Here is a 112771-nt window from a genome sequence, read left to right on the forward strand (position 1 = left end):
TCGTTTATGAGACGGTCATAATTTTGAATGATATAAAAGTTCGCGTAAAGAGCGATGGCAGCAAAAATAAGGTCATACCATGGGATGCCTCGTCTGCCCGTCAAAGAAGATTTAATCGGATAGAGGAGGTAGACTAAGCATAGAGCGGCACCCAGGTGAATCGCACCCTGTATAAGTGAAACATATGCTCCACGGTAAGCGGTATAAAGCTGAAAAATAGTCAGTGCACTCCCGAGGATTAAAGTCACCCAGCCCCAGGGGCCGAGGTTGGTACGGAATGTGCTCTCTTTGTCGTATTTTTTCATCATTTCCTGCTTGTCAACTTCCTTGTTATCTTTTTTCGTCACGCCTCTTACCTCCATTCTTTTCTAAATCAACGTTATAAAGAACCGGACAAAAAACAATGTCCGGTTCCGTTCCGCTTCCTTTATTCTAAAATGCCTGCTTCTTTGAAATATTTTTCTGATCCAGGGTGAAGCGGAAGTTCTTGAGCCCCTGTCAAGGCACTATCCTGCGTGATCAGCTTCGCTTGAGCGATCGACATATCCCCAGCATTTTCATAAAGTGTTTTCGTCATTTCATATGCTAGATCTTCACTGACCTGACTTGTTGAACCAAGAAGCAGAGCTAATGCAGTAATGGTTTCAACAGGCTCTTCCTGCCACTCATACGTACCAGGTTCGACTGTATAAGCTTCGTACTGACTATTGGAAGTCACTTCTTCTAATGCATCGCCTTCAATGTTCAGAAACTTAACTTCTCCTGTAGCCGCTTCTAATTCATCTGTCGTTGAGGAAGGGACTCCTACAACAGCGAAAGAGGCGTCAATCGTATTATTTTGAAGTTTACTTTTCGCATCTCCAAAACCTTCTTCAAACGCTTCATAGTCCCCTTCTTCGATGCCGTACGCAGAAAGAACCATCTCAGCCGCTTCACGAGTTGCCCCGCCTGGAGGTCCGACAGCTACTTTTTTTCCTTTTAGGTCTTCAATGGACTCAATACCTGTAGAATCCAATGTGACCACTTGGAGTGCCTCAGGATATAGGGAACCGATGACGCCGACATTTCCGACATCTTTACCTTCAAATTCACCCATTCCTTCAACCGCATTGATCATGGTCGTATTCTGAGCAATCCCCAGTTGGAAATCCCCCGATTGGATTTTGGCGATGTTTTCAACAGAAGCTCCAGATTCAACGGAACTAACGTCAAAACCCTCCATATCAATATTGTCTGCAAAGAGGTTTGCCATTTCTCCTCCCAGCGGATAGTAGACTCCACCGACACTACCTGTTCCCATTGTCAGGTTTGTCATTTCTTCGCCACCATCACTTCCGCTGTCCTCTCCTGAGGAACCGCTTGTCCCACTTTCACCACAAGCGCTCAAGAAAAGGCTTACAGTGAAGAGAAGAATGAACATTAGCCATGAATACTTTTTCATTTGAAGACCCCCTATTATGAAATTGGATTGATTTAAAAGGTTCTTTTTCACCCATTTAAATCAAAAAGTTCCTTATATTTACATGATTTTACCTTGTTTGTGGATGAATTACAATAATATTACAAAAATTGAGACGATTGAAACCCAGAGAGGGATAAAAGAAAAAGGAGCTCCTCGTAAGAGCTCCTCTCTAATGAACCAAAATGATAGAAGCCCTTATTTGGCATCCTTCTTTGGATTCCTTTATAAACTTTCACAAACAAGTCCATCCTGATCGTTTCCATCTAACCGATGGGGGTCTTGAGCAGGTCCTCCAGCAGCTTCATAAAAAGCTTGTGCTGCTTTTTGTGATGAGAAGTCACCACAGTCCCGATCTGGTCCGTGCGGGTCATAAGGGAGATTACCCTCAAAGGAGGAGGCTGGCAACTCCTCTGAACTCATTGATTCACTTTCGGTAAATCCTTCGTTCGTAACGTAACCGTCGATGCTCCAAATTCCTTTTTCTTGTTGTTTGGCACGAGTCTCTGCTTTTTTCATAGATGCTGAATGAACGTAAGGTGGATCATATTCATAAGCATATCGAGCAAGCCCTTTCTCTAGCAATTGCTGGTTGAAATTCTTTCCGTTCACCCAAATATAACCAAGAAGCCGGTCATAATGATCGCGCTTCGGCCCGTCATATTCGAAACGTACTTCTTTCCCCGACAACTTTTCTTTTGCAAATTCACTTGCCTCAGGTCCAAACCGCTGGACAGGCTTGTCTGGATGAACGGTTTCGGGCGTGTCGACAAGTAACAAACGAACACGTTCCTCTTTGCCATTCATCATAATGTCTATGGTGTCTCCGTCTACTACATTCGTAACGGTCCCACCAACATCTCCGGGCATTTTTTCTTCTTCTCCGGAAGCGTTAGATTCTTTTTCTATAGGTGCAACATCTTCTTTTTCTATGAAAGCACCTTCTACAGAATCTTGGGAGTGTTCGTTTTGACTTTCAGACATTTCTTCAGGCTTGGTGTCGGTACAACCGGTAAGTATGGAAATAGAGAGGACCAGCAAAACGATAAGACCACGAAAAGGCCGTATCCATGAATACATGGATATCCCTCCTTCCTTTTCAATCAAAAGAGCTGAGACAGGATTGTTTGATAAACAACAAGTAAAAAAATAGATTCGTAAATCAGACTTCTTGCGTTTTCATCACCGTCCCGGCCTTTCACCTGTTTTTATTCTACTAGCCTCTACTTCCTTTGACAAAGGTACAAAGGAGTTCCTTTGTCCTATCATTCGATCTGTCCGTTGAGATTTGAGAAAAATGTAGGACAAAGATTGACAAAACCACCTGCTTTTCGAGAAACTAGATATATTAAGGAAATAGGGAGAGATACATATGGCATTTGTCATTACACAACCGTGCCAGGGCGAACAAGCCGGCGAATGCGTTGACGTTTGTCCTGTTGATTGTATTGAAAAAGGGGAAGACCAGTATTACATCAACCCTGATATTTGTATAGACTGCGGCGCGTGTGTATCGGTGTGTCCGGTAGATGCGATTGTTGAAGAGTATGAGCTCACGCCCGAGGAAGAGCCGTATCTGGAAAAAGCGGAAAAGTTCTTCGGCAACATATAAAGAAAAAAGCCCTCTCATGGGCTTTTTTTATTTGCTCTATTATTTGGTGCTACAGAATCTCTAAAAATAACTTATTCAACTAAATGGCAGGATTGTGTAAGACTCAATTTCGAGACTTTTGTTGAGTGGATGGGTGCTGCGGGGAATGACTTGCTTTCCGCGGGAGCGCGGTGAGCCTCCTCGGACTGCGTCCTGTGGGGTCTCACCAAGCACTTTTTCCCCGCATGAGTCTCGCCATTCCCCTCCGCCCCTTTATTATAAAACGTTCTCGAAACCACTACTAAAAAATCAGCTTGTATGGATATGAGAAGTGAAGATTTAAACTCTACCTCGTTGACGTTTAGCATACGCAAATGCTTGATAGAACGCACTATATGCCCGCATTGGGGAGAAGGTTTGGAACCTTACTTATGAATACAGGTGTTCGAATTATCCACTTCCCTCAACCACTCAAGCTGACCCTTTTAGAAGTGGTTTCGAGACACTTATAAGGTCAAGAGGCGGAGGGAAACGGTGAGTCTCCTATGGGACGTGTGGGACAGGTGAGACCCCGGAAGGCATAGCCTGAGGAGGCTCACCGCCCGCCCCATGGAAAGCGAACCGTATCCCGGAGCCTCTAGAATCACACAAAAATCTCGAAACTGAGTCTTCCACAATCGGGAACTTATGTGAAAATAGAACTTAACAAAATTTAATAAATCGGAAGAACTTATTAAAGATCCTTAATTTGCCGCTTCTTTGAGAGGATCTCATTAATTCTTTTTATTAAAATCAGATAATTTAGATAACTTTGTGTGATTTAAAAGAGGAATAAGGGGTATGAGAATAGAAAGAACTTATAAAATAATCTTTGTGCAGGAGTTGATTGGATGCTCACGTCAGTTTATCCCCCCGAAGGTTCATATCAAGAGAGGTTCTATTTGATTGATCAATTGCGGGATTTAGGTTACACAGAGGATGCCTTTGGAAAAAGGACGATGGAGATGACTTTGCCTGAGTTGCAGCAGATTTTCATCAACTTGGAGTATCAAAGAGAAAGTGCGGTGGAAAATTAAAACCCAGCCATTCCATAATGGGCGTTACATAAAAAAAGAAGCGAACCGGCCATCTATCATTGGCGAATCGCTTCTTTTTTTATTTTGTTTCATCGTTATCGTTGAAAATCATGGATATCCTACCTATGCTTACTATGCAGGCCGGTGTGCGGCGATGAAATACTTGATGAAACCGACCTACAAAAAAGAGTATGCTCATTATAGTGATATAATAAACATTGGTGTACATAAAAAAAGCCAGAGCGTAGACGCTCTGGTTTTGAAAGAGGGAGACATTCTACAGGTAGAGGTTGTAGAGAATATGTCTCGACGTCTATTATAACCAAACCTATATTGAGAAAACAATTTTTCTCCCGAATTCTTTCAATTGCAAAGATAACGAACAATGAACCAGAAGGTGGTGATGACCTCTGGTTCTTTTTTATACACACCTGATCAGCGGAAAGGTGTTTTAATACCATCCGCTTTTGTGTGAACCACTTATAACGGGTAAAGGTGGTTCACACGAAAAGGTTTTTTAGTTGTAGAAAGATGCTCCTACGATAATCAAAAGGATGAACAATACAACGATCAATACGAAAGTGCTTCCGTATCCACCGCCGTATCCTCCGCAGCCACCATACCAGCCCATATCTTTCACCACCTTTTTTAATCCTATACGACACAGTATGAGGGGACAGGCTTCGAAGGCAGGGCGAATGTCTACTTTTATTAATTTGAGACATTCTTTGACAGAAAGCGTTTTATAAAAAGAAGTTGAATGGCCCCTTTAGTACCCTGCTGATGATTGAATATTTTTTACTGAATTTCGCCTCATTTGAGATAAAAAAGAAAAAAAGAAAAGAGAAAAAGACACGTGATGCCAAGCCTCCCAACGGTGTAAGCGCTTCACTTGTTTATCGAATCTTTAGAGTGTTCAGAAAATTTGCTGAAAACCTGTTGACCTTCCCTCGAAATGGGTTTAAAGTAGTCCTCAATCAACCACATCGATTACTTCAATCGTCCGGTTGATTCATGCGAAAGACCTGAGATTGGGACCCTGAAAATGTAAGATCACCACTTACCAGAAGGGTCCACATTTTCTTTATCATTCTTTAGTCATTTCAAACATTAAACTATAAAAGAAAGGAGTGCTGAAAATGAGCAGCCAATGGATTTATATGAGCGGCGAATACGTGAAGAAAGAAGAAGCCGTCGTTTCCGTTTATGATCACGGTTTCTTATATGGAGATGGGGTGTTCGAAGGGATTCGCGTATACGAAGGCAACATTTTCAAGCTTGATGAACATTTGAACCGTCTCTATGATTCAGCGAAGTCGATCATGCTCGAGATTCCACAAAGCAAGGAGGAACTCGAAGAGATTATTGCTGAAACCGTCCGCCGCAACCAGTTGGAAACCGCATATATCCGTGTCGTCGTTTCAAGAGGCGCCGGTAATCTGGGTCTGGACCCTTCCAGCTGTGCAAATCCCCGCTTGGTTGTCATTGCTGAAGCACTCGCTTTGTTCCCGAAAGAATTATATGAACGCGGGGTCCGGCTAGCTTCTGTATCAAGCAGAAGAAATCGCCCGGACGTGTTACCGCCCCAAGTGAAATCGTTGAATTATTTAAATAACATCCTTGTGAAAATGGAAGCCAATCAGGCTGGCGTTGATGAAGCGCTTATGCTGAATGACCAAGGTTATGTGACCGAGGGTTCTGCTGACAACATCTTCATCGTGAAGAATGGAACGATTTTGACACCACCGACTTATCTAGGTGCTTTGGAAGGGATCACAAGAAACGCCATCATCGATTTAGCTGAAGAAAAAGGCTACAAAGTCAAGGAGCAGCCGTTTACGAGACACGATGTCTACGTCGCTGATGAAGTATTTTTGACAGGGACAGCGGCAGAAGTGATCGCTGTTGTGGAAGTCGACCAGCGAAAAGTTGGAGATGGGAAGCCAGGTGTTGTCACAAACCACTTGCTTTCAGAATTCAGAAAAGTAACAACTACCGATGGATACAAAGTGTACAGCAAAGATCAAGCGAACGTTAGTTAGTAGAGGAACGCCGAGCAGAGTTGAGGCATTTGAAAAATAAATCACATGAACACGATGAAAGGAATAAAGGAATAAGTGCATGTATTCCCAGAGAGCCGGGGTTGCTGGAAGCCCGGAAATACATCTTATTCTGACATCATCCTTGAGTGTCCACGCCGAACGTTCATCCAGTAGGCGGGACCAGGTGTCTCACCGCACCTGTTATCAAAAGGGGTTCATATTGAATCCCATGAGGTGGAGCTTAATACGAATAGCTTCACGAATGAGGGTGGTACCGTGGAAGTAAAGAGAGACCTTTTCACCCCTCATATTCTTACGACACTGTTGTTGTGTTGCAGGAATCTGAGGAGGAAGAAGGTCTCTTTTTTGTTCGAAAGGCGAAAGGTTTGAAGCGGAAAGGCACCAATAGCAACTGCCGCTTTTCATAAAAAGATAGGGTCAATACAGGAGGGATGAAAAAATGAAGGCACAGGCAAGTGCGGAACAGCAGACCGCGACGAAGACAGGAGCCGATTTGCTCGTAGAAGCTTTAATCGGTCAAGGTGTCGAAACGTTATTCGGATATCCAGGTGGCGCAGTTTTACCAATCTATGATGCCATCTACCGGGCGGAAGGAAGCTTTGATCATATTCTACCAAGACATGAACAAGGAGCGATTCATGCAGCAGAGGGATATGCCCGGGTATCCGGAAGAGCGGGAGTTGTAATCGGAACGTCCGGCCCAGGAGCGACAAACTTAGTTACTGGGATTGCGGATGCGATGATGGACTCCATTCCACTCGTTATTTTTACCGGTCAGGTAGCGAAAGGTGTCATCGGAACCGATGCATTCCAAGAATCAGACATCATGGGGATTACGACTCCAATTACCAAACATAATTACCAAGTTCAGGAGATTGAGGACCTGCCAAGAATTGTGAATGAAGCTTTTCATATCGCGACGACAGGAAGACCAGGGCCAGTCGTTGTGGATATACCGAAAGACATCAGTTCAACGGTTTATGCAAAGGAAGTAAAGCGTGACTTTCATTTGCCGGGCTATCAGCCGACAGTCAAGCCGAACCCACTTCAGATCAGCAAATTGCACGACGCCCTGGTGGAAGCAAAAAAACCAGTGGTACTTGCAGGGTCTGGTGTTATTCATGCCGGTGCTTCAGAAGAGTTGAAAACCTTTGTTCAAAACTATCAACTGCCTGTTACGACTACGCTACTCGGACTTGGAAGTTACCCGGGTTCCTGTGATTTGTCCCTTGGAATGGCTGGGATGCATGGAACCTATTCCGCAAACACCGCTCTATACGAATGCGATCTGCTGATCAATATTGGCTCACGTTTTGACGACAGACTGACAGGTAATCTAAAGCACTTCGCACCGAACGCGATGGTTGCTCATATTGATATTGACCCTGCTGAGATTGGAAAAAACATTCCGACCCACATTCCTATCGTATCGGATGGTAAAGCAGCGTTGGAAGCTTTAAACGCTAAGACTGTGAAAGGGCTGAACCACAAAGGGTGGATGGATGCAATCAGTCAGAACAAAATCGATTATCCACTCTGGCACGATCAGCCGGATGAACTCATTGTTCCTCAATGGCTCATGCAGAAAGTCTATGAATATACCGGGGGAGAGGCGGTTGTTACGACAGATGTCGGGCAGCACCAAATGTGGGCCGCCCAATATTATCAATTTGACCGGCCGAACCGCTGGGTCACCTCAGGCGGACTTGGAACGATGGGCTATGGGTTCCCGGCAGCTATCGGAGCACAGCTTGCCGACATGGATTCCACTTGCGTAGCTGTTGTCGGAGACGGTGGTTTTCAGATGACGCTTCAAGAACTGTCGGTTCTGCAGGAACGTCGACTGCCTGTCAAAGTGCTCATTGTCAACAATCAGGCGTTAGGGATGGTAAGGCAGTGGCAGGAGAAGTTTTATAGTGAAAGATACTCAGAATCCATCATCGATGTACAGCCGGACTTTGTGAAACTAGCAGAAAGCTATCAAGTCCCAGGCTATAAGATTGAAACCCAGGAAGAACTTTTAGAAGTATTGCCTAAAGTACTGGGGGATGACCAACCGGCAGTCATTGATTGCCGTGTCCTTCAAAAAGAGAATGTCTATCCGATGATTGCACCAGGAAAAGGACTACACGAAATGATTGGGGTGAAACGATGAAGCGAATCGTCACAGCAACCGTCCATAATCGAAGCGGAGTGCTGAACCGAGTAACAGGATTACTTGCCAAAAGGCAATTCAACATTGAAAGCATTTCTGTCGGACGTACGGAGACCGAAGGCGTCTCGAAAATGACGTTCGTCGTGGAAGTGGAGGATGACCGCAAGCTCGAGCAGCTGACTAAACAGCTGAACAAGCAAATCGATGTTCTGAAAGTCTCCGATATCACAGATAAAGCGATTGTCGCCCGTGAGCTCGCGATGGTGAAAGTGATCAGCAACCCACAGATCCGCAGCGAAATCCAGGGCATCATCGAACCGTTCCGTGCATCAATCATTGATGTTAGTAAAGAAAGCGTCACGGTTCAGGTGACAGGTAAATCGGATAAGGTCGATGCGCTCATCGATCTGTTAAGGCCTTATGGCATAAAAGAACTTGCCAGAACAGGCTTAACCGCATTCACCCGCGGTCATCAGCCGCAAGTAGCAGAATTCAAATCTTACTCTCTATTAAAATAATTTCCCGAAAGGATGGATGTAAAAATGGCACACGTATATTATCACAACGATATCAAAGACGAGGTACTAAAAAATAAGAAGGTAGCTGTTGTAGGGTACGGATCTCAAGGTCATGCCCACGCTCAAAACTTGAAGGAAAGCGGACATAACGTTGTTGTTGGTCTTCGTAAAGGTAAGTCCTGGGATAAAGCGGAACAGGACGGACTTGAAGTGAAAAGTGTTGCCGATGCTGTAGCGGAATCTGACGTAGTCATGGTTCTTCTGCCGGATGAATATCAGCCGAGAGTCTATGAAGAGTCCATCAAACCGAACTTGAAGTCCGGCGCTGCTCTGGCCTTTGCTCACGGATTTAATGTCCACTTCAACCAGGTTGTTCCTCCATCAGATGTTGATGTGTTCCTTGTAGCGCCAAAAGGACCAGGACACCTTGTCCGCCGTACGTTTGAAGAAGGCGCAGGTGTACCGGCACTGATTGGTGTCGAGCAAGACGTCACTGGGGAAGCGAAAGAAATTGCCCTTGCTTATGCGAAAGGAATCGGCGGTGGCCGGGCAGGCGTCCTTGAAACATCCTTCCAGGAAGAAACGGAAACGGATCTATTCGGTGAGCAGGCCGTCCTTTGCGGAGGACTTTCAAGTCTTGTGAAAGCTGGTTTTGAAACGCTGACAGAAGCCGGATATCAACCGGAAGTAGCCTACTTCGAATGTATGCACGAACTCAAATTGATCGTTGACCTGATGTACGAAGGCGGACTTGAGGGTATGCGTTATTCCATCTCCGATACAGCCCAGTGGGGTGACTTCGTATCCGGTCCACGCGTCGTTGATGAAAGTACGAAAGCACGCATGAAAGATGTACTGACAGACATCCAGACAGGGAAGTTTGCCAAGGGATGGATCTTGGAGAACCAGGTGAACCGTCCAGAATTCAACGCGATCAATGCGCGCGAAAACAATCATCAAATCGAGAAGGTGGGTAGAGAGCTCCGTGAACTGATGCCGTTCGTCAAGAAGTCCCAATCCAAAGAAAAGGATGTGGTCACACATGGCTCACGTTAATGTTTTCGATACAACCTTGAGAGACGGAGAACAATCCGCTGGTGTCAATTTGGATCGTTTGGAAAAAGTGGAAATTGCCAAACAGCTGGAACGTTTAGGTGTAGATATCATGGAGGCGGGTTTTCCCGCTTCCTCTCAAGCCGATTTTGAAGCGGTCAAAGAGATTGCTGATACCGTCCGTGGTTGCTCGGTAACTGGCTTAGCGAGAGCCAACAAACGTGACATTGACATTGCATGGGAAGCATTAAAAGGCGGAGCGGAGCCAAGGTTGCACGTGTTTATCGCTACCTCCCCGATCCACATGACTCACAAACTGAAGAAGACACCCGATGAGGTGGTGGAAAAAGCAGTGGAAATGGTCGCTTATGCGAAAGAGAAGTTTCCACACGTGCAGTTTTCCGCAGAAGATGCGCTACGATCCGATCAAGATTTTCTCGTCCGAATCATTGAAAAGGTGATAGACGCAGGAGCGAGTGTTATCAACCTGCCGGATACGGTTGGCTTTACCACACCTGACGAAATTGGCCGTCTTTTCCGATACGTAAGAGAGAACGTACCCAACATCGACAAGGCAATCTTGTCGACCCACAATCACGATGATTTGGGAATGGCGGTAAGCAATTCCTTGGCTGCCATTGAAAACGGAGCGAGACAAATCGAAGGGACGATTAACGGAATTGGCGAGCGTGCTGGAAACGCAGCGCTTGAAGAAATTGCTGTCGCATTGAAGATCCGCCAAGATCGTTTTGATTTTGAAACAGGTCTGGTCCTGAAAGAAATCAAACGTACCAGTGATCTTGTCAGCCGCCTGACCGGCATGCAGGTGCCAGGCAACAAAGCCGTCGTGGGACGAAACGCTTTTGCTCACGAATCCGGGATCCATCAGGACGGCATGCTGAAGGAGTCCACGACTTACGAAATTATCACCCCAGCGATGGTTGGCATCGATTCCAATCGAATGGTGTTAGGAAAACACTCCGGGAGGCATGCGTTCAAACAAAAAGCGGAAGAACTCGGATTTGATCTTAACGAAAACAAGCTGAAGGAAGCTTTTGAATCATTCAAGACACTGACAGGTAAGAAGAAAGAAGTGACGGATGATGATCTATTCGCCATTTTGACAGATACTCAGACGGAAAACGAAGATCAGCCTAAATACGAGTTGAAAGCCTTCCAGGTTCAATATGGCAGCATCAATCGTCCGACAGCGACCGTCCTTTTGACACGACCGGATGGTGAAGAAGTCGAGAAAGCCAATACCGGTGAAGGAAGCGTCGAAGCGATTTACAATACGCTGGATGACTTGATTGATGCAGATGTTCATTTGCAGGACTATCAATTGAGTTCCATCGGTAAAGGACGCGACGCTTTAGCAGAAGTCCACGTTCAACTAACGGTTGATGGAGTCAAAGCGTCCGGCCGGGGATCTGCGCAGGATGTTCTGGAAGCATCGGCTCATGCCTTCTTGAACGCTGTGAACCGCACATTATATAGAAGTAAAATGGTGAATTACCAAAAAGTCCAAGTATAACTAAAGGGGGATGCACATGGAAAAACATATCGTACTTTTGCCAGGAGACGGAATCGGTCCAGAAGTGACAAAAGCAGCAAAAAATGTGTTGCAGTCGGTCGCAGATCGATACCAGCACAACTTTACTTTTGAGAATCATGACATCGGGGGAGTGGCTATCGACAATCATGAAACACCTCTCCCGGAGGATACAGTCGAAGCTGCAAGAAAAGCAGATGCCATTTTCCTTGGAGCGGTCGGTGGTCCGAAGTGGGATCAGCTTCCTGGTCATATGAGGCCGGAAAAAGGGCTGCTCGGGATCCGCAAACAACTGGGCTTGTTTGCGAATCTCCGTCCTGTCAAAGCGTTTCAACAGTTGCTCCATGCATCACCCTTGAAGCAGGAAGTTGTCGCGGGAAGCGATCTATTGATCGTCCGTGAGTTGACCGGAGGGTTGTACTTTGGTGAACCAAGGGAACGACGTAACAATGGGAATTCGGTTGTGGATACGCTGGCATACGATCGACAGGAGATTGAAAGAATCGTCGAGCAGGCTTTCCAAAGTGCCAAAATGAGGAGAAAGCACATCACATCTGTCGATAAAGCGAATGTTCTCGAGTCTAGCCGGATGTGGCGGGAAGTTGTGGAAGATAAAAAAGCGCAGTACCCAGATGTAGAGGTTGAACATATGCTTGTGGATGCCGCTGCAATGAAGTTAGTAACGAATCCCGCTTATTTTGATGTCATTGTGACAGAGAATATGTTCGGAGATATCTTGAGTGACGAAGCTTCTGTATTGACGGGATCGCTCGGCTTGCTGCCGTCTGCCAGTTTAAATGAAACAGGCGTCGGACTTTACGAACCGGTGCACGGTTCTGCTCCTGATATCGCTGGAGAGAATAAAGCGAACCCTCTCGCCAGTATTCTTTCTGTAGCCATGATGTTGAAGCATTCTTTCGGAATGGAAGAGGAAGCAGAACAAGTGGAAGCGGCTGTAAAGGAAGTATTGAATGAAGGATACCACACGGCAGATATCGATCTCGTCGGGGGTACCGTCGTCAGTGGAAGTGAATTGGCTCGACGAGTAGTCGATCAAATCAGCACAAGTGATACCACAGAAAATATCATGCGTTGTTACGTATAATCAGGAAGGGAGCGGAACGGAATGAGTCATCCAAAAACGATTGTAGAAAAAATTTGGGATCAGCATGTCGTCCATGAAGAAGAAGGGAAGCCGAATCTCCTCTACATCGACTTGCATCTGATTCATGAGGTGACCTCTCCCCAGGCGTTTGAAGGATTGCGGATGGCCGGAAGGAAAGTGAGAAGACCGGATCGTACGTATGCGACGATGGACCATAACGTACCGACGGTCCATCGGAATGTCATCAAAGATGAAGTTTCCAAGAAACAGATGGAAACCTTGAAAGCGAACTGCGAAGAATTCGGAGTTCGCCTGGCGGACATCAACCACCCGGACCAGGGAATTGTACACGTCATCGGGCCTGAACTTGGGCTTACTCAACCGGGAAAAACGATCGTCTGTGGGGATAGTCATACTTCCACGCATGGCGCGTTTGGTGCACTGGCTTTCGGAATAGGTACGAGTGAGGTGGAGCATGTGCTTGCGACTCAATCCTTATGGCAGGCACCACCGAAAACCTTACAAGTCAATGTGGATGGGGTGCTTGGAACAGGCGTTACTGCGAAGGACTTAATCCTAGCCATTATCGGTAAGTATGGTGTCCGGTTTGGCACAGGTCATGTTATCGAATACACCGGTGAAGCGGTCCGGAATCTTTCAATGGAGGAACGCATGACGGTATGCAACATGTCTATCGAAGCAGGAGCAAGAGCTGGATTGATCAGTCCTGATGCAACGACGATCGATTACATGCGAGGCAAACGCTATGTGCCGGAAGGAGAAGCTTTTGATGAAGCAGCTGAACAATGGCTCGCTTTAGCTTCTGATGAAGGTGCCGAATATGATCAGACGCTTACCATTCATGCAGACGAGATTGAGCCACAGGTGACATGGGGGACGAACCCTTCCCAATGTGTTCCTGTCGGTGGCCGCGTCCCTGATCCTGATTCAGTGGAAGAGGATCGTGATGGTATCGAACGTGCCATCGAATATATGGGGGTTGAGGCGAACCAGAGCATCGAATCGATTCCTGTCGAGCACGTGTTCATCGGTTCATGCACAAACTCCAGATTAAGCGATTTGCGCAAAGCGGCTGAAATTGTGCGTGGTGGCCGCGTTCATGAAGGAGTGAGAGCTCTTGTCGTTCCTGGTTCCAAATCCGTCAAAGATGCAGCAGAAGCAGAAGGTTTGGATACTATTTTCTTGACCGCAGGATTTGAATGGCGCGATGCCGGCTGTAGTATGTGTCTTGCCATGAACGATGACATCGTCCCACCTGGCGAACGCTGTGCTTCCACTTCCAATCGGAACTTCGAGGGACGCCAGGGAAATGGTGCCCGTACTCATCTCGTCAGTCCGGAAATGGCAGCAGCGGCTGCATTGGAAGGTCACTTTGTCGATGTCAGAAAATACGCCAGTACGGTAGGAGGGTGAAGAGATGGAACCGATCAAACAACACCAAGGTCTGGTTTACCCTATGGATCGATCCAATGTAGATACAGACCAGATCATTCCGAAGCAATTTTTGAAAAGGATTGAACGCCAGGGGTTCGGCCAGTTTCTCTTCTACAACTGGCGATTTAATGAGGATGGAACACTACGGGAAGATTTTTCTTTGAATGACCCTAAGTATGACGGGGCTTCTGTTCTTGTCGGCGGTGAAAACTTCGGGTGCGGTTCCTCCAGGGAACACGCACCATGGGCGATTCAGGACTATGGCTTTAAAGTGGTCATCGCCCCGAGTTTCGCCGACATTTTCTACAACAACTGCTTCAAAAACGGAATCCTCCCGATCCAGTTGCCGAAGCCGGTTGTAGATCAGCTGATGGAAAAGGCTACGAAAGAGAAGTATGAAGTGAAGGTCGATTTGGAAAAGCAGATCATTGATGACGGTGACTTGGAAGTGTCCTTTGAAATTCAGTCCTACCACAAAGAAATGCTCTTGAATGGCTGGGATGAAATTGCTGTCACTTTGACGTATGAAGACAAAATCGACCAGTACGAAAAACAAAACAAAGGAGTGAAGACGTTGGGGATTTCTTAACGCTAGCTAAAGTAATGGATGCACAGGAACAATTGCAGGAGGTGGTGCACCGCACCCCGCTGCAAACATCAACAACCTTCAATGAGAAAACCGGGCAGCACGTCTACTTGAAGATGGAGAATCAGCAAAAAACAGGTGCTTTCAAAGTAAGGGGGGCGTCCTATAAGGTTGCCTGTCTAACAGAAGTCGAAGCGTCCCGAGGTGTCATCGCAGCATCTGCTGGGAATCATGCTCAAGGCGTTGCTCTAGCTGCAGCCAAGCGGGGCATCCAGGCGCAGATTTTCATGCCGGAGGGAACACCGAGAGCGAAAGTGGAAGCGACGCAAGGGTATGGAGCGAAAGTCGTCCTTACCGGAGAATCCTTCCAGGAAGCTTACCAGGCGGCTTTGCTTGAGCAGGAAAGAACGGGGGCGACTTTTCTTCATCCGTTCGACGACTATGATGTCATGGCAGGACAAGCGACAGTCGCTGTTGAAATGCTGCAGCAGCAGCCGGATCTAAACCGTCTATTCGTTCCGATCGGGGGAGGCGGGCTGATCGCAGGCATTGCCTTTGCAGCCAAACAGCTGAAGCCGGATATCAAAGTTATCGGCGTCCAATCAGCGAAAGCGCCGTCGATGTATAATGCTTTGTACAAAAAAGGACCTGAAAAACTCACATCTGTCTCTACGATTGCTGACGGAATCGCTGTGAAGGAAAGAGGAAGACTCACCTACACGTGTATCCAAAAGTACGTGGATCAAGTGATTACAGTGGAAGAACATGAAATCGCAAAAGCTATGCTGATGCTGCTCGAACGTGAAAAAACGCTGGTCGAGGGTGCGGGTGCAACAGCGCTTGCCGGCCTTCTTAGTACGTGTGACACGTTTGAACAACAGCAATGCGGAGTTGTCTTGAGTGGAGGAAACATGGATCTATCCCGATTGCCGCTGATCCAGAAGCTAGCCAATCCGAAGAAAGTGGTCATCGCTTAAGATGGCAGCCAGGAAGAGTGTTTGTGCTCTTCCTGGCTTTTTTGTTGTGGCGTAATAGTTAAACAAGGAATAGGGCTGGATCATTAAGGGGATGAGAAAGTTGGTATGAGAGTGTAGGGTTGCCGCCCTCTTATGAGGATTTATCAGTGGCTTTTGTCCATTTATCGGTATCATCAATATAAAGCTGGAAACATATTAGCGACTTTAAAACTTTTATTAGCGGCTTTAGGACATTTATTATCAACTTCTGAGTTTTCATTCCTTCCCATATTAAGGAGATAGAGCGATATAGACTAATAAGGAGATTAGTAGAGACGGGTTGATGTTTTTGAAAAAAATTATGGCAAGAGTAAAAAAGAAAAGGAGAGCCAACACGAGAATTTGGCTCTCCTTTTCTTTTATTTCAACAAATCAAGCAGCGTTTGATTGAATTTTTCTTTTTCATCATAAACCATTCCATGTCCACTGTTCTCAAAAGGAACGAGTGTACTGTTCGGAATCTTATCATTCAGTATTTCGGAAAATGCATAATCACAGATTTCATCATGTTTGCCGTGAAGCAAGAGAGTAGGGACTTGGATTTGACTTACTTCTTTTCGCAAGTCTTCATCTCTTAAAGACTCTGCACATGTGAGAGTAGCGTGTGCCGATGCCTCAAGACCAAGACTGTGGAACCATTCTCCGAAAGGTTTCGAGATATCAGAATGGTAGAAACCTTCGCCGAAGTCTTTCAATGCAGCTGGCCGGTCGTTTTGCAGCGCTTCGATTAAACCGTCCACTTCATCTTTCTTCATGCCGTAGGAATAACCTTCTCTTTGAGTGAAGCTCGGAGCAGCCGGGCCTGCAAGAATCAACTGTGCAAATTCCTTGTTTGCAAATTTAGTAGCGTAGCGTATGGCAATCGGACCGCCCATAGAAAAGCCGGTTAAATAGAAGTTTTCCAGTTGCAGGTATTCTACAACGGTCTTTACATCGTGGGCAAGTGTATCGTAATCATAACCAAAAGCAGGCTTATCTGATTTACCAAAGCCCCTAAGGTCGATGCCGATGAAGCGGTAGCCTTTTTGAGGTAGTTCGTTCATCTGATATTCGAACATTTGATGGTTGAGTGGCCAGCCGTGGAGGAATACGATTGGCTGGCCTTCTCCGATATCTTCTACGAATACGTCGATATGTCGGTCATGATCTACTTCGATATAGAGTGACATTTGTATAAAAACTCCTTTTTTTATGTTACGAAGAATATTCCCCGTTTCCTCCATTTAAAACAGCACCATGGGAGGTCATCAAAAATTTAGATAAGTACCATCAAAATTCATCGATATCTGCTTTTATTATGGAATGATACAATAGATAAGCTATAAAAATAGATGAGGTGAAACGATGAATAATTTTTTACAATATAATCCTACCAAACTTTACTTTGGCGAGGGGCAACTCAATCAAATTTCTAATGAGATAGGTCAAAGAGCAAAGGTTCTTGTTGTTTATGGTGGTGGCAGTATTAAGCGGAATGGTGTGTACGATGATGTGATGAAACAGATGGAGAAGCTTGAGGCTGTTGTTTATGAACTATCGGGCGTTGAGCCGAACCCACGACTGACAACAGTGCGAAAAGGTGTTGATATCTGTAAAAACGAAGGCATCGACTTTTTGCTTGCTGTTGGTGGTGGAAGCGTCATCGATTGTACAAAAGCTATTGCTGCAGGGGCAGCAAGTGACGTGGATGCATGGAAGTTAATCACACAGGAGGCTCCTATTGAAAAAGCCCTGCCGATTGGTACTGTTTTGACCCTTGCAGCTACAGGGTCTGAAATGAATGCTGTTTCTGTCATTACGAACTGGGAAACGAAAAACAAACTCGGGTGGGGGTCACCTCATGTGTACCCGACATTTTCAATCCTTGATCCGACATACACCTTCTCTGTACCTGAAAACCAGACCGTTTACGGAATTGTCGACAGCATGTCCCATGCTTTGGAGCACTACTTCCATCGGACTGCAAACACACCAATGATTGATGGTTTCATTGAGTCTCTTTTGCGAACGGCGATTCAAACCGGACCGAAGTTGATCGCTGACCTTCATTCCTATGAACACCGTGAAACGATGATGTACTTAAGTACAACTGCATTTAATGGAACTTTGATGAATGGCACAGATGGTGGGGATTGGGCTACACATCGTATCGAACACGCTGTATCCGCCATTTATGATATTCCTCATGGCGGAGGGCTTGCCATTCTGTTCCCGAACTGGCTTGAGCATGTATTGGAAGATGATCCAAGCCGAGTGAAACAGCTGGCAACCAATGTTTTCGACATTGATCCTGAAGGCAAGACAGATGTAGAGGTTGCGCGAGAAGGGGCGAAGGCACTACGCCACTTTTGGAATTCCCTTGGAGCACCTAGCTCTCTTCAGGACTATGACATCAATGATGAAGCTTTTGATGATATTGTTGAAAAAACATTTATCAAACCAGGGGTCGGGACGTACAAAGAAATGAACCGTGAAACAGTTGTAGATATTCTGCAACGCTCACTTTAATCATAAATGGAGGGGCTCAGATAGAGCCCCTCCATTTTTTTATTGATGGAAGAATCATTTCAGGATTTCTGTGTGGACCGAGCGGGGCTTCATAGATCACAAACACCACGATACGGAGGATGATTTTCACACCCTTGAAGAAACAACTGTTGGAAAATTTTCAGGAAATAGCCAAGTAGTTTACAGAGGGATTACAATTTATTTAAAAATCCGTGTGTTTTCTTCAAATTGCGACAATTATGTTTATACTGATACATGGTTAAAATCAGAGCGGATTTAAGGAAATCAATAACTGTGTATGGGGAGTCATCATTATAATGAAGAAACTTATAGTAATCATTGCAGCATTATATACCACATTTAGTATAAATCCAAACATAACGATGGCGGAGTCTAAACCGGATCGTCCATCCATTAATAGTGAAGCGGCCATGGTTCTTGAAGCGAATACTGGAAAAGTTTTATATGAAAAGAATGCAGAGGCGAGCATGTACCCGGCCAGTTTAACAAAGATTGCCACAGCCATTTATGCCATTGAAAATGGGGACCTCAACGATACAGTGACGGTTAGTGAAAAGGCTTATGAAACAGGAGGTTCCAGTGTTTTTCTTGAAGAGGGCGACCAGGCAACATTGAAGGAGCTTATCCAGGGGCTGCTTTTAAACTCTGGAAATGATGCTGGTGTTGCGATTGCCGAGCATTTGAGCGGGAGTGTCGAACAGTTCTCTATAGACTTGAATGCTTATCTTGAAGAAAAAGCCGGTGTGGAGCAGACGGATTTCAAGAACCCACACGGTTTGTTCAACGCAGAACATAGGACGACAGCGGAAGATCTGGCTGAAATCACAAAATATGCCCAAAAAAATGAGACATTCAATGAGATTTATGGGTTAGAGACTTTGGATTGGGATGGAGAGAAGTGGGATGCCACGCTATACACGCATCACCGTTTAATGAGGGAAGATCCATATGAGGGTGTGACTGGTGGGAAGACAGGATATGTTCCTCAATCTGGTTTCACGTTGGCTACGAGTGCGAGCAGGGATCATATGGATTTGATTGTGATCACTATGAAAAGCCGCACGAAGGATTTGTCCTATGAAGATACGAAGAAACTGCTGGACTATGGATTTGAACACTATCAAACGTCTACTTTAAAACCTGAGGAAAAATTTCCGGGTGTAAAAGAAGACTATCAACTGCCTGAGGAGATTTCTTACACCCATCAAAAAGGAAAGACTGTTCAGGCGGAAATAGATGAGTCAGGAATGCTCTCCGTTACCGATTCAGATGGTGATGAGATCTATTCATCTCAGATGGAAAAGGTAAAGGAAAAACCCACACCTCCTGCGGAGAAACAAGAGCTCGAAACACCGGGATGGCAGGATTATTGGACTTTATTCATTTTTCCGCGTCACTTTTGGGTGACTGAAATTTATGAAGAACTTCATGGATCATGATAAACCTCCACATTTAGGAGGTTTATTTTTTTTGACAAGGGATATATATTAGAGCGGGAAAAGCTTTGAATTCAAAGTTTTATCTATATTGGCGCATGTAATCCAAAGTCTTATCATTTGAGGGTGGTTAGTATGGAAGAAAAAAAGAATCGAACGATGCTCATGTTTGGAGCTGTTGGCTTATTGTTGATGGTGGTCATTCATCTGACTCACAGAAATTTGCAACTGAACTGGAGTATGGATGATTTTAAGGCTTATACTCCTTTTTTATATACATACCTGGCTGTGCCATTTCTTTTATATTGCATGACATTCTTCATCTATCTGAAAAAACGGAACCACGCAGCAATCCCGTGGTTCATGAGCCTCTTATTCACGTTCATTAGCATAGGGATGATTACGAATGGTGAAGGCATGGTTGTCTATCATTTTTCTATCTTTCTTGTGGTTGCATTGATTGCTTTTTATGATCGGACAGAAATTATAGCGATGATGACGCTCCTTTTTGCACTCTTTCATTTTGTGACCATGTTTTGGGGGATGGATTTCTTTTATGGAACTGAAAATTATTCATGGTTCATGTTCTCTCTTCATGCGGTTTATTTAATTTTAACGAGTGCCGGAACCTCCTATCAAATTCTCCAGAAGAACACACATGTAAAAGAGTTAACCGAACTTTCTCAGAAAAAACAAGCAGAAGCTGATCAGCTTCTTCATCAATTGCAGTCGGTCGGGAAGTCGTTGAAAAATGCAACAGATGTTATGAATCGAACTTCACACCAATCCTCACGATCGTTTAATGAGATGGAAGATTTGTTGCAAAGACGGAGTCAGAACGCTGAGGAACAAGTCGATGAGGCAGAGAACCGCGCTCTGAATTTATCGGATATACAAGCCGCTGTGGAACAGATTACAAGAAGTATTGAGGTTGTATCCGGTCAGGCGAAAAAGACGTCAGCAGCAACCCAGGAGGGAAAGGCCTCTCTTGCAGAAATTTCGACGCACCTTCATTCTACAGAGAACAGCTTCACGGAAACGAGTGATAACATCCAAGCCTTACAAACCTACTCGAATCACATCAGTGAACTGACAAAGGAAATCGCCTCGATCACGGACCATACTAAATTGCTGGCCTTGAATGCTTCTATTGAAGCAGCCAGGGCGGGTGAACATGGAAAAGGCTTCAGCGTTGTTGCACAAGAAGTACAGAAGCTTGCGGAACAGTCTGGTCATGCAACGGAACGCATCTTCTCGATTGTTGATGCGATTGGTGAGCATGTAACGAAAGCGAGTATTCATGCGAGTGATGGAAGAAGAAAAATGGAAACGAGCCTTGCCCATGTGATGAATATGGAAGGAAATTTCAAGGGGATCCTTGGGCAGTCAGAAGAGGTTGAAAAGCAGACAGATGAAATTAGTGCATCCAGTCAACAGCTTTTGTCAACGGTCGATCTATTCTCCCATTCTTTTGAAAGTTTGCTGCAGTTTACAAAAGAAGGGAAAGGTCAAAATCAAAACATTTTGCGTCTCTCCAAACAGCAGCTGGAGCGTGTTGACAAAATGGCCTCAGAAACAAGGAAAATGAAAAAGATGGTTCAGGACGTCCAGCATATTACAAAAGTTATGGGTGGAAAGCAAGATGGTGGAAAACCGAATTTGAAAGTTGTCAGCTGATGAGTGAAAGGAGGTTCCGTTGCAGGGGCCTCTTTTTTTCTTTTGTTTTTTAACAGGAGATAAAGGGCAGATGGTGGAACTAGTATAGAACATGGGGAAAGGGGTGGGAGAAATGGCTTATGAACAAAAGACAAAGCAGAATGAGCGAAGTGTGATGTCATTCATTGAAGAAGTGGATCATTCAAAAAAGCGGGAAGATGCCTACCGGTTATTGGATGTTTTCACTGAAACGACGGGGTATGAAGCCAAAATGTGGGGATCTTCCATCATTGGCTTCGGTTCTTATCATTATAAATATAAAACGGGACATGAAGGAGATGCCCCTCTGGTAGGCTTTTCTCCTAGGAAAGCGAAAATCAGTCTTTATTTTGCAACAGGTGATCCAGAACGTGAAGAGCTTCTTGAAAAGTTCGGAAAACACAAGAGTGGTAAAGCGTGTGTGTACATTAACAAGGTGGATGACATTGATGAAGAGGTTTTAAAGAAACTGATCATTCAATCTGTGACCTTCTTGCAGCGAATGTATCCGGAGGAATAATTAATGTATCAATACTTCCATGGATTAACGATTCGAGAAGGCACAAGTGGATTGCCTGCCAAACGTGTGAAAAAGCTGTTTGAAGAGGTCGGCTGGTCACAGGGAGGTCCTTCGTGGCAGGAAGAAAAATTTTCTCTCATCTTTGAGAACTCGACATGGGCGTTTACGGTTTGGGATCAGGAAGAAATGGTAGGAATGGTTCGAGTCGTTTCTGATAAGGTCATGATGGCGACAATAATGGACTTGATTGTTTCGAAACCATACCGTGGAAAAGGACTAGCTCATAAACTCATTTCTCTATGTATGGAAAAACTGCCGCATGGGGATTGGTTTGCACATACGTCGAAAGAGAATTTCTCCTTCTATGAGTCTTGTGGTTTTCAGGTAGGAGAGAACTGTTCCTTTTACGGCTATCGTAAAGCGAGAGAAGAAGGACATCGTCTATGATCAAGGCCGTCATTTTCGACTTGGACCGGACGCTTTTGGATCGCGATGCTTCTGTTGAACAATTTATTACTCATCAATACCTCCGTTATAAGAAGTCTCTCAAGTTTGTACCCAGAAAAACTTTCGTCTCAAGATTCATAGCATTGGATGAACAAGGGTACAAGGGTAAGGATTACGTTTATCAACAACTTGCACAAGAATTCGAGTTCGACAAGGAAACAGTAGAAGAACTCTATCAGGATTATCACGCGTCTTTCAATCAACATTGTATTGCTTTTCAAGGACTGCAGGAAGTATTGCTGGAGTTAATCGCAAACCACTTTCGCCTGGGGCTCATTACAAATGGAAAAGGGCGCTTCCAAATGGACAACATCAAGGCTTTGGGCATACAATCTTTTTTCGAAACCATCCTCATCTCAGAACTGGAAGGTGTGAAAAAGCCAGATCCCATGATATTTGAACGAGCGATGGAACGGATGAAGATGCCACCTGAAGCGTGTGTATATGTGGGTGATCATTTGGAAAACGATGTCCAGGCCGCAGAAAAAGTGGGGATGACAGCCGTTTGGAAAAAGGATAGGAAAGAGGAAGAATCATGGGGCTTCCATTCCATTCCTCATTTGACTGAACTCCCAGCACTTTTACAAAAAATGAATACTAAGGAGGAACGCTCGTGCTTTTTGAAGTAACCAACCAAATTCGTGTCCCTGATCTTTTAGAAGGACAGCAATGGTATGAGAAACTGCTAGGAAAAAAGCCTGATTTCATCCCTCATGAAGGTTTCGTTGAATGGGAGGTCATCCCTGGATTCTGGCTGCAATTGGCGGAGGGCACACCCTCAAAGAATAGTGGGCCTTTTCGAATAGGTGTTACAGATCTTGAGGCGACAAGAGACCTTTTGGTTCAGGAATTGAACATTCCCCGTTTTGAGGTCCATTCACGTGAAGAGGTACCTGTTAAATGGGGGACTTTTGAAGATCCTTGGGGTAACGGAGTAGGTTTTTATGAGTATCATGACAAGAAAGAAGAGGAAGAGCGATTGAATCTTCTTTACAAATAAGCAAAAAAGGGGGCTGCCATTACGGGGCTCCTTTTTGAAGTCGGGATTGGGTGGGAGAGGAAATGAACATTATTCTATTGAAAAAGGGTGACGTTCACATTCACATGCTTGATTCTTTTGACCGTTATCAAAAAACGGACCGTGTATGGGTGTTACAATCGGGCAGGTTTAACGAAAAATCGGATTCATTTGAAGAGCATTGGAGCGAAGAAGACAAACAGAGGATCATCCACCACATCAGGATGGTGATAAAAAGTGGAGGAGCTGTTGTAGCAGCAATGAAGGAACACAATGTCTATGGGTTTGCTGTTATTGAGGCGGATCCATTTGGAGAAATGTCCATATACCGGGAACTTTCCTACATACATGTGAGCAGGGAGCTTAGGGGAACCGGGCTAGGGAGACGGCTCTTTAAGGAAGCTTGCTCGGCTGCTAAAGCATTGGGGGCGGAGAAACTGTATATTGGCGCCCATCCCTCTCTGGAAACCCAGAAGTTTTATCGGAAAATGGGATGTCAACCAGCTCAGGAACTGAACTCAGCTATTTATTATCGCGAACCCAGAGATATTCAATTGGAATTCACCCTATAAAAAACCCATACGCCTGAAAGGTGTATGGGTTTAAAATTATTTTTTGCTGAAGAATTCTAGGAAAGCATGGTAGATCTCTGTTCCCTGGTAGGATAACAAGGACATTGCTGTTAAGGAGAACATACCGATCATAATCATTCTGAACCATAACATAGGTGAAACCTCCTTTGAGTGTTGGCTTATTTGGACAACATCAAAGGTATTGGATCACATAATTGGATTGATAGAATACCGGATTCAGAAAAAATAACTTGCGAAAAGTCCTCACGAATGTTGATGCGACTTTGGTACACAAATGTACAATCAAAAGGAGACCAAATAAAGCTGGCAGGACAAATGTTTTGTCCGTTGGATCATCGTTTGAGGACGGTGTTTCAAGTAGAGTGCTTTCCTGGACGTCGCCTTTGAAATAGCCGCTGTGGTGTTCACCGTATGTGAACGGCAAAGAGAAACTAAGAAGCAAAATGACTATGAACAAGGCCGAGTGTCTCTTCATTCCACGCACTCCCTTTGTATCTATGAATATATCCATTTTACATGATGCAGACAGTAAAGCAAGCAAAAGTTTTCCTAAATAAAAATAGACATGTTTATTACTTATTAAAGTATATGGCAGGATTGTGGAAGACTTGATTTCGAGATGTTTGTGTGGATTTAGGGGCTCCGGGAAAAGGTTCGCTTTCCGTGGGCGAGTGATGAGCCTCCTCGAGCTAAAGCTCTGCGGGGTCTCATCTACCACGCACTTCCCACAGGAGTCTCACCGTTTCCCTACGCCCCTTTGCCATATGAGGTTCTCGAAATCCCTCTTATATTACCTGCCTAAAACTGTTATAAATCCTGCTTAAACCACGTTGATATAGGATTCTCAACCATAAAAGCTCCTATTGCTGAAAGGTAGTTTCGAGAGTTTCTTTCGGCAAGTGGGCGGAGGGGAATGGCGAGACTCCTGCGGGATAAAAGTGCTTGGTGAGACCCCGCAGGACGCAGTCCGAGGAGGCTCACCGCGCTCCCGCGGAAAGCGAGCTATTCCCCGCAGCCCCATCCACCCAACAAAAGTCTCGAAACTGAGTCTTCAACTAAAGGGAGCTTATCTTTAAAAATGGAACATTCATACTTTATGTTTGAAATGGGTGGAGTAGCACGTTTTTATGAAAAAAGGGTGCAGACAGACCAGTGATTTTTCGGTAAGCTTGGAAAAGAAGAAAACATGAATGCATCAATGAAGAAATACAGGAATAGGTAGACGTTCGGTTAGGCAAGGGGGAATATTTTATGAATCATCAAGATAAGCGGATGGAAGATCCGCGGTATAAAATTGCGAACAAAGAGGCATTGATTGGAGTTACTCTGGTTGTGGTGAACTTCGTTCTTTGGTATGGCTTTGCTTATGGCCTCGGCTCGGGTCCTGTGGAGGAGTATGACTACATCATCGGCTTTCCCGCCTGGTTTTTTTATAGTTGTATTGCCGTCACGGTCCTGATCTTCCTTCTCGTCATTCTCGCAGTCAAATTTTTATTCAAAGAAGTTCAGCTGGATGAGGAGGAGGAAGAATGAACTGGGGTGTAGTCATACCACTGTTACTATTTTTAGTCATCATCTTTTTTATTGGCTTTTATGCTTCGAAATACTTAAAGTCCAGTGCAGATTTTCTACAGGAATATTTTTTAGGAAGCCGCCAGCTTGGTGGGTTCATATTAGCGATGACGATGGTTGCCACCTATGGAAGTGCCAGCAGTTTTGTCGGTGGTCCCGGAGTCGCTTACACAGTCGGTCTTGGCTGGGTTCTGCTTTCCATGACACAGCTTGCGACGGGCTATTTCGTGCTGTCTGTCCTTGGAAAGAAGTTTGCCATTATGGCAAGGAAAATACGTGCCGTCACACTTGTGGACTTCTTAAAGGAACGCTACCAGAGTAAATGGGTGGTCATCCTATCAGCAGCAAGTATTATTATTTTCTTGTTCTCCGCAATGGCGGCGCAGTGGGTCGGAGGTGCCCGCCTGATTGAATCCTTTACAGGGCTTTCCTACACGGCTGCTTTGTTCATTTTCGCCGTTTCCGTGCTTGTGTACGTCATTATCGGCGGGTTTCGTGCTGTAGCGATTACGGATACTGTGCAGGGAGTCATCATGTTTTTTGGTACGATGATCATCCTGATTGGTACGATTCTCGCAGGAGGCGGGATTGGAAATATTATCTCTGATCTTGCTGCAGAAAACCCGGATTTAATTTCACCATACGGTGCGGATCGTTCCCTTACGCCGGCTTATGTATCGTCTTTCTGGATTCTTGTCGGGGTTGGTGTCGTCGGTCTGCCGCAAGTTGCCGTCCGTGCCATGAGTTATAAAAGTTCACGAGGGATGCACCGCGCGTTAATTATTGGAACTGTGGTTGTTGGTGTGATCATGCTGGGCATGCACTTGACCGGGGTTTTCGCAAGGTCTATCCTACCAGGAATTGAAGTCGGTGACACGGTGATGCCGCGGATTGCAATGGAGGTGCTCCCGGCGTGGCTGGCAGGCATTGTTCTTGCAGCCCCGATGGCTGCGATCATGTCGACCGTCGATTCACTGCTCCTGCTTGTTAGTTCAGCGGTGGTGAAAGATGTGTATATGAATTATGTGAATCCTGAAGCAAGTGCGAAGAAGGTGAAACGACTGAGTATTTCCGTCACTGCTGTCATAGGAATTCTCGTATTTGCCATGGCGATTCAGCCGCCGGATTTACTAATTTGGTTAAATTTATTTGCTTTTGGTGGGCTGGAAGCAGCTTTCATCTGGCCTGTCATCATGGGGTTATATTGGAAAAAAGGAAATGCCAGTGGAGCCATTGCTTCTATTTTGACCGGGGTGGGAAGCTATATTCTATTTCACAGCTTTATGCCGCAAGCGTTTGGGATGCATACAGTGGTCCTGCCCGTACTTTTAAGTCTGCTTGCTTATGTTCTGTTTAGCTTATTGACGAGGAAACGGCATGAGGAAATCCAGGAACGTGTGTTCCAAAAAATGTGGAGTGCTTAAATAGGGAAGAGGATGAAGATTGCTCCATCCTCTTTTTGATGGAAAACAATGCAAAGACTGTGATACGGTTTGTATAAATATTGCACGGGAAATAACATCTAAGGTTCAAAAGTTCAGGATGGAGGTTTATGTATGAAGAACATATATACAGGGATTTTAGCTGCTTTTTTTTCGTCCACCATCGTAGCCATCGCGTTGAACGTACTATCTGTAGGAGATCTTGATGTTTCAACTCTTATTTTTTTATACACTCTCCTCGTTTACTTTTTATTAGGAATCCCCCTGTCTATATTTATCGAACGTGTACGGCGTAAGCGAAGATGGTGGCAAATCTTTTCCTATTATATGTTCATGGGTTTGGTGTTAAGCGGAATCGTGGTATTCACTTCCTCGCTGGAAATGAGAGAGGGGCTATGGGTTTCAGCTTTTATCATAGGGTGTGTTTTTGTGTATGTCTTCGTACATAATATTCTTGGTTATGTAAGGGAAATGGGTAGAAAGTATAAAAAGGAGGCCAATGATGGAACTAGTATTCGTACGCCACGGGGAAGGGGAACATACTGAAAAACCTGATCGATTACATAACCTGCACCCGGAATTGACTATTCGTGGAGAGAACCAGGCGAGAAAGTTGCAGGAAACGTGGCCGCTGGTTTCTGAAGATTTCCTCATCGTCAGTCCGACAGTGAGGACTCTGCAAACAGCTGCTCATTGGAGTGCAGATATTCCATGCAGGGTGATGGTGAATCCTGCTGTAGGCCCACGTATGTTCCCGCAAAAAAAAAGAGTGGAAGACTTTACCCTGTGATCAGATTTTGACTAAAGACTGGGTGGCTGAGGAATTTCCGGACTTCCATTTAGGTGGAAAGCGATGGGCGGAGGGGATCAATGAAATCGCTGAAAAGGAATTTGTGGATGTTGCTTCTGAATTGATTCATTGGTGTAAGCAGCTAGAGAAAGACCGTGTTTTTGTGGTTACACATGATGGTACAATGACAGCTTACAGGCAATGGATGGAAAGAAGAACATTGACACGTGAAGACTTTCCGAAAGAGGCGGGCTGGATAAGGATGAACGTGTAATAAATAAGACCGGCTTTTCTCTTTGTATTCGTCAGCCAATTCTTTATTTATAAGAGAAGACTCAGAGCTTATTAAGCTCTGAGTCCTTTTTATTATGAACCTATTTTTCTATATTCCTCTGCCATTGGCATCTCTTTTCCTTGAGAAAAAGCACTGATCAGAACGACTAGTCCAACGTTAACGATCAAGCCAAGGATACCTGGATTAATATCCAATGGTGGGGAGTCCGCGACAAGCTGGAAGTAGTAGTTGACGACAGTCCCCGATATTAACCCGGTAATGACAGCAGGTGCCGTGATTTTTTTTGAATACAAAGCACCATATACACCTGGGGCGAATTGGACGATTGATCCGTAGGCTCCAAGTAGGAGGGCAATCAATCCCTGCCCACCAAACACAGTAATGAAATAGGCAAGACCTCCGATGACGAAGACGCCGATTCTCATAATTAAAAGCGTCGTTTTTGATGAAAGGTCTCTTTTTACGTTGCGGATCAAACCATCTGTGAACTCAAGGGAAGCACTGTGCGTGATGGCATCCGCGGTACTCATAGCAGCAGCAAGCGCACCAGCACCGACAAGGCCATACACCCAGCCCGGCAATGTGAGAACCGTTGTAATCAGGTAGGGCAGAATTTCATCCGGTGAACCGATTTGATCGGATTGGATGACGTTAACGGCAGAGAACCCGACAAACAGGAGCGGAATTAAAAACAAGGCGAACATAGGATAGACGAGCACGGTTTTTTTAATCGTCCGCGCTTTGGTAGCGTAGGATTTTGAAAACAAGTGCGGCCACATGAGAAAACCGATGGTCGATACAAGAATCGTGGTTGTGTAAGCCATGGTAGACATCGTAGAACCTTCCGCACCGATTTGCAGAAACCCTGGATTGTCCTGCGTCAAATTCCGGAACATGTTCGGGACACTGTCATGAAGCTGATTGACGATCGTTAGTCCGACTGTCCAGGAGATGACGATCATGAGAATTCCTTGAAATACATCAGACCAGGCAGCAGCACGCAGCCCGCCTGTAGCTACGTAAACGACGACAATTCCATAAGAAAGCAATGCTCCAAGCCAAAAAGGAATTCGTCCTTCAGTCATGATGTTGAAGATATAGGCCATCCCTTTCATTTGTGTGGCCAGGTACTGGATAGAGGCTAGTAACGCAACGATTCCAATAATCATGGCGATTACTCGGCTTGAGTAGCGCAACTGTAAAAATCCGGCGACCGTATAGATGTTATGTTTGCGGCCGATGGCTCCGATTTTCGGGCCGATGATATACCAAGGTAAGATAGCGAAGGCGGTATATGTGATGATGTACAACGCAGGTGCACCGCGAGAAAAGGCCCATCCTGGTGCGCCAAGGAATGAGAAGGCACTGAAGACCGCTCCACCCATGAGGAACCACATGACGAACAGACCGAGGTTCCCTTTCGCTGTGGTGAACTCTTCAAGAGAACTTTTATCCTGGTTACGGCCAGCTAAAACGCCGATGAATAAAGCGACGATGAGATAACCGATCATCATGATCATTGCAATTTGCCATTGTGCCATTTAATGGACCTCCTTTTCGTCTTTGTCAGGGTCGATTTTATACAGGAATAAGACGATGATGAATGTGACAACGATCCAAAAAATGACCCAGAATACTGAAAAAGGTAAACCGATAATGAATGGGGTTTCCCTGTTGGCGATGGAGAACAACGGGAAGACGAGAAGTAAAAATGGGATGGCTAAAGAAAGACAGTAAATCTTAATAAACTTTTGCTTAGTCAATGGGCATCCTCCTTTTGTTTTTCATATACAATATCTCCGTTTAAAATTGTCATTTCTACTTGGATGTCCTTTAGTTTCTGGGAGGGACAACGCAAAATGGATTGATCGAGAATAACGAGATCTGCGTACTTGTCTGGTTCTAAGGTTCCTTTCAAATCTTCTTCACCACTGGCAAAAGCCCCTGCCCATGTATAAGCGCGGATCGTTTCTTCAACCGTGATGGATTGGTTCTGCCCAACAGGATGACCGCCTTTGCTTGTCCGATTGACGGCTGCGTGAATACCCGTCAATGGATTCACCGTTGTTATCGGACTATCGGAACCGATGGCAAAAGGGATATCCTGCTCTACGTAGCTTTTTAAAGGGAAAAAGTAGTGGACTCTGTCCCCATAATCGTTGATATATCCATCCCCGAACTCGTAAAGAAATGCAGGGTTTGGAATTGGGACAGCGCGGGTCGCTTTTATCCTTTCTACAAGGTCAGGAGGAGTAATTCCTGCATGCTCAAGTCTGTGACGGTAATCCTTAGATGGCCTGTGATTGAGCGCTCGCTCAATTGTGGTCAGCAGCATATGTACGGCTTCATCCCCCATGGCATGGGCGGTAATCTGCCACCCTTTTTTGTGGGCTGGAAGGAGGTGTTGATCCAATTCATTTTGGTCCATATACAAAATGCCGGAATCACTTGGGTTACTCGTGTACGGCTCCCGGGTTTTGCATGTGGGACCGCTGCTGCTTCCATCAATGAAAACTTTTGCAGGACCGATTTTAAACGTGTCGTCTCCGAGTCCTGTCATGATTCCGCTTTCGACTCCGGCTTTGACAACGGATGGAGAATCAAAAAGGGAGCCATACATGACATATACACGTTGTCTGATCTTTCCTTCTTGAGCAGCCTTTTGTAAATAACGGATATGTTTCGTGCCATATCCACCTGCATCATGTACACTTGTTATTCCATTTTGCAAAAAGTGATCCGAGGCCATTTGGAGCCCGAGCATGACCTCTTCTTCTGAATAATTAGCAAGCTGGAACATTTTCATATGAGCGGCTTCTAATAATAGTCCAGTAAGCTCGTCACCATCCCTGTGATAGGTCCCACCGGGGGGGTTTGGTGTTTGTAAATGGATATCTGCCATTTCCAGAGCTTTGCTGTTTACACATGAAATATGACCACAGGTCCGCACAACAATGATTGGATGGGAGGTGGACACTTTGTCCAAATCCCATTTGGTCAGATGGCGATCCTCAAGCAGGTTGTTTTGATTGTATCCCCAGCCGCGAATCCATTCTCCTGAAGGTGTTTCCTCTGCCCGTGTTTGAAGTTTTTCAATGATGGAGTCTATGGAATTCACCTGTTTCAGGTTTACCCCGAGTTGATTGGTACCGTACAACTCAAGGTGGGCATGGGCATCATTGAATCCCGGAAGCAGGCTTTTCCCATTCAAATCAATGATCTCTGTATGAGCATCGCACCGTTCCATGATGTCGATGGTCCTTCCAACTTGGAGAATGCGCTCTCCTTTGACAGCGAGGGCTTCATGAATGGTGCCTGACTGATCACCGGGGATAACTTCTCCGTTGATGAATATTGTGGTTGCTTTCATTTCTTCTCCCTCCATCTAGGACTGAGCAATTTTTAAGGTTGTATGATAAAGAATCTCCACACCTTTTTGCATATCCTCCATTTCGGCATACTCCAGCGGGTTGTGGCTGATTCCTTTTTCACATCGTACGAAAATCATTCCGTAATCACTGATGTAGGACATGAATAAGGCATCGTGAAAAGGTCCACTCATCAAGGTTGGGGAACCGTAACCAAGTTGTTCGTCTTCTGCTTTCATGATGTCTTTGATCCAGTCTGCGCAATAGCGTGGATCACTGCGTGTGTCTTCACTGATCGAGTATTCAAGGTTCAGTTCTTTGCTCGTACGTTCAATGATTTCGTAGAGTTTCTTCTCGAGTTTTGTGCGGGCATCCAAGTCTATGTCACGAAGGTCAATCGTGAACTCTACTTTTTCAGGGATGATGTTGCGGGAATTCGGGAAAGTCTGGACACTGCCGACGGTACCGACTGTATTCGGCGTGCCTTCATTGCGGACAAGTTCATTAAACTCTTTTGTAATGATGGAGGCTCCTAAAAATGCATCCTGTCTTAAATTCATCGGGACTGATCCTGCGTGTCCAGCAAATCCTTCAAGCGTCACAGTCAGCCAGATCGGACCAGAGATGGCGGATACGATCCCAACAGGTTTGTTTTGTGATTCGAGCACAGGGCCCTGCTCAATATGAAGTTCAAGAAAAGCTTCAATGTCCCCGGGTTTGTAGACGGGGCTTTGACTCAAATCTGGCTCGACACCAAATTCTCTGAGTGCTTCTAACCGGGTGACGCCATTTTTGTCTTTTCGCTCGAGTTCACCGTCTTCGAGCTGACCGATGATTCCGCGGACACCGAAGACACCTTTATTGAATCTGGAACCTTCTTCGTCTGCAAAACAGATGACTTCAATCGAGCGGTTGGGGGTGATGCCTTCTTCTTTCATCGTATGTACAACTTCAATGGCACCTAGAGCACCTAACGTTCCGTCAAAGCGGCCACCATAGGGCTGGGAGTCGATGTGCGAACCTAACATGAGGATCGGCTTGTCTTTTTCTTTTCCTTCGATACGACCAACTAAATTTCCAAATCCATCAATATGGGTATCCAGTCCGGCTTCTTCCATCCAAACGCGGACAACATCGACAGCTTCTCGGTCTTCTTTTGAATGTGCGAGTCGACAGACCCCGGTTTCTCCAATCTTTCCGATTTCGGCTAGGGTTTCAATGTGTTCCTGAAATCTTTTTTGATTAATCTTCAAGTTGGATCTCCTCCTTGTTTTAACTAACTATATCAAGTTCATAATTGTCTGACAATTGACATAATGTTAAATGATTAAATAGAAGGAGTGGGGGAAATGAGAGGCTTTTGATTGAGTTGTCGACCTTTATAGTGCTCATTTAGTCCTTCTCTAAAGGATTTAATAAAGAAAAGAAGGGGACGGCTTCCTTTTTATACTCAGGTCTTGGGTATATATGAATACTCTTATCATGGACAAAGTATCCATTTGTTGAAGTGTCGAGGATATAAGAAGAAAGGGATGGTTCATTCATGAGAGAAAGGGTGGCGACATCAGCCACCCTTTACTTGTTTTTTGTCTGCGATATAGATGAACCGGAGGGCGATGAGCATGAGAAGAAATGCCAGTCCCCTTTTCCAATCAAAGAGAATTTGATTTCCTCCGAACCATCCGTAATGGTCAATCATGATGCCAGCCCCTAATTGCCCGATAATCGTTGAGATGTTTGTGGCGATGACACCGATTTGGGGCACAGCAAGGATAGTGAGAAATAAATAGCCTACACCAAACCATACAGCACTAAGCTGCCATTTGGGAGCTTCTACTATTAATCCGATATCACCATTCCCAAAAAACAAGACAAGAAGGAATAAGATCAAGGCTCCGGTAATGAATGTAAGAAAAGTGGTTTCATAAGTGCCTGCTTTTGTACTAAGGGAACCATTGATCGAAGATTGTGCACTGAGCATCGTGCCCCCAAGTACCGCGGTCAATAATAATAAAACAGCCATTTCACATACCTCCTAAGAAAAGATTAAAAACAAAGAAATGGTCATAAGCAGAACGGCGGTCACTTTTTCTTTTTTTACTTTGTTCGCTTTGCTGCCCAACCATCCTTTGTGTTCGATAATCATGCTCATCGCTAATTGACCGACGATGACGCTAATCATCGCAGCTCCGACTCCGACCATTGGTATGGCAAAAATTAAAATCGTCAGGTAGATCACGCCCAGAAAACCGCCGCTTAACTGCCATTTGGGAGCTTTGAACGTGTAACTCAAAGAACCTTGACCTAAGAAAAGTAGAACGATTCCTAAAATAATGGAGCCGACGAAAAAATTATAAAAGCTGCTCTCTAATTTTCCTACGGTTTCTCCAAGCTCACCATAAATGGCTCCTTCAATGCTTAAAGAAACACCTGCAAATAATGCGATAAGATAAATCCATGCTTTCATATACACAACCCCTTTCATATCTACATATCTCTAATTATCGATATGTTAACTCTAAAAAAAGAGCCTTAAAGCTCCTTCTTTAGAAATTCAGCTACTTCTTGAATGACAGCTTCATTCCGACGGTAGTACGTCCATTTTCCGTGGCGCTCGGATTCTAGAAGTCCGGCATTCTGCATCATGGAAAGATAGTGGGAGACCGTTGATTGTGACATGTCGGCTTTTTCTTGTATATCTCCGACACACACGCCTCCTTTTTCACTGATGTTCCTGGATAAATGAGCCGTCGGCTTGTCGAAATGGGCTTTTGGTTCTTTTAACCATTGCAGCATATCCAATCTTTTTTCGTTAGCCAACACTTTGAAAATGTCTACGTAGTTTTTCATACGCCTATACTAATCGATGATTATCGATATGTCAATTGGTTAATTTTAAGCAAGGAGTTTCAAGTAGAGAAGAGAATCTACAAAGAGAGGGGGGGATAGCAAATGACAGATCAAAAGGTAGAGAGTCGCTTGAAAAAATGGGCAGAGAAAGCTGAACTTGGATTGGAGTCGGAAAATATCTATATAGAGTACATATGGAATCCTGGTGGTTTTGTGAACCAGTCCTATCAAATTTACGATGGGAAGAAACGCATGCATGTGAAATTCGCCAAAAAGAATCATATGGACAGGCTGAAACAATGGGCACGTCTTAATGAATATTTGAGAGAAAATTACCATGCACCTAAGCTGCTGCTGGAAATCCATGAAACCGTCATCCCTGACCATCCTTATGGCCTTGTGTTTGAGTTTTTTGAAGGAGACGCATGGAAGGGGGACGTGTGGACGGATAATATACTAGCAAAAGTAGGTCAGCTGCATGGAGATTCACAGCTGAAACAAGAGATCGGGGCAGGTGATCAGACTTGTGCTGATGCAATGACCGACACGTATATCCGTCGTTTACGGGAAGACATGTGTATCATCAATGCTCATAAAATAAGCTTACCTTTTGTAAAAAAGAACACCTTTGATTGGTTTCACGAAGTGACAGATGATTTGGAAAAGGAAATTCAACAATCCATTCATTTTCAACGTCCAGCAGAAGATATCGTTCACAATGACCTGAGTCAGCAAAATATCTTAGTGAATGATGAGGAGTTCTGTATCATTGACTGGGACGATCTTACTCTTGGTGACGCCGCAGCAGATTATGCGTCTTTGCTTTGGGCTTGGTTTGATACCGATGAGTGGACGTTGTGGGAGGGAAAAGTGAGAGTACTTGCAGGAGATGCGGTGGTTGAGCGGATGAAGCTTTATTTTAAAGCGAAATTATTAGATGACATTATAGATGTGCTTGCGGACTATGTAGAAGCTGAAAACTTTCCTGAGGTAAAAGAGCAAACACAACAAAGAGCAAAAGCCACTCATCTTATGGCGCTTGAAATATATAAGGCGCGGTATGAAAAGTCTTCTCTATGATTATTCGCCTACTTAAGAAGGGTCACAGAATTAACGAGCATGTTTGTCTCTCTTTTTACATATCCTACTAGTAATAGAGGATCATTTAGGGAGTGACAAAATGGGTTTCACATATGGAAAAGATGAACTGATCGGTGACCTGCAGCAGGTGTTTGCCAGACACAATGTCCAATCCATCCGAGTCAAAGAGCCCGGTACGTTGTTCCGTGTGGAGTCAGATGGTTCACTCACCATTGGAATCGGGGCGACGATTACATCGTTCGAACGTCAGCCAGACGAAAAGCAGGCGCCAACATTAAAGGTGATAAATGGGAAGAAAAAATGACGAAAAGTCCTGGGCAGGGGGATGTCCAGGACTTTTCTATGTGACATAGTGTGTATGATTATGCTTTTTTCCAGTATGCGGCTTCCTTACTGGAGCGAAGGGGTGGGAACGTATCGCCATTGCTCAATTCGATATGTTTCTCATCCTCTGTTACATTGTTATTTTTACGACCATCCACTAAACCATCAAATTCGTAAGTACCTGCTTCTGGAGCTTGTTCACCTGTTTTGTAACGATCAGCCATTTAGAAATACATCCTTTCGAATTTGTTTTTGTTGTGCGCACATAAGCTATATATCCGCATTCGTCTGAGTAAAAACCTCTTTTTGTAAAAATGTTACATTTGGAGGAGTTTTTAATTCCAAGACTTGTCGTTTGACAACTAGACCATAAGTTTATAAGATGTATCACGCTGAATAGTTTGTATAGCAACATCTCGAATTACGGACATAAAAATGTCCTTGTGTTCGAACAGCTATCATTCGTTTCATTTTAACTTACGGTTGCTGCAACAACTAATATATATAAATGGAGGTTCACACCATGACAAAAGTACTTTTCGTAAAAGCTAATTCCAGACCAATGGAGCAGTCTGTGAGCGTCAAACTTTATCACACTTTTTTGGATAACTATAAAAAAGTCCACCCGGAACATGAAATAGAGGAACTCGACTTATTCGAGGAAAATCTGGATTACTATGACAATGATAAGATCAATGGCATGTTTAAGCTTGCTAAAGGTATGGAGCTTACTCAAGCCGAAATCGAAGCGACGAATACAGTAACAGCATACTTGGATCAGTTCCTTGAAGCTGACAAAGTCGTTTTTGCCTTCCCGCTTTGGAATTTCACCATTCCTGCTGTGCTGCACACATATTTCGACTACCTAGCTCAGGCTGGTCAGACGTTCCGCTATACAGAAGAAGGACCTGTAGGATTGCTTCCGGATAAAAAGGTAGCCCTGTTAAATGCACGCGGCGGTGTTTATTCAGAGGGTCCGGCGAAATCTGCAGAGATGGCTGTGAATTACGTTGAAAACATCCTGCAATTCTGGGGAGTTAAAGATATTACGACCCTCGTGGTAGAAGGGCATAACCAATTCCCCGATCGCGCAGAAAAAATCATCGAAGAAGGCTTGGAAGAAGCCGCATCTACAGCTGCTTCCTTCTAATTCATTATAAAGAATACAAAAAAGGCATCCTATTCGGGATGCCTTTTTTTATTTAGTTTTCCATTTGGGATAAACTGTAAGACCTGGTCAGACATTTTATGGAATGATTTCCGTACAATCTTGGGAAACTATGGGGAGAAGCTGGGGACGGAAAGGGGTTAGAGATGAGAGAGTTGTTTGTCTTATTGAAAAAAGGAAATAAACCGGCATTATGGGCAAGCATCATTAACGCTACGATTGCCGTAATCAAGGGCATAGCATATTTCATTACTGGAAACGTGGCGATGTTTGCGGAGATGATGCACAGCATAGGCGACATGGCCAATCAATTCTTTGTATTCATAGGCTCTGCCCTTAGTAAAAAAGCACCGACCGATAAATTTCCGAATGGGTTTGCCCGGCTTGTAAACCTGGTTTTGCTTGGTGCAGTTATTATCGTTGGCATTTTGGCTTATGAAACGATCAAAGAAGGGATTCATCACATTCTTCATCCTCCTGAGGCAGGCTCCTGGCTGTGGCTGAACTTGACGGTGTTAGGTGTTGCTGCGATTCTTGAGTCTTTTGTCTTGTACAAAGCCATGAAAGAAGTTGTGAAAGACATCGGAGAGGGGGATGTCAAAGGAATGGAGGTTGTAAAAGTGAGCCTCGCCAATCTCGGTGGAGCAAAACCGGCCACAAAGCTGGTTTTTCTTGAAGATATGGTAGCGACATCGGGTGCGCTCATTGCGATGATTTCCATTCTTATTGCCACCTTTACGCCATTTCATACAGCTGAAGGTTATGCGTCCGTCATCATCGGTGTGATGCTGTTTTATGTTGTTGGACGCATATTCTTAGACAATGCAGCTGGGGTGTTAGGGGTAGCGGATGAAGAAATGGAAAAGAAAATCGGAGAATTCGTCTTTGAGCACCCTGAAGTTCGCGATATCAAAAAGCTAATGGTGATGAAAGAAGGAGAAGAACTGCATGTTGAATTGAAACTGGAGTTCGATCCGGAAATGTCCATAGAAAACATCGATCAAGTGCTTGGTGGACTTGAGAAAAAAATTCTTAACCAGCGCGGGGTAACAGAAGTGATTATTGAATCGGATGAAGATGATCATCAATTATCTTGGGACCCAGATAAAAATGAAGTTTAATGGTTTGGGAATTACTGTAAGACCTGGTACAGAAAAATATGGAAGGATGAGGTGGGAATATGGGTAAGGATAAGTACGATAAGGTGGAGTCGGATATTATGACACATGGTCACAATCCTTATGAGATTGTGAAGGGTTTACTGAAGGAATCGGTGGAGACGTTGGGGCTTCATGAAAACATCTATCATTTGTTGAAAAAACCGATGCGGGTGTTTGAAGTTTCCATTCCGGTTAGGATGGACGATGGACGGATTGAAAATTTTACCGGGTACCGGTCACAGCATATGGATATTCTCGGACCGACTAAGGGAGGGATCCGTTTCCATCCAGATGTTAATTTAGATGAAGTGAAGGCGCTCTCTATCTGGATGTCATTGAAATCAGCGATTATCGACCTTCCTTTAGGAGGAGGGAAAGGTGGGGTTATTGTTGATCCTGATCAGTTATCAGAAAATGAATTGGAAAGCTTGAGTCGAAACTACATCAAGAAAATCACTCCAATCATCGGACCTCAAAAAGATATCCCGGCCCCTGACGTGAATACAAATCCGAAGGTCATGGGTTGGATGGTTGACGAGTTTGATCAGCTGCGAGGATACAACATTCCGGGTATGCTGACAGGGAAGCCGGTTGTTTTAGGAGGGTCGCTTGGCCGTCTTCAAGCAACGGGGCGCGGCGTCGTTTTCACGATACGGGAAGCGTGTAAAGTTCTGGGGATTGAAATGACAGAAGCCACCGCGGCCATTCAAGGCTTCGGGAACGTAGGTAGCATGACAGCGAAATTCTTACATGAACTAGGTGTGAAAATTGTGGCGGTCACTGATGCTAAAGGGGGCGTCTATAAAGAAGGTGGTCTCGATATTCCCGATTTACTGGCTTTCACGAACAATGGAGAAAATTATGCTTCCTCCTATGAAAATGCAGAACCGATCACGAATGAAAAGATGTTCAGCCTACCTGTTGATATTCTCATCCCGGCAGCCATTGAAAATCAGGTGACAGAAGAAACAGCACCGACCATTCAGGCGAAAATTCTCGCCGAAGCAGCCAATGGTCCGACAACCCCGGCAGGCGATAAAATCCTTGAAGAAAAAGGGATCTTTGTCATCCCTGATATTCTTTGCAATGCTGGCGGCGTGACGGTTTCCTATTTCGAATGGGTCCAAAATAATATGAATTACTACTGGAAAGTCGATGAAATCAATAAGCAATTAGAAGAGAAAATGTTGACAGGCTTTGAAAAGGTCATACAGATGAAAGAAGAAAAAGGGTGCCGGATGCGGGATGCTGCTTATATGGTAGGTATCAGCCATCTCGTCAAAGCGATGGATGCTCGTGGCTGGATTGGAGAAAAAGACCGTACATCATAAAAAAAGCTGCTGTCCGATAATCGGACAGCAGCTTTTTCTTTACCCATTCAGTCTTATTCCATAAAACTTCAGTTCGGTCATATCCTCAAGCGCGTATTGGACACCTTCCCGGCCAATGCCGCTCTTTTTTACACCACCATACGGATGGTTGTCCTGACGGTAAGTGGACATTTCATTGATCCAGACCCCGCCCATTTCCAGTTGATCGGCGACACGAAAGGCCCGATCAATATCCCTGGTGAAAATGCCGGCCTGCAGTCCATAAATGGAGTCGTTGGACTGGTGGACGACTTGGTTTTCTGATGAAAATGGAATGACAGAAACGATGGGAGCGAAAACTTCTTCTGCGATAATTTTCATATCGCTTTTGACGTTTGTCATGATGGTCGGTTTCAATAACGTCCCATCCCGTTCACCGCCTGTTTCCACTTTCGCACCATTGTCTACCGCATCATCGATCCACATTTTTGCACGTTTTGCTTCATCCTCATTAATCATTGGTCCAAAGTCCGTATCCTCTTCCATTGGGTCACCGATCTTCAGTGCTTCTGTTTTCTCAATAAACGCTCTTAAGACACGTTCGTAGATATTCTGGTGCACATAAATTCGCTGAGCCGATATACAAACCTGTCCTGAAAAAGCAAAAGCCCCTTTGACTAGACTAGAAACTGCATAATCCAGGTCAGCATCTTCAAAGAGAATATTCGGACTGTTGGAGCCAAGTTCTAGCGTTACCTTTTTAAATCCAGCATTCTCACGGATCGTTCGTCCGACAGGTAGGCTTCCGGTAAACGTAACCTTATGAATTTTATCATGCTTAACAAGAGGATCCCCAATTTCTTTTCCTGTTCCGAGCAGAAAGTTCAGAGCGCCTTGTGGAAGTCCGGCTTCATGAAGAAGCTGAACAAGTTTATAGGCCGAGACCGGCGTTTTCTCCGCTGGTTTCAATACAATCGTGTTACCCGCTGCAATGGCAGGAGCTACTTTATGCAAGGTTAAGTTTAAAGGGAAATTGAACGGTGTGATCGCTGCGACCACACCGAGCGGCACACGTTTCGTGAACCCGATCCGGTTTTCGCCGCCTATCGCTGCATCCATCGGAATGACTTTCCCTTCGATGTGCTTCGCTTCTTCTGCCGCAAAGCGGAGAACCTGAACCGAACGCAGCACTTCACCCTGGCTGAATTGAAGTGGCTTGCCAGCTTCTTTAGTGATGGTTTCGGCGAAATCATCTTTACGTTCCTCTAAAAGTTTTGATGCTTTTAAAAGAATATCTGCCCGGTCATGCGCAGGCATTTTCTTCATCGTCTGATGGAAAGTGTCGTAGCTATTATCAATCGCTTTGTTCAAGTCCTCTTCTTTAGCTAAAGCCAGTTCAGCCACGATTTCCTCGTTGTAAGGATTTTTTACAATCATGGTTTCCCGCGAGTCTTCCTGATGTTCTTCACCATTGATAATGGACCCGATTTTCATATGTTCACCTCATTTGCATGTAATATTTTTTAATTTCTCTGTGAGCTTCATGTTTTCGCTGTAGTCCACGGGACAGTCAATCAACACAGGTTTGTTCATAGAAATTGCCGTATCCAGCGCATGACGTAGGTCAGCCGTTTGATCTACCCGCAAAGCTTCCATCCCAAAAGATTGTGCCAGTTTGATAAAGTCCGGGTTTCCAAATTCAATGTTGGAAGGTCTATCGAACTTTTTCATCTGATGCCATTCAATCAAACCATAGCCATCATCTCTCCAAAGGAGAATGATGATCGGCAGGTTCAGTCTTACCGCTGTTTCGAGCTCTGCACCTGTCATAAGAAAGGAACCGTCTCCACAGACTGCGACAACGTTACGGTCAGGAGCGGCCATTTTGGCTGCAATCGCACCCGGCACCGCTACTCCCATCGAAGCCAGTCCATTCGAGATGAGGCAGGTGTTTGGCTCTGATGTATGATACATACGAGCTATCCACATTTTGTGAGCCCCGACATCTGAAATTACGATATCTTTATCGCCCATGATGCTCCTCAAGTCCGCAATGATTTTCTGCGGTTTAAGCGGAAAGGCCTCATCCTGTTGATATTGTTCATACTCATGGAGGATATCTTTCCGAATGGATGTGGCCCATTCAAGGTTTCTTTCTTTTGCCGGAACTGCTTCTACTAATTGTTTCAAGTTTTCTTTGATATTACCGACGACATTCAAGGCTACCGGGTAATACGCATCGATTTCGGCTTCTTCTGTATCAATATGCAAAATCGGCGTCTCCCCGGTCGGATTCCAGTTTTGAGGTGGAGTTTCGGCCATATCAAAACCGATTGGAATAATCAGATCAGATGCTTGAAATCCACATGTAATATGATCTTTCCCACTTAATCCTGCAGTGAGAAGGCTGAGTTCATGCTTCCAGGATAGAGCTCCTTTTCCCATAAACGAGTGAACGACGGGGATGTTCGCTTTTTCTGCTAACGCTTGAAGTTCACCTGTTGCCTGTTCTCTGGTAATTCCGTTCCCGGCTAAAATCAGAGGCTTTTCTGCCTTGGAAAGCAGGCAGACGGCTTCTTTAATAACCTTTTCGTCGGCTTGCGGAAGGGAATGGCCGGTGATTGGAAGTGGTTCGCCCATCACTTCCATGCTTGCCACATCTTCAGGTAGATCAATATGTGTCGCTCCCGGTTTTTCCTGTATCGCCAGCTGATACGCTTTTCTCACGACTTCAGGGACGATTTCACCTGTTTTAATCTGCGCATTCCATTTGGTTACAGGTGCGTAGATATCGACAAGATCATAGTATTGATGGGAGATTTTATGCTGACGATTCAACCCCGCCTGACCAGTAATTGCAATCAATGGACAATGATCCATATTCGCGTTCGCTACACCAGTCAAAAGGTTCGTTGCCCCAGGACCAAGCGTGGCCAGACAAACGCCGGGCTTACCCGTCAGCCTTCCGTATGTGCCCGCCATAAAAGCGGCACTCGTTTCGTGACGTGTTGTAATGAATTCGATAGAAGAGTCCAGAAGGGCATCCATGACATCGATGTTTTCTTCTCCAGGGACACCGAAGATATATTCGACACCTTCGTTTTCTAAGCATTTGATTAATAGTTGCGCAACGTTCATATCTTTTCCTCCTTGTTTGTCTTATTTTGCGTTATCGCAATAGAAGTTATGAGTAAAAGGTGGAGAATGATTCCATTGTTCTCACTCCAGGTACAACGATAAAATGGAGACTGGTATTTTTGCGGGGAGGTAACGTATGAAGAAGTTTATTCATCACTTAAGAAAGAACGAGAAGCATTTACTTATAGCCGTATTTTTCTCTATGACTATGATGATTATTGGTGGCATTTTGACAGGGACTCACCTCCAGTTAGGGAAACAGGTCATGATCATCTCCATAGGCTTGATGGTTTACTTACTCTGGTTTTTAGGTGTGGATCCCATATGGAAGGGTTTCGTCCTGCTGTGTTTAGCTTTTGGAATAACTTTTGTTTTTTCAGAATTAATCGATATGGCTCCGATTACCATTTATGAGCAGTGGTTATCTGCGGATACAGTAAAAGGGGTGACCCTGGAAGGGATTTTCTTTTTAGTGATGCTGAAACTGATCAGTAAATGGACAGGTATTGAACCTTACATTGAACAGCTCATGAATAAGAAAAGAGAGAAGGAATCCTAGTCTGGATGAAAAAACGCCCTTCTCAGCCAGCCATTTTATTAATTAGTGCATTCATCTTGATTATCTTCGCTTTATTTATTCATCTATGGGGTGGAGAACAGTGGATCGGAAATGTTTCGTTGTTCACTGGCTTTACCATGATTACTTACTTAGAGTATTTTTCTAATGAATCCATTGTGCTCGGTTACCTATATTTTATACAGACCACTCTAGTGACATTGGGAGTTTTTAAAATCCTCATGCCCCTTTTTCTGGTTGAATTCAAATTCGAAAGTTATATTCGAATCGGTGCGTCCCTTTTCATTCACCATTGGGTAGTAAAAGGAATAAAGGTACGTTTGAAAAAAGAAGAGTCTGAAAAGGACGTCGGTCATTGTTTTTGACCGGCGTTTCTTCCGTTTTTTTACCCTTTTTTAGATTTGTCACGTCTTGTATGACAAAGCTGCATTTAGATTGTCTTGAGCACAGGGGTGTAACCGCTTTATCATAAAAGTACAGAAATAAGAGAACAAACGAGACGAGGAGGAAATCTCATGAGTGAGAAAAAACAAACAGGTGCAAGAGCACGTGTTCAGCGGTTCGGAAGCTTTTTGAGCGGAATGATCATGCCGAACATCGGAGCATTTATTGCCTGGGGTATAATTACGGCTTTATTTATTCCAGATGGATACCTTCCTAATGAAGATTTAGCAGAAATGGTCGGTCCGATGATCACCTACTTGCTGCCATTATTAATTGGTTTTACAGGTGGGCGATTGGTTCACGGACTTCGCGGTGGTGTCGTCGGTGCGACTGCTACGATGGGAGTCATCGTCGGAGCGGACATTCCGATGTTCCTTGGTGCGATGTTGATTGGTCCACTTGGCGGTCTTGCGATTAAATGGGTGGATAAACTTTTTGAAGGCAAGATCAAATCTGGATTTGAAATGCTTATTAACAACTTCTCTGCTGGAATTGTTGGAGCAATCCTTGCGATGATCGGCTATTATGTAATCGGCCCGATCATGTCAGGACTGACGAACATTTTAGGATCTGCCGTTGAAGCACTAGTCAATGCGGGATTACTGCCGCTAGTTAACATTTTCATCGAACCAGCGAAAATCTTATTCTTAAACAATGCAATAAACCACGGAATTCTAAGTCCTATTGCTGTGGATCAGACACAGGAATTAGGGAAATCGATTCTATTCTTACTTGAAACAAACCCGGGTCCTGGATTAGGAATCCTCCTGGCCTTCAGCATCTTTGGAAAAGGGATTTCCCGCCAGACAGCACCAGGGGCTGCCATCATTCACTTCTTTGGTGGTATTCATGAAATTTACTTCCCGTATATCTTGTCCAAGCCGGCTTTGATTTTAGCAGCTATTGCCGGTGGTGTAACTGGAACAACAACATTCGTAGCTTTCGGTGTCGGTTTGACGGCGACTCCATCCCCAGGAAGTATTGTCGCGCTTATGCCATTGACCGCCAGAGGCGACCACCTTGGTGTAATTGCAGGTGTTCTGCTTGCGACACTGGCATCATTCATCGTCGCTTCCTTGATTCTTAAATTCAGTAAGAACGATGAGGAAGAAGATTTGAACGAAGCTACAGCTAAGATGGAACAGATGAAAGGGAAGAAGAGCTCTGTTTCCGGTCAGTTGAATTCTCAAGAAGAACAAAAAGAACAGGCAAATGCAGAGGTTTCGGATAGAAACACAGATGTCGTTCCTTCCGTCGACCGAAGCAATGTCGATAAAATCATCTTCGCTTGTGATGCGGGAATGGGATCGAGTGCCATGGGAGCATCTCTCTTGAAGAACAAATTCAAGAAAGCCGGCATTCAAATTGATGTCACGAACATGGCAATCAATGATCTGCCAAGTGATGTGGATATCGTTATCACCCACAAGGATTTGACGGAACGTGCCGTACAAAGGGTACCAAATGCTCACCACATCTCTGTCGATAATTTCCTAAACAGTCCGAAGTATGATGAACTCGTGAACGAACTTAAGTCTGAATAAAATGCCAAAGGCCTGATCGCGTGATCAGGCCTTTGGATTCTGTTTCAAGGTTCGAACTTTTAAAGCTGCTAAATAGTCCTGAAATCTCTAATAAGAGTTCAAGGGGTATTTTTAAATGTCGAAGTCACCGATAAATGTCAATAGCCCGCTGATAAACGTAGGAAAGTCACCGATAAATGTTCAAGACTCAATGATACATGCCACGGACGTTGATTACCTGGATGGTCATGTCATTTTTAAAAGAAGGGGTAGGTTATTAAATTTTGTCACAGGTCGTATGACGAAGGTGACTTTTCTAATCATTGAAAACCCTTGCGACGCAACCTATTATGGAGATATAGAAACAATAGTTATTAAATCTTGTCCTTGAAGGAGGTGGATCGGAGATGTATGTAACAGGTCGTGAAAGAAAGATCATAGAACGCCTGCTGGATCAGGAAAATCAGGTGACTGTGAAACAATTGGCTAAAGAACTGGATATCAGCACAAGAACAGTGCATCGGGATACAAAGGGGATTGAGGATCTTCTTGCTGAAAGAGACTTGTCGCTCGAGAAAGAGTCCGGGGGCGTCCTTTTAGTAAAAGGTTCTGTAGATAAGAAGAATGCATTGAGGCTGGAGTTAAGCAAGCAGGCTTCCGTGGATTATACGCCTGAGGAACGTCATGTCTTGATTTTGTCTAAGCTTTTGGAAACCAGGGAACCTGTCAAGCTTGTAGCAATTGCGAATGATCTCGGTGTCACGGTAGCAACCATCAGTCATGACCTCGATAAAATTGAAGATCACCTCAAGGACTTTCAGCTGAAGCTTGTACGAAAAAGAGGGTATGGCGTCGAAGTAGTCGGGGAAGAGTCAGGCATACGAGAAGCTATCAGTCAATTGATTATGACTCATATGAACGAGCTGGATTTTTTCTCCATGGTCAGACAGAACATTCAGGAAGGGAATCAAGCGGTTGAAGATTCTTTATCAGCACAGCTGCTGGATATCGTAAATAAAGAAACCCTGACTCTGATTGAATATCATGTCGATGAGTTGCGGAAGGATTTATCGTATCCTCTGGCTGATAGCGCCTATATTGCATTAGTTGTCCACCTTTCTTTAGCGATTGAACGCATGCAGCAGGGGGAAAAGATTCATATTGATGATACACAGTTGGAAAAGCTTCGCTCTACCAAGGAATATTCTTTTGCAGAAGGTTTGATTGATCAACTGGCTAGTGAGTTTCAACTCTCCATCCCAGAAGCTGAGACAGGGTATATTACGATGCATTTGATGGGGGCGAAGGCGAGATACAACCGTGATTCTTTGCTTGAAGAATCGAGTATGAGTATTGCTTTTAAGGCGAAGCAGCTGATTGCTAAAGTCTCACGGCGTGTAGGGATGGATTTCAACAAATATGATCGATTACTGAATGATTTGGTTATTCATCTGAAGCCTAGTGTTTACAGACTGCAGCATAACATGGAAATCGAAAATTCATTTACTGATCAAATGGAAGAAGATTACCCGGTTTTGTTTGATGAAGTCGGAAAATCGATACAGGAAGTCTTTCCAGAATTGAATTTTCCGCGTGAAGAAACAGCTTTTGTCGTCATGCATTTTGCATCTGCCCTTTTAAACATGGAAGGCGTGGCTGGAATCCATGTACTCGTCGTTTGTTCAAGCGGTATCGGAACGGCGAAAATACTGGCCGCCAAGCTTCAAAAGAAATTTAACGAAATTGAACAGATTGAACATCACTCCTTATTTGATCTGAAGGGCATGGATGTTTCTCAATATGACTTAATCGTTTCGACCATTCCTCTGGCTGACGTAGAGTCGTATGTCCAGGTAAGTCCTGTTTTACCGCAGAAGGACATTCACAAAATCGAGCATGCGATCCGAAGAGTGCGTGTGACGAAACAATTGAAAAAACCGGTCGGGACTCAGCAGAACGAAAATAAAGAGTCTCTACAGGACATTAAAGATAAAGTAAGGGCTTATGAACGCTATGCCAGTAACATTGGAAAAGTTCTTGACCACCTTCTTGTGACGAATATAGGAGCTGCCCATGTGGAGGATGCACTTGATGAGGCGGTTCAACTTTTGAAAGAAAATGGAACCGTTATAGAAGTAAATCCTATCGTCAAACATTTATTGGAAAGGGAAAAAGCAGGCGGTTTGGGTATCCCCGACACAAGACTTGCGTTGTATCACGCGCGTAGTTCTTCCATTGAACAACCTTCCTTTTCTGTTCATGTTTTGAGGGAACCACTGAAAGTTCAGGGGATGGACGGAGAAGAGATGCCCATTAAAACAATGCTGCTTATGATCGCCCCTGAAGCTCCGAGTCAGGAAGCATTGGAAACGCTGAGCTTCATAAGTTCTCTGATTATAGAAGATGGAGAGTGTACCACGATTTTAGAATCCGAAAATGAGGAGAACATCCTCCATTATATAGCTAATAAACTTTACACATTTTTAAAATCTAAAGAATAAGGGAGTTTTTATAATGACTACAAACATTTTGAAAAAAGAAAACATCGAATTGAACAAGAGCTTGGCAACGAAAGAAGAAGCCATCCGCTATGTAGGCGGCATTCTGAATGAACAAGGCTATGTAGATAAGGCTTACATCGAAGAAATGTTGAAACGTGAGGAAATCACTTCAACTTTCATGGGAAACTATGTAGCCATTCCGCATGGTACTGAGGATGCGAAGAAATCCGTCAATGAGACAGGAATTTCTGTAGTCACGGTACCAGAAGGCGTCGATTTCGGAGACGGAAACATCGTAAAGTTGCTGATTGGTATTGCAGGAAAAGGAAATGAGCATTTGGAAATCCTTTCTCAAATCGCTATTGTATGTTCAGAGGAAGAAAATGTTGAAAAGCTCATTCAAGCAGAAACGAAGGAAGAAGTTCTTCAGACGTTCAGCGAGGTGGAGTAAGATGAAAGCTGTTCACTTCGGAGCAGGAAATATAGGACGAGGGTTCATCGGCGCACTTCTTGATCAGTCTGGTTACGAGACCATTTTTGTTGATGTGAATGAAGAGCTGATTCATCTATTGAATGAACGTAATCAGTATCAAGTGAAACTGGCTGGAGACGATTCTGCGATTGAGGTTAGGAATGTCAGTGGTTTGAATAGTATAAAACAGCCACAAGAGGTTGTGAAAGCTATCACTCAAGCTGATCTTGTCACGACCGCGGTTGGACCTAACATTCTTCCGGTCATTTCAAGGCTGCTTTCAGAAGGGTTAGAAAAGCGCATGGAAGATCAAGCGGGCCCATTGAACGTTATTGCTTGCGAAAACATGATCGGTGGATCTGAAATACTGAAGCAGCATGTCATGGAAAACATGGATGAAGCCTTCCATAGTCAATTGGAAGATTCGATCGGATTTCCGAATGCAGCCGTTGACAGGATCGTTCCGGATCAGCACAATGAAGATCCTTTGACAGTTAAAGTGGAACCGTATTATGAATGGGTGGTGGAAACTCCCACAATAAAAGGAGCTCAGCCTAAAGTGGAAGGGATCACCTATGTGGAGGACCTGACCCCATACATTGAGCGGAAATTGTTCACGGTCAATACAGGTCATGCAGCAGCAGCCTATCTTGGAAGATATTATGGTCATTCGACGATTAAAGACGCGATGGATGATCAAAGGGTTAAGGAAAAGGTTGAAGGCGCATTGAGTGAAACAGGTGCCGTACTTATCGAGAAGTATGGATTCGGCAAGGATCAGCATGGAGGCTATATAGAACAAATCATCAAGCGTTTCTTGAATCCGGATTTGTCAGACGAAGTAACACGTGTTGGTCGTGGTCCGATTCGCAAGCTGGGGCCTAAAGACCGTCTTGTACAGCCGTCTGTAGAATATTTAGAGCGTCTGAAAAAGGATCCGAACCATTTAGTAGAAGTCATTGCTGCAGCACTGAGCTACAGAAATGAAGCAGATCCTGAAGCTAAAGAGCTGCAGGATAAAGTCCAGGAGAATGGACCTGGAAGTGCTTTTCAGGATATTTCTGAACTAAGCAATGACCATCGTTTAGTCCAATTGGTAGACCGAAAGTATAAAGAGATGAACGAATAAAACAAACTCCCCACAGATAACTCTGTGGGGAGTTTGTTTTACATATTTTGGTGTACCAGTTCTTGCAGATTATTCCAATTAATATACAGATCCTCTGCAAAGTAAATAAGCCCTGAGCTGTTGGCTCGGGCTTTATTTGATCCGGTCGTCCCGTTCTTCATCGGGGATGAGGGGACAGGTAGGGCAGCATTTGGATTTGTCTGCGTCATGAAGCATGTATTTCATGCAGCAGTGCCGTCGGACATAAGTTTCTTTTCCATTCGCTGCCTGATAGAAGCGGAAGTTGAAGTGAAGAGGGTTCCTGTGGTTTTTCTCGAACAGTTCATGGGTCGTGAACCAGTGGAACACCTTTTCTGTCCATTCGTCTTCCTGGTCTTTCACAAGCGCATATTTTCGTTGATGTAGGTTGTGAGAGACAATGGAACGCATATGTGTCGTTTTGCATTTGGACACTTGAGCGACGGATTGGAACAGTGGCTGCAGGTGCTGAGTAATGAAAGTGTGTACATATTCTTTTATTTTGTCTTCCGACAAGTCCGCGATTTTGTGAACAGCCGAATCGTCGATCATGTAATTCATTACGTTTTTTTCTCTCATTTCAATGCTGATATTTTCCGGGCTTGCATCAATGACAATTCCATGGTTGATCATCGTTTCAAACAACCCCATGGTGAGGACGGAATACATTTTTCCAAACAAAAGACCAGTGATTGCCAGGTTAGGGGCATCCAACCGATCTTTTTGTATATCAAGCAACTCTTTCATCATTTTTTTATTTTTTATGAGCTCATCGACTTTGTAATGAGAACGGTCCTTGTACTCAGAACCAACAAAGATGCGATGATCGTTCTGAATTTGTTCCAATACTCGTTTCATATCGATGTCTCCCGTTAGTAAGCTTTATTTTTGCTGATAACTGTTTTCAATTATAAAATAAAACCAATCTTACAACAACTTAAGGAGCATAATGGACATGGACTTAGGAGTAAGCTAAGGTTATGAACGCGAGTAAGTCCGATTATGATTCACTGTTTTAGGGAATAGGAGGATTTACAATACTACATCATTCCTCCAAGGAGGTGAACTTCATGGAAGCCATGAAACTTCTACAAAAAAAATTACCTGGTTACGAAATAACCTTTTTAGAAAAGTTGAAAGAAGCGGATACTCTTACTTTACATCAGTTGATTCAAGCGATTTATCGGGAGCGTGTCGTGCCTCACGAATGGAGGGACCGTGGAAATACTTTAGTTCTTTCCGTTGAGGGTGGAGAACTTCACGTATCTGTTTCCAATCTTTACATATTTCAACACATCGATATTGATGGAGACCTCCTGTTTGTGGATCAAGAGGGAAATCAAGCCTTGGTCGATAAGTCCGAAACTTGTTTAGAACTGCTTTTCCCGGGAAATGATCGATCAGATTTTTATAAAGAAATCCTCAACAGTGTGACGAACCTGGCGCTGGCATTTACAGTAGCGGAGCATAGAAGAAAACAAATCGACAACCTGGCAGAAGATGCATTTTCTTATGCGGCTTCTCAAAAGAGCCCGCTGACTTTTTTCGAGCAGTGGGTCATCCAGGGGCATACCATTCATCCATGCAGCCGAACAAGAATGGGCCTTTCACCTGAGGATGTCATCCGGTATGCTCCGGAATGGGAAGGGAAACCGGACGTGCTGCCGCTGCTCGTTCATAAGGACCGTTATCACATGACATCAAAAAATGGTGAGAGCACAAAGTCCATCCTTTTGGAGGAATACCCACCATTGAAAAAAGCTTTTCAAAACGTTTGTGAAATTCATGATTTGGTGGCTGATGACTATGAAATCATTCCGATCCACCCTTGGCAGTGGGAACATACCATCACAACCTATTATAAGGAAGATTTAGAAGGGAAATTACTACTTCTGCTTAATGAAATCACGCTTCCGACTTCCGCGCTGATTTCATTCCGGTCGCTTGCACCTCTAAATGATCGCTCTAAGCATCACATCAAAACAGCGGTCAATGTCCAGATGACAAGCGCGGTCCGGACTGTTTCAGCGGCATCGACAAAAAATGGACCCACACTATCCCGACTCTTGCAAACCATCTTCGATCGTGATGAGGGGTTGTCACGTTCTCTCTCCGTCATGGGGGAGGAGGTCGGTATTCACTATAAGCCCGCCTGGGAAGAAGACAGGAATTTCCTTCAAAAAAATGCAGCGGCAATTTTGCGAGAAAACCCGGAGAAAGGTTTGGGACGGGATGAAGTAGCGCTGCCAGCCGCATCTTTACTGGCGCCTTCTCCGTTTTCAGGCAAGCTGATCGTTGAAGAAGCGGCGGGCGCCTATTCTTCCCCCGAGGCGTTCATCTATGATTATGCGAAGACAGTACTGCCGGGTGTGCTTCAGTTAATTACAAAATATGGCATAAGCATGGAGGCCCACCTGCAGAACTGTGTCGTCATTTTTGAAAAAGGAATACCGAAAAAGGCGGTACTTCGTGATTACGGAGGCATCCGTATCATGAACGAACGCTTAGAGCAATTCTTCGATCAACAGCCGATCGACCCAAGCACGAATTTACTGACAAAAAATCGGTCTGAGTTATTGGATGTTTTTTCGCATGCGCTGTTCCATAATCATTTAGGAGAGCTCATCGTCGCGCTTGCTAGACGAACTTCTGTAAAGGAAGAAAAAATGTGGAGGGAAGTCGAGCGGGTCATCCAAGAAACTTATGAACAAATGAAAGAGGATGAACAAATTCAAGCAGAAGCTCTGCTAGATATAGAGGAAATTCTTTCGAAACCGACGAAAATGAAGGCCTTGGTGAAAATGCGTTTGTCAGACCAATATACTGACAATCTTTATGTGGAAATCCCTCATCCTTTTACCAGGCGAAAAGAGGTGAAACAGAATGATTCTGCCCTTAACTGAGCGTATGAAAGACCTTGACCTGCATAAAGAAGAGGACCAGGTTTATCAATTCTTAAAGAGTGCCCATCCTGCTCATGCCGAGCGTTTCTGGCGTTGTCGGGACGAAGCAAGAAAAGGCCTCCTTTTAAAGCTTGCGAATTCCATTATTCGTGAGAACATTGATGAGGTTTATTCGGATGCTGTTACATTGGATGGGAAAGATTCTTATTTGTGTAGAAAAATGAATGAAGGTGGAGACTCTCCACTGGATAAAGAGCAAACCCATTTGATGGTGGAAAAACAGGGGAATAAAATCTTGTTCCCTGTTTTGAACCGATCGGCATTCCGCTTTGTCGAAGTGGATGTGCCTTTGCTTATGGAGGCTGAGGGAGTTCGTCCTGTATCTTCTGCTACAGAGCTTTTGTTTCTTTTGTTTAACAAAAAAGATTACTCCAATCTTGAAACCTTTGTCGAGGAGTTGAATAATGGCACGGCAAATCTTGCGCTGGCCCTCACTTTTTATGAGGAATGGAAACAGACGGTGCGAAGGGAAGCGGCGAGCCTTGATGTTGGAACGTCCATTGAATACGTGTTGGAAAAAGGGGAAGAAGCCCATCTGTTTTTCGAGCAGCTGGTTGTTGAAGGGCACCATCTTCATCCTGGAGCTAAGACGAAACTGGGATTGACCTATGAAGATACTTTTCGTTATTCTCCGGAGTTTCATCAGACGTTTCCTATCCGTATGGCTGCTGTAAAAAAAACATTGGTGTTATGTACAGGTACATCGTTTGAATCCAGTTTCCCTGAAGCTGCTGAAGCAGGGAAAAAGGAGTTAAAGGATCGTGGATACGTGGAGAATTTGTACACGATTTTACCTGTTCATCCTTGGCAGTTCGAACATGCCATCCCAGTGATTTATCAAAAGGAAATCGAAGAGGGAGAAGTGGTCCTGTTATCTTCAAGGCCGATGAATGCAGAGGCGACTTCTTCGTTCCGAACGGTGGCTCCCAGAAAGAATGAAGCACCTGTGTTGAAGCTTGCGGTAAACAGCCAGATGACATCTACCGTCCGTTCGATATCGACTCAGACAGCGATGAATTCTACTGTTTTTACAAAAATGATGCAGGATATCAAAGATAGGGAACCTCTCTTGCGTTCTTTTGTCCCCTTAAATGAATGGGGCGGGGCTGCTTTCCGATCTGAGGAGCAGTTGAAGAGCCGTAATTTGACAACATTGATCCGTGAATCTCTTCACCCACACCTGGAAGATGGGGAAGTGGCGGTTGCGGGGATGAGCTTGTATGCGCAATCCCCAGTTAGTGGCCTGACGATTCTTCATGAGCTTGTCCAGGAATTTCAGAAGAAGCATCATCTTAGTCGATACGAAGCGTCCAAGGAGTTTTTCTGTCATTATATTCAAAAGGTGCTCCCCGGCTATATGACAATGATGGTGAAGTATGGCGTTGCGTTGGAAGGGCATCTGCAGAACAGTGTTCCTGTGTTCAGGAATGGTCGTTTAACCCGCTTTTTCTTCCGGGACTGGGGAGGAACGAGGGTTTATCCGGAACGTCTTCGGAAACAAGGGATTCGTCCGAAGTTTGCCGCTGATTCAGTGAGTGTGACGAACGATCGTTCTTCGATGCATAATAAGTTGTATTACACCGTATTTCAAAACCATTTGGGAGAATTCATCCGTCAGCTCGTTCGATATTCAGGATTAGCGGAAGAAACCTTTTGGTTAGAAGTTAAAAGAGTGGTAAGGGAAGAGTTGGATCGGTTGTCCCGAGTGAAGGATCTTGCCACCCAAGTGGCAGAAGATCGAACCTTTTTATTTCAGCCGACGGTCATGCATAAGTCATTGACTCAAATGAGGTTGAGCAATAGTAAAGGGGATGCCTACACGGAAGTGCCGAATCCTTTAGCCTAAAAGGAAATGTGAGGATGCAGTTATGAGGATTGAACAATATATAGAAAATAAAAAGCGTAAACAAGACGGCCCCGTATGTGCCTATGTTTATGATTTAGGTCAGTTACGGAAGCATGTGGAAACATTGAAAAACAGTCTTCCGGCTTTTTGCCGGCTTTTTTATGCAGTAAAAGCGAATCCGGATCCGCGTATTCTCGGAACTCTCGCTACGATGGTAGACGGATTTGAAGTCGCTTCAGGAGGCGAGCTGCAGAAGGTGCCCCATCAAAAACCTATGCTCTTCGGCGCTCCTGCAAAAAAACAGGAGGAGATAGAGGAAGCGATTGATGCAGGAGTGGAAGCCATTAACGTTGAAAGTTTCCATGATTTGAACCGTATCGAATGGTTATCCAACCAAAAAGGTGTCATCACTCCGATACTGATTCGTGCCAATTTGAGTCGTGATGTTCCGGAAAGTCATCATATGATGTCCGGCGTCCCGACTCAATTCGGTGTGGATGAACGTGAGGTGCCACTGATCATTCAAAAAGCGCTGGAGATGAATCATGTGAGTATCGACGGGTTCCATTTCCATGCCATGTCCAACAATCTTAATGCTGAGGCCCATGTGCAATTTGTTTCTATGTGCTTGGAAAAAGCGAAGAGTTGGAGGACACGTTTTGGATTGAGCATCCGTACGGTCGATATTGGCGGCGGCATCGGCATCAATTATTGGGACCCGGAAGAACCTTTTGATTGGGACACGTTTGCCACAGGACTTCATAAATTGGAACCCCAAATGGACGGGCTGGCTTTAGTGCTGGAACTTGGGAGGTTCATGACATCTGTGGCTGGTTCGTACGTAACCGAAGTCATCGATGTAAAAGCTAACCATGATCAGCATTTTGCGCTCATTCGTGGGGGATCGCATCATTTCCGGCTGCCAGCTGCCTGGAAAATGAATCATCCCTTCCGCATTCATCCGGTTGAAGAATGGGAGGCGCCTTATGAAAGGCCGGGGGTGAAAGATGCAGAAGTGACGATTGCTGGAGAGCTTTGTACGCCTAATGATGTTCTAGTGAGAAGGGAACATGTGGAGGAACTAAGAGCGGGAGATGTTGTGATTTTTAATTATGCTGGTGCGTATGCGTGGACGATTTCGCATCATGAATTTTTAAGTCATCCCAAACCGGAATTTATTTATTTGGATGAAAAGAAATAGCCGTCACATTTCGTGGCGGTTTTTTTGTTTTTTAAAAAAGAAATAATAGAAAAAGCGTTTGCCGCAATCGGCTCTATGTAATGCTTATTGAAAGTTAATTCTATCAGGAAATGGTAAGATATAAATAGAACCCAGTCGAAGGGAGGGGGAGAGGGATGAATAAAAAGAGTCATAGAAACAAAGGACGCTCGTGGGGAGCCTTTCTTCTCCCTCTCTTTCTGCTCGGACTCGTATTTTTCACAATGAAAAGTCAGCTTGGAGATGGAATCATGAGCAGCTGGACGACGGAAGAGGAAAAGGAACCGGATCTACCACAGCAGGTCCTGCAGTATGAAGATGAAATTGCAACGTATGCGGAGCAGGAAGGCATCAGGGAATACAAGGATATCCTGCTGGCTTTGATGATGCAGGAGTCTGGTGGACGGGGGGACGACCCGATGCAGGCATCTGAATCTCATTGCGGGGAAGTGGGCTGTATTGAAAATCCTGAAACGTCCATCGAGCAGGGAGTGGCCTATTTCGCAAATACATTGGAACGTGCTGACGGAGATGTGAAACTTGCTCTGCAATCGTACAATTTTGGTGCAGGATTCATTGATTTTGTAAAAAAGAATGGTGGGGAATATACGCAGGAACTGGCCATAGAATTTTCATCTGAGAAATATGAGGAATTAAAACATACAGGCAAATACAGCTGCATCCGAGAGGAAGCGGAGCAGTACGACGCCTGTTATGGAGATATTTATTACGTAGATGCTGTGCTTGACCACTATGAAGAAGATGGCGACCTGCTTGCGACCTCTTCCTGATTCCGTATGGAAAAACGCCTCGAACCATTGATAGGTTCGAGGTGTTTTTTCATTGGATATGATTCAATTCTTCATTCAATTTCCTGGATTCGGACCTGAAATAAAGATAGAATCCGATCCAGATTATGAGATAAATGATCAAGAACGCAAGAATGGAGATCATAGCTGATGTCACTTGAAAAGGAATCCATCCGATGCCGAAGCTGATGATGAAGTAAAGCAGAGAGACCGTGATGAAATGTAAGAGGGTTTGCTGCCACAGTTTGAGTGTTGTCATTTCAAAATATAAAGGCGTGACGGAGAAAAACCAGCCGCAGAACATGCTTCCAAGCGAGTTTCGAGCGAAATCATCTGCAGAGAGTGTTTCCAAATCCCCGAACCAAGTGACAGCGTAAGTCATCATAATCGCTAGAAATGCTCCGAAGAAGATGCCGATCATACTTCTAAATAAAAATGTTCTCATTTTTCTTTCCTCCTGTTCATTTTTAAGGTGTTTTTGATTTCTTTTACATAATGCCTGGATGCATATTCTTTGCTGCCTGACTGAAAATGGACGACCAGCGTTCCGTGAAACGACGGCTCAAAATGACTGATTTTGTATAGGTTGGCAATGGTTGATTTCGATAGGCGGATAAACTGGTCGGATGGTAGAGATTCGTGCAGCTCATAAAGCTTTTCTCTTATTCTGTACTTTCCTTTTGTGTGAGAGGCGTAGACGGTTTCTTTTTCTGTGTAGAAATACTCAACGTCCCGCGGTTTAAGCAGGTGCTGCCGGTCTTCTTTATAACCAATCACCAAATCATGTTTTTCTTCCTCCAAAACATCGAGTATTTTTCTAATGGATGGATCCACTCTTTTACATTCTACGGTCACTTTTGTTTCTTCGTACGTGTCATTGATATCTACGATTAGTTTCATTAACCCTTTAACCTCCCCGTCTGTCTTTCTATTGTCAGTATAGATGTGCATGTGATTTCTGTCATGAAAAGAAAGGTATGTGGCATTAGGGTGAAGGTGAGTGGTCTTATCTGCGGAGTCACCTGTGATGGAAAATTGTACAAGTATAGGTGCATTCCGTAGAATGGTCTTAAGGTGAAACTTAAGTACAGAAGGGAGTTTTACGACGTGAAAAAAGTAATTCTAGCTGGAGGAACTGGGTTTATAGGAGAGTATTTTCAAAAAAGGTTCGAGGATCTCGGCTATGAAGTCCATGTCATCTCGAGAAGGAATGGGAACATTCAATGGCAGGATCAAAAGGGGATTGTAGAGGCACTTGAAGGGGCGGATATGCTTATAAACCTTGCCGGAAAATCCGTCAATTGCCGATATAACACAAAAAATAAAAATGAGATTATGATTTCCAGAGTAGTCACGACAAATATCCTTGGGGAAGCTGTTCAGAAATGTTCTGCTCCCCCGGAAGTTTGGATGAACTCAAGTACGGCCACCATTTATCGACATGCGGACGATAAACCGATGACGGAGGAAGGTGGAGAGATCGGAACCGGCTTTTCTGTGAATGTCGCTACGAATTGGGAAGACAATTTCTTTGCCTTACACACACCTGGAACGAGAAAAGTAGCCCTTCGAACAGCCATTGTCTTAGGAAAACATGGAGGGGTGATGACCCCATACGAAAATTTGGTGAAGTTCGGACTTGGCGGGCCACAAGGTTCCGGAAAGCAAATGTTCAGCTGGATTCATGTGGAAGACCTCTATCGGGTGTGTTTGTTTATAGAAGATAACAAACAGTTAGAGGGTGTATTCAATTGCGCCGCACCAAACCCTGTCTCCAATGAAGAACTCATGCGTCTGCTCCGTGAAAGGTCGAACCGGTCTTTCGGTTTACCAGCACCTAAATGGGTGCTCGAGATAGGTTCAGCCCTTATTCGGACGGAATCGGAGCTCGTATTGAAGAGCAGGTGGGTGGTACCTGCAAGATTAGAGGAATCAGGTTTCACGTTCCAATATCCAACTCTTGAATCTACGCTGGAAGAAATCTTAGAGAAATAAACGATCAAAAGACCTGGGAGAATATTTTAAATATGTTACAATGAAGTTACATAAAATGGAAACGTAGCTTATGGATATATGTGTCAAAAGAAGGCAGTGGTTGCTCTAGTAATGAGCAACCTTCTTTTTTTGAATGGCTTCATTGAATTTATGGAATTAAGTTTAATGGAAAATGTTGCAAGAAACATTCCCTAGGTGTAAAATTACACAAAAGGAGCAGTTGGGAGGGGGAAAGAAATGGCCGCCTTATCAAAGGAAGAGAAACAGAGGGTATTCAGAGAGCAATTGAATCATCTGAAGGAAAATGGGTACATAACAGATCAAGAATACAAGAAGCTGCTGCAGGCGCAGGGCGCGTATCTGGCAGACTATGAATCTATAGATAGAAAACAGGCGTTCATTAAACAAGAGGAACAACTAGACTCATCTCCAGCCCAGAAGAAAAAGCCGAAACCAGCACCGAAACCCAAACCTGTCAAAAAGAAAAAAGAACGCACACCAGAACAAATCCGCGAACGGAACATCACGTGGACGTTGATTTTAGGTGTTTCCATCCTGCTTATTACAGGTTTGATCGTTGCGACGAGTCAGTGGGATCAGATGGGAGCGGCGACGAAGGTCGTTTCAATCTCAGCTGTATCGCTGTTTTTCTTCGCATTAAGCTATGGAACCGGCCGTTTCTTGAAGATCAAACAGACGGCTTTCGCATTTTTAACACTTGGAAGTCTGCTCATTCCCATCGTGATTGTAGCCATCGGTTACTTTGAGCTTTTCGGTACTTATTTATCTCTGAATGGTGAAGGAAAGTACTTGCTCGGTTTGATGGGGACGGCGATTCCACTCCCTCTATATGTGAGGCATGCGTTTGTCCATCGTTCGCGTCTTTATGTATGGATTTCGCTATTGTTTCTATCGCTTTCGGTAGGTTTCATGCTTGGAGCACTACCGTTATCGCTGGATGCTTTTTATCTTGGGTTGATGTTGTATAATGCCGGTTTGCTTGTCGCCTATATTCAGTTAAAAAATAGGAATCACCTCCAGTTATTCCTCAAGGAGGTGCCATTTTACGCCCAGTTGAATCTCCTGATCTCAACCTTGTTGATGCTGTTTTTCTTTGAAAACGAAGTGTTTTACAGTTTCAACCTGCTATTGACCGCCAGTGTCTATATGGCGATGGTCTTTGTTTATAAAACGAAAGAATATCAGTTTGTCTTTTCTGTGATGCTCGTGTATGCCGTCTACCAGCTTGTCGAGAATACGCCGTTGTATACCATCGATTCCCTTGTATATGCGGTTGTAGGACTGCTCTATCTTGGGTTCGCTTACGCATTTGAAAATCACAGATTCATTGAAAAGGTATTCCGTTTAATAAGTGGAATCGTGTCACTTTTGGCTTTCATCTATATTACTTATGAAAGCATCTTGATCAAGGAGCAGACCAGCTCATGGCTCCTTCTTCTCGCCTATGTGGTTATCATGATCAACTATCTTGTCTTATCGAATGTTACGAACCATGTGATTTTCACGTATTTAGCTGCTGTGTTCTTTTTTGTATCAGCGGCTCAGCTGTGGGATTTGAGTCAGACGGGACCTTTGTTCTTCTTCCTATTTACAGCCGCTTCTCTCCTGTTTTTATATGTGGGAATCTGGACGAAAATCAAGTGGCTGCACGCGGTGAAGGAAAGCAGTTTTTATACGTCTTTACTCGTCCTGACGGGGTGTTTATACTTCGCCCTCTATGACCTGCAGTACGGCTATAGTGCGGTCATGCTGCTCATTTTCAGTCTGCTTGCTTATTTTGTGAAAAAGAGCTCCCCGCATGCCGATATGACTCGTACGGCTGTCTGGGTGCTTCCATCTGGATTGGTGGCTGCTTCCGCCATTTTTTATCAAAAGTTACTCGAATGGGTGCCTGCCTACAGTGAAGGATATTCCATTTCATTCCATATCGCATTGACAGGTATCCTTTTACTTGGCCTTCATTATGTTTGGAAAAAGACAGAGGAAAACGATTTTGCTTGGTCGACGTTTTATGTCGCTGAGGGAACCTACGTGGCGGCCATGCTGCTCCTGCTTGCAGATGACGGAGTGGACCCGAATCTTGTCCGGCCCCTCTTGTTACTTGCAGGCATCGGAATGATGTACCTGCTTGTCCGCTATTCAAAAAAGACGTACTATTGGAGTTTCGTATCTGTCGCGTCACTCGCCTTTTATACATCATTGATTGCTCCATTGCGTATCGATTCATTTTCCAACGTCCTTTTGTTTATGGTTTTCGCACCTGTGATCTTAATTGCTGTTGGTGAATGGGGAGAAAAGAAATCAAAAGGGATGCGCCCGCATTTCTATATGCTGGGACATATCGTTCAGCCGTTCATTGTCCTTCTCATTTTACTGGATCAGCTGGGGGCAGAAAATGCTCACCCGATTCTGTTAATGATCCCTTTAGCGGTGTATGTCTTCAGTGCTTTGAAAGCAGGAAGAGAATCAGGAATTAAAACGATGTTGTACGCTGCACTGACGACTGAGTATTTTCTCGTTGTCACCCTTCCGAAAGAACTAGGATGGGATGAGATTCCTTATGAGTATGCGTTTTTGGCCAGCAGTGTCTTGTATGCAGTCCTCTGGTTTTTCGTATCTCCCGAGTGGAAAAAACGTATAGAATGGTACATCATTCCCTTTTCCATTTTAGGTCTGTTCGTCGTGATTACCGACGTTTCTCTAGAGGTGGAGGGAGAATGGCTGCTGGTGATTGGCTACACCATTTTCATCCTCTTCTTCCTGCATCAGAGGCCTTGGTCGATCGTTCGCTTTGTTCCATTGCTCTTGACCTTCGGGTTATGGGAAAAACTGCGGGTGTTTTGGACCGATATGGACGTGATCCTTGTCCTTGCTTTAGGTACACTGGTTCTTCTTGCGGCAGGAATGCTTCTGCAAAAAAGACTGTTCGGACCTGGGCTCCGTGCTGATGCCTATACGTGGACAGCGCTTTTGTATATTGGGTATTTGAATTTGTACACTTTGTGGGATGAAAGTGTCTGGATACGGATTCTCCCTGTAGGACTTCTTAGCTTATGGTTCTACCTTGGCGGAAGGAAATGTTTCGAAAAATTCCTTCAGAATGTCTTTAATACAGGTGCCACAGTCAGTATCTATGGAGGATACTTGATGATCATTGCCGCCTACAATGAATACATCCCTGACTTGATCATGGCAGAGGTTCAGACCCTCCCGGTATTGATTGTTCTTGTGTTTGTCAGAAAGAAACTATGGCCTGCGTCTCCAGAGGTGATGTCCTATGTTCAGTTGGCTGCCTTGCTTTTAATCGCAGGCTACCTTGTGCTTGATGCCATTCAGAACCACACGATCTGGGATGCCTGGATCATCGGAGGTTTGTCACTCGTTTCAATGATTGCCGGCATGCAGCTCCGGATCAAATCGTACTTCCTTGTCGGGATGGGTGTCCTCATTTTCAATATCATTTACCAGACACGTCCGTATTGGGGGAATCTTCCTTGGTGGGTCTATCTATTGATTGCAGGACTCGTTCTGATCGGAATCGCGAGCTATAATGAATGGCAGAAACAACGCTCAGAATCAGTGAAGCCTGTAGAACAGAAGTGGAAGAAACTTTGGAAAGCATTTAAGAAATGGCAGTAGTGAAGGAGTCGTCACATGAATTTTATTTTACGCACGATAAAAAACATGTCCCTTGATATCCTCTCCATGCTTAAAGGGTTCACCTACGGATTTATCATGGTTGGATTAATGATCGGGCTTTTGGGTGGAGCCATCTATGGAGTGTTGTACTTGAGAAATCTTTTTTTGTAAGGGGGGCTACGCGCTTATCAACACTGCTATTCGTTATTCTGTTAACAGCATGTGGTCTTAAGATCGTCCACCCGAATGCGCCCAAACCTTTGTAATGTTCGAATGGAGTTTTTCTATCACCTTCCTGGGCGCTTTGCATAAAATGTGAAGAGTCAAAGGAGGGTGATGTGATGACCAATACAGGTAACCCACAGATGCAGGGAAGTGGAAACCAGTCTAAAAACATCCATGACTTTTGCAGGCATAACCTTTATCAAATGGTTCAGATCGAAATGACGGATGGGCAGACACATACAGGGCTGCTGCACAGCTATGATCATAATCAAATGAATTTGATTATGCCAACAGGCCAGCAAGGACAGCAAGGCCAGCAAGGACAAAACCGAGATGTAAACCAGGAGGACAGCCGGCTTTTCTTCCCATTCTTTGGACCGTTCGGGCTGTTCGGCTTTCCGTTTTGGGGGATCCGCAGATGGTGGCCGTATTATTATCCATACTCATACTGGTGGTAACAGCAGAAAAGTCACTGAAAAGTTTCAGTGGCTTTTTTGTTCTGTCTGACGGATTTTATGATACGATGAGTAAAAGGAATCATTTACCATAGGAGAGTGGGAATGGGATGAAAGAAAACCTGACGTTTGCCTGGATTGCTTCATGGTTTGCCCTTGTGGGGCAGCTCGCCTTTTTTGTTGTGGTCGCTTTAATTACAGGGGATTGGCGTTACGTGATGTGGAGTTTACTGGTCAGTTTGAGTGTCGGGGTTCCCAATATGATTCGGACGTGGAAGTCGCAGCAAAAGGCCCATGCCAGAAAAATATATGAACAGGGAGAAGGTTCGGTATGATTGAAAAAATCGATACGATGTGTCTGACCGTGAAAGACGCTGAGAGAGCGGGTTCATGGTATGAGGAAAAGCTGGGATTTACCATTTCTTTCAAAGGGGAAGGATACCGCGTGCTTTCCATCGGCAATCATCCGGTACCCTTGACGATTGAAGAAGCAAACGTGGAGTCACCAAGTCGGAGCTATCCGATTTTTTACTCGAGGAATATTGATGAGACTTATGAACAATTAAGAGAGAAAAAGATAGACGTAGGGGACAAGCACACAGACGCAGATAATTATTATTTCGATTTTTACGATTTGGATGGCAATCGTCTCCAGGTTTGTTGCTATTCATAGACTTATGAGTTTTTTTCAAATGTGAATTCACAGGATGATTCAAGGTTGAAAGGGGGAGTAAGAAATGAAAAGATCGGTGACAAATCAGTCCCTGCATGGGGTCTGTGCAGGGATTGCTCATCATTTTGGGCTTTTTCCTATGGCCATTCGTCTTTTGTTTGTCCTTACATTTCCGTTCTCTCTTTTCCTTTACATCCTTCTTGCCAATACACTGCCGAGTGACCATCCGTCTCTGTAATAGTAGGTTCGGTTTCACACGATCCATCTTCTCTTCAGCATAGGAGACCAGCTCCGAGGGGGAGGGGGAGATTGGGAAGGAGGATAAAGAATGATGAAAATCTTTTTTCTATTAGCATCCATCACTATTCCGGTTTCTCTATTGATGAATCAGGCGGCGACAGGTATGCTTGCGTCCCTTTTATTCCTTCCAACTTACAGGTGCTTACTTCAGTAAACCACGCTTCCGAAAGTACACGGATGAATCATAGACAGGACTATAGGTAACAGGAAGCGGAAAAAAGAAAAACCGCTGGAAATAACCCCCCTGTTTTTTGAAGGAGAATGATAGATGGAAGATAATCAAAGAGAGTCTAAACATACCAAATGGTATCTTTATGCGGTGCTTTTTTACTGGCTTTTGTATACGGTGAAAACATTCTTCATAGAGGAGCGATGGTTCGATTTTGTTTTTTATGGACTAACGATGTTAGGAATTGCAGCATTTGCGTTTATAGAATACAAGAAACGGAAGCTAGCCGTTTCTTTAGTAGCCATTGCCTTGTTTTTTGCGTATCTGTTTGAATTTATTCCTGTTCCTGTTCCATGAATAAGTTGGAGAGCGTGTTGAACTAAAGACATCACAAGCGAATCATCGACTCCTCTTAGAATAAAGATCTCTGCACGTCTTATTGTTCAATAACCACTCCCTTTTCAATGCCCCAATGAGTTTTCTTCTCTAAAGACCCTTGTTTTTTGATGTGGCCTTTTACAGTAATGGAATCTCCTCTTTTTATGTTTAAATCCAACGATTGCCCCTCGACGTTCTGAGTGTTGACGACAACGATGTAAGGCAGCATTTCTTTGCTGTCCGCCTCAATATTCATCCAATTTTCTCCATTGTAGGAGTCTCCTGCATAAAGGACGAGGAAATCAGGGAACGTTTCGACAAGCGTGCCTTTCCATGTCACCTCTTTTTTATACATGAATCTTGTAAACGTGTCAGACTTCAACGAATCATCCAGCTTATAAAATTGGTCCAACGTCTCTTTGAGTCCATTGAATTCCTCATCGCGGAATTGGCGGACAAAGGACTGTTGTGCTGCAGAGTTATAGTAGCCTCTATAGAGTCCATCAAGAGGCTTTCTAGCTTCTAAGACCTCACGGAAGCTCTCTTTTTGTGACATCTGTCCGAGAAACATGAGGACAATGTTCTCATGAGTAAGGGCGATTGGGTGATCTTTGAGGTGCTCTGTGCCTTCAGCCGTTTCATATTCAATAATGTCGATATCCCCTATGGAATAGCCGTTCACGAATTGCTCGTGTTCCTGGACACTTTCAGACAATGGTTCCTTTTCACCGTCCAGAAGGTTTGATTCATTGAGCCACTGGTAGACGTTATCTGCAGTGTAAGCTTTATTTTTTTCTTTGGTCTCTTCATTGTTTGAGGATTCATTCATGCAGCCGGTGAGAACGGTTAGAAGCATGAGAATCGGGAGTGCTGCTTTTTTCACATTCGACCTCCTTGTGTTTCATCTTCATTCATTGTAAACCAATGAATCTATGCGTGTAAGGGAGAGAATATGTTTTAATAGAAGAACAACGAATCATTAGAGACTCCCATATATAAAGAAAAGATTCCGAAAACTATAGCATGGGAAATTTGGCGGAGGAAATCATTCAGGTTAAGTAGGGAAAGGGGAGGCAGTCATGGTGGTTACATTTGAAAAACTGACAGAGCCAACGATACAAATCGCATCGGCCTATCATCGATGGGAAAATGATACCGAACTTATTCCGATGGTCCGTCCAAATCCGGATCAGGAGGCACTGGAGAAAAGATATGAAGTAACAAAGGAAAGTTTGAAACAGCGCTTGAAGAACCATGAAATTTTCCTTATCTATATGGATGGTGAACTTGTTGGAGAAATGAATTACATGGTCAATCCTAGTCATTTACATAGGAAAGATAAAGATACAGCCTGGATTGGAATCACCATCGGGGAGGCAGCCGGTCGGGGAAAAGGAATTGGATATGAGGCCATCCGTTATTTGGAGGATCGTATCAAAGCGGAAGGGTTAGGCAGGGTAGAGCTCGGGGTATTCGAATTCAATAAAAAGGCACAGAAGCTGTATAAAAACCTTGGGTATACAGAGATTGCGAGAATCCCGGATTTTACATATTGGAACGGAAGCAAATGGGCGGACATCCGCATGGAGAAGTTCTTGTGATGGTAAACAAGCGCGGAACTCTATGGTGAAAAATAAAACCGAATGTGGATGGGCAGAAAGTCGAAAAACTTTTATAATAGAAGTAGTATTTAATCTATAGGTAGAAAAGGAGGCCCGATATGCGCCACGATATACAACCGAACGAACGCGCTTTCTCTACGAAGGAAGTAGCTGAAGAAGTCGGGATCGCCACAACGACGGTCAGACGGTATGGGCAGCTACTGGAACAGAACGGGTACGAATTTTTCAAAGACGGCGACCGGAGGATTTTTGTGAGGTCAGATGTCGAGGCTCTTAAAACAATCCGCGATTCTGAATTGCCGAAAGAAGATAAAATCAAAGAAATTGTAGAAGAACAGCGGGAGCTTCTCGCAGGCTATGAGTCTCGCGAACTCGCGCTTTCCGATACATATGACGGGACAGGCCTTGAGGACTCCGATCAGATGAAAGAAATGTTTCGTTTCCTGGCCAGTGAGCTTGCCGCCTCAAGAGAAATGAACGTCCAGTTGAAAAATGATATGGCTGAATTGAAAACGACCGTTTCCCGCTTGAAACAGGATCACCATGTCATCAGCTCCGGAGTCGGGAATTTTTCACAGAAGACGCATACGAAAATGGACAAGATGATGCAGCAGCAGAAAGAGCAGTATGAAGAATTGCTGCGTGAAGAGCAGGAGAAGTCGGAGTATCTTCAAAAAGAAATCCGTGAGATGCGTGAAGAACAGAAAAAAGAGTGGCGCTCCCAAAGTGAGTTCAATGAACGGTTGGAACATTCCGTCAAACATTCCCGCGGGACACTTGGTAAGATTATGTCCATATTTAAAAAATAGTAGCGAGAGACGCTTGAATCGGTGAAGGTTCAAGTGTTTTTTGTATAAAACTCCAGGAAGGGTGAGTGGATGAAGGGGTTGGCCTTCGTCATGGTACTGGTGCTGTTTGGTGCGATGCCCGTGGATGCTGTTGTCGTCAAAGAGGAAAAGGCGGTTGAGCGGTCGAAAAACGTTGACGTCACACAGGTTCCATCTACCCTCGTTCTTTATGATACGGAGATGAAGCGAAGGATACAAATTGAATCTGTGGAGGAAATCAGGAGGGTCACTGAAGGGATAAACAACGCCGTTCCTGTAAAAGGAAGATGGACAAAATCGGAAAAACTGGGAACCTTGGATTTTGGAGATGAAGAGATGATCCACATCTATTATGGAGACGAGCGCGAGAACGTCTATTTGATTTCAGAAGAAGAAACAGTATTCATGTCCAGAATACACTTCTTCGATCTCTTTTATCAGTCTATGAACAGTCTTCCTCTTCCGCCAGGAGAAGGCGGGGATGTCCAACCTCTTCCCCCGGGCCAGCCCGTTCAACCGGATGATTTCCTTCCCTTATAAACGAACGTATGTTTTCGGTCCAATGGTGTAGATGATGTTCGTACCATCCTCGGATTCAAGACGATGCCTTTTCCCATAACCTAGAAGTAAGGAGGTTATCAAAATGAGTATCGTGATTTTTAGTGGAACACCGAGGAAGAATGGGCGGACAAAGATTGTCGCTCAGACTTTACAGCATAAATTAGATGGCACGTTGGTCGACTTAAGTATGCTTGATTTTCCATTATTCAATGGAGAAGAGTCGCAGGGAAATCACCCTTCTGTCCAGTGGCTGCGAAGGGTTGTCTCAGAAGCCGACCGTTTTATTTGGGTGTCACCGGAATATCATAATGGTATGAGCGGTGCGTTAAAAAATGCACTGGAGTTTTTGAGTGGAAAGCATTTTAAGGGGAAACCGACACTGCTGTTTGCTGTTTCAGGAGGCGGGAAAGGCGGCATCAATGCACTGAATCAAATGCGTACCGTCGGCCGTGGACTTTACGCAACCGTGGCTCCAGAGCAGTTGATTTTTGATCCGGAACACTTTGAAGGAAACCGATTGAAGTCGGAAATGGAAGAAAAGCTTGATCTATTGCTGGCGGAATCGATAGGGCATTGTTTTATAGACGTGAAGAGCAGTTGAATGGGTGTTATTTGAGATTTCGACACGACTAAGCAGAAGGGGGGGCGCAAAATGAGTGGCTATGAACGGGTGGAAGAATTGAACATTATGAAAGTGATCGCTGAGACGCTGAACCGGTGTAATGACATGACGGTGATGCTTCAGACGGTGCTGGAAAAGTTGCTCGAACTGACAAAGCTTAATACGGGCTGGGTTTTCCTCATCGACAGTCCGGAAGAATATGTACTCGCTGCTCACCATGGACTTCCTCCAGCTTTAGCTTGGGGGGAGTATGAGCCGATGTGTAGCGGGGATTGTTACTGTTTAAGCCGTTATCGCAATGGAAAGTTGACTCATCCAGTCAACATCATCGAGTGTAAGCGGCTGAATAAAGCGATTCAACACGAGTGGGGAGATACGAACGGGATTACCCACCACGCTACGATCCCTTTAGGGGACGGAGAGGAATCTTTCGGTTTGTTGAACGTAGCTTCCCCTCGGAAAGAAAAGTTTTCACAGGAAGAATTGACAATGCTTCAATCGCTGGGCTTTCAAATTGGTACGGCGATCCGCAGGACACGTTTGTATCAAGAGGAGCGGAGACGTGCCGAGAGTTTTGAGAAATTGAACCAGTTTGCCGGGTTTTTATGGTCTGCGGATGATTTTTATGATTTACAAGAGATATTGGAAAAGGAAGGAAAGAAGATATTTGGCTGGTCTTCGGTGGCTTGTTACATAAAAAATCAAATGGGTACAAAGCCGGCTTCTGCGTTATTAGAAGAAGTCAGTGTCGAAGAAACCCTTGCTGTCATTCCCATCGCAAGAGAGAAGGTTGTGCAGGGGGGCGTTTGGATTACACCACCGAAAGGCAGCTCGTTTCAGCCTGGGGATAGGGAATTCCTGATAGCCCTGGGGCGGCACTTGACGCTCGTTTATGAAAGCATCGTACTAAAAGAGAAACGGCAGGAGTTGCTGCTTCATGAAGAAAGGAAAAGGCTCGCGCGCGATTTACACGACTCTGTAAATCAGAAACTTTTCTCCTTATCGTTGACGGCTAAAGGTGCAAAGGAAATGGTATCAAAGTATGACTCCTCTCTTGGAGAATTGATGGATGACATGCTGTCTATGTCTCAGCAGTCTTTAAAAGAGATGCGTTCTTTGATTTGGCAGCTTCGCCCGGTAGGACTGGAAGAGGGACTGCTTTCTGCGATGAAAAAATATGGGGAGCATCTCGGTCTCTGTGTCCAGTTTGATATGGAACGTCTCCCCGACTGGTCACGTCAGGCAGAAGAAACTCTGTGGCGAATCGGACAGGAAGCGATGAACAATGTTGCGAAACACGCAAATACGAGAGAGGTTACCGTCCGACTTTTTGATACAAAGGAAGGAGCGGGCATGACTGTGACGGACCATGGGGATGGTTTTCTGGTAGAAGCGGGCGAAAATAGGCAGACGCTAGGATTGATCAGCATGAAAGAACGGGCGGAATTATTAGCTGGAGAACTTTCTGTGAGAAGCGAACCGGGTGCAGGAACGACGATCGAGGTCTTTTTACCGCACAGAAAGGAGAGGAAGGGTGAGCATGAAGATTAGAGTGATGCTGGTCGATGATCATCTTGTAGTTTTAAGAGGGTTGAAGTTTTTTCTGAATACGCAGGAGGATATCGAGGTCATCGGCGAAGTGGAAAACGGGGAGAAAGCACTGCACGCGTATGAAAAATGGAACCCTGATGTCGTGCTGATGGATTTGATGATGCCTGTGATGGACGGTGTGGAAGCGACGAAAAAATTACGTGAAGCTCATCCGGATGTAAAAGTGGTTGTTTTGACAAGTTATTCTGATCAGGATCATGTCATTCCTGCGCTCCAGGCCGGAGCAGTCGGATATCAACTGAAAGATGTCGATCCTGATGAACTTGTAAAAACAATCAGAGCCGCCTCCAAAGGGGAGAAGCTGCTCCATCCGAAAGCGACGAACCTCCTTTTGGAGCAAATGAGTAATGGAACAAATAAGAAGGAACCTGGTGTCCATTTCAAGCTGACGACCAGGGAGAAAGATGTGTTATATCAAATCACACTTGGGAAAAGTAACAAGGAAATAGCGAGCGATTTATATATCACAGAAAAAACGGTCAAGACGCATGTGAGTAATCTTTTAAGCAAGCTGCAGGTCCATGATCGTACACAGGCGGCGATTTATGCCATGAAAGAAAACCTATTTGTTGACTGACCTCATGATGAAGAAGTATCTCCCGTTTTTGGGTGGTGCTTTTTTTATTGATGAATGATGAAACCCAAGACGAGGATCAACCGTATAAAAGTATAATTGGTTTTTTCTTACATGGATTTTTTTATTCTCAAATGTTCAAGTGGTATTGGAGGAGAGACGATATGAACAAATGGGCCTTAATTTCCTTAGGAATGGTTATCATTAACTTTATTTTGTTTTTATTGGTGCGGGGACCGAACGTCAACCTGCCAATGGTTGTGATTGTTGGAAGCTCTCTTTCCCTCGTAGGTATTGCCTGTGCGATTCTTTCTAAGAAAATTATCGCAGGTACAGCTGGATCCGTATTGAACGGCGGGGTGCTGATCGTAATGTTCTTTCTTCTTCTTTCGATGGGAATCAGCAGCTCTTAAAGAAAGGAGTGGACACTATTCGTCAGGTGATTCATATGACGAACCTTGTTTTATTCGTGCTCTTGTTAGCTAGGGGATTTCTTCTTTATTTTGGACTTCACTTCGTGGAACAGGAAGATCCGTATATTGGTGAAAACATCGCGATATTCATGGTCTATGTCATCTGGGGGGCCGGTTACATCATTCAGTTGAAACAGCAGACGGTAAAGCGTGTGGTCACTGTATTGCTTTTATCTCTGGGGATGCAGGTGGTGCTTTTTTACAGTCTTTATTATGTGGTTACATTTTTTGAATGGATCTTTGAATAATTAAATATGGAGGGAATAGGTATGAAAAAATTGTATCGCTCTACAGATGACAGCCAACTGTCTGGAGTTCTTGGTGGCCTGAGTGAAACGTTTAACATTGATGCAAGCATTTTGAGGATCATCGTGGTCGTATCCGGATTTTTCACAGGTGGTTTGACGTGGCTGATTTATATTGTGGCTGCCATAGTCATGCCGACGGATCAGGAGGTAAGGAAATAGCAGGCGGGGACGCTCATTTCAGAGGGTTTCCAATAGGCAGATTCTCATCCTTGTTAAACAGAGGTGCTAAATGACGAAGTTAAACAAACCCAGTATATACGTTCCATTGATCTAAAACGTGAAAAGATACAATCCTATAAGGATTTCTCGCTCAACCTACCCGTTATTCATAACTTTGAAGAGTTGCAGTTACATCCACATGTTACCTATTTTATCGGTGAAAACGGGATGGGGAAATCGACATTGCTAGAAGGGATGGCGATTGCGCTCGGTTTTAATCCGGAGGGCGGGACACTCAACTTCAATTTTTCAAACTATGACTCTCACTCCAACCTGGATGAATACCTTCGTCTCGCTAAAGGCGTGCATCGTCCAAAGGATTCCTTCTTTTTCCGAGCGGAGAGTTTTTATAATGTCGTCACGAACATTGAAGAACTGGACAGAGAGATAGGCGGAAGGAAAATCATCGATTCGTTCGGAGGAAAGTCTCTGCATGAGCAGTCTCATGGCGCATCTTTTTTTGCAACGTTCACTGAGCGTTTTCAAGGCGGAGGGTTATACATACTGGATGAGCCCGAAGCTGCCCTGTCTCCTTTACGGCAATTGTCGATGCTGCGAAGGATTCATGATCTTGTTCTTGAAGGCTCCCAGTTTATCATCTCCCCCCACTCTCCTTTGTTGATGGCCTATCCTGATGCAAAAATCATGGAGTTGACCGAGAGCGGAATGGAAGAGACCTCACTTGAAGCCACCAACCACTACACGATAATGAAGCAGTTTTTTGAAGACAAAGAACGTTTGTTGCATCATTTATTTCAATGAAAGGGGAATGGTTGATGGATTTAGCTTTGCTCTTTGGAGTTCTATTGACTTTGCTTCCGCTCGTGACGATAAAAAAAGTGAAAGAAGAAACGGTCATGCAGCGAGTGATCCATATCGGGTGTCTTCTTGTAGGGATCCTGCTTCTCGTCGGATTTTCCATTCAGTTTATGGCATACATGGATAATTTTTAAGAAAGAAGAAGGAGGTGAATGTGGTGAAAATACTTGTCTCAAGCTTTTTGCTTCTATCACTCACTGCATCGATAACCTTTTTGGTACATAAGCGAAAGAAGACAGGCGTGAAGGGGTGGAAAACAGCTTTGACATCCATCTGCTTTTACGCCATTGCTTTAATAAACCTTGCTGCCTACTGGTGGGATGGCCTAGGTATCCTCAGTTGGATGATTACGCTCTCCCTTCTTATGTTAGGTGCTTATTTTACGAGATATATGGCTCTCACTTCAGAGCCGTCTTCATGATTAAATCAAGCTTATTTATTGAGCTTGACGAGGAGGAAAAAATGGAGATTTACTCATTTAAAAAAGAAACCGGTAAAAAGATTACAAAGTTCCAATCAGATTTCATCATGACACGCATATCGGCTGCATGCAATTAGATGAACATGGAGTGATCGGTTACCACCAGGCTGTCGTTCCGCAGCTTTTGCTGGTGGTTGAAGGAGAAGGGATAGTCAGAGGCGAAGCAGAAAGGTTTACTCCTGTGAAAACTGGGGACGCCGTTTATTGGAAAAAGAGGAATGGCATGAAACGAAAACGGACACAGGAATGACCGCCATTGTCATTGAAAGTGAAGAGTTGGACGTTTCTGCTTTAAAACCGTACTGAAACCTGAAGTGGACCATAACATCTGAACCTACATAGGGATGATCTTATTGAAAGGTTTTTTAAGTCCTGGATTGGCTGGTTGGTAGGTGTTCTTGCAGGGATCTTCCTTATCAGCATATGGGAGGGCAGAGAGATTGATTGGAGGCTTTTTATCGGTCTCGGTGCCGGCGGTCTCATTGGCACGTCAATAGGGATGGGGATGAAAAGAACGCTGAAAAAAGAGGAAAACTAATCCTGTACTTGAATATACATAGGAGGTCTTTATTTTGAAAAAGTTGATGGCAGGGCGGTTTTGTGTAGTGTCCCACTTCCATACTTCATCAGCTTTTTTGAAATGATAGAAGGGATCACTTGAGTCTTTATAAAACGCGCAAGAAGGGAGCGGTCATCATCGAACACGTCATCCAGGTCGCCAACTTATCCAAGTCTTATGGAGCTACACAAGCGGTTAAGAATCTTTCTTTTTCGGTAAGAAAGGGAGAAATCTTCGGAATTATTGGACCGAATGGAGCGGGTAAGACGACGACACTTGAAATTTTAGAGGGCATTCAGAAACCTACTTCAGGAGAAGTGGAGGTGTTGGGTCTGAACCCGGAGAAGCAGCTACGTGAACTCAATCGAAGGATCGGGGTACAGTTTCAGGCGACCTCCATCCAGAAGAAAATGAAGGTGAAAGAGGCGCTGGATTTGTTTTCAAGTTTTTACAAAGGAAGCACCCAAAAGGATACATTGATTGAGATGCTGGACCTTGGAGAAAAGCTTAATGTCCACTTCGAAGATCTCTCTGGTGGCTGGAAGCAGCGGGTCACGCTTGCTCTGGCAACGCTTCACCAGCCTGAACTGTTGTTTCTGGATGAACCGAGCATGGGTCTTGACCCTCATGCAAGGCGTGAAATGTGGGGGATGATTCGTACCTTGCGGGATAAAGGGAGCACGGTTGTTGTAACCACGCATTACATGGAGGAAGCGGAAAAACTGTGTGACCGTGTCGCTATGATTTACAGCGGGGAGCTCAAAGCCTTGAACAACCCTGATGCTCTTCTTGACGATGTCGCAACCCATTACATCGGTTTTGAAAGTGAACGGATGTCCTATGAATACTTGTTGACATTAGGCGAAGTGGTTCGGGTGGAGCATGAGGGCAACGACTTCAAAGTGTTCAGTGAGGACCTCCAACAAACGGCCTATCAAATTTTCACTTATTGTCACGAGGAAGACATAGCATTAAAGAATTTTAAGTTTGATCGAGGATCTCTAGATGATCTGTTCGTGCAATATTTAGAAAAGGAGAAAACAGGATGAATACGGTAGTGAAGTTAGCAAACTTGGAAACTAAAATGTTCTTCCGTGATCGTCTCAGTGTTTTCTGGACGTTCCTTTTTCCTGTTGTGATGATTTGGTTGTTCGGCTCGATGTTCAGTGGTGACATGGCCGGCCCATTTACATTCGCTGAAGTTTTCATCCCGTCCTGGATTGGGGTCAATATAGTCACGACCTCGTTTTTTACTTTAGGAACGGTTCTCGCCGGCTATAGAGAAACAGGTGTCCTGCGCAGGTATCAATCGACCCCGCTCCAACCATGGAAGATTCTCGCGGCCCATACGATCCAGGGGACAGTGATCTTCCTCATTTCCGCCCTCCTGCTTATGGTTTTCGGGATGGTCATGTACGACCTTCAGCCGCCGGTGTATATCGGAAGTACACTTCTTGCTTTATTGATCAGCATCCTTGCTTTTTTCCCGTTCGCGTTATTTGTTACGTCACTGGCTAAAAATACACAGTCGGCAGCGGCCATCAGCTCGCTTTTTTTGAACCTGATGCTTTTTCTCTCGGGGGCTACGTTTCCTTTGGAGATGATGCCGACGATTCTTCAGTACGTAGCGAAGGTTTTACCGTTGTACTATGTCATTCAATTGCTCCGCGGCACTTGGAATGAAGCTCCTATTTCAGACTATGGCCTGGAAGTAGGTATTTTGCTGGGAATTGCGGTTGCTTCCATAGTGCTTGCTTCCCGTTATTTTAAATGGAGTGAAAAATAGAAGATAGGAAAGCTTAGTGGTGATAAAGGAAGAGGGGTGAACGTGATTAAACTTGTTTTATTATTCGGCCCTCAAGCTGTCGGTAAAATGACAGTCGGGCAGGAATTAGAAAAAATAACGGGGTTGAAGCTTCTTCACAATCACATGACCATTGAACTGCTTCAGCCTTTTTTTGGTTTCACTGATGAGATGTGGCGTTTGTCTCAAATGTTCAGAGAAGAAATCTTCCGTACTTATGCAAAAAGTGATGAATATGGAATGATCTTTACGTTTATTTGGGCATTTAATAAGCGGGAAGATTGGGCGTTTGTCGAAACGATCGTTGATATCTTCGAAAGGCAAGGTGGAGATGTTTATTTCGTAGAACTGGAGACAGATTCGGATGAAAGAATCAGGAGGAATCGTACGCCCAACAGACTTGATCATAAACCTTCCAAAAGAGATGTGGAAGAATCGGAGAAAAGGATGATTGCTTCGATGGACCACTTGCGGATGAATACCGAAGATGGTGAAATAACAGAGGAGAACTACATCAAGATCGCGAATACAGAACTTGAACCGAGAGTTGTTGCAAAGAAAATCCAAGAAACGTTTGGTCTGTAGAAGATGGAGGATGGGTTTGTGAAGAAGATGGTTTCGTTTTTGTTTGGCCATCCTTATAGGGAATCGAAGTTTTGACTTTATATTATTGGGTGGCTGTTTCAATGTACATAATCGCTGTTGCTTTATTGTTAATCACCGCTATTTTGACAGGGGATATAGGATTTTGGATGAGTTTCATTATGAATATCATTGGATTTCCGATTATATTTCGAGTTGTTTACGTACTGGTTCCCCGTGTGAACCAAATGATATGAAAGTCATGAAAAAAGCAGCAGCTGGGAGACAGCTGCTGCTTTTATTAATCTTCGACGACAAGGTTTTTTTCAAAGCGGTTGACGTCTTTATCGGCTCCGATGACAATCAGAATGTCGCTTGCATTCACTTGTTCGGTGGCCATCGGGGAAACGATGACATCTTTTCCTCGTTTGATTGCTACGATGTTACACCCGTACTGGGCGCGGATATCCAAATCGATCAGCGTCTTTCCACTCATTTTTCTTCCTGCTTTCACCTCAACGACACTGTGATCATCGGATAGCTCAATATAATCAAGGATATTATCGGAGATGATGTGGTGAGCGATACGTTTTCCCATATCTCGTTCCGGGTGTACGACTTGATCGGCCCCGATTTTGTTCAATATTTTCTCGTGGTAATCGTTTTGTGCCTTGACGGTGATCATGCGTATGCCCATCTCTTTTAAGATCAAGGTCGTCAGCATGCTTGCCTGGATGTTATCTCCGATGGCTACGATGACGTGATCAATATTTCTGAATCCTAACTCTTTGAGTACGAGCTCATCGGTAGAATCGGCCATGACAGCATGAGAGACGATGTCCCGGTACTCATTGACCTTGTTTTCATCAAGGTCTAATGCCAGGACTTCCATGCCTTCCCGGCTGAGCTCTCTGCAAATGCTCCCGCCAAAACGGCCGAGTCCTACAACAGCAAATGTTTTCTTCATCGTTGGTTTCCTCCTGTTAGCCGATAATCATCGGTTCTTTCGGGTAATGATATTTGTCTTTGATGCCTTTCCCTCGAATGATGAACAAGAAGGAGAAGATGCCGATCCTTCCGATAAACATGAGGGTGATGATAATGATTTTTCCGGATGTATGGAAGTCAGGAGTGATTCCCATCGACAGCCCGGTTGTACCAAATGCGGAACACGCTTCAAATAAGATCTGCATCAAAGAAAACTGCGGTTCGAAATAATTCAGTAGAATAACTGCAATGCCTGTAATGGCGATCGCTGTATTAATGACGATGAACGAACGGAAGATATCATCCGGATCGATTTCACGTCTGAATACACGGACATGACTTTTTCCACGGGCATAAGCAATGACCGTTAATACACTAATGGCGAAGGTCGTTGTCCGAATTCCTCCTCCTACACTACTCGGAGACGCACCAATGAACATGAGAATGCAGATGACCAGCAAGGTCGGTGCACTGAATTCTGCTACATCCATGGTTGCGAGTCCTCCGTTCCTTGTTGTCACGGATTGGAAGAGGGAAAAAAAGAGGGCTTCGTGCCAGGACTTGTCTGCAAAGAAATGGTTTCGGTCTAATAGGTAGATCAGAACCGTACCGACGACCACGAGCACACCGAATGTGGCGGAAGTCAATTTTGCAAACAGGGAAAAGTGAATGACGTCCTTCTGCTTATGTGTCAGGTAGTCTTTGATCTCGATGAGCACAGGGAAACCGATGGCTCCAAGTGTCAATAAAAGCATATTGATGAATTGAACAAAATAATCATTTTCAAACATTACAAGGGATACACCCGTAATGTCAAAGCCTGCATTGGTCGTCGCACTGACAGATGCAAACATTCCTTGAACGATCGCTTCCCCTGTTGTTGGAAAGTATTGGGTGAAGTAAGTGCTTAAAATGATCGCACCGACGGTTTCAATCAGCAGAACAATCAATAGAATCTGTTTAATTAACTTGACCATTCTTGCAAATGTCGAGCGATTCTGGTCAGTTTTAATAAGTTGTCTTCTCTTTAAGCCGATTTTCTTTCCAAGCATCAGCCAGATGAATGTTCCCAGCGTCATGACACCGATACCACCGAACTGGAGGATGAACATCAAAACAAAGTATCCCGCAGTGTTGAACGTATCCATCGTAGATACAACGGTCAATCCAGTTACACTCACGGCACTGACGGCAGTGAAAAGAGCGTCAATAAAGCTTAAACTTACGCCTTCCTTATGTAAAAAAGGCAAGCTTACGAGAATGGTTGAAACAATGACGGCAGTAGCGTAGAACAATACAATTACCTGAAAAGGAGTTAGACGGTCAAAGTATTGATTGAATCTTGTTTTTAGGTTATTGAACATAAAGAAGCTCCTTCAGGTGCAGATATCAAGGTATATATGGATTTTATATGTTCTCTATTATTTTTACAACTCCCTTTATCATTAGTGGATGTGGGTGAAATTTACAGAAAATAAAGAAAGTGGGATAATGAATAGAGCAGGTCATGAAGGCGGGAGGCTTTTGGAATCTGGTCGTTTCACCTGTTCTTCACTAGTCGCTGGGTCATCCCTAAAGAAAGAAGGTGAAACATGAATAGGCTCTTACTATTAATCGGCTTGTGCATCCTATCCGGCTGTGCAGTGGCTGAGGGAACAGATCCCATCATAAAGGCGAATCCTGACTCAGAATATGACACCACTTACAAAGAATTAGGAATTGGTCAAATCCATGATTTTCAGTTCACCCTGCCAAACGCAGATGAACGATGGGTGAGAGTTTGGATGGAAGGGTATCAAAATGGTGAAAAAATGAACGAACCATTAGCCGAGCTATCCTATGGGCAAAGTCCCGGGCAGAACGAAGAAGGACACTTGGGAATTGGAATCATTAGAGACGGAGGAGATGGAGCGATGCTGCACGTATATGCTCCAGGTGTTTCTTTAATACCCAGGACGAGTCCGCTTCCGCTGAATGAAACGGGCATCAGTACGTGGGAGTACGCGGTTGATGAAGAAGGGATCAACCTTGAATTAGGTGAAGAAGTCTTATTGGGTGCTTATCGTCAGTCTACTTCCGGGTCGATACAAACGTTTGATTTGCAGAATAAGGAACAGGTCAAGCAGATGATTCATGATGATACAGTGGTGCTTTTACTAAAAATGGAAGTAGGAACATCTGAAGAGCAAGAGTAATGGTCCTTACGTGATTTATGATTTTGCAATCTCTAAGAGATTTCCTGAGGGGTCCACCAGATAAAAGGTTTTTTGGTTGGCATTCAGTCTATAATTTGCGGACTCTAATAAACGATAATAATAAAAGATCTTTTCAGGATGCGCGGCTCTCAGGGCATGGGTGAACCTTTGGATGGCAGAACCTGCAACATAACTTTCCGTTGTTAATGGATCCATGCGAGTTAATTGTTTCCTCGTACGGTGAAGGGTTGTTTTCACTGAAGCATTACTGATTCGAAGCATGGTTGAGATTTCTTTTGATGAATAGTGGAAGACATCTTTTAGAGTCAGGAGCATGGCCTGCTTGAGAGGTAATGTTGCCAGTAGAAGTTCGATGAGGCTCTCGTACTCTACAAAATCTTCCTGTGGCTGGTGGATCAATTCATCGAAAGGAAAGGATGGCTTACTTTTTCTTTTTTCATCAATCCATAAATGCTTGGCTGTCGTCTTTACATATGAAAAAGAGTGGTCAGGAGCAGAGTCAGCCTCTTGCTTTTGATAGAGTTTTAACATAGTTTCCTGAACGAGGTCTTCCGCATGATGGGGGTCTTTCGTAAGAACAAGGCAGTACTTATATAACTTGGTAACTAGATTTTTATCAATATTCATAAAAAAAGTTGCTCCCTTATGTAACTTTTTGTCTCTCAGAATCGTTAGAGTGTTGAATGAAAAATAGGAGGGGTTCGCATGTTTCAAGTTGGTAGTGTATTCGTCCCTGTGACGAATCTTAAGAAATCGAAAAGGTGGTATGAAGAACATTTGGATGTACGGGAAATAGACAGTTGGGAGGGAGGCGCGGGATTTTTCTTTCCTTATGGATCCGCCCAGCTTGGTCTTATTGAGGTGTCTGAACCTCAGCCTACGGAATTCATTATAGAAAAGAACCAAAAGAATGTCTATTTCAACTTTGTCGTAGCTGATATAGACGCTGCATATAAAAGATTGAATGATTCCGGGGTAGAGACAACAGATATTCACGAATTTGGTGGGATGAAGCACTTTGACTTCTTCGACCCGGATCAAAATGCATTCAGTGTGGTTGATGAGGACTTGAATTCACCTTTTCACAAAGAGAACGTTAGGAAAATGCAGCAAAAATGAGTACTTGAGATACTAAATCGTAAGGGACATGTAAACGTCTAGAGCTATTTTACTCTAGACGTTTTACTTTGATTGTTTAGGTGATGCGTCCTTTCTTCGATGTTTACCATTATAGCTGCATGATAAAAAAACTCTTCTCTAATGAAACATGTGAACGATCTTTTCGTATAAACAGATAAAGGGAGTGTTAACAAGTGGCTGTATTCATAAGTATCGTCATTATTCTTTCCTTATGGTCGATCACGAAGACGTTGGAAAAAATGACGAATCGCATAACAGATAAACAAGAGGAGCAAAGCGAACATTTAAAAGAAATCAAGGAACTGCTTGCTGAGAAGAAAGAGTAGAGGAGGCTCATTTTGAAAAAAAAGTGGTTACGTTTATCTCCTATTTTCGTGATTCCTTGCCTTTTGGTCATCCATTCCTACCTTTCTTTAGGGGGTTATGCCGTTCCTTTTGGTATCGCACTGGTGGAGGGCGAGACTGCGGTAGAAAAATATAATTGGAGCGGTCATATCGTGCAAAAGGTTTCCACCCCAAAGCTCACCTCAGGAGAAAAGGTGCAAATCTATTTAATGGATAGTCATTTTAAACAGACGTTCGCTTCGCTCATTATGCTTATATTAGTCGCCGTGTATGCAATCTTGCTGGAATGGTTGTCGAGGGTATGGAAAGTGTCATTGGAAGGTGTAATGAAAACTCCGAAAAAATGGAAACCGGTGATGATCGGTGTAGTCCTATCTTTCTATGTTTTTGCAGCTTTTCATGTGGGTGCTCAATACGTTGAACTCGTTCAGGAGAGTGAAACACTCTTACATAAATTTGTACCATGATCGTTGGTCCCCCGTAACGTTAGAGGGGGTACAGGAAGGGGTACAGGAAAGGGTATAAATTCTGTATTGTAAATGTTTTACATAGGGGGTGCATCTTGAAGCTGAAGCCTTTCCTTGTTATAGGAAATATTGTGGGAAGTGGTTTGTCTGCTTTTTGGATTTTTTATTATTTCTCAAATGGACCTATGGTCAAAAGCCGTCCGCGTACAACCGTAGTAGAACCGGACTTTTTCTTCCTTCTTTTAATATGGGGAGTCGGGGCTTATTTTGTCTGGCGTTACTTTTCAAAAAGAGAGTGGGAAACCGTCACGTATGTGGACATTGTGATGACCAGTCTTACGTTGTGGTTGACGATTCCGTTTGGCTTTTTTATTACCACCTCGTTTGTCCATTAAAAGGAGGAGTGAATGGTGAACAGATTCAATCCAATCGCAAAGCTTCTGAATTATTGTGGTTTTGGGATTATAGGTCTTGGCGTGATTTCGTTCATGATAATCATTCTTGACCAGAGGTTAAGCGCAGGAGTTCAAGGTACGACCGTTTTAGTCAGCAGTCTAGTGACGGGGCTTTTGTTCTTAGGTTTTGCAGAAGTCATCCATTTGCTGCAGGGCATTTATGATCAAAGGAATGACCCTGACGCGGAAGAAATCGATTTTACATATCAAGGGGATGGTGAAAAGACTGGCAGGATAGACCGTGAAGACGAACGTGAAATCCGTTCCTTTTTCAAAGAAAGGAATCAAAAGGTAGGAGCCATCCATCCCAGGGATGAACCATTCATTTATATCGTAGAAGTAGAAGGGAGAAAGAAAAAAGTAGAAGCGGGCGGGTTTACTGTGAAAATATTGGGTGAATAAAAGAGGGCCTCCAAAGGAGTGGAGCCCTCACGTTTTCTTCACTTTGAAATGGCGTTGAAGGACCGGCCAATTTTGGGGGAAAGGGCTGCCCAGCACCCAGTAACTAGCGCCTCTCAAACCATATTCTTCCACAGTATCATATTTGGCCTGCACACTTCTTGCGTCTTCAAACCATACTTCATGCTGCTGTCCATTTTCGTCTGTATATCGGAAGAAGGGAGATTTGTATTCTTCATTATATTGGATAGGTACCCCGTACCTTGCGGCAAGTTGAATGGCTTCTTGTGGGTTGACCGTTCGTGCATAAGTCCCTTGGACCCAAGGGATTTCCCACTCCCTTCCATACAAAGGCATCCCCATCAGAATTTTATCGCGGGGAATAACCGTGACAGCGTAATCGAGTACTTCACGGACTTTGTTGATTGGTGCGATGGCCCAAGGCCTTCCACCGGACCATCCCCATTCATACGTCATAAGTACTACGAAATCGACAATGTCACCATGGGCTTCATAATCATGCGCCTCATAAAGCAGCCCCTGCTGATCTTCACGGACTTTAGGTGCAAGGGCGGTGGAGACGCTGAAACCTTCAGGACGCAGGCGACTGACGACTTTCCTGAGAAAAGCATTGTAGTTTTCTTTATCTTCCGGGTACACATATTCAAAGTCAAAGTTTACACCCGAGTAACCTTTCGAACGCATCTGTGCCAAAAGATTATTAATGAAGCTATCCTGAATTCCTGGATTACGTAAGAAGGTAGCCGCTAGATCCGAATCGAAACTGCCTCCAATGAAATTGGTGACTACCAGTAGTGGAGAAATGTTCTGAGCGGCGGCCGCTTGTAAAACAGCTGCATCATCTAAATCTGTCAGATTTCCATCAGCCTGGATGGTGCGTGTGAAAGGAGAGAGGTAGGTGAAATGGCTGCCAAGTGTGTTCACTTCACTTGCTCCTTCTGCGTTGATCCTCGTAATGTAGGCGTTGATTTCCTTTACTGGACGAAGAGGAGAAGGAATGGCCAGGCGCATACCTACAGAAATGACGGATGGGTTCTGAATGCCGTTTGCTTCAGCAATCTCTGAAACAGAGACTCCGAACTGATTGGCGATCTTCCATAGGCTGTCACCTGGCTGCACCGTGTAGTTCGTAAAGGGGATAAGGAGCATCTGACCGACAAAAATGAGCGCAGGGTTTGCCATGTTGTTTTTCTCAGCAAGGTCCTGTACACGGACGCCGTAGCGGCTGGCAATGTTCCATAAATTGTCTCCCGGCTGGACGACGTATTCTTTTTCCGGCTCAGGGATGACCAGTGCCTGCCCGATCACGACTATATCGGGGGTGTTCAATTGATTGAGTAAGATGATTTGATTGAGATCGGCCCCATATCGCTGGGCAATTTTCCATAAGGAATCACCATTCTCTACCGCGTGTATAATCATTTCGCCCCTCCTTTTTGTGCTTTTTTATGAAGATATGCTGGGATGGATTGTCTTTATGTATAAGCAGTACAGGACGCAGAAGTCTGATCGCTCTTTTTTAATCTTTCGAAAAGGATCGGTTATTAATTTTTTGTGATGAAACGTTAGGACACCTTCAACTCTTATTTTTTTAAAAAGCGGGGGATTAGAAATGAATGATTATTTGTTTACGAATAGAATGGAGCGAATCCTCCAGTTAGCAAATCAAATGAGTAAGGAGGGGGTTATCACTTCCGTAGATTTGTTTATTGCCGCCTGTAGAGAAGCCACTGGTGTGTGTAGTGAACTTTATTTGTATTTATTTCATCACCTGGGCAAGGATTTTGAACTGAAGATCTTAAACCAATGGAGAAGAAACTCAGGTGCTGACTTCAATTACATCGGTCATTATAAAATTTCTATGGATGCTGTCTTAATCTTGGAAGAATCCAATAAAAAAAGAAAAAACTACGGTCAAACGCTTATAAATGAAGGGCATATGATTCAAAGCATTCTTCAGTCGGATGCTCAATTGCGATTTATGTTAACGGAGGGTGTTGTGGATGGGGTTGTAAATATTGCCTGTGTCCCGAGAGATCTATTCGTTAACTTAGATCATTTTAAAAAACATTATGGAAGCCGGATTTCCAATCACTGTATTAGAAGGGCAGCTCATTCGGATTTGATGGGGTTAAAGTCCTTTGTCATTCATGAGTTTGGTAAACGATGGCTTCAGCATATAAATGCGATGACTGAAAAAGAAGTCCTGCCCGTTTATATTGCCATTTATGGTGAGGAGATCATAGGTTTTGCCTGCTATGATACGGTGCGGAATAAAAAAGGGCTGTTCGGTCCTATGGGTACTTCACATAAAAAGCGACGGAATGCCGTTGGAAGAGATTTATTGTTTAAATGTTTAAACGAGATGGCGGAATTAGGCTACGAATATGCTGTGATCGGTGAAGCAGGTCCTATAGAATTTTATGAAAAGGCTTGTGATGCTAAACTGCTTCAAACATTTTAACCTTTTCAAGTTATATAGGATGGGGGGGATGGAAGGTTTAAAATCAATGCATGGATAAGGTGTAAGGAGGTTCCTGTGACCTGATCCCAAGGGCCTGAGAGGCAACTATGGTGGAGTTTGACAAATAAGTCCATTAAAAGTGAGGTGATCAGCTTTGTGGGAGATGATTAGAGGAAATGAACATTTTTATATTGTGCTCTACTCCCTAATTGTTCTGATTTTGAATCTTGACTTTCTAAGAGATTTCAAAAATATAAAAAAGGGACTTGCCACACTTTCCTCTGATGAGGAGTTGGAAATTAACCCGCAGTCGATGTCCTTGCTTATTATTGTTTTGATTTTTAACTTTTTTCGAAGATGGTTCATTTATTTGCTTGCTGTGTTAATCACAGTAAATGCATGGGTTATCGTTGGATCATTCATTTTGTTTGCCGTAAGTTTATACGACTGTTTCTTTAATTACAGTTTGGAAAAAGTGAAAAAATCGAATATAGCCTTGTACCTTGCCGTTATTGATTCCATGTACATCGCCATTTTTATTATTTATCTATTAAGTTCATAAAATATAACGGAAGAATGAGTGTGTGGATGAAAGCTCAATTACCTAATGAAGACTTTCATCTGTGAGGATTATTCAAACCATTCATAGTAGAAAGAGAAAGACTAGTCCACTTTTTCTACAAGCCATTCATAATGAGGGGAAGATGAATTTGTATTAAGCTGGTTTTTCAACAAAACTGCTTCTTCGTAATCATGGATGTATTTGGTGGTAGATGAGCTTGAATTTTTTAGGGTTTCTTTATCGTTGTCTATATGTCTAATAATCCTATACATGTTCTCTCACCTCACGTTAAAGTTAAGGTCATTATAACATGTAGAATAACTAAAAATGTTACCCTTTTATGTTATGAATCAAACATTTGTGTGTCTGTTTTTTTACAAAAATTCAAAGTAGGGTCATAACCATTGGTGAAAAGTAAACCACACGAAGATCAGTTACTTTAAGTTCCTCTTATTTGCTTTAATCATTACAGGGGATCGTGCTGAAACACCTGAAGGTCGGGGGTTAGTTTCCTTAACTACTTTTCAGCACTCATCTATCATTCTTCCCAGAATAAATCATCTAACGTTTTATTTAGCGCTTTACATATGGCCGTACATAATTTCAGACTCGGGTTGTAGTTACCAGCTTCGATTAAATTTATCGTTTGTCTTGTAACGCCGACAATTTCTGCTAACTTTTCTTGAGATAGATCCGCTTCCGCACGGGCGATCTTCATTTTCTTGTTTTTCAAAAGTGTTCATCTCCTCCTTTTCTACATTTATACTATAATGAAACACATCCTTACATAATGTCAATTATATTTTACATTATGTAAGGATATAGAATATATCTTGGTCGTGGATGATTGAAATGAGCCTTAATGCAAAGACCGGGAAAAAGGGGGAGTAAGAGAAATAGGAGGAGGACTGATTCTCCTAAGTGAATATGCTAAAGGGCGTTGCGGTCTGCATCCGCAACGCCCTTTTTTCTATAGTTAGAAATCCAGTTCAAAAACCAACTCTTCTCCTAATCCTGTCACAGACAAGAGGTACGCATCTTCTTTAGATACAGGATGGTCAGGGAGGAACACGATTGTTTTACCGTTCTTATTCAATAGGGATGTCCCCTCAACCCGTTCCCCTGTTTCTGACCTGATGTTAATAGACTCTTCCTTTATGTTTTCATTTTTCAATGTGTTTGGAAGTTTGATTTCCCATTTCCCTTTTTTCTCTTTCACTTTCAAAGGTTTTACTTCGTCTTTCTTCCTTTCTTTCTCACTTACATCATCTTCCTTATTGTTTTTTGTCTCTGTAGTAAAAGACCAGACTGGAGATATCGTTTCTCCTCCATATTGGTCTGAAACCTTTACATACCAACTATACTCTGTTTTTTCATCAAGGTGTTTCCATAAAACTTTTGCCTTATGGTCGGATTTTGCGGTTCTTGCTTTTCCAATTTCCACATCCGTAAAGACGTTCACTTCAAAAGCATCTGTTGCGACCTGCTTCTCTTTTGGTTGAAGAGGGAGGTCGATGATGAATTCGTCTTTTCCAGGATAGGTGTCTGCATCATAATAATTGTAGTCATCCAGATAAGGGGAGTAGGTTTTCACATAAATTTTATTTTCGTTTGAATTGACATGGAGCAGCCGTAAATAGCCTTGACCGCCTTCTGGACCACCTTGATAGTCAGCTAGCATTTGATAAACTTTCCGATCAGCCGTTCCGTCCCCGTCGTCATCGATTTCATCAACGAGTGTTTCACTGTCGTGGTAGTGTCCACTCAATACAGCGGCAACATTTTCGTTTGGTTCGACAACTTGCTTGTAAATGTCTTCACCGAGCGGGCTGCGATTTCCCGAAACCAACAGATACTCGTGAAAGCTCAGGAACGCTAAGCGATCCGGATATTGAGCTAAAATGCTGTTCATCCAGTCCAAATCTTCCTGGGTTACACCCCAACCCATATACACCATGAGAAAGTCAGTGCCGTTCACACTTACGAGATCGTAGTGCCCTCGGTTGTCTTTATAGGATCCTCCATAGGTCGGGTTGCTTTCGAAACGCGAGGAACCAAAATACTTGGAGTACTGAGAATAATCGTTGTCTTTCTGATTGACATCGTGATTTCCTGCAAGAACACCATATGGGATGTTGGCACCTTCCAACACATTCATATAGGCATCTGCATAATTCCACTGCTGTTCATCATCCCATTCATCCACCAAGTCGCCAGTATGGAAGACGTAAGGAATGTTGAGTTTTTCTTGGTTACCTGCCACCCAGTCCACCATGTCTTTATAAATATGAGGGTAACTTTCTGAATAATACTGGGTATCTGACATCCACACCATAGTGTAATCAAACGGTGTTACTTCTGCAATTTCATCCTGCACCAGCACTTGGACTTTCCCCTCGGAAATATAGCTCATATCAGTTATTTCTGCTTTAAGATCAAAATCCTGTTCTCCTGCCACTTTCCATTGTTTTAAATCCCATGTTTTTGTAGAGAAGTTCCACACGTACATAGAGACTTTTCTTCCTGGAAGTGACTTTCCTTCCCAATTTAATTCCACGCGATCTCTATCCTTCAATTCCTGTCCTACTTCCACCTCAAATCGATGATAAGGGAACTCCTCAATAGAGCTTGTGGTGAAATAGGTTTGATCGTTGGATGTGATTTTTTCTACATCTTTTTCCATAAGTAGTTGATCACCATTGCTGCTGAGTTCTCCAGGGGGTTCTGTGGTTGAACTGTTTGAGAAAACCTGTACTTCTGAATCACCCGGTTCATATTCAGCTCCTTCAAAAAAATCGACTAGCATGTCATCAGCCGTTGGATCACTGACTTTTACAGAAAGAGGAGCATTGGTTTTTACATCTTCGGAGCCATCTTCAGGTGACAGCACTTCTGGTTGATAAGGGTGTTCTTCAACAACGGTGAAGGTTACTTGTTCCTGTATTTGATTTCCGATGAGATCGGTAGCGGTTACTTCAAAGCTATGTTGACCGGGAGTAAGCTTCGCAGACGATGTTTGGTAAGGGAGCTCAATTGTTTCTCCATCAAGGAGGGCGGTGACCTCTGTCACACCTGACCATTGGTCTTCGATGTCTGCATCTATGACAAATTCTCCTTTATATTCTGTGCTTTCGTCAACGGAAGCCGTGACCACCGGTGGAGAATTATCGACGATGACTGACGCCTGTTTAGTGTCTTCACCATCCGATGTTTCAATGGTGTGGTTTCCTTCCTCAAAAGCGGTGGTATCCCACTTGTATGTTTTGGAGATGAATGGTTCTTCCGGCAGGTCAAAGCTGAATTCTATGGTGGGAATAGACGACCCTCCATCTCCGATCGACAGTTCTTGATCAGGATTTTTATATTGTGGATCATAAATGACCGTGCCATCACTCAGTACCATCCGGACATTTTTTACATAAAAATCGTCCCTGTTTTCCTCTGATTCCTCATCGAAAGGGGAGACCTTTGTACCGGACCGAATCGCTATCTTTGTCGATTCGCCGTAGGAAATGTCTGTTGGTTCAATTGGGACCGTCATTGTTTGATACGTGTTGATTGTATCATCGAAAATAAGGAGGGATTCTGAATTCATCGTGACTCCATTTTTAAAGTACAAATTTGTTTTCTTTACATCAAAAGCAAAGTAAGCGGGCTGCTCAAGAGATCGGTATGTTTCTGAAGTTACCGAACGGCCATCGATGCTCAGTTCAATCTGGTCATAATTTTCGCTTGAAGACGTGGCTTTCAGGAGTGTTTCTCCTGTTAAGATCTTCTCATCCTCCACATTTAGGCGGAGGCCTGTAAGCTGCTCATTTCCAATGATTTGTACAGTTTCCTTATTCGTTCGGATGGTATTTGTACCATCCGAAACTTCTAGATAATATTCTATTTCTTCTTTACCAATCATGTCAGGAGGATAAATCGTATGATGATAAAACCCATCATCGTAATCCTGTTGAAGATCGACTTTGTTAAAATCTTTTTGGACATTGTTTTTGTAATAAAGTGTGACGGTTTTTACTTCTGTGTTATCTTTGGCGTCAAATCTCAGTTGGAGATTATCTTTTTCATTTACTTCTTCAATGTTTGTCAGATCTTCCAATACTGGTTTTTCCTTATCTTCTGTCGTCTCTAAAAGACGATCTGGGGTCTGATAAGGTTCTGTTGCAGACGGGGTAGCATCTTTTACTGCGCTGCTCACTTTAACCATTTGGTTCGAGCCATCGGTAGGAAAGGCGTAAACAATCCCCTTATTGGAAGCCGGGTCTTTTTTATTAGCTTCGTCGTTATATTCGGTCGTAATTATTTCATGTCCTGTATTTGTTGCAACGACAAGACCTCGATGACCAGAGTTCGACATACCGTTGGACTGAATAGTAAAGAGATTTTTTCCAATATCCAACTCTGTGTCGTAATTCCCGTTAAAATCATCAGCAGTTTTATCCTGATTGGCTGTATTTTTTATCCAGAACACGATGCTTTGTCCTGAAGGGATGATGACATTCTTTTGCTCTGGACTCCAAAGAAGATCGGCAGCCGGCCCCTCCATTGGGTAACGGTAACGAAGCTTGTAATCTTTAAAATCGATATCTCTAGAACTATTGTTATACACTTCTACATACTCATAACCATCAAGTCCGTTGACATTTGAAGAATCAGGGACGACTTCTGTAATGAGCAGGGGCGGCAGCTTTTGAGCATCATACTCAGCCGGTTTTACCTCTACTGTGTACGTATCAGTTTCTGCCACATTGACACCATCCGTTGCCTCAATTTTGTAGCCGATGTCACCTGTTCTAGTATTTTTGGCAGGAATGACGGTTTCGTAATGGTCTGCCTTTTCTTTGACAGCTTTCATTTCCAGTCGTAACCATTCCTCGGCATCAACATTTTTGTAAGAGAGAGCGACAGTATTGACTTCTTTGTTATCTGTGACTTGAGCCTCAATCCTTAAGTCCCTTCCACTTTGTGCAGTTGCAGCCCCTTCATGGGTAATGGACGGGGCTTCTGTGTCATCAGAAACTTTTACTGGTTCTGGCGGTGCTTGTCCATTTAAAAGCGTTCCTGGAGTCGCTAAAGGAGCAGTTCCTGTTTTCACCATGGAAGAACCAGTATTTGGGTATTTGTAAGTGATGCCTTGGTTTTCGGCTGTATCTCTTTCTTTAGCATTGTAAGTACCGAAAGATAGCTCTGTCCCAAGGTCGTCAGCCAGTATAATGGAGCGCTGGCTGCCATTTGCCATGCCATCAGCAGAGACAGTTGTCAATTCTTCTTTAGTCAAGGACGTCCCATAGTTTTCGTTAAAATCATCAATTGTTAGATGATCATTGGCCCCATTCTTGATCCATATTGTAAATGGTTGCTGAGGACCAATGGTTAGATCCTCTGTCAAATCCCATTCGAGTTGGGAAGAACTTGGATACCGGTAGAGGATTTGATAGTCTTTAAGATTAATAGGCTGACTGGTATTGTTGTATCCTTCTATAAATTCATATCCGTCACTTCCACCGACATTGACCGTATCTGGTGTCACTTCGGTTAATAAGAGTTTAGGCACAGATTGAGAGTCGGCTAACTCTTCAGGGGCGACAGATACTGAATAAGGTTCTGTTTTATCTTCAGGAGCTGTAACGGTGTTTGTCCCATCATTTACTTCTATGTAATATCTCAGTGATTCTCCCAGGAGTTGCTCATAAGGTATTTCGGCTGAATAGTTCGCCTGGTCGACAGTTGTAAGTGGTACAGCGTGCCAGTTCAATTGCGGGTGGGTCTGGTAGTGTAACGTAGCTGTGATTAAATCCTGATCGTCTTCTATTTTTGTCTGTATGGTTAAATTCTGGCTGCCGTTTACGGTTGTGACTGGAGTGTGTGTAATAGCAGGGGCAGGATTATCATCAGAAGGAATAGTGACCTGTTCTGCATGAATGTCGCCCGGCGTGACAGCAGAAGACGTTTGGTATGTAGTCATTTCTGTTCTCCCCGATTGTAGTTGAAAATGTTTGGAAAGATCTTCGGAAACTTCCTCTTTTAGATAATTTGCAGAACTAACGAGGCCTTGATTGGCGTCTATAATCTTAATACCCCGGTTACCACCGTTAGACATTCCGGTGAATCCCTCTCCAGTAAACTCTATAATTCTCGTGTTTTCGTTTGTAGAAGGAAAATGCTCTCGAAAGGATTCAGTAGCTGCGCCCGTTTTGTTAAACCATAAAACGACGGTTTGCTTTGAATCGATCGTATAGTTGGGGACAGAAAGTGGAATATCACCCAAAGTTCCATCCGTGTAGACATATTGGAAAGAATAATCTTCCAGGTCCACCTTTTCACTTGAGGCATTGTGCACCTCAAAATACTCATAATCTTCAGGTCCTTGAATATTTGGTGCTATTTCCGTTATTAGCAAGCTATGAGTCTCTTCTGCCTGTAAAGAAGAATTCCCACCCAATAATGTTGCGCCTAGAAGTAAACTCACCATCAAAAAACTTTCGAAAATTCTCTTGTTTCTCACCTTCATTTTTATCCTCCTTTTGGAAATCTCATCCTAAATATAGAAGGGAATTATGATGTTGATGTGGAAATTTTGTAAGTATAGTGTAAATATTGGATTATTTTGTAAGATGATAGATTAGTGCTGTGTAAAAAGGAGGGGAGGGCTCTTTTGAAAAGAAAGGGGAAGTAGTGAAATCATTTCTAAATAGACAATGTCGATTGACCAGATAACAGGACGGAGGAATTGATAAAGATAGAATTCATGGCTTTTTTGGAATTATTACTAGGTCCACACGCTAGTCGACGACTGAAATTGACGGGTGATTTGTACCGAAACAAAAGAACTGATTTTTTTTACAAAAGCTCACCTCAGATTTACGTCCTATTTATACTTATCCTTTTTAATGGATGTGTAAGCCATTTTACAAACTCATACATAAAGGGGAGAATTCCGTGACGTACAAGCCGTTTTTATCTACCATGCTTGCCGCTTCGCTGCTTATACCTACAACGACCGTACTCGCCAAGGAACAACAAAGTTCAGACACTCCGGTAACAGAATCAATATCCTCTGATTCTCTGAAAGTCCTTCACCCTGTTATTCATGAAGAAAAAGAAACAACTCCCATTGCTTTAGGATTGACGTTAACGCAAATCGCCCGTTTTGATGTAGTCGGATGGCTGCGTGCTGATGTTCTGAAAGCAAACTTGTCGGAAAATACTCTTTCTACTGATTTGCTTACACCTGGAAGTGTGACGGAGAAAGCTACCATCAGTGACCAAATGAGAGAGTCTGGAGCCATTGCTGGAGTGAATGGTGACTTTTTTGACATTAGCAATACAAGCGCTCCCATTGGGACCATGGTGAAAAATGGAGAACTTTTAAAAAGTGGTGATGGCCGAAAGCTTGCCTCCGTTTCAAATGAACATATCGGTTCGATCGCCAATTCTCTTCTTGAAGGAAGTATTAAAACAGATGTTGGGGCGTGGAAACTGGATGGAATCAATCAACCGACTGTATATGTCAATGAAATGGTGATGTACACCTCTTCTTGGGGAGAAGCTGATCGTAGCCACATGATGACGGGTTCTGACCATTACACGGAAGTGGTGGTTAAAGATCAGCAAGTAGTAGAAGTGTTAAGCAACCAAGTTTACAGCAAACCGCTTGAAAAAGACGAAACGCTTATCGTCGGTAAAGGCGAACAAGCTTTTCCATTGAAAGAACTTGCAGCAGGGGATCAGATCCATGTTTCCTACTCCACGTCACCAGAGTATCAGAATATGAATTTTGCGGTAGGAGGAAGTACGCAGCTCCTCAAAGATGGCCAGATCAACACGAGCGATAACGGTGATCGACATCCAAGAACGGCTATAGGATTTTCGAAAGATGGCAAGGAGATGGTTCTTGTTACCATTGATGGAAGACAGGCGGATAGTCGTGGCATGACGATGCTTGAACTCGCTCATTTTATGAAAGAACAAGGGGTTTATAATGCTCTTAATTTAGATGGAGGCGGGTCTTCTACTCTTGTCGCAAGAGAGCTTGGAAAGGATAAGCTGAATGTGTTCAATAGTCCTTCCGACGGCAGTGAGCGTGCAGTGCCGAATGGTGTAGGTATTTACAGTGCAGCCTCAACAGGGATTCTTGATGGATTCAACATAGAAACCAATTCAACCTGGGTGTTACAAGGCTTCAGCCGAGTGTTTCAAGCCTCTGGATACGATACAGCCTACGCTCCAGTAGATATCAATCAAAACGATGTTAAATGGCAAGGTGGAAACGCAGGATCCTTTGACGGAAATATCTTTACTGCCAAACACGCGGGAGAAGATCAAATTCGTGCGAAGTACCGGGGAGACGATACGTATAAAGACATTCAAGTCCTCGGTGAGCCTGTCGAACTTGCGATCGAGCCTTCTCAAATAGGGATGGAAAAAGGAGAAACGACTACGTTTACGGTGAAAGGGAAAGATGAAGAAGGTTACGAAACCTACGTGGAGCCGAGGGATGTGCAGTTGACTTATGATAAGGACCAATTGGAAATCTCTCCGAATAAGGATGGTTCCTTTACGATTAAAGGACTGGTGGACTCTGGAGCATCGATCGTGAAAGCGGAAGCAAGTGAATTAAGCACAAACCTGGGGATAACGATCGGACTAAAAACTGAAATGGCGGAAACGTTTGATAATGAATCGAATCCGTGGACAGTTTTCAAATATCCTTCCAGTGTCGGGGCAGAACTCAACTATATCGACAATGAGTTAACCGAGGGTAACGCCCTTAAATTGGATTATGATTTCACGACAACGACAAGAACTAGAGCGGCTTATATGTTTCCTCCGAACCGTCGTTTAGAGATGGACGGAGATGTGAAGAAAATAGGCGTCAATGTTTACGGCACAGAAGGAAACGGTCATTGGCTTCGTGCAAGAGTCAAAGACAGCGACAATGTCTACCATACATTGAACCTGGACTATAGCGTAGACTGGGACGGATGGAAATACGTGGAGGCAGAAGTGCCGAACGGTGTAGAATACCCTCTTGTTTTAGACCGTATTTACTTGGTAGAAACAGATCGGAACAAACAAGATAAAGGATCAATCATCATCGACGATATTCAGGCAAAAGTGGCCCAAAAGCTGGACATGCCTGAAGAAGAAAAAACAGAAGACCCGCTTATTTTAGATTATGGACAACTGCCTGAAGAAGATTGGCAGTTTGCCGTCATTTCTGATATGCAGTTGATCAGTGCAAATAAAGACAGCAAAGAAATTCAAAACTCAGAAGAAGTGCTGCAGGCAGTTAACGAACAGGATGTGGATTTTGTTTTGTTCAACGGTGATATTGTGGATTTTGACACAGATGAAGAGTACCAGTTTGCCCAGGACTTAATTGAAGATAACCTTGATAAACCGTACTATGTGGCTCCGGGTAACCATGAAGTTTATGGGTCAGGAAACCTGGACAACTTCAAGGAATACTTCGGTCCGGACCATCAAGTCTTCGATCATAAAGGAACAAGATTCATCCAAATCAATACCTCTAAAGGTGGACTTAGAATCAGCAATGCAGAACAATGGTTCATGATCAAGTCCGCTCTGGATGAAGCGGAAAAAGATCCATCTATCAACAATGTATTCGTCTACGGCCACCACCCATTAGAAGACCCTCTTCCGGATGCTGCTCATGCATTATCCCATCAGAAAGAGGCAGATCTTTTAGAAGGATGGCTGACAGAATTTCGTGAAGACAGCGGTAAACCCGCGATGGTTATGTCCGCTCATGCTTCGCTGGTCAACCTTGACCGTAGAGACGGTATTCCTTATATGATTACCGGGCCGATCGGGAAAGGAACATATGGTGCTCCAGATGAAGGAGGATTCTTTAATTATGCAGTGATGAGTATTGACCCTGACTTTCAGCCGGATCACCGTCTCCGCCACCCGTCTTACCAAGGCTTGCAGAAAAACCCTTGGATCCAAGCTGATATCCGACCGATTTTGCAGGATATGACAGTGGAAAAAGCAAGCTACCCATTAAACGAGACGGTGGAAGTCGAGTTGACTGGGCACCAATCAGCTGGATGGGAGTTTCCGTTGGACTATCCAGCGACGATCCGCTATGAAGGTTCGGATAATCTATTGATTTCTGAAGAAGGTGAAAACAATACGGATGCTACGGCTGTGTTTAACCGTGAAGATCAGACGATCACTTTCCTCAAAGATGGAAAGGTGTCACTAACTGTTCAAGCTGGCGATTATAAAGAAACATTTGAATTTACAGCAGAATAAGAATGTGAGAAAGGCTGAGAGTAGAGGGTACCCTTCACTCTCAGCCTTTCTTGCACAAGAAGGGAGTCAAAGAAAGAAAATACGATAAGAAATCACAAAATATAGAGTAATGACGACTAAAGAAGGCATGATATAATTCCATGAACTCCACGAACGATCCATTTGCCTTGTTCTCATCAGTGTATAAATAAAGAACAAAGTCATAGCGATCCCAAGTAAAGCCAGGTAGATATGGGTCCCTTGGATGGATTTTAATATCGGTCCTTTTTGATACAACAAGTCAGTCAATACCAGTAACTTTATATTATATAAGTTACTTCCCAGGATGGAGCCGATTGCCATATTATAGTTCGCCAGTTTAAAAGCGGCCAGGACGCTTACTAATTCAGGTAATGAGGTGGAGGCTGCAATTAAAAAACTGCCTACAAAACTAGCATTCATACCTGTTACTTCCGCCATTTTGTCTCCAGCAATGGAAAGGATGCTGCCGGATATAAAGACCGCCACGACGGCTAATATAAAACCTTTAATTGCCGTTGGAAGAGGTATATCCTTAGCTGGAAGGGGGGGATCAGCGTCGTCATCATCACTGGTAAGATATTTCATTACGAATAGATAAAAGAGAACGATGATATACATTTCCATTCCTATATTAAAAAATTGGATAGGTACAGGGAACAGAAGAGATAGGGAAAGGATGATTAAAAAAGTAAGGCCTGTCCATGCAGAGGGCAGGTTAGCGTTGGGATTGATTCTTTGAAAGAATCGTTTCTTTCGATAAATCAGATCCATGGAAGCGAGAATTAATAAGTTGAATACGTTACTGCCAAGCATATTTCCTACCGCAATATCGGGGTTATCTATATAAACAGCAGTAAGACTGGTCGTCAATTCCGGCAAGGAAGTCGCGCCGGCAATTAAAAAGGTACCCACAACAGCCCCGCTCAAGGAACTCTTTTTACTAATGACATCACCGAGCTGGTTCAGATACACAGCAGCGGTCACCACCAGGATGGCAGCAAGAAAGAAAATGATAAAGATCATCGATTTACCCCCTATCTTATAGGGAGTATATGAATGGCTTGTTTGAAATATCCTTTCCATTCCGGAAGTACTCGAACTTGCTAGGTTGAGTACCCCTACAAAGGTTCGCGTTGATAGTCGTTCTACCATTAAGGGTCTGTTTGTTTTGTAGATTTATTGTTATGGTAAGGTCAATAACGCTTCCTGCCCTTTTTTGAGTATGATTTTAACGAGATGCCAGGATGCAGTTAAAATATTTCATTACCAGAGGTGACTTAGATATACCTCTATATATTACGTGGAATCAAGCATAGGAAGGGGATTTTCATGTCTGAAGGTTTACTGCATCATGTAGAAGTCTATGTATCCAATTTAAAGAAGTCCGAAAAATTTTGGGGCTGGTTCCTTGAGGAGCTAGGTTACAAGTCTTATCAGCAGTGGGAGGAAGGGCAAAGTTGGAAGTTAGGCGAAACTTACTTAGTCTTTGTCCAGACAGAAAGGGAGTTTTTAGACATTCCTTATCATAGACGCAGAACTGGTTTGAATCACTTAGCTTTTCATGCTTCCTCACGAGAAAGAGTAGATGAGATGACTATGATGCTTAAGGAGAGAGGTGTGAACGTTTTATACGAAAACCAACACCCATTTGCTGGGGGAGAGGATTACTATGCGGTTTATTTCGAGGATCCGGACCGGATAAAAGTGGAATTTGTTGCGTCATCACCTTAACACCAACCTCACGATACTGTTCAGAGTCTTACATAATAAAGGTGAATACTGCTAAAGTATTTGAGGAACATTTAAACCGGGAATGGGGTAGGAGAAGATGAAAATAGGAAGAAAGAAAATAGCGTGGAAAGATGTTTGGATTGGTGTCTCTTTCATTGTCGTCCTCTATTTCACGCTGCCGCACTTTGGTGTGAACCCCTATATCATTGTCATCACACTGATGGCAATGGTGGAATGGGTGACAAAATACATCCTTCCCTGGATCGTTTTGTATTGGGCTGTCCGATGGATAAAGCATTTAGAATCCAGGTAAAAAAAGCGCCAGGCGTGATGCCGGCGCTTTTTTTAGTGATGGGAGTTTATGACTTCTTCCGTTACGTCCGTTAAATCCATCTGACCCTGTGATTGGATGAATGAAATGGCCAGTTTGTTGAACGGCTCTGTTTTATCTAAGTTAACGACATGGCCACTCCCTGATAGAAGGACGAAGGATGTGTTCGGCATGTGACGTGTATCTTTCATCACATCATCTCTGAACATATGGTCGCCTTCCCCTGTGATGTATAGCTTCGGGATGGACGCGCCTTTCTCATTTACGTGTGTAAATGTGTCCGGAACGGAGTAGACGATGTTATACCAGCCTAAGAAATCTTCCCTCTTCATTTGGGAGGCCTCATGGATAAAGGCGTCTCTTGATTCTTTATGATTCTTCCTGGGCATTAAAATGCGTGCGCACAATGAATAAAGGTACAAGTGCGGAGTAACATTTTTAAGCATCGTACCCAGCATGAGAAGAAACTTTGCCAAAAGATTGATCCTTGTTATCGCTCCTCCTAAGACAGCTGTTTGGATACGGTGCGGGGCGGTGGACAAGACATGTTGGATGACGACTGAACCTAAAGAAATCCCTACAAAATGGGCTTTTTCCACACCCACATCATCAAGGACTCCGAGTACTTCGTCGGTTACGGATTCAAAGGAAAATTTCTCATTGTAACTCGACACGCTTGGCGAATTTTTGTGACCGGGTAAATTCACGACAATGATATTGAAAGACTTTCGGAAGGCTTTCATTTGTGGAAAGAAGATGTTGACGCTTCCACCGATGCCATGGAGAAAGATGACATACTCCTTCGTCGGATCGGAGCCTAACACTTTATATTCTAACAATGGATCACCTGCTTTAATAAAACTCAATACGACACTAATCGTCATTATAAGTCAAAAAGCAGGGGGGAGCAAAGGATAATCGGTAAGGTTTTGTTACGATTCTGTGACCTGGCGCAGTGTTTTTGCGATGATCCGCCAAGCTTCTTCTGCTTGATCCTGTGGTCCCTGATGGGTGAAAGCGTGGTTGCAGCCTTCAAAAATGTTGACATCTACCTCAACGCCGGCTTGTTTTAATTTTTCTGCGTAGGCTTTTCCTTCCATAGTAAAAGCATCAAATTCAGGAATGATGAATAGCGCTCGAGCCAGTCCTTCCACCTTTTCTGCTTTCACAGGGGAGGCGAGCGGATCTTCCGCTTGGTTTTTTTCCGGGACATAACAATAGTTGAGGAAATGAGCAGCCTCCGGGTATTTGGCCCGCCATTTGTCGGGTTCCGGTTTTTCACTATGCGGCGTGACGAAGTCGAGCATAGGGTAGGCCAGCACTTGAAGAAGCGGCTGGCTCTCAGAGCGTTCTTTCAAAAGAAGACAAAGGGCAGCGGCCATGTTCCCGCCCGAACTCTGCCCGCCGACCATCATTTGTTCACGATCAAGGTGGAGTTCTTCGGCATGCGCCCTCAGCCATCGATATATCTCGTAACACTGCTCCACAGGTTTTGGAAAAGGGTATTCCGGAGCCTTTGCATAGTCGACATTGACGATGACGCATCCCGTTTCATTCGCAAGAAAGCGGCAGTACGGATCGTCCATCCTCTTTTCATTCATAATAAAGGCGCCCCCGTGCATGTTCATATAGACCGGAAATTTATTTCCATCTGGTGCATCCGGGTAGTACAAGCTGATGGGTGTCGGTTTAACCTCTGTATCTACAATCATGTTTACTTTCCTATGTACATATCGAAACGGGACCATCAGGTTTCTTTCCGCCTGATTGGGGAAAAGTCGCAGTAATCGTGCCATCCATAACTTAAGCATCATTGAACCCTCTTTTTTTAATAACCATTGTACCCGGTCTTGTCTTTGTATAATCACGAGTTTCTAAGGTGACAATGGAAGTACATATGGAGGTGATCGGAATGTGGGTGATGATTCTGGCTGTTTTATCCACCCTGCTCCTTTTTTGGCATAAATTATCGTTTCCTATAGAAAAACGTAAGAATACAGAGATGTACACATTTATCATTCCAGCGAGGAATGAAGCGTTAAACCTCAAACGCCTGCTTCCAACGTTATTGTCTAATGACCTGCTTCGAGAGGTCATTGTCGTCGATGATGATTCAGAGGACGAGACGAGGCAAGTGGCTGAGAGCTTCGGCGTGAAAGTGGTGGACACTCCACCTTTACCTTCTGGCTGGATGGGCAAGTCGTGGGCGTGTTATAACGGAGCGAAAGCAGCGAGTGGGGAGACGCTCGTTTTCCTGGATGCGGACACGTGGTTTTCTGAGGGAGGGTCTGAGCAATTGGTGCAATCTTTTGGAAGGGGAAGGGAAGTCATGACCGTACATCCCTATCACGTTATGCAGTCTTTTTGGGAAAAGTTCTCCGCTGTCTTTCACCTGGTCGTTACGGCATCTTCCGGTTTGACCACCCTCTTTAAGGAAAAACTCGGTACGCAGGGAGGGTTCGGTCCATGTCTGGTTATCGGTGCTGATAATTACTGGAGCCTTGGTGGTCATAAAGCGATTAAAGGAGAGATTGTCGAACATCTGGCTTTTACCAGAATGGCATCGTCTCAAGGGTTAACAACAAAAGCCTGTAGCGGGCGTGGCGTATTGAATATGCGGATGTATGACTCCGATCTGAAACAAGTGATGGAGGGTTGGGCCAAAAGCTTTTCGACTGGGGCGAAAACAGCTTCCCCGATCATGACGCTTGCGAATGTCGTGTGGGTCACTGCGGTCTTATCTTTTTTGGTAAACCTCCCTGCCTTGGGGTGGTGGGGCGTCCTGGGGTATATAGTTTTAGCCTTTCTGTTATCACGGATCTGGAGAGAAATCGGTAACTTCAGGTGGTATGATGTGCTCCTGTTTCCGCTTCACTTCTTCTTTTTCGTACTCGTTTTTGCTTACTCTTTGTGGAAGACCTTTTTCATGAAAGAAGCGACATGGAAAGGCCGTTCGATTGTTGAGAAGAAAAGGAGTTCTCCTTAATGATCGCCAATATCTTAGCCTGGCTGTGCATCCATTTTGGCGTGAGCAGCCTTGTCTCAGTTGCGCCGGAGGCCTTTGTGAATGTCTTCGCAGGACTCTATCGTGTGAAGAGTTGGGAAACGCGTACAAAGCTCTATGGGTGTCTTGGTGTGAGAAAATGGAAAGACCGGCTCCCGGAAGCGCGGAAGTGGTTTCGGAAAGGGAAAACAGCGGCTCATTTACGACACCCAACACAATGGGAGCGCTTTGAGAAGCAGACGAATCGGTCGGAATTATCCCACTGGCTTCAGATGCTTGCGGCTCCTTTTTTCTTCCTGTTCAATCCACCGTGGGCGGGATGGGTCATGGTGGCTTATGCGATTATGTTTAACTTTCCTTTTATCATCGTTCAAAGGTATAACCGCGTCCGTATCATGAGGATGAAAAATCATGTGTACATGCGGGGATAACCATTGAGCAAGAGTTACAGGACATGGGATCTATAGAACATATAAAAACAATAGGAAAAATCCCTGATCGTTATAGAACAGGGATTTTTTTCTGTGACTGGGAGGGAATTGGAAAGTTTTGTCGAATTTTCAGAGAGGGTAGAAGAGAGTCAGGAATATAAAGGAGTAATTTTTATGGAATGGATCCTTATTTTAATGGTAGCGGTTGTAGGTGCTGCTCTTCTTTATCAGTGGTCAAATGGAAAGAAGACCTATCACATAAATGAACAGGCAAGCTTTAATGAGGAAATTAAAAATCTTCAGGTAGATTCGACGTCTGTGGATGTGGAAGTTGTGAAATCGGACAGTGACGAGTGGAGGATCACTCTATCTGGGACCGTCTATGAAAACGACAAGGAACACTTCGTCCTTTTCCATGAGCAACAGGCGGAGAACTTGAATGTAAGGGTGGTGGAAGAAAAAACGAAGTTCGGGGTTCAAATGAGGAAAGATATGAAACTATTGATAGAAGTGCCGGCTGAAACCATAGGGTCGATAAGGGTGGAAACGTCCTCCGCCGATATTGACGTCGCCGGTTTGACCACCAACCATTCCACCTTTACCGCAAGCTCAGGTGATGTGACGATTGCAGACGTGATCCAAGAGAATTTACAGATTCAAACGTCCAGTGGCGATGTTCTACTGAAAAAAGTTCAAAGCAGGAACACAGACATTCATACAAGCAGTGGAGAACTGTTTGGTGAGAAGTTTGACTACGGTACAGGCGTGTTTGGTTCGTCATCGGGGGAAATTCGTGTCCAGGCTACAAAGATGCTTGGGGATGTAAAAGCTGCGACTTCCAGCGGGGACATCCGTTTTTTCTATGAGGAAGAACCGAGTTCTTGCAAACTCATTTACCAATCGAATTCAGGAGAGGCAAAGATTAACTGGACAGGTCTTCATTATGAAGTGAAAAAGGAAAATGAAGTGCGGGGTACAAAAGCAGATGGTGAATTCCATTTAACGGCCGAGACGAGCTCAGGAGATTTGAGGGTAGGTTAGCGATGAATCATCTTTATGAACGGATGAAAAGTGGAAGTTCAAAGCAGCGGAGGGCCTATGAGGCTATAGAACGCTTGGGGATCTTAAACCAATATCGATCCTTTCAACCTGTTCTATGTGGCACCGTTCCCATAGGGGTTTACGTAGAAAATTCGGACTTGGACATCATTATGGAAGCTTATCATCTTCCTCTCTTAGAGCAAAGCTTCATTAAAGATTATGGTCGTATGGAACGGTTCCAATTACAGAGGAAAATGATTCGGGATCGGAAGGTTGTAAAGGTGAACTTTTACTATAGGAATTTTATGTTTGAAGTGTTCGCACAACCTCAACCGGTCTCTGAACAAAATGCGTATTTACATATGATTATAGAAGAAGAGTTGTTACGAACCATTCCTGGTTTGAGGGAGGAAGTTTTGGTATGGAGGAGAAAAGGCATGAAAACGGAAGCAGCCTTTTGCCACGTCTTAGGAATAAGTGGCGATCCCTATCGAGGGTTATTGGAATATGGAAGACGGTTGAAAGTGATTGAATAGAAATGGTGGCCGCATCGCATTATTGAAGATGGAGCGTCTGATCTCTGGATTCTTATTATTTTCCAATTCCTGAAACTTCCAAGGTGACGTTATCGTAATAAAGGAAGGCAAGATAGAACAATTACCAAGGGGGAGAGGAAATGCATCATTTCATAGGCCTTGTACCACCAGAAGATTTCAAAGAGAAGGTCATACTCTTTCAAAAAGAGTGGGCCGGAACGATGATTACAAAAGTCGTCGAGCCTCATATCACCTTAAAGGCTCAAGGAGGTTTATCTTCAGATCGGAAATGGTTGGATCAGGTGAGAGAAACGTGTCTGGGAACGAACCCTTTTCGTGTTGAATTAGGGGCACCCGCTTTTTTTGGGGAAGATGTCCTTTATTTGAGTGTACACTCTGCAGAACTTTATGGTCTTCATAAGAAAATAGTACAAATTGCTGCCCCTTCAAAGCATCAAATCGATGCTTATTTTGAACTGGATCATTTCGTTCCTCATTTGACACTGGCGAAAACGTCCCATGGTTTATCTAAACAAGAGCTAGTCGATATGGCTGCGACTGCTGAAAGGGAGTTTCATCCTTTCCCATCCTTTGAGGTGGACCAGGTCAGAGTTTATGAGGAAAGTCGGTCGCATACATATACGAAACTGGAAGACATGGTGTTAGGTGGTAAAACAGATACCTGCTAAAGCCTTAGCACTAGAAAGAAGAAGTGTGGTTTCAATTTTTTTGTTCAGCATCAATCTCCAGTTTAGTGTTCTCGTTTTTTATCACTTCGATAAATGCTTGTTCATTTTGAGGTGATACTAACGTGGTCTTGTTATTTTCATGGAAGATTTCGAGTTTTTCCAATGATAAGGCTGGCGCATACATTGGACTTTTAATTGATTTGACTTTTGTGATGTCCCTGATTTTAATCCGCTTACGTAATGGTCCCGAATGGATGAGAAGATCACCATTTTTTACTTTGTATCCGGTTTGGAACCAAATCCATAACAAAACGACGATGGAAAGCCCTCCAAATACATAACCTAATGGATCACGATAAGTAACAAGTTGGAATCCTACAGGCTCCCCCCCAAAGAGGTAGATGAATACAATGAAAAGGATGACACCCCAAATAGTAATGGTGTAAAAAGCGTCTTTTTTTGATGGGAAATACATGGCAACCCTTCCTTTCATCTATACATACGGTCTTTGCTGTATAAAAGTTTCGAAAAACATCGGGATTCATACGGTCAGGAATAAAGGAGGAGTCTTCCATAAATTGAATACTTCTCCACCTTAAGTCTTAGGTGAAATCCTTCCGCTACCTGAGGTGTTTTTTGTGAATCAGCGTTATTCTTGATTTATAGAAAAGGAAGGGTGAGGGGTTTGGAGAATGATAATAAATGATAGAAGGCAGAAAGTACGGATTCATTGAACATTTCATTCCGGCTTAAGGGAATGGAAAGGAATGCAGGATGCTTTCAACAGGACAGCAGGCAGTACTACGACTTAACTTTAAGAGACAACGAACGGATATACAGGCCATAACATAAATAAGGGGGCGGAAGAGATGAAGGGTATTTTAGCGATGTGGTTAGATGAAGAGGGCATACTGGGTGTCATTGAACGAAAAGATCAACGTTTTGGATCTTCCTTTCATCCGATTAAAAAGGATGAGAAAACAAAAGAGATGATGATCATCAATAATCTTTGGTACACCACTTATACAGGGGCCCGTCATTATTTCCGCTTAAATACGAACGAGTATCACGTATCAGGACGAATGCAGAAGGTGAATGTGGTGAATAGGGAGTTAAGAGAATCTTCATAATAAGGAGGCAATTATGGAGTATATTCGTCATTTACGCTCCATGGTCGGCCATGAGAAGGTGCTGATGGTCGTTGCAGGAGCGCTCGTTTTTAACGAAAAGAACCAATTATTGCTGCAGTTGCGGACCGATTCCGAAAGCTGGGGTCTGCCTGGCGGTTTTATGGAATTGGATGAGTCGGTTCAAGAGACAGCGCGGCGGGAAGTTTTTGAAGAAACAGGGTTGATTTCAAACGAGATGGAACTGTTCGGTATTTATTCTGGTCCTCATAAGCATAGGGTTTTTGAAAATGGAGACCAGGCGGCTATCGTAGAAATTTGTTTTATTTGCCGTTCCTATGAAGGTGAGTTGGTGAAGGACAATGAAGAGTCCTACAGTAATCGTTTCTTTGGGCTGGATGGTCTACCCGCTTACATATTTCAAGATCATCTGCAGGCCATCGAAGATGTGAAGAATAAACGGGATACACCCGTTGTTGGGTAAGGGTTTGGAAAGAACTACCTATACATATAGGGAGTTCTTTTTTTATAAAAGAAGGTCAAACGTACGTTCCCGTCGAATGTAAATAGTAGAAAGGGAGAGGGTTATATCTATGGAATTGCGGATACATAAAAGTATGTTGGAGGAAGCGGTGTCTGAAACAGCTTCTGTTCTTGGTAAAAAGTCGCTGTTTCCTGCCTTGAGTGGAATAAAGATGGAGGTAAGGGAAAGGGAGCTCGTCCTCGTAGGGTGTGACGGAGAGCTCATGATCAAGAAAGTCATACCCGGCCATAAAGGTGGATTCGAATCGATTGAAACAGGTGCTTGTGTATTACCAGCCGATTTCTTTCAGGATTTGGTCAAGAAAATGCCTGGTCCTGTACATATGAAGAAAGTAAACGGACGTATGATGATGGAATCCGGGGAAGTGAAAACTTCTTTATCCGCCCTCCCAACCGAAGAGTATCTCCATATCCCAGATGTCGATTGGGACGGCTCCATTTCAATGGATAGTATGGATTTAGTGGAATTGGTTCGTCAAACGCTTTTTGCTGCCGCTAAAGAAGGGACTCGTCCCGTATTAACGGGCATTCATTTAGATTTTTCAGAAAATCATGTGCAAGCGATAGCCACGGACTCCTACCGGTTAGCTTTTGTGAAAAAAAGACTAAATAGCGGGAAGGATCATTCATGTACAATTCCTACGAAAACGTTGAGAGAGCTGTTGAAACTTTTTAAGAATACAAAGGAATGTTTGAAGATCCACATCACCGACCAACTATTTAAAGTAGAATCGAGCGAAGTAACATTGATATCAAAGTTACTTGAAGGAACATTCCCTGATATGGAAGCTCTTTTATCTAAATCTTCAAAGGTAGAACTCGTCATAGATAAGAATCGTATGTTGTATAGTGTGGACAGAGCCGGTTTGTTTGCGAAAGATAGTGGAAATCACCAAATTAAATTGCGTTTAACAAAAGAGAAGACACTGAACATTTCTTCCTTTTCCCCTCAAGTGGGCATGATTGAGGAAAATATTCCTTTAATAAAAGCTTCTGGGGAAGGTGAGATGGATGTTTATATCGACAGTGTTTTTTTGTTAGAAGCATTAAAAGCTATAAAAGGAGATGACATCCAACTCTTTTACAACGGGGCAATGAGTCCACTGATCCTTCGCAGTCGCGGAAATGATGAGCAGGTTCATGTGGTTTCGCCTGTTCGCGCTTAAAGATGGAAAGTGTGTAGACAATAGAGAAATGTGAAATTTTTAAAAGGTATTTATAAAACGTAAGGTCCGCTATACAATAAGTATCATCCTATAGAAGAATTGGCGTTCTGAAAATGAAAGATCATTCATGGTCTCCCCCTCAAATTTTAATTGTGACGTTTGTGAGCCTCATTATTCTCGGGGCTGGATTGCTTATGCTTCCTTTTGCGACAACTAATGGGATAAACTTTATTGATGCGCTCTTTACATCCACCTCTGCAATGACAGTGACGGGCTTAATCGTTCTGGATACTGCGACTATTCCAAATAAAGGAATTTTTTCAACTGCCAATGGGTCTATCTATTTAAAAAGCTGAAGAGGACAGCCTCTTCAGCGTTGAGCATCTGTGATTATTTATCGAAAGAATAACTGACGCCGGTCAGATCTTCCGATATTTTCCACAATTGATCGGCGTCCATGACATCGTATGATTTCGTTATCGGAGAAACTTTGACAGGGGCACCTTTCATTTCCCATCTGCCTCCGGGGCCGAAGTATTCTCCACCTTGTACATCGGGGTCTGTTGCCGCTCTTAAACCAGGGAGCGCACCCTCTGTAGCTTCCTGTGTCATCGGTGCGAGCAAACGACCGAGAATTTTAAACAGGAATTTATCTTCAATGTGCCTCATAAGATTGGTGCTGGCTATGCCGGGATGGGCGGCTGCTACGGTCATGTCTAAGCCATTCTCCTCGATTTTCCGCTGCAGTTCTTGAGTGAATAATAGATTGGCAAGCTTAGACTGTGCATAAGCCTTCATCGGTGTGTACCCTTTCCCCCCTTCAAACATGAGGTTATCGAAGTTCATTTTTCCGGATTTGTGTGCATTGCTTGAAATATTGACTATTCTTGAGCCTGGCGTTTTCTTTAACGTATCGAACAAATGCCCTGTCAAAGCAAAATGACCGAGGTGATTAATGCCGAGCTGCTGTTCAAAGCCATCCTGAGTCTTGCCGTAAGGCGTCGTCATTACCCCCGCATTGTTCAGCAGTAGATCCAGTTTGTCATACTTTTCTTTATAGGCCTCTGCGAAGTCTTTGACTGATTGTAAGTCACTTAAGTCGAGAGCCATGACATCAATTTCTGCGTTCGGATTTTCTTTTTGAATCGATAAAAAGGCTTCTTGACCTCTTTCCATCGACCTTGATCCCAGAACGACGGTCGCACCCCGTTTGGAAAGAACTTTCACAGATTCATATCCTAAACCGCTATTCCCTCCAGTAACAATCACAGTTTGACCTTTTAAGGAAGGAATCTCCTCTTTCGTCCACGCTTGTTCTTTCATCCTTATCACTCCTTATGACTTTCATAGTAAGAAATTTCCTTATGTATGTAAAAAGAATTGCCTTGAGATGAGCACATAGGAATTTTATGGAACCTCGAAGTAGCTGATTTCGTCAAAGATAATGACAAAGGGGGAGAAGGTGTATGAGTGAGGAACAAATGAAACGAAGAACAGATAAAGAGATCTTAGTCGACTTGATGGAATCTTATGGGAACATGGTCGTAAGAGTTGCTTTTACTTATGTGAAAGATCAGCAACTTGCCGAAGACTTAGCACAGGAAGTATTCATCCGTTGCTATTAACACCTACATACTTTTAAACATCGTTCGAGTTATAAAACTTGGATATATCGCATAACAGTCAACCATTGTAAAGACCACGTCAGAAGTTGGTCGTTCCGGAATCTGATTCCATTTGACTCGATGAAGATAGAAAAAGGGGACGAATCATACAGTGTTAGTGAAGAATTTTTAAAAGAAGAGGAAAAGCTGTTTCTGTTTCAAAAAGTTCTGAAGCTTTCGATGAAGTTAAGAGAAGTTATCATCTTTTATTATTACGAAGAGTTGTCAGTGGAGGAAATCGCTGATCTGTTAAGTGTCAATGTCAATACGGTCAAAACCCGGCTTCACAGGGCAAGGAACTGCTTGAAGAGAATGTTGAAAGGAGGAGAGGGCATTGAGTAACAAATGGAAATATCCAAAAAAAATTCAGCAGATGAAGTTCGAAAAAGAACATCAGGAACAGGTGTTGGATCGATTGCAAAAACCGGTAGCTTGTCAGAAAAGAATGATTGGTCGAATGTGGATGGCAGCTGCTGTAGTCGTTCTTTTTTTAGGTGGCTTGATATTCACACCAGCCAGGGAACATGTCATTGCAAAACTTCCATATATTAGTCAGTTTGTTGCACAGGAAGAAGATCGAATGGAAAGGATGGAATTGTTTTTCGCTGAGACCAACCAATCTTTGGAACAAAAAGGATATCAGATTGGGAACATGCAGGTCAGTAGGGACGACAAGGAATTGACCGTTGAATTGATGGAAATGAGTCATGGAAAAGAAGTTCTCACAATCGTTGAGGAGCATTTGAAAGAGAATGGTTTTCAGAACTACACGGTCTCTGTAAAACCTTTTGAAGAAAGAGCTCAGGCGTCGGATGTAAGCGAAGAGGAAATGGAACAGTTTTATAAAAATACGAAAGAGCTTGAAGAAAAGTTAACGTCACGATTGCAAAAAGAAGAGTTTGAGCTGATGTTTCCTATCCAGGTTCAGATGAACCCGACTCAAGGAGTATATATTAATGTAATTGTTTCTGAAACGGAAACGCGATTAGACCTCTTGGAAGAGATTATGTTAGAAGAAGGGCTTGAATATAACGCAGCACCTGAACTTGATATTCGTCAAGTAGAAAAGAAAGCGAGAGAGCAGGAAATTCGTTGGGAAGAAACAGGAGCTATTCATGATATTGCCCAGGCAATGATGGAATCAGAGCAATATCCAGTCACAGGCTTTGCTTCCTCTTTCCATCCATATCCACTGCAGATCAAAATCAAAACTTCCCTTGACCGCTCCGATGAAAGCTCGAAGGCAATGGCTGAAGAAATAAGGGAGGAAATTGACCTTTTCATACAGACGGGAGAAAAAACAGCACCGATCAAAGATGATGAGTATGAGGTCCATGTCCTTGGTAAAGACAAGAAGAATATCGACTGATCACGACGCCACTGGGTGGTTCCGTCTATATATTGAAGGTGTGGATATGGTTTGAAATAATAAGAATAGATGTAGCACAAGGAAGGGGAGGTTTGATGCTTGTGAACATGTTATGGGGATTGTTTCTTATTCTATTTATTGCTTTTATGATTTTCTTAGACAGGAGAAAGACCAAAAAACACAAAGGGCAGTCTCCCATTCGAAAAACCGAGCAGGAAAAAGAAGTAGAACGAGCGATAGCACGGGAAAAAGGTTTTCGTGGTGGGCCTGGAGGAGGAGATGGGTTATGATAAAAGCCCTCTCTTAAGAGGGCTTTGCCATTCAGCTTTGTCCGGGTTTATTGTGAGTAACATAGGTGCCGGCAATGAAGTCGTGAATCCCGCGTTTGTCCTTGCGTAACCCAATCATGATGGCGCTGACGACTACGGCGATGCCTAAAGTAAATGAATAGATCATACCGCCAATGATTTCTCTTAAGAGCATTGTACCGATATGTACGCTCTTATTAGCATCCACGCGAACGATGCGGTTATCTGCTGCTCGTTTCCCTAGTGTGTACCCTGACCACAAAACAGGTAAGCCTAACACATAGGCGATTCCTAGGATATCCACCCACGTCCATTCTTCATAAAAAAAGTCTCCATAAAAAAGAGAGAAAAGAACACCTAAAGTGACAGTGATCAGAATCCCGTCTATGACCCTCGCAAAAACACGGACCCAAAGGCCCGCCGGGTTTTGTATATTCATTCCTAAACCTCCTAACAAATCGACAATGAACCAACTGTAACATAGACAGAATCTATGGCTCTAGAAAAATATTGAAACTATTCCTGATGGTGTTACGTATATGAATTAAGAGGAAAAGGAGGGTTTCACAGATGTGGGGTTTTTTAGGCCTTGTCGGTTTATTGGCTGTACCGCTCTTGTACGGGTTCTTACGCGATGCTTTCGGATGGAACAGGAACAAATTTTACGGAGATGAAATGAATAAACAAAAACGTAATTCTGTTGAAAAGCGTTACGATCAAGCAGAAATTCGTAAGGAGAAAGTTCATCAGCACTCTAGAAATCAAGGAAACCATGGAGGATTCGGAGGCTTTCATTGATGAAATTTAAACTTTCCTTAAAAGTCAGCTGTAATGCTGGCTTTTTTCATAGGGTGAGTTATTCTTTTGAATGTAAGAACGGTATAGGTGCCGTATTGGAAAGGGTGAAAAAAATGAATGAAAGAGTCGTTCTTGGAGCGGGTCCCTATGACAACAATCCAGGGTGGATCCATACACAGGAATACGAACTGGACCTCTTAAATGAACGAACCTGGCAGGACAAATTTGAGCCAGCGTCTCTTTCTGCTCTCCTCGCAGAACATGTATGGGAGCACTTGACCAAAGATGAGGGGTATCAGGCAGCAGCTATTTGCTGGAAGTACTTGAAGCCGGGAGGATATTTGCGCTGTGCGGTTCCTGATGGATATTTTCCGGATGAATTCTACCAGGCGAATGTGCAAGTGGGTGGACCTGGTCCTTTGGATCATCCTGCGGCATCTCATCGAGTTGTTTATCAATATCAATCACTCACGAAAGTATTTGAAAAAGCTGGTTTTCGGGTAAATCTTTTAGAATATCATGATGAGCAGGGGCGTTTTCATGAACACGAGTGGAAGGGAGCGGACGGTGTTATTTACCGTTCGAAGCAATATGATCCTAGGAATCAACATGGACGATTGGCTGCTCCTTCGTTAATTTTAGATGCAATCAAAGAATAGGTGTACATAAAGGAGGAAGATGGTGTTCCTGTGAATCACGTTTATAGGTTGATAAAGGTTTCCCTGATATTCAGAAGTCCGGATCCCACGTCCTGTGGTTTCCGGACTTCTTCTTGTAGTTGAGGGCACGTTTCCATAACATTCAGAAGTTGAAGGGAGAGGAGCCTCTAGAAAGGTGCTCGATCTCTGGCAGAAGAGTGACGGTACATATCCTCGAAAGTTCCTCTATTCGCGATACGGCTGTTTCCTATATTTCTGCGTCGGTCGAAAAAAATCGTGACAAAGATTAACAGTCCTGGAATAGCAAAAATCAACCACAACATTGATATCCTCCTTCAACTGTATGACGTACTAATCCTATGGTTTCTACACTTTTTCGACAGGTTATTGTTTTGTCCTGCCTGGTTTAGGAGATTATTGGTTATTTTTTCAAAATATTACGTTTAGATGACAGAGAAAACCGAAACACAAATACTGAAAGCATTTTTACCTTAAGGAGGGTCCAAGGATGAACAAGAAGCTATTGGTACCTGTACTCGCTTTAGGGATGACGTTTGGGGCCGGGGCTGCCAGTGTTTCTGCGGAAACTTACCAAGTCACTTTTGAAAAAGGAGACACACTCTGGAGCCTTGCCGAACAATATGAAGATGTGACCGTTGATGATTTATTCAGGTGGAATCCAGGAATTGATGCAGACATTATTCAACCTGGATCTCAAATTACCGTGAAAACAGACGAAGTGGTTGATGAGGAGGAATACCCGAATGAAGAATTTCATACCGTTACCCCAGGAAGTACGCTGTACAGCATTGCCAATCTTCATGAAGGGCTGACGCTCTCAGAGTTGTTCGAATTAAATCCCGGTATTGATCCATGGAATTTGCAGCCAGGTCAGGAAGTTCGGGTTTCCCCGGCTGAAGAAGGGAATGCCCACTACCACACAATCGCTCCTTACGATACGTTGTACGGAATAGCTGGTATTCATGAAGGAATTACCGTGCAGGACCTTTACGAATTGAATCCTGGAATTGATGCGAGAAATCTCCAAATCGGTACAACCATTCGTGTGAAATAATGAAGGAAGCCCGGGACTTTTCGTGATTCCGGGCTTTTCTCATGTCAGGACTAATCTTCCAGCCACTTATAGATGATACGGGCGATGACTTCCTGCTGAGTTTTTGCTGGGATTTCAGCAGATTGATCCCCTTTTTGTGGCCCATACATACCGAACTGCGCATGATTCCCTCCCTCAATTTCATAAAGAATCGTTTCCGGCGAAAGCAACGGCTTCGTTTCCTTGATTTTTTCTTCTGTCGTTAACCCATCATTCTCCGCATAAATCGACAGGATTGGGGTTTTCGTATCTTTGAAGCTGCTTCCCTCAGTCGGATAGGAAGCAAGAAGGATCAACCCCTCTGTTTCATCAGGGTTCTCTTTTATAAAAGAAGCAGCTGCAACACCACCGAGAGAATGGCCTCCTACATACCATGATTCAACTTCAGGGTAGCGGTCGATCATTTCCTCTGCTTTGTTCGTGTTCAATATGGGTAAGTTCAAGGTTACATCAGGAATCCCTGTGATATAGCCGTTGTCCGCCAATTGTTGAGCCAGATAGCTGTAGGCCTCTGGTTCCACTTTTGCTCCAGGATATAAGATGATCCCTGCCTTAGCTTTGTCTTTAGGTTCATGGATAACCCATCCGTCTTTTTCCCGGCTCGCTTCCACCAGTGATATCATTTCTTCTGAAGGTTCATAGGTTTGTTGAGTCCAGATGAAAAAGGAGAGAAATCCAATCATAATCAGAGCAAGGAGGCCAAGCAATGAATATTTGAGCCACTTTTTCATGTTCACGACTTCCTTTCTATTCCATACAAATCTTTTTTATCATTTCTTCACATGAGGGTTGTTCAATGTAATATCTGAATAAATCTGTGCCATTTCCTCAGGGGTTTCCACGGCTCCATGACGAATCCACTTTTCGAGCATATGCCAAATGCCTGCGGAATTGAAGGCCGTATAGTATTGGAGAAATGTTTCATCGAAACCCTCCATTAAATCTGCTTTGTATCTTTCGTTCAAGGATGGCAGATAATCGTCCAACTGTTTGAGCAGAATGATAAATAAATCGTTTTTTTGAATCAGGTTCAGGAATTCAATATGCTCCTGCCAAAATTCAAAATACAGCTTAGCCATGCCGTATGGAGTTAAGGCATCCATCGCTTCGAACTCTTTTTCAACCTCTTTCATCAAGCCAGTGATGTATTCCTGGAGCACTTCCTCCTTGGTCTGGAAGTTACGGTAAAAGGTCTTCCTTACAAGTTCTGCCGTCTCTGTGATTTCCTTTACTGAGATCTTGTGATAAGGCTTTTCTTCCATAAGTCTGAGTAAAGCTTCAATAATCCATTTTCTCGACCTCAACGAGATCGGGTTCATCCTTTTATCATTCATCCTGTCTGTTCTCCTCTCTATTCAGTGCTTTAAGAAGTGTCATACTTTCCTTCATCTGTATCACTTGTTCAGAAACCATTGACCATAAGATGATATTCTCATTATAATTTGCTTACATAAGTGACACAAGTGTGTATCTATATACATGTGTCACTTTGGAGTGGGATGGGAGGATATGAAATGAAGAACAAGAAAAAAGGTGTGGTGTTGATTACAGGGGCATCTTCCGGGATGGGAATGGAAACGGCAAAACTGCTGCTGGAAGAAGGCTACATCGTCTATGGAGCGGCGAGGCGTTTGGACAAAATGAAAGAGATCGAGTCGAAAGGAGCGCACATTCTCGCTATGGATGTCACTGACGAAAAGTCCATGATCGAAGGGGTGGACCGGATTATTCAGGAACAGGGAAGAATCGATGTCCTATTCAACAATGCTGGATATGGATCTTATGGAGCTGTGGAAGATGTGAGCATTGAGGAAGCAAAGCATCAATTCGACGTCAACTTATTTGGGTTGAGTCGATTGACTCAACTCGTTTTACCTCATATGAGAAAACAGCAGTCCGGCAGAATCATCAACAACTCGTCCATGGGAGGAAGAATTTTTACACCGATGGGCGCCTGGTATCATGCATCCAAGCATGCGTTGGAAGGCTATTCGGATTGTCTCCGGTTGGAAGTGGCTCCGTTCGGGATTGAT

Annotated in this window: 125 protein-coding genes and 1 pseudogene (2 of these 126 only partly in view); 91 read left to right on the forward strand and 35 right to left on the reverse strand. The window is 43.8% G+C overall.

Going from position 1 to position 112771, the window contains the following annotated elements; genetic code table 11:
• From J0K78_RS06720 to J0K78_RS06730, 3 genes are all read right to left on the reverse strand, one after another.
• Positions 1–362, reverse strand: the 5' portion of a protein-coding gene (locus tag J0K78_RS06720) for a TRAP transporter permease (protein WP_206945975.1). 1609 nt of this gene lie to the left of the window's left edge; 362 of the gene's 1971 nt are visible here — the first part of the coding sequence; its start codon is at positions 360–362; its stop codon lies off the left edge, out of view.
• 65 nt (positions 363–427) lie between these two features.
• Positions 428–1441 (reverse strand): TAXI family TRAP transporter solute-binding subunit, encoded by a 1014-nt coding sequence (locus tag J0K78_RS06725; RefSeq protein ID WP_206945976.1) that lies wholly within the window; start codon positions 1439–1441, stop codon positions 428–430.
• Between the two features lie 243 nt (positions 1442–1684).
• Positions 1685–2539 carry a thermonuclease family protein gene (locus tag J0K78_RS06730; protein WP_242517752.1) on the reverse strand — a complete coding sequence of 285 codons (855 nt, stop codon included), beginning with the start codon at positions 2537–2539 and terminating at the stop codon, positions 1685–1687.
• A gap of 292 nt (positions 2540–2831) precedes the next feature.
• Between J0K78_RS06730 and J0K78_RS06735 the strand changes: the two genes are divergently transcribed.
• From J0K78_RS06735 to J0K78_RS06745, 3 genes are all read left to right on the forward strand, one after another.
• Positions 2832–3071, forward strand: coding sequence for a ferredoxin family protein (locus J0K78_RS06735; protein WP_206945977.1), 240 nt, complete (start codon positions 2832–2834; stop codon positions 3069–3071).
• 869 nt (positions 3072–3940) lie between these two features.
• The gene (locus J0K78_RS06740) at positions 3941–4126 is read left to right on the forward strand and encodes a hypothetical protein (protein WP_206945978.1); all 186 of its coding nucleotides are present in this window, start codon (positions 3941–3943) and stop codon (positions 4124–4126) included.
• Positions 4110–4448 carry a hypothetical protein gene (locus tag J0K78_RS06745; protein ID WP_206945979.1) on the forward strand — a complete coding sequence of 113 codons (339 nt, stop codon included), beginning with the start codon at positions 4110–4112 and terminating at the stop codon, positions 4446–4448. Before J0K78_RS06740 ends, J0K78_RS06745 begins: the two co-directional genes overlap by 17 nt.
• A 195-nt stretch (positions 4449–4643) precedes the next feature.
• On the opposite strand, the gene J0K78_RS06750 is transcribed toward J0K78_RS06745, so the two are convergent.
• On the reverse strand, positions 4644–4757 hold the full coding sequence (locus J0K78_RS06750; protein ID WP_206946283.1) for a YjcZ family sporulation protein: 114 nt from the start codon (positions 4755–4757) through the stop codon (positions 4644–4646).
• Positions 4758–5265: 508 nt separating this feature from the next.
• On the opposite strand from J0K78_RS06750, the gene ilvE reads away from it, so the two are divergent.
• The 9 genes from ilvE to ilvA all read left to right on the forward strand — a co-directional run bounded on the left by ilvE (position 5266) and on the right by ilvA (position 15590).
• Complete coding sequence (ilvE, locus tag J0K78_RS06755; RefSeq protein WP_160912129.1) at positions 5266–6168, forward strand: branched-chain-amino-acid transaminase; 903 nt, start codon at positions 5266–5268, stop codon at positions 6166–6168.
• A gap of 460 nt (positions 6169–6628) precedes the next feature.
• Positions 6629–8344 (forward strand): biosynthetic-type acetolactate synthase large subunit, encoded by a 1716-nt coding sequence (gene ilvB / locus J0K78_RS06760; protein WP_206945980.1) that lies wholly within the window; start codon positions 6629–6631, stop codon positions 8342–8344.
• Entirely contained in the window at positions 8341–8862 is a 522-nt protein-coding gene (gene ilvN, locus J0K78_RS06765; protein ID WP_089654003.1) for an acetolactate synthase small subunit, read from the forward strand. Before ilvB ends, ilvN begins: the two co-directional genes overlap by 4 nt.
• Before the next feature lie 24 nt (positions 8863–8886).
• Positions 8887–9918 (forward strand): ketol-acid reductoisomerase, encoded by a 1032-nt coding sequence (ilvC, locus tag J0K78_RS06770; protein ID WP_160912133.1) that lies wholly within the window; start codon positions 8887–8889, stop codon positions 9916–9918.
• Positions 9905–11449 carry a 2-isopropylmalate synthase gene (locus J0K78_RS06775; RefSeq protein WP_160912135.1) on the forward strand — a complete coding sequence of 515 codons (1545 nt, stop codon included), beginning with the start codon at positions 9905–9907 and terminating at the stop codon, positions 11447–11449. The genes ilvC and J0K78_RS06775 overlap by 14 nt, the downstream gene beginning before the upstream one ends.
• Before the next feature lie 16 nt (positions 11450–11465).
• Positions 11466–12572 carry a 3-isopropylmalate dehydrogenase gene (gene leuB, locus J0K78_RS06780; protein ID WP_206945981.1) on the forward strand — a complete coding sequence of 369 codons (1107 nt, stop codon included), beginning with the start codon at positions 11466–11468 and terminating at the stop codon, positions 12570–12572.
• 21 nt (positions 12573–12593) lie between these two features.
• Complete coding sequence (gene leuC / locus J0K78_RS06785) at positions 12594–14006, forward strand: 3-isopropylmalate dehydratase large subunit (RefSeq protein ID WP_206945982.1); 1413 nt, start codon at positions 12594–12596, stop codon at positions 14004–14006.
• 4 nt (positions 14007–14010) lie between these two features.
• Entirely contained in the window at positions 14011–14616 is a 606-nt protein-coding gene (gene leuD, locus J0K78_RS06790) for a 3-isopropylmalate dehydratase small subunit (protein ID WP_206945983.1), read from the forward strand.
• Positions 14617–14660: 44 nt separating this feature from the next.
• Positions 14661–15590: a threonine ammonia-lyase gene (gene ilvA / locus J0K78_RS06795; protein ID WP_370551086.1), complete on the forward strand. Its 930-nt coding sequence runs from the start codon at positions 14661–14663 to the stop codon at positions 15588–15590.
• 398 nt (positions 15591–15988) lie between these two features.
• Here ilvA and J0K78_RS06800 read toward each other — a convergent pair whose 3' ends face one another.
• The gene (locus J0K78_RS06800) at positions 15989–16798 is read right to left on the reverse strand and encodes an alpha/beta fold hydrolase (protein ID WP_206945984.1); all 810 of its coding nucleotides are present in this window, start codon (positions 16796–16798) and stop codon (positions 15989–15991) included.
• A gap of 175 nt (positions 16799–16973) precedes the next feature.
• Between J0K78_RS06800 and J0K78_RS06805 the strand changes: the two genes are divergently transcribed.
• The 8 genes from J0K78_RS06805 (at position 16974) to J0K78_RS06840 (ending at position 23906) form a co-directional block, all read left to right on the forward strand.
• Entirely contained in the window at positions 16974–18137 is a 1164-nt protein-coding gene (locus tag J0K78_RS06805; protein WP_206945985.1) for an iron-containing alcohol dehydrogenase, read from the forward strand.
• Positions 18138–18454: 317 nt separating this feature from the next.
• Entirely contained in the window at positions 18455–19597 is a 1143-nt protein-coding gene (locus J0K78_RS06810; protein WP_206945986.1) for a D-alanyl-D-alanine carboxypeptidase family protein, read from the forward strand.
• 132 nt (positions 19598–19729) lie between these two features.
• Positions 19730–21271, forward strand: a complete 1542-nt coding sequence (locus tag J0K78_RS06815) for a methyl-accepting chemotaxis protein (protein ID WP_206945987.1) — start codon at positions 19730–19732, stop codon at positions 21269–21271.
• A gap of 112 nt (positions 21272–21383) precedes the next feature.
• Positions 21384–21809, forward strand: coding sequence for a DUF1801 domain-containing protein (locus J0K78_RS06820; RefSeq protein WP_206945988.1), 426 nt, complete (start codon positions 21384–21386; stop codon positions 21807–21809).
• A gap of 3 nt (positions 21810–21812) precedes the next feature.
• Entirely contained in the window at positions 21813–22256 is a 444-nt protein-coding gene (locus tag J0K78_RS06825) for a GNAT family N-acetyltransferase (protein ID WP_206945989.1), read from the forward strand.
• Complete coding sequence (locus J0K78_RS06830; protein ID WP_206945990.1) at positions 22253–22945, forward strand: HAD family hydrolase; 693 nt, start codon at positions 22253–22255, stop codon at positions 22943–22945. Before J0K78_RS06825 ends, J0K78_RS06830 begins: the two co-directional genes overlap by 4 nt.
• Positions 22930–23316: a VOC family protein gene (locus J0K78_RS06835; protein ID WP_206945991.1), complete on the forward strand. Its 387-nt coding sequence runs from the start codon at positions 22930–22932 to the stop codon at positions 23314–23316. Before J0K78_RS06830 ends, J0K78_RS06835 begins: the two co-directional genes overlap by 16 nt.
• Positions 23317–23378: 62 nt before the next feature.
• Complete coding sequence (locus J0K78_RS06840) at positions 23379–23906, forward strand: GNAT family N-acetyltransferase (protein ID WP_206945992.1); 528 nt, start codon at positions 23379–23381, stop codon at positions 23904–23906.
• Between the two features lie 193 nt (positions 23907–24099).
• Here the strand turns inward: J0K78_RS06840 and J0K78_RS06845 are convergent, their stop codons facing one another.
• Positions 24100–24402 carry a hypothetical protein gene (locus tag J0K78_RS06845; protein WP_206945993.1) on the reverse strand — a complete coding sequence of 101 codons (303 nt, stop codon included), beginning with the start codon at positions 24400–24402 and terminating at the stop codon, positions 24100–24102.
• Between the two features lie 776 nt (positions 24403–25178).
• On the opposite strand from J0K78_RS06845, the gene J0K78_RS06850 reads away from it, so the two are divergent.
• From J0K78_RS06850 to J0K78_RS20025, 4 genes are all read left to right on the forward strand, one after another.
• On the forward strand, positions 25179–25460 hold the full coding sequence (locus J0K78_RS06850; protein ID WP_242517753.1) for a YhdT family protein: 282 nt from the start codon (positions 25179–25181) through the stop codon (positions 25458–25460).
• On the forward strand, positions 25457–26923 hold the full coding sequence (panF, locus tag J0K78_RS06855) for a sodium/pantothenate symporter (RefSeq protein WP_206945994.1): 1467 nt from the start codon (positions 25457–25459) through the stop codon (positions 26921–26923). Before J0K78_RS06850 ends, panF begins: the two co-directional genes overlap by 4 nt.
• Positions 26924–27443: 520 nt before the next feature.
• Entirely contained in the window at positions 27444–27731 is a 288-nt protein-coding gene (locus J0K78_RS20020; protein WP_242517754.1) for a histidine phosphatase family protein, read from the forward strand.
• Positions 27732–27738: 7 nt separating this feature from the next.
• Positions 27739–28005 (forward strand): hypothetical protein, encoded by a 267-nt coding sequence (locus J0K78_RS20025; RefSeq protein ID WP_242517755.1) that lies wholly within the window; start codon positions 27739–27741, stop codon positions 28003–28005.
• Between the two features lie 92 nt (positions 28006–28097).
• Here the strand turns inward: J0K78_RS20025 and J0K78_RS06865 are convergent, their stop codons facing one another.
• The 7 genes from J0K78_RS06865 to J0K78_RS06895 all read right to left on the reverse strand — a co-directional run bounded on the left by J0K78_RS06865 (position 28098) and on the right by J0K78_RS06895 (position 34244).
• Positions 28098–29567 carry a sodium:solute symporter family protein gene (locus tag J0K78_RS06865; protein WP_206945995.1) on the reverse strand — a complete coding sequence of 490 codons (1470 nt, stop codon included), beginning with the start codon at positions 29565–29567 and terminating at the stop codon, positions 28098–28100.
• Positions 29568–29789 (reverse strand): DUF3311 domain-containing protein, encoded by a 222-nt coding sequence (locus J0K78_RS06870; RefSeq protein WP_160912162.1) that lies wholly within the window; start codon positions 29787–29789, stop codon positions 29568–29570.
• Positions 29786–31396, reverse strand: a complete 1611-nt coding sequence (locus tag J0K78_RS06875) for an amidohydrolase (RefSeq protein WP_206945996.1) — start codon at positions 31394–31396, stop codon at positions 29786–29788. The genes J0K78_RS06870 and J0K78_RS06875 overlap by 4 nt, the downstream gene beginning before the upstream one ends.
• 15 nt (positions 31397–31411) lie before the next feature.
• The gene (locus J0K78_RS06880) at positions 31412–32647 is read right to left on the reverse strand and encodes a Zn-dependent hydrolase (RefSeq protein WP_206945997.1); all 1236 of its coding nucleotides are present in this window, start codon (positions 32645–32647) and stop codon (positions 31412–31414) included.
• Positions 32648–32958: 311 nt separating this feature from the next.
• A complete protein-coding gene (locus J0K78_RS06885) occupies positions 32959–33417 on the reverse strand; it encodes a DMT family transporter (protein WP_206945998.1) in 459 nt (152 codons plus the stop codon).
• Positions 33418–33429: 12 nt separating this feature from the next.
• The gene (locus J0K78_RS06890; protein ID WP_206945999.1) at positions 33430–33861 is read right to left on the reverse strand and encodes a DMT family transporter; all 432 of its coding nucleotides are present in this window, start codon (positions 33859–33861) and stop codon (positions 33430–33432) included.
• A 65-nt stretch (positions 33862–33926) separates the two neighbouring features.
• Positions 33927–34244, reverse strand: a complete 318-nt coding sequence (locus J0K78_RS06895; protein ID WP_206946000.1) for an ArsR/SmtB family transcription factor — start codon at positions 34242–34244, stop codon at positions 33927–33929.
• Between the two features lie 102 nt (positions 34245–34346).
• Between J0K78_RS06895 and J0K78_RS06900 the strand changes: the two genes are divergently transcribed.
• Both J0K78_RS06900 and J0K78_RS06905 read left to right on the forward strand, forming a co-directional pair.
• Entirely contained in the window at positions 34347–35324 is a 978-nt protein-coding gene (locus J0K78_RS06900; protein WP_206946001.1) for an aminoglycoside phosphotransferase family protein, read from the forward strand.
• Between the two features lie 100 nt (positions 35325–35424).
• A complete protein-coding gene (locus tag J0K78_RS06905; protein ID WP_160915121.1) occupies positions 35425–35649 on the forward strand; it encodes a hypothetical protein in 225 nt (74 codons plus the stop codon).
• A gap of 58 nt (positions 35650–35707) precedes the next feature.
• On the opposite strand, the gene J0K78_RS06910 is transcribed toward J0K78_RS06905, so the two are convergent.
• Positions 35708–35893, reverse strand: coding sequence for a YjzC family protein (locus tag J0K78_RS06910; protein WP_160912171.1), 186 nt, complete (start codon positions 35891–35893; stop codon positions 35708–35710).
• A 299-nt stretch (positions 35894–36192) separates the two neighbouring features.
• On the opposite strand from J0K78_RS06910, the gene J0K78_RS06915 reads away from it, so the two are divergent.
• The 3 genes from J0K78_RS06915 to J0K78_RS06925 all read left to right on the forward strand — a co-directional run bounded on the left by J0K78_RS06915 (position 36193) and on the right by J0K78_RS06925 (position 39328).
• On the forward strand, positions 36193–36819 hold the full coding sequence (locus J0K78_RS06915) for an FMN-dependent NADH-azoreductase (protein ID WP_206946002.1): 627 nt from the start codon (positions 36193–36195) through the stop codon (positions 36817–36819).
• A gap of 164 nt (positions 36820–36983) precedes the next feature.
• Positions 36984–37958, forward strand: coding sequence for a cation diffusion facilitator family transporter (locus J0K78_RS06920; protein ID WP_206946003.1), 975 nt, complete (start codon positions 36984–36986; stop codon positions 37956–37958).
• Between the two features lie 59 nt (positions 37959–38017).
• On the forward strand, positions 38018–39328 hold the full coding sequence (locus tag J0K78_RS06925; protein WP_242517756.1) for a Glu/Leu/Phe/Val family dehydrogenase: 1311 nt from the start codon (positions 38018–38020) through the stop codon (positions 39326–39328).
• A 39-nt stretch (positions 39329–39367) separates the two neighbouring features.
• Here the strand turns inward: J0K78_RS06925 and J0K78_RS06930 are convergent, their stop codons facing one another.
• A complete protein-coding gene (locus J0K78_RS06930) occupies positions 39368–40801 on the reverse strand; it encodes an aldehyde dehydrogenase family protein (RefSeq protein ID WP_206946004.1) in 1434 nt (477 codons plus the stop codon).
• Positions 40802–40810: 9 nt separating this feature from the next.
• Positions 40811–42445, reverse strand: a complete 1635-nt coding sequence (locus tag J0K78_RS06935; RefSeq protein WP_206946005.1) for an acetolactate synthase large subunit — start codon at positions 42443–42445, stop codon at positions 40811–40813.
• Between the two features lie 136 nt (positions 42446–42581).
• On the opposite strand from J0K78_RS06935, the gene J0K78_RS06940 reads away from it, so the two are divergent.
• The 6 genes from J0K78_RS06940 (at position 42582) to J0K78_RS06965 (ending at position 49091) form a co-directional block, all read left to right on the forward strand.
• The gene (locus tag J0K78_RS06940; protein ID WP_206946006.1) at positions 42582–43004 is read left to right on the forward strand and encodes a hypothetical protein; all 423 of its coding nucleotides are present in this window, start codon (positions 42582–42584) and stop codon (positions 43002–43004) included.
• Positions 43005–43009: 5 nt separating this feature from the next.
• Positions 43010–43387, forward strand: coding sequence for a hypothetical protein (locus J0K78_RS06945; protein WP_206946007.1), 378 nt, complete (start codon positions 43010–43012; stop codon positions 43385–43387).
• Between the two features lie 150 nt (positions 43388–43537).
• Positions 43538–45010: a PTS mannitol transporter subunit IIBC gene (locus tag J0K78_RS06950; protein ID WP_206946008.1), complete on the forward strand. Its 1473-nt coding sequence runs from the start codon at positions 43538–43540 to the stop codon at positions 45008–45010.
• A gap of 386 nt (positions 45011–45396) precedes the next feature.
• Positions 45397–47490 (forward strand): BglG family transcription antiterminator, encoded by a 2094-nt coding sequence (locus tag J0K78_RS06955; protein ID WP_206946009.1) that lies wholly within the window; start codon positions 45397–45399, stop codon positions 47488–47490.
• Positions 47491–47503: 13 nt separating this feature from the next.
• Positions 47504–47941 carry a PTS mannitol transporter subunit IIA gene (locus tag J0K78_RS06960; protein ID WP_206946010.1) on the forward strand — a complete coding sequence of 146 codons (438 nt, stop codon included), beginning with the start codon at positions 47504–47506 and terminating at the stop codon, positions 47939–47941.
• Between the two features lies 1 nt (position 47942).
• Positions 47943–49091 (forward strand): mannitol-1-phosphate 5-dehydrogenase, encoded by a 1149-nt coding sequence (locus J0K78_RS06965; protein ID WP_206946011.1) that lies wholly within the window; start codon positions 47943–47945, stop codon positions 49089–49091.
• Between the two features lie 132 nt (positions 49092–49223).
• Here J0K78_RS06965 and J0K78_RS06970 read toward each other — a convergent pair whose 3' ends face one another.
• A complete protein-coding gene (locus J0K78_RS06970) occupies positions 49224–49967 on the reverse strand; it encodes an IucA/IucC family C-terminal-domain containing protein (RefSeq protein WP_206946012.1) in 744 nt (247 codons plus the stop codon).
• Positions 49968–50179: 212 nt separating this feature from the next.
• Between J0K78_RS06970 and J0K78_RS06975 the strand changes: the two genes are divergently transcribed.
• From J0K78_RS06975 to J0K78_RS06990, 4 genes are all read left to right on the forward strand, one after another.
• Positions 50180–52012, forward strand: a complete 1833-nt coding sequence (locus J0K78_RS06975) for an IucA/IucC family protein (protein WP_206946013.1) — start codon at positions 50180–50182, stop codon at positions 52010–52012.
• A complete protein-coding gene (locus J0K78_RS06980) occupies positions 51993–53918 on the forward strand; it encodes an IucA/IucC family protein (RefSeq protein ID WP_242517757.1) in 1926 nt (641 codons plus the stop codon). Before J0K78_RS06975 ends, J0K78_RS06980 begins: the two co-directional genes overlap by 20 nt.
• A 22-nt stretch (positions 53919–53940) precedes the next feature.
• Positions 53941–55119 (forward strand): type III PLP-dependent enzyme, encoded by a 1179-nt coding sequence (locus tag J0K78_RS06985; protein ID WP_206946014.1) that lies wholly within the window; start codon positions 53941–53943, stop codon positions 55117–55119.
• A gap of 155 nt (positions 55120–55274) precedes the next feature.
• The gene (locus tag J0K78_RS06990; protein WP_206946015.1) at positions 55275–55928 is read left to right on the forward strand and encodes a lysozyme family protein; all 654 of its coding nucleotides are present in this window, start codon (positions 55275–55277) and stop codon (positions 55926–55928) included.
• 49 nt (positions 55929–55977) lie between these two features.
• Here the strand turns inward: J0K78_RS06990 and J0K78_RS06995 are convergent, their stop codons facing one another.
• Positions 55978–56391, reverse strand: a complete 414-nt coding sequence (locus tag J0K78_RS06995; RefSeq protein ID WP_206946016.1) for a DUF3021 domain-containing protein — start codon at positions 56389–56391, stop codon at positions 55978–55980.
• Positions 56388–56846, reverse strand: coding sequence for a LytTR family DNA-binding domain-containing protein (locus tag J0K78_RS07000; RefSeq protein WP_206946017.1), 459 nt, complete (start codon positions 56844–56846; stop codon positions 56388–56390). Before J0K78_RS07000 ends, J0K78_RS06995 begins: the two co-directional genes overlap by 4 nt.
• Before the next feature lie 207 nt (positions 56847–57053).
• On the opposite strand from J0K78_RS07000, the gene J0K78_RS07005 reads away from it, so the two are divergent.
• The 9 genes from J0K78_RS07005 to J0K78_RS07040 all read left to right on the forward strand — a co-directional run bounded on the left by J0K78_RS07005 (position 57054) and on the right by J0K78_RS07040 (position 63780).
• On the forward strand, positions 57054–57941 hold the full coding sequence (locus J0K78_RS07005) for a TIGR01777 family oxidoreductase (protein WP_206946018.1): 888 nt from the start codon (positions 57054–57056) through the stop codon (positions 57939–57941).
• Between the two features lie 237 nt (positions 57942–58178).
• Positions 58179–61601, forward strand: coding sequence for a hypothetical protein (locus J0K78_RS07010; protein WP_206946019.1), 3423 nt, complete (start codon positions 58179–58181; stop codon positions 61599–61601).
• Between the two features lie 15 nt (positions 61602–61616).
• Positions 61617–61772 (forward strand): hypothetical protein, encoded by a 156-nt coding sequence (locus J0K78_RS07015; RefSeq protein ID WP_206946020.1) that lies wholly within the window; start codon positions 61617–61619, stop codon positions 61770–61772.
• Positions 61773–61942: 170 nt separating this feature from the next.
• The gene (locus J0K78_RS07020) at positions 61943–62284 is read left to right on the forward strand and encodes an LSm family protein (protein ID WP_206946021.1); all 342 of its coding nucleotides are present in this window, start codon (positions 61943–61945) and stop codon (positions 62282–62284) included.
• A gap of 107 nt (positions 62285–62391) precedes the next feature.
• Positions 62392–62616 (forward strand): hypothetical protein, encoded by a 225-nt coding sequence (locus tag J0K78_RS07025; protein WP_206946022.1) that lies wholly within the window; start codon positions 62392–62394, stop codon positions 62614–62616.
• Positions 62613–62954, forward strand: a complete 342-nt coding sequence (locus tag J0K78_RS07030; protein WP_206946023.1) for a VOC family protein — start codon at positions 62613–62615, stop codon at positions 62952–62954. The genes J0K78_RS07025 and J0K78_RS07030 overlap by 4 nt, the downstream gene beginning before the upstream one ends.
• A gap of 64 nt (positions 62955–63018) precedes the next feature.
• The gene (locus J0K78_RS07035) at positions 63019–63192 is read left to right on the forward strand and encodes a PspC domain-containing protein (RefSeq protein ID WP_206946024.1); all 174 of its coding nucleotides are present in this window, start codon (positions 63019–63021) and stop codon (positions 63190–63192) included.
• A 90-nt stretch (positions 63193–63282) separates the two neighbouring features.
• Entirely contained in the window at positions 63283–63408 is a 126-nt protein-coding gene (locus tag J0K78_RS20150; RefSeq protein WP_255534783.1) for a hypothetical protein, read from the forward strand.
• 114 nt (positions 63409–63522) lie between these two features.
• Entirely contained in the window at positions 63523–63780 is a 258-nt protein-coding gene (locus J0K78_RS07040) for a hypothetical protein (protein WP_206946025.1), read from the forward strand.
• 79 nt (positions 63781–63859) lie between these two features.
• Here J0K78_RS07040 and J0K78_RS07045 read toward each other — a convergent pair whose 3' ends face one another.
• A complete protein-coding gene (locus J0K78_RS07045; RefSeq protein WP_206946026.1) occupies positions 63860–64684 on the reverse strand; it encodes a hypothetical protein in 825 nt (274 codons plus the stop codon).
• Between the two features lie 196 nt (positions 64685–64880).
• Here J0K78_RS07045 and J0K78_RS07050 point away from each other — a divergent pair, with 196 nt between their 5' ends.
• The 16 genes and pseudogenes from J0K78_RS07050 to J0K78_RS07125 all read left to right on the forward strand — a co-directional run bounded on the left by J0K78_RS07050 (position 64881) and on the right by J0K78_RS07125 (position 74866).
• Positions 64881–65402 carry a GNAT family N-acetyltransferase gene (locus J0K78_RS07050; RefSeq protein ID WP_206946027.1) on the forward strand — a complete coding sequence of 174 codons (522 nt, stop codon included), beginning with the start codon at positions 64881–64883 and terminating at the stop codon, positions 65400–65402.
• Between the two features lie 119 nt (positions 65403–65521).
• Positions 65522–66232 carry a GntR family transcriptional regulator gene (locus tag J0K78_RS07055; RefSeq protein WP_160912218.1) on the forward strand — a complete coding sequence of 237 codons (711 nt, stop codon included), beginning with the start codon at positions 65522–65524 and terminating at the stop codon, positions 66230–66232.
• Positions 66233–66301: 69 nt separating this feature from the next.
• Positions 66302–66790 carry a hypothetical protein gene (locus J0K78_RS07060; protein ID WP_206946028.1) on the forward strand — a complete coding sequence of 163 codons (489 nt, stop codon included), beginning with the start codon at positions 66302–66304 and terminating at the stop codon, positions 66788–66790.
• A 103-nt stretch (positions 66791–66893) separates the two neighbouring features.
• Complete coding sequence (locus tag J0K78_RS07065; protein WP_206946029.1) at positions 66894–67412, forward strand: NADPH-dependent FMN reductase; 519 nt, start codon at positions 66894–66896, stop codon at positions 67410–67412.
• A 51-nt stretch (positions 67413–67463) separates the two neighbouring features.
• Entirely contained in the window at positions 67464–68984 is a 1521-nt protein-coding gene (locus J0K78_RS07070; RefSeq protein ID WP_206946030.1) for a GAF domain-containing sensor histidine kinase, read from the forward strand.
• Entirely contained in the window at positions 68974–69621 is a 648-nt protein-coding gene (locus tag J0K78_RS07075; protein WP_242517758.1) for a response regulator, read from the forward strand. The genes J0K78_RS07070 and J0K78_RS07075 overlap by 11 nt, the downstream gene beginning before the upstream one ends.
• A gap of 161 nt (positions 69622–69782) precedes the next feature.
• Positions 69783–70031 (forward strand): hypothetical protein, encoded by a 249-nt coding sequence (locus J0K78_RS07080; RefSeq protein WP_206946031.1) that lies wholly within the window; start codon positions 69783–69785, stop codon positions 70029–70031.
• Between the two features lie 35 nt (positions 70032–70066).
• Positions 70067–70339 (forward strand): hypothetical protein, encoded by a 273-nt coding sequence (locus J0K78_RS07085; RefSeq protein WP_206946032.1) that lies wholly within the window; start codon positions 70067–70069, stop codon positions 70337–70339.
• Positions 70340–70360: 21 nt separating this feature from the next.
• On the forward strand, positions 70361–70558 hold the full coding sequence (locus tag J0K78_RS07090) for a PspC domain-containing protein (RefSeq protein WP_160912236.1): 198 nt from the start codon (positions 70361–70363) through the stop codon (positions 70556–70558).
• Positions 70559–70621: 63 nt separating this feature from the next.
• On the forward strand, positions 70622–71380 hold the full coding sequence (locus J0K78_RS07095) for an AAA family ATPase (RefSeq protein ID WP_206946033.1): 759 nt from the start codon (positions 70622–70624) through the stop codon (positions 71378–71380).
• Positions 71381–71394: 14 nt separating this feature from the next.
• Positions 71395–71571, forward strand: coding sequence for a hypothetical protein (locus tag J0K78_RS07100; protein WP_206946034.1), 177 nt, complete (start codon positions 71395–71397; stop codon positions 71569–71571).
• Positions 71572–71594: 23 nt separating this feature from the next.
• Positions 71595–71858, forward strand: coding sequence for a hypothetical protein (locus J0K78_RS07105; RefSeq protein ID WP_370551087.1), 264 nt, complete (start codon positions 71595–71597; stop codon positions 71856–71858).
• 41 nt (positions 71859–71899) lie between these two features.
• A pseudogene (locus J0K78_RS07110) lies at positions 71900–72224 on the forward strand (cupin).
• Positions 72225–72614: 390 nt separating this feature from the next.
• A complete protein-coding gene (locus J0K78_RS07115) occupies positions 72615–73526 on the forward strand; it encodes an ABC transporter ATP-binding protein (RefSeq protein ID WP_206946288.1) in 912 nt (303 codons plus the stop codon).
• On the forward strand, positions 73523–74263 hold the full coding sequence (locus tag J0K78_RS07120) for an ABC transporter permease (protein WP_206946036.1): 741 nt from the start codon (positions 73523–73525) through the stop codon (positions 74261–74263). Before J0K78_RS07115 ends, J0K78_RS07120 begins: the two co-directional genes overlap by 4 nt.
• Before the next feature lie 45 nt (positions 74264–74308).
• Positions 74309–74866 carry an AAA family ATPase gene (locus tag J0K78_RS07125; protein ID WP_206946289.1) on the forward strand — a complete coding sequence of 186 codons (558 nt, stop codon included), beginning with the start codon at positions 74309–74311 and terminating at the stop codon, positions 74864–74866.
• A gap of 298 nt (positions 74867–75164) precedes the next feature.
• On the opposite strand, the gene J0K78_RS07130 is transcribed toward J0K78_RS07125, so the two are convergent.
• Entirely contained in the window at positions 75165–75830 is a 666-nt protein-coding gene (locus J0K78_RS07130) for a potassium channel family protein (RefSeq protein ID WP_115821928.1), read from the reverse strand.
• Positions 75831–75846: 16 nt separating this feature from the next.
• Positions 75847–77214 carry a TrkH family potassium uptake protein gene (locus tag J0K78_RS07135; RefSeq protein WP_206946037.1) on the reverse strand — a complete coding sequence of 456 codons (1368 nt, stop codon included), beginning with the start codon at positions 77212–77214 and terminating at the stop codon, positions 75847–75849.
• Positions 77215–77442: 228 nt separating this feature from the next.
• Between J0K78_RS07135 and J0K78_RS07140 the strand changes: the two genes are divergently transcribed.
• Complete coding sequence (locus tag J0K78_RS07140; protein WP_206946038.1) at positions 77443–78045, forward strand: hypothetical protein; 603 nt, start codon at positions 77443–77445, stop codon at positions 78043–78045.
• A gap of 15 nt (positions 78046–78060) precedes the next feature.
• Here J0K78_RS07140 and J0K78_RS07145 read toward each other — a convergent pair whose 3' ends face one another.
• A complete protein-coding gene (locus J0K78_RS07145) occupies positions 78061–78693 on the reverse strand; it encodes an RNA polymerase sigma factor (RefSeq protein WP_206946039.1) in 633 nt (210 codons plus the stop codon).
• A 78-nt stretch (positions 78694–78771) separates the two neighbouring features.
• Between J0K78_RS07145 and J0K78_RS07150 the strand changes: the two genes are divergently transcribed.
• From J0K78_RS07150 to J0K78_RS07170, 5 genes are all read left to right on the forward strand, one after another.
• Positions 78772–79185, forward strand: coding sequence for a VOC family protein (locus J0K78_RS07150; protein WP_206946040.1), 414 nt, complete (start codon positions 78772–78774; stop codon positions 79183–79185).
• Positions 79186–79379: 194 nt separating this feature from the next.
• Entirely contained in the window at positions 79380–79532 is a 153-nt protein-coding gene (locus J0K78_RS07155) for a hypothetical protein (protein ID WP_206946041.1), read from the forward strand.
• A 12-nt stretch (positions 79533–79544) separates the two neighbouring features.
• Positions 79545–80018, forward strand: coding sequence for a hypothetical protein (locus tag J0K78_RS07160; RefSeq protein WP_206946042.1), 474 nt, complete (start codon positions 79545–79547; stop codon positions 80016–80018).
• A 95-nt stretch (positions 80019–80113) separates the two neighbouring features.
• Positions 80114–80413, forward strand: a complete 300-nt coding sequence (locus tag J0K78_RS07165) for a hypothetical protein (RefSeq protein ID WP_206946043.1) — start codon at positions 80114–80116, stop codon at positions 80411–80413.
• 15 nt (positions 80414–80428) lie between these two features.
• Positions 80429–80875 carry a hypothetical protein gene (locus J0K78_RS07170; RefSeq protein ID WP_206946044.1) on the forward strand — a complete coding sequence of 149 codons (447 nt, stop codon included), beginning with the start codon at positions 80429–80431 and terminating at the stop codon, positions 80873–80875.
• Positions 80876–80902: 27 nt separating this feature from the next.
• On the opposite strand, the gene J0K78_RS07175 is transcribed toward J0K78_RS07170, so the two are convergent.
• Positions 80903–82315, reverse strand: a complete 1413-nt coding sequence (locus J0K78_RS07175; RefSeq protein WP_206946045.1) for a glycoside hydrolase family 18 protein — start codon at positions 82313–82315, stop codon at positions 80903–80905.
• A gap of 190 nt (positions 82316–82505) precedes the next feature.
• Here J0K78_RS07175 and J0K78_RS07180 point away from each other — a divergent pair, with 190 nt between their 5' ends.
• Together J0K78_RS07180 and J0K78_RS07185 are read left to right on the forward strand one after the other, a co-directional pair.
• Entirely contained in the window at positions 82506–83357 is an 852-nt protein-coding gene (locus J0K78_RS07180; RefSeq protein WP_206946046.1) for a GNAT family N-acetyltransferase, read from the forward strand.
• A gap of 163 nt (positions 83358–83520) precedes the next feature.
• Positions 83521–83919 (forward strand): hypothetical protein, encoded by a 399-nt coding sequence (locus J0K78_RS07185; RefSeq protein ID WP_242517780.1) that lies wholly within the window; start codon positions 83521–83523, stop codon positions 83917–83919.
• Positions 83920–84457: 538 nt separating this feature from the next.
• On the opposite strand, the gene J0K78_RS07190 is transcribed toward J0K78_RS07185, so the two are convergent.
• On the reverse strand, positions 84458–84652 hold the full coding sequence (locus J0K78_RS07190) for a helix-turn-helix transcriptional regulator (RefSeq protein WP_206946048.1): 195 nt from the start codon (positions 84650–84652) through the stop codon (positions 84458–84460).
• 243 nt (positions 84653–84895) lie between these two features.
• Positions 84896–90436 (reverse strand): lamin tail domain-containing metallophosphoesterase family protein, encoded by a 5541-nt coding sequence (locus J0K78_RS07195; RefSeq protein WP_206946049.1) that lies wholly within the window; start codon positions 90434–90436, stop codon positions 84896–84898.
• Positions 90437–90864: 428 nt separating this feature from the next.
• Here J0K78_RS07195 and J0K78_RS07200 point away from each other — a divergent pair, with 428 nt between their 5' ends.
• Positions 90865–94206, forward strand: coding sequence for a phosphodiester glycosidase family protein (locus J0K78_RS07200; protein ID WP_206946050.1), 3342 nt, complete (start codon positions 90865–90867; stop codon positions 94204–94206).
• A gap of 66 nt (positions 94207–94272) precedes the next feature.
• Here the strand turns inward: J0K78_RS07200 and J0K78_RS07205 are convergent, their stop codons facing one another.
• Positions 94273–95250, reverse strand: a complete 978-nt coding sequence (locus J0K78_RS07205) for a sodium:calcium antiporter (RefSeq protein WP_206946051.1) — start codon at positions 95248–95250, stop codon at positions 94273–94275.
• 306 nt (positions 95251–95556) lie between these two features.
• On the opposite strand from J0K78_RS07205, the gene J0K78_RS07210 reads away from it, so the two are divergent.
• Together J0K78_RS07210 and J0K78_RS07215 are read left to right on the forward strand one after the other, a co-directional pair.
• Positions 95557–95958, forward strand: a complete 402-nt coding sequence (locus J0K78_RS07210; protein ID WP_206946052.1) for a VOC family protein — start codon at positions 95557–95559, stop codon at positions 95956–95958.
• 97 nt (positions 95959–96055) lie between these two features.
• The gene (locus tag J0K78_RS07215; protein ID WP_206946053.1) at positions 96056–96271 is read left to right on the forward strand and encodes a hypothetical protein; all 216 of its coding nucleotides are present in this window, start codon (positions 96056–96058) and stop codon (positions 96269–96271) included.
• Positions 96272–96303: 32 nt separating this feature from the next.
• Here the strand turns inward: J0K78_RS07215 and J0K78_RS07220 are convergent, their stop codons facing one another.
• Together J0K78_RS07220 and J0K78_RS07225 are read right to left on the reverse strand one after the other, a co-directional pair.
• Positions 96304–97128, reverse strand: coding sequence for an alpha/beta fold hydrolase (locus tag J0K78_RS07220; RefSeq protein ID WP_206946054.1), 825 nt, complete (start codon positions 97126–97128; stop codon positions 96304–96306).
• Positions 97129–97221: 93 nt separating this feature from the next.
• Complete coding sequence (locus tag J0K78_RS07225) at positions 97222–98100, reverse strand: alpha/beta hydrolase (RefSeq protein ID WP_206946055.1); 879 nt, start codon at positions 98098–98100, stop codon at positions 97222–97224.
• A gap of 101 nt (positions 98101–98201) precedes the next feature.
• Here J0K78_RS07225 and J0K78_RS07230 point away from each other — a divergent pair, with 101 nt between their 5' ends.
• From J0K78_RS07230 to J0K78_RS07250, 5 genes are all read left to right on the forward strand, one after another.
• Positions 98202–99275, forward strand: a complete 1074-nt coding sequence (locus tag J0K78_RS07230; RefSeq protein ID WP_206946056.1) for a glycosyltransferase family 2 protein — start codon at positions 98202–98204, stop codon at positions 99273–99275.
• The gene (locus tag J0K78_RS07235; RefSeq protein WP_206946057.1) at positions 99275–99724 is read left to right on the forward strand and encodes a glycosyl-4,4'-diaponeurosporenoate acyltransferase CrtO family protein; all 450 of its coding nucleotides are present in this window, start codon (positions 99275–99277) and stop codon (positions 99722–99724) included. The genes J0K78_RS07230 and J0K78_RS07235 overlap by 1 nt, the downstream gene beginning before the upstream one ends.
• Before the next feature lie 174 nt (positions 99725–99898).
• Entirely contained in the window at positions 99899–100765 is an 867-nt protein-coding gene (locus J0K78_RS07240) for a DUF4097 family beta strand repeat-containing protein (RefSeq protein WP_206946058.1), read from the forward strand.
• 2 nt (positions 100766–100767) lie between these two features.
• Entirely contained in the window at positions 100768–101301 is a 534-nt protein-coding gene (locus J0K78_RS07245) for a DUF4269 domain-containing protein (RefSeq protein WP_242517760.1), read from the forward strand.
• Positions 101302–101441: 140 nt separating this feature from the next.
• Positions 101442–101990, forward strand: coding sequence for a 2'-5' RNA ligase family protein (locus J0K78_RS07250; RefSeq protein ID WP_206946059.1), 549 nt, complete (start codon positions 101442–101444; stop codon positions 101988–101990).
• Positions 101991–102021: 31 nt separating this feature from the next.
• On the opposite strand, the gene J0K78_RS07255 is transcribed toward J0K78_RS07250, so the two are convergent.
• Entirely contained in the window at positions 102022–102465 is a 444-nt protein-coding gene (locus J0K78_RS07255) for a PH domain-containing protein (protein ID WP_206946060.1), read from the reverse strand.
• Between the two features lie 394 nt (positions 102466–102859).
• Here J0K78_RS07255 and J0K78_RS07260 point away from each other — a divergent pair, with 394 nt between their 5' ends.
• The 3 genes from J0K78_RS07260 to dnaN all read left to right on the forward strand — a co-directional run bounded on the left by J0K78_RS07260 (position 102860) and on the right by dnaN (position 104826).
• Positions 102860–103120 carry a hypothetical protein gene (locus J0K78_RS07260; RefSeq protein WP_206946061.1) on the forward strand — a complete coding sequence of 87 codons (261 nt, stop codon included), beginning with the start codon at positions 102860–102862 and terminating at the stop codon, positions 103118–103120.
• A 13-nt stretch (positions 103121–103133) separates the two neighbouring features.
• The gene (locus J0K78_RS07265) at positions 103134–103601 is read left to right on the forward strand and encodes an NUDIX hydrolase (protein WP_206946062.1); all 468 of its coding nucleotides are present in this window, start codon (positions 103134–103136) and stop codon (positions 103599–103601) included.
• Between the two features lie 109 nt (positions 103602–103710).
• Positions 103711–104826, forward strand: coding sequence for a DNA polymerase III subunit beta (gene dnaN / locus J0K78_RS07270; protein ID WP_206946063.1), 1116 nt, complete (start codon positions 103711–103713; stop codon positions 104824–104826).
• 390 nt (positions 104827–105216) lie between these two features.
• Here dnaN and J0K78_RS07275 read toward each other — a convergent pair whose 3' ends face one another.
• The gene (locus J0K78_RS07275; protein ID WP_206946064.1) at positions 105217–106149 is read right to left on the reverse strand and encodes an oxidoreductase; all 933 of its coding nucleotides are present in this window, start codon (positions 106147–106149) and stop codon (positions 105217–105219) included.
• A gap of 143 nt (positions 106150–106292) precedes the next feature.
• Here J0K78_RS07275 and J0K78_RS20270 point away from each other — a divergent pair, with 143 nt between their 5' ends.
• The 4 genes from J0K78_RS20270 to J0K78_RS07290 all read left to right on the forward strand — a co-directional run bounded on the left by J0K78_RS20270 (position 106293) and on the right by J0K78_RS07290 (position 108149).
• Positions 106293–106451 carry a sigma factor gene (locus J0K78_RS20270; protein ID WP_370551088.1) on the forward strand — a complete coding sequence of 53 codons (159 nt, stop codon included), beginning with the start codon at positions 106293–106295 and terminating at the stop codon, positions 106449–106451.
• A 51-nt stretch (positions 106452–106502) separates the two neighbouring features.
• Positions 106503–106832 carry a sigma-70 family RNA polymerase sigma factor gene (locus J0K78_RS20275; RefSeq protein WP_370551097.1) on the forward strand — a complete coding sequence of 110 codons (330 nt, stop codon included), beginning with the start codon at positions 106503–106505 and terminating at the stop codon, positions 106830–106832.
• A complete protein-coding gene (locus J0K78_RS07285; protein ID WP_206946065.1) occupies positions 106825–107859 on the forward strand; it encodes a DUF4030 domain-containing protein in 1035 nt (344 codons plus the stop codon). The genes J0K78_RS20275 and J0K78_RS07285 overlap by 8 nt, the downstream gene beginning before the upstream one ends.
• A gap of 107 nt (positions 107860–107966) precedes the next feature.
• A complete protein-coding gene (locus J0K78_RS07290) occupies positions 107967–108149 on the forward strand; it encodes a hypothetical protein (protein WP_242517782.1) in 183 nt (60 codons plus the stop codon).
• Positions 108150–108180: 31 nt separating this feature from the next.
• Here the strand turns inward: J0K78_RS07290 and J0K78_RS07295 are convergent, their stop codons facing one another.
• Positions 108181–108606, reverse strand: a complete 426-nt coding sequence (locus tag J0K78_RS07295) for an RDD family protein (RefSeq protein ID WP_206946067.1) — start codon at positions 108604–108606, stop codon at positions 108181–108183.
• A gap of 131 nt (positions 108607–108737) precedes the next feature.
• On the opposite strand from J0K78_RS07295, the gene J0K78_RS07300 reads away from it, so the two are divergent.
• Together J0K78_RS07300 and J0K78_RS07305 are read left to right on the forward strand one after the other, a co-directional pair.
• On the forward strand, positions 108738–108965 hold the full coding sequence (locus J0K78_RS07300; protein ID WP_206946068.1) for a hypothetical protein: 228 nt from the start codon (positions 108738–108740) through the stop codon (positions 108963–108965).
• 113 nt (positions 108966–109078) lie between these two features.
• Complete coding sequence (locus J0K78_RS07305; protein WP_206946291.1) at positions 109079–109624, forward strand: class I SAM-dependent methyltransferase; 546 nt, start codon at positions 109079–109081, stop codon at positions 109622–109624.
• Between the two features lie 167 nt (positions 109625–109791).
• Here the strand turns inward: J0K78_RS07305 and J0K78_RS07310 are convergent, their stop codons facing one another.
• Positions 109792–109947: a hypothetical protein gene (locus tag J0K78_RS07310; RefSeq protein WP_206946069.1), complete on the reverse strand. Its 156-nt coding sequence runs from the start codon at positions 109945–109947 to the stop codon at positions 109792–109794.
• A 185-nt stretch (positions 109948–110132) separates the two neighbouring features.
• On the opposite strand from J0K78_RS07310, the gene J0K78_RS07315 reads away from it, so the two are divergent.
• Positions 110133–110699, forward strand: coding sequence for a LysM peptidoglycan-binding domain-containing protein (locus J0K78_RS07315; RefSeq protein WP_206946070.1), 567 nt, complete (start codon positions 110133–110135; stop codon positions 110697–110699).
• A gap of 50 nt (positions 110700–110749) precedes the next feature.
• On the opposite strand, the gene J0K78_RS07320 is transcribed toward J0K78_RS07315, so the two are convergent.
• Positions 110750–111469 (reverse strand): alpha/beta hydrolase, encoded by a 720-nt coding sequence (locus J0K78_RS07320; RefSeq protein WP_206946071.1) that lies wholly within the window; start codon positions 111467–111469, stop codon positions 110750–110752.
• Positions 111470–111508: 39 nt separating this feature from the next.
• Positions 111509–112072 carry a TetR/AcrR family transcriptional regulator gene (locus J0K78_RS07325; protein WP_206946072.1) on the reverse strand — a complete coding sequence of 188 codons (564 nt, stop codon included), beginning with the start codon at positions 112070–112072 and terminating at the stop codon, positions 111509–111511.
• A gap of 180 nt (positions 112073–112252) precedes the next feature.
• On the opposite strand from J0K78_RS07325, the gene J0K78_RS07330 reads away from it, so the two are divergent.
• Positions 112253–112771 carry the 5' portion of an oxidoreductase gene (locus J0K78_RS07330; RefSeq protein ID WP_206946073.1) on the forward strand. 318 nt of this gene lie beyond the right edge of the window, so 519 of the gene's 837 nt are visible here — the first part of the coding sequence; it begins with the start codon at positions 112253–112255; the stop codon falls past the right edge of the window.

The sequence above is a fragment of the Halobacillus sp. GSS1 genome (assembly GCF_017307035.1).
In the GTDB taxonomy this organism is placed as follows: domain Bacteria; phylum Bacillota; class Bacilli; order Bacillales; family Halobacillaceae; genus Halobacillus; species Halobacillus litoralis.

Excerpts from the sequence above, each read along its gene's own strand:
- J0K78_RS06840 (WP_206945992.1), top strand. The coding sequence starts at position 23,379 with ATGAACATTATTCTATTGAAAAAGGGTGACGTTCACATTCACATGCTT.
- J0K78_RS06925 (WP_242517756.1), top strand. The coding sequence starts at position 38,018 with ATGGGTAAGGATAAGTACGATAAGGTGGAGTCGGATATTATGACACAT.
- J0K78_RS06955 (WP_206946009.1), top strand. The coding sequence starts at position 45,397 with ATGTATGTAACAGGTCGTGAAAGAAAGATCATAGAACGCCTGCTGGAT.
- J0K78_RS06930 (WP_206946004.1), bottom strand. The coding sequence starts at position 40,801 with ATGAAAATCGGGTCCATTATCAATGGTGAAGAACATCAGGAAGACTCG.
- J0K78_RS06815 (WP_206945987.1), top strand. The coding sequence starts at position 19,730 with ATGGAAGAAAAAAAGAATCGAACGATGCTCATGTTTGGAGCTGTTGGC.
- J0K78_RS07070 (WP_206946030.1), top strand. The coding sequence starts at position 67,464 with ATGAGTGGCTATGAACGGGTGGAAGAATTGAACATTATGAAAGTGATC.
- J0K78_RS06990 (WP_206946015.1), top strand. The coding sequence starts at position 55,275 with ATGAATAAAAAGAGTCATAGAAACAAAGGACGCTCGTGGGGAGCCTTT.
- J0K78_RS07140 (WP_206946038.1), top strand. The coding sequence starts at position 77,443 with ATGAATAGGCTCTTACTATTAATCGGCTTGTGCATCCTATCCGGCTGT.
- ilvC (WP_160912133.1), top strand. The coding sequence starts at position 8,887 with ATGGCACACGTATATTATCACAACGATATCAAAGACGAGGTACTAAAA.
- J0K78_RS06945 (WP_206946007.1), top strand. The coding sequence starts at position 43,010 with ATGAAAAAACGCCCTTCTCAGCCAGCCATTTTATTAATTAGTGCATTC.
- J0K78_RS06825 (WP_206945989.1), top strand. The coding sequence starts at position 21,813 with ATGTATCAATACTTCCATGGATTAACGATTCGAGAAGGCACAAGTGGA.
- J0K78_RS07225 (WP_206946055.1), bottom strand. The coding sequence starts at position 98,100 with ATGCTTAAGTTATGGATGGCACGATTACTGCGACTTTTCCCCAATCAG.
- J0K78_RS07145 (WP_206946039.1), bottom strand. The coding sequence starts at position 78,693 with ATGAATATTGATAAAAATCTAGTTACCAAGTTATATAAGTACTGCCTT.
- J0K78_RS06740 (WP_206945978.1), top strand. The coding sequence starts at position 3,941 with ATGCTCACGTCAGTTTATCCCCCCGAAGGTTCATATCAAGAGAGGTTC.
- J0K78_RS07230 (WP_206946056.1), top strand. The coding sequence starts at position 98,202 with ATGTGGGTGATGATTCTGGCTGTTTTATCCACCCTGCTCCTTTTTTGG.
- J0K78_RS07325 (WP_206946072.1), bottom strand. The coding sequence starts at position 112,072 with ATGAATGATAAAAGGATGAACCCGATCTCGTTGAGGTCGAGAAAATGG.
- J0K78_RS07185 (WP_242517780.1), top strand. The coding sequence starts at position 83,521 with ATGATTAGAGGAAATGAACATTTTTATATTGTGCTCTACTCCCTAATT.
- J0K78_RS07260 (WP_206946061.1), top strand. The coding sequence starts at position 102,860 with ATGAAGGGTATTTTAGCGATGTGGTTAGATGAAGAGGGCATACTGGGT.
- J0K78_RS07320 (WP_206946071.1), bottom strand. The coding sequence starts at position 111,469 with ATGAAAAAGTGGCTCAAATATTCATTGCTTGGCCTCCTTGCTCTGATT.
- J0K78_RS06885 (WP_206945998.1), bottom strand. The coding sequence starts at position 33,417 with ATGGCTGTTTTATTATTATTGACCGCGGTACTTGGGGGCACGATGCTC.
- dnaN (WP_206946063.1), top strand. The coding sequence starts at position 103,711 with ATGGAATTGCGGATACATAAAAGTATGTTGGAGGAAGCGGTGTCTGAA.
- J0K78_RS06775 (WP_160912135.1), top strand. The coding sequence starts at position 9,905 with ATGGCTCACGTTAATGTTTTCGATACAACCTTGAGAGACGGAGAACAA.
- J0K78_RS20270 (WP_370551088.1), top strand. The coding sequence starts at position 106,293 with ATGAGTGAGGAACAAATGAAACGAAGAACAGATAAAGAGATCTTAGTC.
- J0K78_RS20150 (WP_255534783.1), top strand. The coding sequence starts at position 63,283 with ATGATGAAAATCTTTTTTCTATTAGCATCCATCACTATTCCGGTTTCT.
- J0K78_RS06730 (WP_242517752.1), bottom strand. The coding sequence starts at position 2,539 with ATGTATTCATGGATACGGCCTTTTCGTGGTCTTATCGTTTTGCTGGTC.
- J0K78_RS07100 (WP_206946034.1), top strand. The coding sequence starts at position 71,395 with ATGGATTTAGCTTTGCTCTTTGGAGTTCTATTGACTTTGCTTCCGCTC.
- J0K78_RS06965 (WP_206946011.1), top strand. The coding sequence starts at position 47,943 with ATGAAAGCTGTTCACTTCGGAGCAGGAAATATAGGACGAGGGTTCATC.
- J0K78_RS20020 (WP_242517754.1), top strand. The coding sequence starts at position 27,444 with ATGGAACTAGTATTCGTACGCCACGGGGAAGGGGAACATACTGAAAAA.
- J0K78_RS07250 (WP_206946059.1), top strand. The coding sequence starts at position 101,442 with ATGCATCATTTCATAGGCCTTGTACCACCAGAAGATTTCAAAGAGAAG.
- J0K78_RS07000 (WP_206946017.1), bottom strand. The coding sequence starts at position 56,846 with ATGAAACTAATCGTAGATATCAATGACACGTACGAAGAAACAAAAGTG.
- panF (WP_206945994.1), top strand. The coding sequence starts at position 25,457 with ATGAACTGGGGTGTAGTCATACCACTGTTACTATTTTTAGTCATCATC.
- J0K78_RS07310 (WP_206946069.1), bottom strand. The coding sequence starts at position 109,947 with ATGTTGTGGTTGATTTTTGCTATTCCAGGACTGTTAATCTTTGTCACG.
- J0K78_RS07120 (WP_206946036.1), top strand. The coding sequence starts at position 73,523 with ATGAATACGGTAGTGAAGTTAGCAAACTTGGAAACTAAAATGTTCTTC.
- J0K78_RS07255 (WP_206946060.1), bottom strand. The coding sequence starts at position 102,465 with ATGTATTTCCCATCAAAAAAAGACGCTTTTTACACCATTACTATTTGG.
- J0K78_RS06865 (WP_206945995.1), bottom strand. The coding sequence starts at position 29,567 with ATGGCACAATGGCAAATTGCAATGATCATGATGATCGGTTATCTCATC.
- J0K78_RS07300 (WP_206946068.1), top strand. The coding sequence starts at position 108,738 with ATGTGGGGTTTTTTAGGCCTTGTCGGTTTATTGGCTGTACCGCTCTTG.
- J0K78_RS07195 (WP_206946049.1), bottom strand. The coding sequence starts at position 90,436 with ATGAAGGTGAGAAACAAGAGAATTTTCGAAAGTTTTTTGATGGTGAGT.
- J0K78_RS06910 (WP_160912171.1), bottom strand. The coding sequence starts at position 35,893 with ATGGCTGATCGTTACAAAACAGGTGAACAAGCTCCAGAAGCAGGTACT.
- J0K78_RS06845 (WP_206945993.1), bottom strand. The coding sequence starts at position 24,402 with ATGAAGAGACACTCGGCCTTGTTCATAGTCATTTTGCTTCTTAGTTTC.
- J0K78_RS07180 (WP_206946046.1), top strand. The coding sequence starts at position 82,506 with ATGAATGATTATTTGTTTACGAATAGAATGGAGCGAATCCTCCAGTTA.
- J0K78_RS07235 (WP_206946057.1), top strand. The coding sequence starts at position 99,275 with ATGATCGCCAATATCTTAGCCTGGCTGTGCATCCATTTTGGCGTGAGC.
- J0K78_RS06995 (WP_206946016.1), bottom strand. The coding sequence starts at position 56,391 with ATGAGAACATTTTTATTTAGAAGTATGATCGGCATCTTCTTCGGAGCA.
- J0K78_RS06975 (WP_206946013.1), top strand. The coding sequence starts at position 50,180 with ATGGAAGCCATGAAACTTCTACAAAAAAAATTACCTGGTTACGAAATA.
- J0K78_RS07265 (WP_206946062.1), top strand. The coding sequence starts at position 103,134 with ATGGAGTATATTCGTCATTTACGCTCCATGGTCGGCCATGAGAAGGTG.
- J0K78_RS07020 (WP_206946021.1), top strand. The coding sequence starts at position 61,943 with ATGACCAATACAGGTAACCCACAGATGCAGGGAAGTGGAAACCAGTCT.
- J0K78_RS07080 (WP_206946031.1), top strand. The coding sequence starts at position 69,783 with ATGAACAAATGGGCCTTAATTTCCTTAGGAATGGTTATCATTAACTTT.
- J0K78_RS07030 (WP_206946023.1), top strand. The coding sequence starts at position 62,613 with ATGATTGAAAAAATCGATACGATGTGTCTGACCGTGAAAGACGCTGAG.
- J0K78_RS06890 (WP_206945999.1), bottom strand. The coding sequence starts at position 33,861 with ATGAAAGCATGGATTTATCTTATCGCATTATTTGCAGGTGTTTCTTTA.
- J0K78_RS07015 (WP_206946020.1), top strand. The coding sequence starts at position 61,617 with ATGAATTTTATTTTACGCACGATAAAAAACATGTCCCTTGATATCCTC.
- ilvE (WP_160912129.1), top strand. The coding sequence starts at position 5,266 with ATGAGCAGCCAATGGATTTATATGAGCGGCGAATACGTGAAGAAAGAA.
- J0K78_RS07050 (WP_206946027.1), top strand. The coding sequence starts at position 64,881 with ATGGTGGTTACATTTGAAAAACTGACAGAGCCAACGATACAAATCGCA.
- J0K78_RS07010 (WP_206946019.1), top strand. The coding sequence starts at position 58,179 with ATGGCCGCCTTATCAAAGGAAGAGAAACAGAGGGTATTCAGAGAGCAA.
- ilvN (WP_089654003.1), top strand. The coding sequence starts at position 8,341 with ATGAAGCGAATCGTCACAGCAACCGTCCATAATCGAAGCGGAGTGCTG.
- J0K78_RS07060 (WP_206946028.1), top strand. The coding sequence starts at position 66,302 with ATGAAGGGGTTGGCCTTCGTCATGGTACTGGTGCTGTTTGGTGCGATG.
- J0K78_RS06915 (WP_206946002.1), top strand. The coding sequence starts at position 36,193 with ATGACAAAAGTACTTTTCGTAAAAGCTAATTCCAGACCAATGGAGCAG.
- J0K78_RS07175 (WP_206946045.1), bottom strand. The coding sequence starts at position 82,315 with ATGATTATACACGCGGTAGAGAATGGTGATTCCTTATGGAAAATTGCC.
- J0K78_RS07130 (WP_115821928.1), bottom strand. The coding sequence starts at position 75,830 with ATGAAGAAAACATTTGCTGTTGTAGGACTCGGCCGTTTTGGCGGGAGC.
- ilvB (WP_206945980.1), top strand. The coding sequence starts at position 6,629 with ATGAAGGCACAGGCAAGTGCGGAACAGCAGACCGCGACGAAGACAGGA.
- J0K78_RS07245 (WP_242517760.1), top strand. The coding sequence starts at position 100,768 with ATGAATCATCTTTATGAACGGATGAAAAGTGGAAGTTCAAAGCAGCGG.
- J0K78_RS06850 (WP_242517753.1), top strand. The coding sequence starts at position 25,179 with ATGAATCATCAAGATAAGCGGATGGAAGATCCGCGGTATAAAATTGCG.
- J0K78_RS06735 (WP_206945977.1), top strand. The coding sequence starts at position 2,832 with ATGGCATTTGTCATTACACAACCGTGCCAGGGCGAACAAGCCGGCGAA.
- J0K78_RS07090 (WP_160912236.1), top strand. The coding sequence starts at position 70,361 with ATGAAAAAATTGTATCGCTCTACAGATGACAGCCAACTGTCTGGAGTT.
- J0K78_RS07135 (WP_206946037.1), bottom strand. The coding sequence starts at position 77,214 with ATGTTCAATAACCTAAAAACAAGATTCAATCAATACTTTGACCGTCTA.
- leuC (WP_206945982.1), top strand. The coding sequence starts at position 12,594 with ATGAGTCATCCAAAAACGATTGTAGAAAAAATTTGGGATCAGCATGTC.
- leuB (WP_206945981.1), top strand. The coding sequence starts at position 11,466 with ATGGAAAAACATATCGTACTTTTGCCAGGAGACGGAATCGGTCCAGAA.
- J0K78_RS06935 (WP_206946005.1), bottom strand. The coding sequence starts at position 42,445 with ATGAACGTTGCGCAACTATTAATCAAATGCTTAGAAAACGAAGGTGTC.
- J0K78_RS07305 (WP_206946291.1), top strand. The coding sequence starts at position 109,079 with ATGAATGAAAGAGTCGTTCTTGGAGCGGGTCCCTATGACAACAATCCA.
- J0K78_RS06820 (WP_206945988.1), top strand. The coding sequence starts at position 21,384 with ATGGCTTATGAACAAAAGACAAAGCAGAATGAGCGAAGTGTGATGTCA.
- J0K78_RS07290 (WP_242517782.1), top strand. The coding sequence starts at position 107,967 with ATGTTATGGGGATTGTTTCTTATTCTATTTATTGCTTTTATGATTTTC.
- J0K78_RS06960 (WP_206946010.1), top strand. The coding sequence starts at position 47,504 with ATGACTACAAACATTTTGAAAAAAGAAAACATCGAATTGAACAAGAGC.
- J0K78_RS07205 (WP_206946051.1), bottom strand. The coding sequence starts at position 95,250 with ATGATCTTTATCATTTTCTTTCTTGCTGCCATCCTGGTGGTGACCGCT.
- J0K78_RS07210 (WP_206946052.1), top strand. The coding sequence starts at position 95,557 with ATGTCTGAAGGTTTACTGCATCATGTAGAAGTCTATGTATCCAATTTA.
- J0K78_RS06970 (WP_206946012.1), bottom strand. The coding sequence starts at position 49,967 with ATGAAACGAGTATTGGAACAAATTCAGAACGATCATCGCATCTTTGTT.
- J0K78_RS06920 (WP_206946003.1), top strand. The coding sequence starts at position 36,984 with ATGAGAGAGTTGTTTGTCTTATTGAAAAAAGGAAATAAACCGGCATTA.
- J0K78_RS06800 (WP_206945984.1), bottom strand. The coding sequence starts at position 16,798 with ATGTCACTCTATATCGAAGTAGATCATGACCGACATATCGACGTATTC.
- J0K78_RS07150 (WP_206946040.1), top strand. The coding sequence starts at position 78,772 with ATGTTTCAAGTTGGTAGTGTATTCGTCCCTGTGACGAATCTTAAGAAA.
- J0K78_RS07295 (WP_206946067.1), bottom strand. The coding sequence starts at position 108,606 with ATGAATATACAAAACCCGGCGGGCCTTTGGGTCCGTGTTTTTGCGAGG.
- J0K78_RS07085 (WP_206946032.1), top strand. The coding sequence starts at position 70,067 with ATGACGAACCTTGTTTTATTCGTGCTCTTGTTAGCTAGGGGATTTCTT.
- J0K78_RS06875 (WP_206945996.1), bottom strand. The coding sequence starts at position 31,396 with ATGAAAGCAACCACAATATTCATCAACGGAGAAGTTATCCCCGGTGAT.
- J0K78_RS06980 (WP_242517757.1), top strand. The coding sequence starts at position 51,993 with ATGATTCTGCCCTTAACTGAGCGTATGAAAGACCTTGACCTGCATAAA.
- J0K78_RS06830 (WP_206945990.1), top strand. The coding sequence starts at position 22,253 with ATGATCAAGGCCGTCATTTTCGACTTGGACCGGACGCTTTTGGATCGC.
- J0K78_RS06985 (WP_206946014.1), top strand. The coding sequence starts at position 53,941 with ATGAGGATTGAACAATATATAGAAAATAAAAAGCGTAAACAAGACGGC.
- J0K78_RS06940 (WP_206946006.1), top strand. The coding sequence starts at position 42,582 with ATGAAGAAGTTTATTCATCACTTAAGAAAGAACGAGAAGCATTTACTT.
- J0K78_RS07315 (WP_206946070.1), top strand. The coding sequence starts at position 110,133 with ATGAACAAGAAGCTATTGGTACCTGTACTCGCTTTAGGGATGACGTTT.
- J0K78_RS07240 (WP_206946058.1), top strand. The coding sequence starts at position 99,899 with ATGGAATGGATCCTTATTTTAATGGTAGCGGTTGTAGGTGCTGCTCTT.
- J0K78_RS06805 (WP_206945985.1), top strand. The coding sequence starts at position 16,974 with ATGAATAATTTTTTACAATATAATCCTACCAAACTTTACTTTGGCGAG.
- J0K78_RS07040 (WP_206946025.1), top strand. The coding sequence starts at position 63,523 with ATGGAAGATAATCAAAGAGAGTCTAAACATACCAAATGGTATCTTTAT.
- leuD (WP_206945983.1), top strand. The coding sequence starts at position 14,011 with ATGGAACCGATCAAACAACACCAAGGTCTGGTTTACCCTATGGATCGA.
- J0K78_RS06750 (WP_206946283.1), bottom strand. The coding sequence starts at position 4,757 with ATGGGCTGGTATGGTGGCTGCGGAGGATACGGCGGTGGATACGGAAGC.
- J0K78_RS07215 (WP_206946053.1), top strand. The coding sequence starts at position 96,056 with ATGAAAATAGGAAGAAAGAAAATAGCGTGGAAAGATGTTTGGATTGGT.
- J0K78_RS06810 (WP_206945986.1), top strand. The coding sequence starts at position 18,455 with ATGAAGAAACTTATAGTAATCATTGCAGCATTATATACCACATTTAGT.
- J0K78_RS07025 (WP_206946022.1), top strand. The coding sequence starts at position 62,392 with ATGAAAGAAAACCTGACGTTTGCCTGGATTGCTTCATGGTTTGCCCTT.
- J0K78_RS06725 (WP_206945976.1), bottom strand. The coding sequence starts at position 1,441 with ATGAAAAAGTATTCATGGCTAATGTTCATTCTTCTCTTCACTGTAAGC.
- J0K78_RS06905 (WP_160915121.1), top strand. The coding sequence starts at position 35,425 with ATGGGTTTCACATATGGAAAAGATGAACTGATCGGTGACCTGCAGCAG.
- J0K78_RS06895 (WP_206946000.1), bottom strand. The coding sequence starts at position 34,244 with ATGAAAAACTACGTAGACATTTTCAAAGTGTTGGCTAACGAAAAAAGA.
- J0K78_RS06900 (WP_206946001.1), top strand. The coding sequence starts at position 34,347 with ATGACAGATCAAAAGGTAGAGAGTCGCTTGAAAAAATGGGCAGAGAAA.
- J0K78_RS07075 (WP_242517758.1), top strand. The coding sequence starts at position 68,974 with ATGAAGATTAGAGTGATGCTGGTCGATGATCATCTTGTAGTTTTAAGA.
- J0K78_RS07035 (WP_206946024.1), top strand. The coding sequence starts at position 63,019 with ATGAAAAGATCGGTGACAAATCAGTCCCTGCATGGGGTCTGTGCAGGG.
- J0K78_RS06950 (WP_206946008.1), top strand. The coding sequence starts at position 43,538 with ATGAGTGAGAAAAAACAAACAGGTGCAAGAGCACGTGTTCAGCGGTTC.
- J0K78_RS07275 (WP_206946064.1), bottom strand. The coding sequence starts at position 106,149 with ATGAAAGAACAAGCGTGGACGAAAGAGGAGATTCCTTCCTTAAAAGGT.
- J0K78_RS07065 (WP_206946029.1), top strand. The coding sequence starts at position 66,894 with ATGAGTATCGTGATTTTTAGTGGAACACCGAGGAAGAATGGGCGGACA.
- J0K78_RS07055 (WP_160912218.1), top strand. The coding sequence starts at position 65,522 with ATGCGCCACGATATACAACCGAACGAACGCGCTTTCTCTACGAAGGAA.